Annotated in this window: 111 protein-coding genes, 1 tRNA gene and 6 pseudogenes (1 of these 118 running past the window's edge); 56 read left to right on the top strand and 62 right to left on the bottom strand. The window is 58.8% G+C overall.

From position 1 onward, the window contains the following. Positions 1-10 (top strand): annotated as a pseudogene (locus tag AC1RT6_RS15940) (lytic transglycosylase domain-containing protein); its annotated part reaches 623 nt to the left of the window's first position; the annotation flags it as partial. 146 nt (positions 11-156) lie between these two features. On the opposite strand, the gene AC1RT6_RS15935 reads toward AC1RT6_RS15940, so the two are convergent. Beyond that, positions 157-438: a hypothetical protein gene (locus AC1RT6_RS15935; RefSeq protein WP_309775295.1), complete on the bottom strand. Its 282-nt coding sequence runs from the start codon at positions 436-438 to the stop codon at positions 157-159. Positions 439-1,446: 1,008 nt separating this feature from the next. On the opposite strand from AC1RT6_RS15935, the gene AC1RT6_RS15930 reads away from it, so the two are divergent. Next, positions 1,447-1,902 (top strand): hypothetical protein, encoded by a 456-nt coding sequence (locus AC1RT6_RS15930; RefSeq protein WP_472790918.1) that lies wholly within the window; start codon positions 1,447-1,449, stop codon positions 1,900-1,902. A 217-nt stretch (positions 1,903-2,119) separates the two neighbouring features. Here AC1RT6_RS15930 and AC1RT6_RS15925 read toward each other — a convergent pair whose 3' ends face one another. Then, positions 2,120-2,575, bottom strand: a complete 456-nt coding sequence (locus tag AC1RT6_RS15925; RefSeq protein WP_472791552.1) for a DUF3616 domain-containing protein — start codon at positions 2,573-2,575, stop codon at positions 2,120-2,122. On the opposite strand from AC1RT6_RS15925, the gene AC1RT6_RS15920 reads away from it, so the two are divergent. After that, positions 2,474-2,818 carry a hypothetical protein gene (locus AC1RT6_RS15920; protein WP_472791567.1) on the top strand — a complete coding sequence of 115 codons (345 nt, stop codon included), beginning with the start codon at positions 2,474-2,476 and terminating at the stop codon, positions 2,816-2,818. The two genes, AC1RT6_RS15925 and AC1RT6_RS15920, sit on opposite strands and share 102 nt — an antisense overlap. 337 nt (positions 2,819-3,155) lie before the next feature. On the opposite strand, the gene AC1RT6_RS15915 is transcribed toward AC1RT6_RS15920, so the two are convergent. Beyond that, the gene (locus AC1RT6_RS15915; protein WP_472790919.1) at positions 3,156-3,656 is read right to left on the bottom strand and encodes a 3-keto-alpha-glucoside-1,2-lyase-like domain-containing protein; all 501 of its coding nucleotides are present in this window, start codon (positions 3,654-3,656) and stop codon (positions 3,156-3,158) included. Between the two features lie 202 nt (positions 3,657-3,858). Between AC1RT6_RS15915 and AC1RT6_RS15910 the strand changes: the two genes are divergently transcribed. Further along, the gene (locus tag AC1RT6_RS15910) at positions 3,859-4,098 is read left to right on the top strand and encodes a hypothetical protein (protein ID WP_472790920.1); all 240 of its coding nucleotides are present in this window, start codon (positions 3,859-3,861) and stop codon (positions 4,096-4,098) included. 8 nt (positions 4,099-4,106) lie between these two features. Continuing rightward, positions 4,107-4,415, top strand: coding sequence for a GIY-YIG nuclease family protein (locus tag AC1RT6_RS15905; protein ID WP_493029535.1), 309 nt, complete (start codon positions 4,107-4,109; stop codon positions 4,413-4,415). A gap of 661 nt (positions 4,416-5,076) precedes the next feature. Here AC1RT6_RS15905 and AC1RT6_RS15900 read toward each other — a convergent pair. The 7 genes from AC1RT6_RS15900 to AC1RT6_RS15870 are packed head-to-tail and all read right to left on the bottom strand — an operon-like array spanning position 5,077 to position 14,013. Then, positions 5,077-6,072, bottom strand: a complete 996-nt coding sequence (locus AC1RT6_RS15900) for an FAD:protein FMN transferase (RefSeq protein WP_472790921.1) — start codon at positions 6,070-6,072, stop codon at positions 5,077-5,079. Between the two features lie 9 nt (positions 6,073-6,081). Further along, positions 6,082-6,636: a nitrous oxide reductase accessory protein NosL gene (locus AC1RT6_RS15895; RefSeq protein WP_472790922.1), complete on the bottom strand. Its 555-nt coding sequence runs from the start codon at positions 6,634-6,636 to the stop codon at positions 6,082-6,084. After that, positions 6,633-7,460 (bottom strand): ABC transporter permease, encoded by an 828-nt coding sequence (locus AC1RT6_RS15890; protein WP_472790923.1) that lies wholly within the window; start codon positions 7,458-7,460, stop codon positions 6,633-6,635. Before AC1RT6_RS15890 ends, AC1RT6_RS15895 begins: the two co-directional genes overlap by 4 nt. Next, positions 7,457-8,377 carry an ABC transporter ATP-binding protein gene (locus AC1RT6_RS15885; RefSeq protein ID WP_493029531.1) on the bottom strand — a complete coding sequence of 307 codons (921 nt, stop codon included), beginning with the start codon at positions 8,375-8,377 and terminating at the stop codon, positions 7,457-7,459. Before AC1RT6_RS15885 ends, AC1RT6_RS15890 begins: the two co-directional genes overlap by 4 nt. Further along, the gene (locus tag AC1RT6_RS15880) at positions 8,374-9,732 is read right to left on the bottom strand and encodes a nitrous oxide reductase family maturation protein NosD (protein WP_493029530.1); all 1,359 of its coding nucleotides are present in this window, start codon (positions 9,730-9,732) and stop codon (positions 8,374-8,376) included. The genes AC1RT6_RS15885 and AC1RT6_RS15880 overlap by 4 nt, the downstream gene beginning before the upstream one ends. A 14-nt stretch (positions 9,733-9,746) precedes the next feature. After that, positions 9,747-11,696 (bottom strand): TAT-dependent nitrous-oxide reductase, encoded by a 1,950-nt coding sequence (gene nosZ, locus AC1RT6_RS15875; protein WP_493029529.1) that lies wholly within the window; start codon positions 11,694-11,696, stop codon positions 9,747-9,749. A 22-nt stretch (positions 11,697-11,718) separates the two neighbouring features. After that, a complete protein-coding gene (locus AC1RT6_RS15870; protein WP_493029528.1) occupies positions 11,719-14,013 on the bottom strand; it encodes a 4Fe-4S binding protein in 2,295 nt (764 codons plus the stop codon). Positions 14,014-14,480: 467 nt separating this feature from the next. Here AC1RT6_RS15870 and AC1RT6_RS15865 point away from each other — a divergent pair, with 467 nt between their 5' ends. Then, the gene (locus AC1RT6_RS15865; RefSeq protein ID WP_472790928.1) at positions 14,481-15,383 is read left to right on the top strand and encodes a ferritin-like domain-containing protein; all 903 of its coding nucleotides are present in this window, start codon (positions 14,481-14,483) and stop codon (positions 15,381-15,383) included. A gap of 259 nt (positions 15,384-15,642) precedes the next feature. Here AC1RT6_RS15865 and AC1RT6_RS15860 read toward each other — a convergent pair. Then, a pseudogene (locus AC1RT6_RS15860) lies at positions 15,643-15,958 on the bottom strand (integrase core domain-containing protein); the annotation flags it as partial. 1,186 nt (positions 15,959-17,144) lie between these two features. On the opposite strand from AC1RT6_RS15860, the gene AC1RT6_RS15855 reads away from it, so the two are divergent. The 4 genes from AC1RT6_RS15855 to terL all read left to right on the top strand — a co-directional run bounded on the left by AC1RT6_RS15855 (position 17,145) and on the right by terL (position 21,154). Continuing rightward, a complete protein-coding gene (locus AC1RT6_RS15855; RefSeq protein ID WP_472790929.1) occupies positions 17,145-17,813 on the top strand; it encodes a hypothetical protein in 669 nt (222 codons plus the stop codon). A gap of 163 nt (positions 17,814-17,976) precedes the next feature. Then, the gene (locus tag AC1RT6_RS15850; RefSeq protein WP_493029527.1) at positions 17,977-19,227 is read left to right on the top strand and encodes a DNA modification methylase; all 1,251 of its coding nucleotides are present in this window, start codon (positions 17,977-17,979) and stop codon (positions 19,225-19,227) included. After that, positions 19,227-19,703: a DUF5681 domain-containing protein gene (locus AC1RT6_RS15845; protein WP_493029526.1), complete on the top strand. Its 477-nt coding sequence runs from the start codon at positions 19,227-19,229 to the stop codon at positions 19,701-19,703. Before AC1RT6_RS15850 ends, AC1RT6_RS15845 begins: the two co-directional genes overlap by 1 nt. Further along, positions 19,700-21,154 (top strand): phage terminase large subunit, encoded by a 1,455-nt coding sequence (gene terL, locus AC1RT6_RS15840; protein ID WP_493029525.1) that lies wholly within the window; start codon positions 19,700-19,702, stop codon positions 21,152-21,154. The genes AC1RT6_RS15845 and terL overlap by 4 nt, the downstream gene beginning before the upstream one ends. 505 nt (positions 21,155-21,659) lie before the next feature. Here terL and AC1RT6_RS15835 read toward each other — a convergent pair. Further along, positions 21,660-21,878 (bottom strand): hypothetical protein, encoded by a 219-nt coding sequence (locus AC1RT6_RS15835; RefSeq protein ID WP_472790933.1) that lies wholly within the window; start codon positions 21,876-21,878, stop codon positions 21,660-21,662. 22 nt (positions 21,879-21,900) lie between these two features. Between AC1RT6_RS15835 and AC1RT6_RS15830 the strand changes: the two are divergent. After that, positions 21,901-22,701 (top strand): annotated as a pseudogene (locus tag AC1RT6_RS15830) (HoxN/HupN/NixA family nickel/cobalt transporter); the annotation flags it as partial. A 110-nt stretch (positions 22,702-22,811) separates the two neighbouring features. Continuing rightward, positions 22,812-23,040, top strand: a pseudogene (locus AC1RT6_RS15825) (hypothetical protein). A gap of 35 nt (positions 23,041-23,075) precedes the next feature. On the opposite strand, the gene AC1RT6_RS15820 reads toward AC1RT6_RS15825, so the two are convergent. The 8 genes from AC1RT6_RS15820 to AC1RT6_RS15785 all read right to left on the bottom strand — a co-directional run bounded on the left by AC1RT6_RS15820 (position 23,076) and on the right by AC1RT6_RS15785 (position 26,721). Further along, on the bottom strand, positions 23,076-23,366 hold the full coding sequence (locus AC1RT6_RS15820) for a hypothetical protein (protein WP_472790934.1): 291 nt from the start codon (positions 23,364-23,366) through the stop codon (positions 23,076-23,078). Between the two features lie 91 nt (positions 23,367-23,457). Next, positions 23,458-24,081, bottom strand: a complete 624-nt coding sequence (locus AC1RT6_RS15815) for a hypothetical protein (RefSeq protein ID WP_472790935.1) — start codon at positions 24,079-24,081, stop codon at positions 23,458-23,460. A 16-nt stretch (positions 24,082-24,097) separates the two neighbouring features. Beyond that, positions 24,098-24,319: a hypothetical protein gene (locus AC1RT6_RS15810; protein WP_493029534.1), complete on the bottom strand. Its 222-nt coding sequence runs from the start codon at positions 24,317-24,319 to the stop codon at positions 24,098-24,100. 4 nt (positions 24,320-24,323) lie between these two features. After that, positions 24,324-24,809, bottom strand: a complete 486-nt coding sequence (locus AC1RT6_RS15805; protein WP_472791568.1) for a hypothetical protein — start codon at positions 24,807-24,809, stop codon at positions 24,324-24,326. An 814-nt stretch (positions 24,810-25,623) separates the two neighbouring features. Further along, positions 25,624-25,797, bottom strand: a complete 174-nt coding sequence (locus tag AC1RT6_RS15800) for a DUF2934 domain-containing protein (RefSeq protein ID WP_472790936.1) — start codon at positions 25,795-25,797, stop codon at positions 25,624-25,626. Positions 25,798-25,998: 201 nt separating this feature from the next. Beyond that, positions 25,999-26,238, bottom strand: coding sequence for a DUF6894 family protein (locus AC1RT6_RS15795; RefSeq protein ID WP_472790937.1), 240 nt, complete (start codon positions 26,236-26,238; stop codon positions 25,999-26,001). Between the two features lie 25 nt (positions 26,239-26,263). After that, positions 26,264-26,497, bottom strand: a complete 234-nt coding sequence (locus tag AC1RT6_RS15790; RefSeq protein ID WP_472790938.1) for a DUF6894 family protein — start codon at positions 26,495-26,497, stop codon at positions 26,264-26,266. Between the two features lie 35 nt (positions 26,498-26,532). Next, positions 26,533-26,721, bottom strand: coding sequence for a hypothetical protein (locus AC1RT6_RS15785; RefSeq protein WP_472790939.1), 189 nt, complete (start codon positions 26,719-26,721; stop codon positions 26,533-26,535). Between the two features lie 471 nt (positions 26,722-27,192). Between AC1RT6_RS15785 and AC1RT6_RS15780 the strand changes: the two genes are divergently transcribed. Together AC1RT6_RS15780 and AC1RT6_RS15775 are read left to right on the top strand one after the other, a co-directional pair. Next, complete coding sequence (locus AC1RT6_RS15780; protein WP_472790940.1) at positions 27,193-27,855, top strand: Crp/Fnr family transcriptional regulator; 663 nt, start codon at positions 27,193-27,195, stop codon at positions 27,853-27,855. A gap of 508 nt (positions 27,856-28,363) precedes the next feature. Next, complete coding sequence (locus tag AC1RT6_RS15775; RefSeq protein ID WP_472790941.1) at positions 28,364-30,727, top strand: hybrid sensor histidine kinase/response regulator; 2,364 nt, start codon at positions 28,364-28,366, stop codon at positions 30,725-30,727. Positions 30,728-31,010: 283 nt separating this feature from the next. On the opposite strand, the gene AC1RT6_RS15770 is transcribed toward AC1RT6_RS15775, so the two are convergent. Continuing rightward, complete coding sequence (locus AC1RT6_RS15770) at positions 31,011-31,967, bottom strand: manganese catalase family protein (RefSeq protein WP_472790942.1); 957 nt, start codon at positions 31,965-31,967, stop codon at positions 31,011-31,013. Between the two features lie 665 nt (positions 31,968-32,632). Here AC1RT6_RS15770 and AC1RT6_RS15765 point away from each other — a divergent pair. Further along, positions 32,633-33,148 (top strand): YciE/YciF ferroxidase family protein, encoded by a 516-nt coding sequence (locus tag AC1RT6_RS15765; protein WP_472790943.1) that lies wholly within the window; start codon positions 32,633-32,635, stop codon positions 33,146-33,148. Positions 33,149-33,273: 125 nt separating this feature from the next. On the opposite strand, the gene AC1RT6_RS15760 is transcribed toward AC1RT6_RS15765, so the two are convergent. Beyond that, the gene (locus AC1RT6_RS15760; RefSeq protein ID WP_472790944.1) at positions 33,274-33,453 is read right to left on the bottom strand and encodes a hypothetical protein; all 180 of its coding nucleotides are present in this window, start codon (positions 33,451-33,453) and stop codon (positions 33,274-33,276) included. 116 nt (positions 33,454-33,569) lie between these two features. Between AC1RT6_RS15760 and AC1RT6_RS15755 the strand changes: the two genes are divergently transcribed. From AC1RT6_RS15755 to AC1RT6_RS15735, 5 genes and pseudogenes are all read left to right on the top strand, one after another. Then, entirely contained in the window at positions 33,570-34,100 is a 531-nt protein-coding gene (locus AC1RT6_RS15755; protein WP_472790945.1) for a hypothetical protein, read from the top strand. Between the two features lie 668 nt (positions 34,101-34,768). Further along, positions 34,769-35,287, top strand: a complete 519-nt coding sequence (locus tag AC1RT6_RS15750) for an inorganic diphosphatase (RefSeq protein WP_472790946.1) — start codon at positions 34,769-34,771, stop codon at positions 35,285-35,287. A gap of 45 nt (positions 35,288-35,332) precedes the next feature. After that, positions 35,333-35,729, top strand: a pseudogene (locus AC1RT6_RS15745) (VOC family protein). 66 nt (positions 35,730-35,795) lie between these two features. Then, positions 35,796-36,571, top strand: a pseudogene (locus tag AC1RT6_RS15740) (potassium channel family protein). A gap of 97 nt (positions 36,572-36,668) precedes the next feature. After that, positions 36,669-37,007 carry a hypothetical protein gene (locus tag AC1RT6_RS15735; RefSeq protein WP_472790947.1) on the top strand — a complete coding sequence of 113 codons (339 nt, stop codon included), beginning with the start codon at positions 36,669-36,671 and terminating at the stop codon, positions 37,005-37,007. Positions 37,008-37,188: 181 nt separating this feature from the next. On the opposite strand, the gene AC1RT6_RS15730 is transcribed toward AC1RT6_RS15735, so the two are convergent. The 3 genes from AC1RT6_RS15730 to AC1RT6_RS15720 form a co-directional block, all read right to left on the bottom strand. Then, positions 37,189-37,431, bottom strand: coding sequence for a PilZ domain-containing protein (locus tag AC1RT6_RS15730; protein ID WP_472790948.1), 243 nt, complete (start codon positions 37,429-37,431; stop codon positions 37,189-37,191). A gap of 408 nt (positions 37,432-37,839) precedes the next feature. Next, positions 37,840-38,025, bottom strand: coding sequence for a hypothetical protein (locus AC1RT6_RS15725; RefSeq protein WP_472790949.1), 186 nt, complete (start codon positions 38,023-38,025; stop codon positions 37,840-37,842). A gap of 37 nt (positions 38,026-38,062) precedes the next feature. Next, positions 38,063-38,257 (bottom strand): hypothetical protein, encoded by a 195-nt coding sequence (locus AC1RT6_RS15720; RefSeq protein ID WP_472790950.1) that lies wholly within the window; start codon positions 38,255-38,257, stop codon positions 38,063-38,065. A gap of 186 nt (positions 38,258-38,443) precedes the next feature. Here AC1RT6_RS15720 and AC1RT6_RS15715 point away from each other — a divergent pair, with 186 nt between their 5' ends. After that, positions 38,444-38,644, top strand: a complete 201-nt coding sequence (locus AC1RT6_RS15715; protein ID WP_472790951.1) for a cold-shock protein — start codon at positions 38,444-38,446, stop codon at positions 38,642-38,644. A 149-nt stretch (positions 38,645-38,793) separates the two neighbouring features. Here the strand turns inward: AC1RT6_RS15715 and AC1RT6_RS15710 are convergent, their stop codons facing one another. Both AC1RT6_RS15710 and AC1RT6_RS15705 read right to left on the bottom strand, forming a co-directional pair. After that, a complete protein-coding gene (locus AC1RT6_RS15710; protein ID WP_472790952.1) occupies positions 38,794-39,012 on the bottom strand; it encodes a hypothetical protein in 219 nt (72 codons plus the stop codon). A gap of 169 nt (positions 39,013-39,181) precedes the next feature. After that, positions 39,182-39,478: a hypothetical protein gene (locus tag AC1RT6_RS15705; RefSeq protein WP_472790953.1), complete on the bottom strand. Its 297-nt coding sequence runs from the start codon at positions 39,476-39,478 to the stop codon at positions 39,182-39,184. Between the two features lie 251 nt (positions 39,479-39,729). Between AC1RT6_RS15705 and AC1RT6_RS15700 the strand changes: the two genes are divergently transcribed. Together AC1RT6_RS15700 and AC1RT6_RS15695 are read left to right on the top strand one after the other, a co-directional pair. Next, positions 39,730-39,876 carry a hypothetical protein gene (locus AC1RT6_RS15700; RefSeq protein ID WP_472790954.1) on the top strand — a complete coding sequence of 49 codons (147 nt, stop codon included), beginning with the start codon at positions 39,730-39,732 and terminating at the stop codon, positions 39,874-39,876. A gap of 524 nt (positions 39,877-40,400) precedes the next feature. After that, a complete protein-coding gene (locus AC1RT6_RS15695; RefSeq protein ID WP_472791569.1) occupies positions 40,401-40,862 on the top strand; it encodes a hypothetical protein in 462 nt (153 codons plus the stop codon). Here AC1RT6_RS15695 and AC1RT6_RS15690 read toward each other — a convergent pair. Beyond that, positions 40,800-41,033, bottom strand: a complete 234-nt coding sequence (locus tag AC1RT6_RS15690; RefSeq protein ID WP_493029524.1) for a DUF3551 domain-containing protein — start codon at positions 41,031-41,033, stop codon at positions 40,800-40,802. The genes AC1RT6_RS15695 and AC1RT6_RS15690 overlap by 63 nt on opposite strands. An 865-nt stretch (positions 41,034-41,898) precedes the next feature. Between AC1RT6_RS15690 and AC1RT6_RS15685 the strand changes: the two genes are divergently transcribed. Both AC1RT6_RS15685 and AC1RT6_RS15680 read left to right on the top strand, forming a co-directional pair. Further along, complete coding sequence (locus AC1RT6_RS15685; RefSeq protein WP_472790956.1) at positions 41,899-42,075, top strand: hypothetical protein; 177 nt, start codon at positions 41,899-41,901, stop codon at positions 42,073-42,075. 239 nt (positions 42,076-42,314) lie between these two features. After that, positions 42,315-42,653, top strand: a complete 339-nt coding sequence (locus tag AC1RT6_RS15680; protein ID WP_472790957.1) for a DUF2934 domain-containing protein — start codon at positions 42,315-42,317, stop codon at positions 42,651-42,653. A gap of 1,089 nt (positions 42,654-43,742) precedes the next feature. Here the strand turns inward: AC1RT6_RS15680 and AC1RT6_RS15675 are convergent. Beyond that, a complete protein-coding gene (locus AC1RT6_RS15675; RefSeq protein ID WP_472790958.1) occupies positions 43,743-43,985 on the bottom strand; it encodes a hypothetical protein in 243 nt (80 codons plus the stop codon). Positions 43,986-44,255: 270 nt separating this feature from the next. Between AC1RT6_RS15675 and AC1RT6_RS15670 the strand changes: the two genes are divergently transcribed. Continuing rightward, positions 44,256-44,471, top strand: a complete 216-nt coding sequence (locus tag AC1RT6_RS15670) for a hypothetical protein (protein WP_472790959.1) — start codon at positions 44,256-44,258, stop codon at positions 44,469-44,471. Between the two features lie 101 nt (positions 44,472-44,572). Next, positions 44,573-44,773, top strand: a complete 201-nt coding sequence (locus tag AC1RT6_RS15665) for a hypothetical protein (RefSeq protein ID WP_472790960.1) — start codon at positions 44,573-44,575, stop codon at positions 44,771-44,773. A 665-nt stretch (positions 44,774-45,438) separates the two neighbouring features. Here the strand turns inward: AC1RT6_RS15665 and AC1RT6_RS15660 are convergent. From AC1RT6_RS15660 to AC1RT6_RS15640, 5 genes are read right to left on the bottom strand one after another with little or no spacing between them, the layout of a single operon-like run. Beyond that, positions 45,439-46,446, bottom strand: coding sequence for a DUF72 domain-containing protein (locus tag AC1RT6_RS15660; protein ID WP_472790961.1), 1,008 nt, complete (start codon positions 46,444-46,446; stop codon positions 45,439-45,441). Beyond that, a complete protein-coding gene (locus tag AC1RT6_RS15655; RefSeq protein WP_472790962.1) occupies positions 46,428-47,057 on the bottom strand; it encodes a cell envelope biogenesis protein TolA in 630 nt (209 codons plus the stop codon). The genes AC1RT6_RS15660 and AC1RT6_RS15655 overlap by 19 nt, the downstream gene beginning before the upstream one ends. Beyond that, the gene (locus tag AC1RT6_RS15650; protein ID WP_472790963.1) at positions 47,041-47,367 is read right to left on the bottom strand and encodes a hypothetical protein; all 327 of its coding nucleotides are present in this window, start codon (positions 47,365-47,367) and stop codon (positions 47,041-47,043) included. The genes AC1RT6_RS15655 and AC1RT6_RS15650 overlap by 17 nt, the downstream gene beginning before the upstream one ends. 29 nt (positions 47,368-47,396) lie before the next feature. Further along, positions 47,397-47,711, bottom strand: coding sequence for a hypothetical protein (locus AC1RT6_RS15645; RefSeq protein ID WP_472790964.1), 315 nt, complete (start codon positions 47,709-47,711; stop codon positions 47,397-47,399). Then, on the bottom strand, positions 47,708-48,346 hold the full coding sequence (locus AC1RT6_RS15640) for a cysteine hydrolase family protein (protein ID WP_472790965.1): 639 nt from the start codon (positions 48,344-48,346) through the stop codon (positions 47,708-47,710). The genes AC1RT6_RS15645 and AC1RT6_RS15640 overlap by 4 nt, the downstream gene beginning before the upstream one ends. A 675-nt stretch (positions 48,347-49,021) precedes the next feature. Here AC1RT6_RS15640 and ligD point away from each other — a divergent pair. Next, the gene (ligD, locus tag AC1RT6_RS15635; protein WP_472790966.1) at positions 49,022-49,969 is read left to right on the top strand and encodes a non-homologous end-joining DNA ligase; all 948 of its coding nucleotides are present in this window, start codon (positions 49,022-49,024) and stop codon (positions 49,967-49,969) included. A 2-nt stretch (positions 49,970-49,971) separates the two neighbouring features. On the opposite strand, the gene AC1RT6_RS15630 is transcribed toward ligD, so the two are convergent. The 5 genes from AC1RT6_RS15630 to AC1RT6_RS15610 form a co-directional block, all read right to left on the bottom strand. Beyond that, positions 49,972-50,463: a DUF421 domain-containing protein gene (locus AC1RT6_RS15630; protein WP_472790967.1), complete on the bottom strand. Its 492-nt coding sequence runs from the start codon at positions 50,461-50,463 to the stop codon at positions 49,972-49,974. A 130-nt stretch (positions 50,464-50,593) separates the two neighbouring features. Then, positions 50,594-51,076, bottom strand: coding sequence for an NUDIX hydrolase (locus AC1RT6_RS15625; protein ID WP_472790968.1), 483 nt, complete (start codon positions 51,074-51,076; stop codon positions 50,594-50,596). A 49-nt stretch (positions 51,077-51,125) separates the two neighbouring features. Then, the gene (locus tag AC1RT6_RS15620) at positions 51,126-51,896 is read right to left on the bottom strand and encodes an exodeoxyribonuclease III (RefSeq protein ID WP_472791555.1); all 771 of its coding nucleotides are present in this window, start codon (positions 51,894-51,896) and stop codon (positions 51,126-51,128) included. A gap of 731 nt (positions 51,897-52,627) precedes the next feature. Beyond that, complete coding sequence (locus AC1RT6_RS15615; RefSeq protein ID WP_472790969.1) at positions 52,628-53,005, bottom strand: PRC-barrel domain-containing protein; 378 nt, start codon at positions 53,003-53,005, stop codon at positions 52,628-52,630. A gap of 238 nt (positions 53,006-53,243) precedes the next feature. Then, entirely contained in the window at positions 53,244-53,405 is a 162-nt protein-coding gene (locus AC1RT6_RS15610) for a hypothetical protein (protein WP_472790970.1), read from the bottom strand. 810 nt (positions 53,406-54,215) lie between these two features. Here AC1RT6_RS15610 and AC1RT6_RS15605 point away from each other — a divergent pair. From AC1RT6_RS15605 to AC1RT6_RS15590, 4 genes are all read left to right on the top strand, one after another. After that, complete coding sequence (locus tag AC1RT6_RS15605; protein WP_472790971.1) at positions 54,216-54,395, top strand: hypothetical protein; 180 nt, start codon at positions 54,216-54,218, stop codon at positions 54,393-54,395. A 245-nt stretch (positions 54,396-54,640) separates the two neighbouring features. Beyond that, complete coding sequence (locus AC1RT6_RS15600; RefSeq protein WP_493029523.1) at positions 54,641-55,354, top strand: ImuA family protein; 714 nt, start codon at positions 54,641-54,643, stop codon at positions 55,352-55,354. Further along, a complete protein-coding gene (locus AC1RT6_RS15595; RefSeq protein WP_472790973.1) occupies positions 55,272-56,780 on the top strand; it encodes a DUF6504 family protein in 1,509 nt (502 codons plus the stop codon). The genes AC1RT6_RS15600 and AC1RT6_RS15595 overlap by 83 nt, the downstream gene beginning before the upstream one ends. Beyond that, entirely contained in the window at positions 56,777-60,034 is a 3,258-nt protein-coding gene (locus tag AC1RT6_RS15590) for an error-prone DNA polymerase (protein ID WP_472790974.1), read from the top strand. Before AC1RT6_RS15595 ends, AC1RT6_RS15590 begins: the two co-directional genes overlap by 4 nt. A 322-nt stretch (positions 60,035-60,356) precedes the next feature. On the opposite strand, the gene AC1RT6_RS15585 is transcribed toward AC1RT6_RS15590, so the two are convergent. The 3 genes from AC1RT6_RS15585 to AC1RT6_RS15575 all read right to left on the bottom strand — a co-directional run bounded on the left by AC1RT6_RS15585 (position 60,357) and on the right by AC1RT6_RS15575 (position 62,638). Further along, complete coding sequence (locus tag AC1RT6_RS15585; protein ID WP_472790975.1) at positions 60,357-60,884, bottom strand: DUF488 domain-containing protein; 528 nt, start codon at positions 60,882-60,884, stop codon at positions 60,357-60,359. Positions 60,885-61,202: 318 nt separating this feature from the next. After that, entirely contained in the window at positions 61,203-61,904 is a 702-nt protein-coding gene (ubiG, locus tag AC1RT6_RS15580; protein WP_472790976.1) for a bifunctional 2-polyprenyl-6-hydroxyphenol methylase/3-demethylubiquinol 3-O-methyltransferase UbiG, read from the bottom strand. Beyond that, positions 61,901-62,638, bottom strand: coding sequence for a methyltransferase family protein (locus AC1RT6_RS15575; RefSeq protein ID WP_493029522.1), 738 nt, complete (start codon positions 62,636-62,638; stop codon positions 61,901-61,903). The genes ubiG and AC1RT6_RS15575 overlap by 4 nt, the downstream gene beginning before the upstream one ends. A gap of 405 nt (positions 62,639-63,043) precedes the next feature. Between AC1RT6_RS15575 and AC1RT6_RS15570 the strand changes: the two genes are divergently transcribed. Beyond that, complete coding sequence (locus AC1RT6_RS15570; protein ID WP_472790978.1) at positions 63,044-63,409, top strand: SemiSWEET family sugar transporter; 366 nt, start codon at positions 63,044-63,046, stop codon at positions 63,407-63,409. Between the two features lie 412 nt (positions 63,410-63,821). Here AC1RT6_RS15570 and AC1RT6_RS15565 read toward each other — a convergent pair whose 3' ends face one another. Beyond that, positions 63,822-64,025, bottom strand: a complete 204-nt coding sequence (locus AC1RT6_RS15565; RefSeq protein WP_472790979.1) for a DUF2171 domain-containing protein — start codon at positions 64,023-64,025, stop codon at positions 63,822-63,824. Positions 64,026-64,164: 139 nt separating this feature from the next. On the opposite strand from AC1RT6_RS15565, the gene AC1RT6_RS15560 reads away from it, so the two are divergent. The 10 genes from AC1RT6_RS15560 (at position 64,165) to AC1RT6_RS15515 (ending at position 72,805) form a co-directional block, all read left to right on the top strand. After that, on the top strand, positions 64,165-64,311 hold the full coding sequence (locus AC1RT6_RS15560) for a hypothetical protein (RefSeq protein ID WP_472790980.1): 147 nt from the start codon (positions 64,165-64,167) through the stop codon (positions 64,309-64,311). A 1,136-nt stretch (positions 64,312-65,447) separates the two neighbouring features. Next, positions 65,448-65,648 carry a helix-turn-helix domain-containing protein gene (locus tag AC1RT6_RS15555; protein WP_472790981.1) on the top strand — a complete coding sequence of 67 codons (201 nt, stop codon included), beginning with the start codon at positions 65,448-65,450 and terminating at the stop codon, positions 65,646-65,648. Beyond that, complete coding sequence (locus AC1RT6_RS15550; RefSeq protein ID WP_472790982.1) at positions 65,645-66,112, top strand: hypothetical protein; 468 nt, start codon at positions 65,645-65,647, stop codon at positions 66,110-66,112. Before AC1RT6_RS15555 ends, AC1RT6_RS15550 begins: the two co-directional genes overlap by 4 nt. Then, positions 66,109-66,396, top strand: coding sequence for a winged helix domain-containing protein (locus AC1RT6_RS15545; protein WP_472790983.1), 288 nt, complete (start codon positions 66,109-66,111; stop codon positions 66,394-66,396). Before AC1RT6_RS15550 ends, AC1RT6_RS15545 begins: the two co-directional genes overlap by 4 nt. Before the next feature lie 647 nt (positions 66,397-67,043). Continuing rightward, positions 67,044-67,709, top strand: a complete 666-nt coding sequence (locus tag AC1RT6_RS15540; RefSeq protein WP_472790984.1) for a phytochelatin synthase family protein — start codon at positions 67,044-67,046, stop codon at positions 67,707-67,709. 68 nt (positions 67,710-67,777) lie between these two features. Further along, the gene (locus AC1RT6_RS15535) at positions 67,778-68,374 is read left to right on the top strand and encodes a hypothetical protein (protein WP_472790985.1); all 597 of its coding nucleotides are present in this window, start codon (positions 67,778-67,780) and stop codon (positions 68,372-68,374) included. Between the two features lie 661 nt (positions 68,375-69,035). After that, positions 69,036-69,623, top strand: coding sequence for a hypothetical protein (locus AC1RT6_RS15530; protein WP_472790986.1), 588 nt, complete (start codon positions 69,036-69,038; stop codon positions 69,621-69,623). A gap of 608 nt (positions 69,624-70,231) precedes the next feature. Further along, entirely contained in the window at positions 70,232-70,633 is a 402-nt protein-coding gene (locus AC1RT6_RS15525; RefSeq protein ID WP_472790987.1) for a DUF3489 domain-containing protein, read from the top strand. 61 nt (positions 70,634-70,694) lie between these two features. Then, the gene (locus tag AC1RT6_RS15520; protein WP_472790988.1) at positions 70,695-71,150 is read left to right on the top strand and encodes a DUF2924 domain-containing protein; all 456 of its coding nucleotides are present in this window, start codon (positions 70,695-70,697) and stop codon (positions 71,148-71,150) included. Further along, complete coding sequence (locus tag AC1RT6_RS15515) at positions 71,147-72,805, top strand: recombinase family protein (RefSeq protein ID WP_472790989.1); 1,659 nt, start codon at positions 71,147-71,149, stop codon at positions 72,803-72,805. The genes AC1RT6_RS15520 and AC1RT6_RS15515 overlap by 4 nt, the downstream gene beginning before the upstream one ends. A gap of 224 nt (positions 72,806-73,029) precedes the next feature. Here the strand turns inward: AC1RT6_RS15515 and AC1RT6_RS15510 are convergent. Further along, positions 73,030-73,104, bottom strand: a tRNA-Val gene (locus AC1RT6_RS15510). Positions 73,105-73,179: 75 nt separating this feature from the next. Continuing rightward, positions 73,180-73,542, bottom strand: a complete 363-nt coding sequence (gene cpdR / locus AC1RT6_RS15505; protein ID WP_274533938.1) for a cell cycle two-component system response regulator CpdR — start codon at positions 73,540-73,542, stop codon at positions 73,180-73,182. 171 nt (positions 73,543-73,713) lie between these two features. Here cpdR and AC1RT6_RS15500 point away from each other — a divergent pair, with 171 nt between their 5' ends. Then, positions 73,714-74,598, top strand: a complete 885-nt coding sequence (locus tag AC1RT6_RS15500) for an N-formylglutamate amidohydrolase (RefSeq protein ID WP_079445924.1) — start codon at positions 73,714-73,716, stop codon at positions 74,596-74,598. Between the two features lie 619 nt (positions 74,599-75,217). Then, a complete protein-coding gene (gene hisN / locus AC1RT6_RS15495; RefSeq protein ID WP_079445909.1) occupies positions 75,218-76,003 on the top strand; it encodes a histidinol-phosphatase in 786 nt (261 codons plus the stop codon). Between the two features lie 28 nt (positions 76,004-76,031). Here hisN and AC1RT6_RS15490 read toward each other — a convergent pair whose 3' ends face one another. Then, positions 76,032-76,976 carry an alpha/beta hydrolase gene (locus AC1RT6_RS15490; RefSeq protein WP_079445908.1) on the bottom strand — a complete coding sequence of 315 codons (945 nt, stop codon included), beginning with the start codon at positions 76,974-76,976 and terminating at the stop codon, positions 76,032-76,034. A 213-nt stretch (positions 76,977-77,189) separates the two neighbouring features. On the opposite strand from AC1RT6_RS15490, the gene AC1RT6_RS15485 reads away from it, so the two are divergent. The 4 genes from AC1RT6_RS15485 (at position 77,190) to AC1RT6_RS15470 (ending at position 85,222) form a co-directional block, all read left to right on the top strand. Beyond that, positions 77,190-77,651 (top strand): Hsp20 family protein, encoded by a 462-nt coding sequence (locus tag AC1RT6_RS15485; RefSeq protein ID WP_079445907.1) that lies wholly within the window; start codon positions 77,190-77,192, stop codon positions 77,649-77,651. Between the two features lie 619 nt (positions 77,652-78,270). After that, positions 78,271-83,019, top strand: coding sequence for a glutamate synthase large subunit (gene gltB, locus AC1RT6_RS15480; protein WP_493029521.1), 4,749 nt, complete (start codon positions 78,271-78,273; stop codon positions 83,017-83,019). 190 nt (positions 83,020-83,209) lie between these two features. Next, positions 83,210-84,664, top strand: coding sequence for a glutamate synthase subunit beta (locus tag AC1RT6_RS15475; protein WP_079445905.1), 1,455 nt, complete (start codon positions 83,210-83,212; stop codon positions 84,662-84,664). Positions 84,665-84,868: 204 nt separating this feature from the next. Continuing rightward, on the top strand, positions 84,869-85,222 hold the full coding sequence (locus AC1RT6_RS15470; protein ID WP_087881109.1) for a hypothetical protein: 354 nt from the start codon (positions 84,869-84,871) through the stop codon (positions 85,220-85,222). Positions 85,223-85,360: 138 nt separating this feature from the next. On the opposite strand, the gene AC1RT6_RS15465 is transcribed toward AC1RT6_RS15470, so the two are convergent. After that, the gene (locus AC1RT6_RS15465) at positions 85,361-87,004 is read right to left on the bottom strand and encodes an SGNH/GDSL hydrolase family protein (RefSeq protein WP_472790994.1); all 1,644 of its coding nucleotides are present in this window, start codon (positions 87,002-87,004) and stop codon (positions 85,361-85,363) included. A gap of 152 nt (positions 87,005-87,156) precedes the next feature. Beyond that, positions 87,157-88,554: a lytic murein transglycosylase gene (locus AC1RT6_RS15460; protein ID WP_087881105.1), complete on the bottom strand. Its 1,398-nt coding sequence runs from the start codon at positions 88,552-88,554 to the stop codon at positions 87,157-87,159. A gap of 378 nt (positions 88,555-88,932) precedes the next feature. Here AC1RT6_RS15460 and AC1RT6_RS15455 point away from each other — a divergent pair, with 378 nt between their 5' ends. From AC1RT6_RS15455 to AC1RT6_RS15435, 5 genes are all read left to right on the top strand, one after another. Further along, complete coding sequence (locus tag AC1RT6_RS15455; protein WP_079445903.1) at positions 88,933-89,808, top strand: UTP--glucose-1-phosphate uridylyltransferase; 876 nt, start codon at positions 88,933-88,935, stop codon at positions 89,806-89,808. A gap of 4 nt (positions 89,809-89,812) precedes the next feature. Then, on the top strand, positions 89,813-90,082 hold the full coding sequence (locus tag AC1RT6_RS15450; RefSeq protein WP_079445902.1) for a DUF7662 domain-containing protein: 270 nt from the start codon (positions 89,813-89,815) through the stop codon (positions 90,080-90,082). 245 nt (positions 90,083-90,327) lie between these two features. Further along, a complete protein-coding gene (gene msrA / locus AC1RT6_RS15445; protein ID WP_472790995.1) occupies positions 90,328-91,047 on the top strand; it encodes a peptide-methionine (S)-S-oxide reductase MsrA in 720 nt (239 codons plus the stop codon). A gap of 17 nt (positions 91,048-91,064) precedes the next feature. Then, positions 91,065-91,478 carry a peptide-methionine (R)-S-oxide reductase MsrB gene (gene msrB / locus AC1RT6_RS15440; RefSeq protein ID WP_079445901.1) on the top strand — a complete coding sequence of 138 codons (414 nt, stop codon included), beginning with the start codon at positions 91,065-91,067 and terminating at the stop codon, positions 91,476-91,478. Between the two features lie 309 nt (positions 91,479-91,787). Continuing rightward, positions 91,788-92,075, top strand: coding sequence for a hypothetical protein (locus AC1RT6_RS15435; RefSeq protein WP_079445900.1), 288 nt, complete (start codon positions 91,788-91,790; stop codon positions 92,073-92,075). A gap of 149 nt (positions 92,076-92,224) precedes the next feature. Here AC1RT6_RS15435 and AC1RT6_RS15430 read toward each other — a convergent pair whose 3' ends face one another. Beyond that, entirely contained in the window at positions 92,225-92,767 is a 543-nt protein-coding gene (locus tag AC1RT6_RS15430; RefSeq protein ID WP_079445899.1) for a DUF4112 domain-containing protein, read from the bottom strand. A 298-nt stretch (positions 92,768-93,065) separates the two neighbouring features. On the opposite strand from AC1RT6_RS15430, the gene AC1RT6_RS15425 reads away from it, so the two are divergent. After that, a complete protein-coding gene (locus AC1RT6_RS15425; RefSeq protein ID WP_079445898.1) occupies positions 93,066-93,254 on the top strand; it encodes a hypothetical protein in 189 nt (62 codons plus the stop codon). Between the two features lie 166 nt (positions 93,255-93,420). On the opposite strand, the gene AC1RT6_RS15420 is transcribed toward AC1RT6_RS15425, so the two are convergent. Continuing rightward, positions 93,421-94,977: a hypothetical protein gene (locus tag AC1RT6_RS15420; protein WP_079445897.1), complete on the bottom strand. Its 1,557-nt coding sequence runs from the start codon at positions 94,975-94,977 to the stop codon at positions 93,421-93,423. Positions 94,978-95,028: 51 nt separating this feature from the next. Next, entirely contained in the window at positions 95,029-96,321 is a 1,293-nt protein-coding gene (locus AC1RT6_RS15415) for an adenylosuccinate synthase (RefSeq protein WP_079445896.1), read from the bottom strand. Positions 96,322-96,734: 413 nt separating this feature from the next. On the opposite strand from AC1RT6_RS15415, the gene AC1RT6_RS15410 reads away from it, so the two are divergent. Further along, positions 96,735-98,288: a S10 family peptidase gene (locus tag AC1RT6_RS15410; RefSeq protein ID WP_079445894.1), complete on the top strand. Its 1,554-nt coding sequence runs from the start codon at positions 96,735-96,737 to the stop codon at positions 98,286-98,288. A 151-nt stretch (positions 98,289-98,439) separates the two neighbouring features. Here the strand turns inward: AC1RT6_RS15410 and serA are convergent, their stop codons facing one another. The 11 genes from serA to AC1RT6_RS15355 form a co-directional block, all read right to left on the bottom strand. After that, on the bottom strand, positions 98,440-100,029 hold the full coding sequence (serA, locus tag AC1RT6_RS15405; RefSeq protein WP_079445893.1) for a phosphoglycerate dehydrogenase: 1,590 nt from the start codon (positions 100,027-100,029) through the stop codon (positions 98,440-98,442). A gap of 256 nt (positions 100,030-100,285) precedes the next feature. Beyond that, positions 100,286-101,458: a phosphoserine transaminase gene (locus AC1RT6_RS15400; protein ID WP_079445892.1), complete on the bottom strand. Its 1,173-nt coding sequence runs from the start codon at positions 101,456-101,458 to the stop codon at positions 100,286-100,288. Between the two features lie 141 nt (positions 101,459-101,599). Next, the gene (locus tag AC1RT6_RS15395) at positions 101,600-102,430 is read right to left on the bottom strand and encodes an outer membrane protein (protein ID WP_079445919.1); all 831 of its coding nucleotides are present in this window, start codon (positions 102,428-102,430) and stop codon (positions 101,600-101,602) included. Positions 102,431-102,639: 209 nt separating this feature from the next. Further along, the gene (locus AC1RT6_RS15390) at positions 102,640-103,491 is read right to left on the bottom strand and encodes an outer membrane protein (protein WP_079445891.1); all 852 of its coding nucleotides are present in this window, start codon (positions 103,489-103,491) and stop codon (positions 102,640-102,642) included. 201 nt (positions 103,492-103,692) lie between these two features. Beyond that, the gene (locus tag AC1RT6_RS15385; protein WP_079445890.1) at positions 103,693-104,940 is read right to left on the bottom strand and encodes an MFS transporter; all 1,248 of its coding nucleotides are present in this window, start codon (positions 104,938-104,940) and stop codon (positions 103,693-103,695) included. 132 nt (positions 104,941-105,072) lie between these two features. Then, entirely contained in the window at positions 105,073-106,419 is a 1,347-nt protein-coding gene (gene glmM, locus AC1RT6_RS15380) for a phosphoglucosamine mutase (RefSeq protein WP_079445889.1), read from the bottom strand. A gap of 230 nt (positions 106,420-106,649) precedes the next feature. Continuing rightward, positions 106,650-106,835, bottom strand: coding sequence for a hypothetical protein (locus AC1RT6_RS15375; RefSeq protein WP_079445888.1), 186 nt, complete (start codon positions 106,833-106,835; stop codon positions 106,650-106,652). 123 nt (positions 106,836-106,958) lie between these two features. Then, positions 106,959-108,839 carry a ferrous iron transporter B gene (gene feoB, locus AC1RT6_RS15370; protein ID WP_079445887.1) on the bottom strand — a complete coding sequence of 627 codons (1,881 nt, stop codon included), beginning with the start codon at positions 108,837-108,839 and terminating at the stop codon, positions 106,959-106,961. Beyond that, on the bottom strand, positions 108,836-109,144 hold the full coding sequence (locus tag AC1RT6_RS15365; RefSeq protein WP_079445886.1) for a FeoA family protein: 309 nt from the start codon (positions 109,142-109,144) through the stop codon (positions 108,836-108,838). Before AC1RT6_RS15365 ends, feoB begins: the two co-directional genes overlap by 4 nt. Positions 109,145-109,241: 97 nt before the next feature. Further along, entirely contained in the window at positions 109,242-110,099 is an 858-nt protein-coding gene (locus tag AC1RT6_RS15360) for a shikimate dehydrogenase (RefSeq protein WP_079445885.1), read from the bottom strand. A gap of 232 nt (positions 110,100-110,331) precedes the next feature. After that, positions 110,332-112,407, bottom strand: a complete 2,076-nt coding sequence (locus tag AC1RT6_RS15355) for an elongation factor G (RefSeq protein ID WP_079445884.1) — start codon at positions 112,405-112,407, stop codon at positions 110,332-110,334. Positions 112,408-112,492 lie beyond the last annotated feature (85 nt).

The raw sequence follows: 112,492 nt of genomic DNA, 5'->3' as shown, positions 1-112,492 counted from the left end.
GCGCAAAGAAGCGTTGCCGGCTGAGACCCAAACCTATGTCCGGAAAATCACCGGCAGCTCCGCAGCGAATTGGGCATTGGAATCGAAAACCTTAAAGATGGCACAACAGCTTCCTGCTCGGGCATCGTGCGAAGGCACCGAGGGATTGTCTCGGAATCAGTCGGACGTTGCCGTTTCCGTGTCGCTTGCGCCGGCGATCAGCGGTATCGTCAAAAAGGCCAAGCGGGAAGCGGATGCAGCACGCGCCTCAGCAAAAGCAGCTGCTGCCGCGAACAAGAAATCGCGCTCGACGTCGATAAAACTAAAAATGCGCAATATTGCCCCCATAAAATCTTCTGGCTCGGCCGCGAGAATGGCAAATGCAAAAAGGCGCCGCGCTACCAAGATGGCATCGGCTTCGTCGCGATAAGTAGCATAATGAGTGGTGATGCTTACCAACCTCTACCGCCGACGCCCGCCAACCGCGAGTGCAAGTTCCTACCGCCAAGAAACTATGGTTAAGTGATCGGACTGTGGGCGCTACGGGCGAGGACGCACGTCTGTCGCCTACTGGTGCTTAGCAGCAGGCCCGCCTTGTTCTGGATGACCCGAGACCAATCCCTAAGAACCGCTGCCTAGGCAAAGATCAAAGCCGATAGGCTCGGTATCTTTCGGCTCGAGAGCCGCGTCCCACATGAGGATACGCGGCGGCTCGGCAATGCAATCTCGGTGCCGACGCCGAGGTCGCAAAGCAGTATCTGCTTTAGGCGCTCGAATTGATCGAAAGAGCCTAAGAGGCACCACTAGCGCCGAACAGCACGCCAGATCGTGCAGCCTCTCCTCTAATCCGGCGGACCGTTGTTAATGCTTGGAACGCCCGCGAGTGAATAATCCCAGCCTTCGACCCAATAGGAGGAGTTTGATGCGAAAAATCATCCTGATGTCAGCCTGTATCGCACTGTCGCTTTTTACAGGCGAAGCGTCAGCGACAAAAATAACTGCAAGACAGGTCATTGCGATCTGTGGTGTCCAGCTTCAAAGCGGAGGCGTCGGAGATACCCACGCATCCGGATGCGAACAAAAGTGCGGCGGAAAGGTTTGCACCTTCCATTGCTGCAGCGGACCAAAGTGCGGCGAGGAGGGCTGCCACGGATATATTGTTGAAAAGCGGCCGCTCCCCTCGTCGCTTGTTAACCAGTTAAAGGGCACGTCGCACGCTCGGAAACATCATTAGTTCTCCTGCCGTGGCGTGGCACACCCATCGCAGAGGCTGCCAGTCGCCTCCAGACGGCATCGTCACCCGAAAGCTGCAAAAGCCTGTGCGCCAAGGGCGCGACGATTGCTGAGCTCGCGGCCGCGTTCGATGTTGCGATCAGCACCATTTGGCTTTGGAAGATCAGCCATCCTGAATTTATCGAGTCGTGTCGGCTAGGTCTTGAAGCCGCGACCGATCGTGTCGAGCGCAGCATGTTCGAGCGTGCCGTTGGTTACACGCACGAAAGCACCAAGATCTTCCTGCCGGCTGGCGCGAGCGAGCCGGTCTATGCGCGGTACCTCATGCACGTTCCGCCTGATCCGCGAGCCGGCGAGTTTTGGCTAACCAACCGCGCGCCGGATCGTTGGAAGCACAAGCAGAAAATCGAACACAAGGAGGCTGCCGACAGTCCGCTCCGATTGCTCGCCGAGCAAATTTCCGGACATGCCATTCGTCCGCGCCTTCCAGAGCCGAAGGTTATCGATCACACCGACGTCGAGCCTAGCGCGCTCCGTCCGCGGAAGCCGCAGAGCGTAACCAATGCCCAGCCGGTTACGCGCGCCGCGGTAGTTACGTACCCCGCCCAGGACGACGACGATCGCCCACGCGCACCGCGCATCCACACGATTTCACGTGAGTCTTTAGAGGACTATGATGTTGAAGAGTGAATCTTAACGTGACTAGGCCAACTGCAAAAACCAGTTGCGTTGCTTGAGCAGCCGCGCCGACGAAAACGCCTGAACTGCGCTTCCCTACGCCTGTAGTCACGTGTCTTCTCTTCGGGCCGTAAATATCGCGGCGTCTATCTCGAAGCTTTCGGTCCTATAGACACCGAGTATTCAACCGGCGATCCGTTAGGGCTGCTGTCCGACAGGACCAGAAATTTCAGGTTCGACTTATCGTGACTGACATAGAGTATCGCCTCGGGCTTTCCCAAAGAGCCGTCAATCGCAGCGACCGGATTCGGAATTTCTTCCGGCTTTTCCGGATCGAATAGAAAAACTTGCGACCCGATCGCCTGGTCAAGTGTCGCCCGCTCAGAATGAGAAGCCGTCCATCAGGAAGAGCCGCGAGATCCCTTATCCCTGCGTGTGATCCGAGTGACACCAGCATCGGTTCCGTAAAGGGTCCTGGGAGCCGCTCCTTTCCGTCCTTGAAAAGGCTGTCCACGTTCGCGACGACGATCACAGCTTTGCCAGCGATGAGCGGAGCCCGCAAACCGACATAAATTTGTGAACCGTGCACTGCGATGCCTTCGATGTTCAGGCCCGAAGCATCGCTGTCGCCGTTCTGCTCCTTCAGAGCGTGAGCGAAGAAGGGAGCGAGATTACCGCGATTCAACGCATCGGAAAGCCGGTACGTGGTATCGACCATTGCCACATCTCCCGAGTTCACCATGGCAACTCTCGCGAGAAGGAAGCTGGAGATGCGGAATTTCCCTTTTTTGCGCGAACAACCGTGCGATGCGGCGACGTAGAACACCTTTTTAGCGCTGTCTGCTGCCACGGCTTCACCGTCGAGATCGTCGAAGGAATCCCCGCCCGCCGGGCATTTGTTCTCGGCGATCCGAGAGCAGAAGCTTGAGTGCTTTTCGTTAGCAGCTTGAACCTGGCGGTCGGCGAGATGCAGTCACTCCCAAAGCGCGCGAGTTGCCCCTCCCTGTCTTCGTCGTTAATCAAAAGGCAAATCGGCGACGGCCCGAGACCGTTCAGGCACGCGATGCCGCTGATATCCTCCGCCGGGTTGCCATCGTCGTCGAGGATCTGCGATAGCACAGGTATCTTTCTGGTTTGAACCTCGGCCATTGAAGCCGAGGCAACACCCAATGACAGCGTGAGCGCGAGGCAAATTCTCGAAATAGTTATCATTGCCGCACCTATCCGTTGTAACTCGTTCGCCCGTACTGATTGCTGATGCGCAGCTAGCTCTTACACGAGCAGCTATGCGTCTCAGCTTTTGATCCGAATGTGCCGCCAGGCCACGGTGCTTCCAGCATAGACCTGCAAGCCGATAAACCCAGGCGATTCGCCGCGGGATCAGTGTTGTAGAAGGATGTCGTTTGCTTGCGCTCGCCGGTCTGGGTATTGGTCAGAAATACCGTGTAGTCACTGTTTTTTACAATCACTTCATACTCGAACCAGATAGCAGGGAAGAGCGTCGGGCCCGGCGCGAAGGTCTGCCATTGCGGTTCACCGGGATCGCCAGCCAGAATATTACAGATCGCCCCGGTGCGGTGCTTTCGCAGACCGGAAGGTCGCGCGTTATCATCAATCTGCACCTCGAAGCCGGTGATTACCGGTTTCCATGCAAAGTTACCGCGGTCAAAGAATGGTTCACGCGCGATCCGACCCTCCGCATCGTCAATGGTCAAGTCGAAGGTTGGACGCGGAAAACGCACGAAGATGCCGCTGTTGTGGTTCATGGAAACTAGAACAATTCAAGAACTCCGTTAAGCGACTTTTCACCATCGTCCGGCGCGGTCCTGATTCGCGCCCCGGCGACCCTGATCGGGTTGTGGCTATCCGACCGGGCGAATGGTTCATCGTCGGCGGGCAGATTGCTTACATCGCAGGTGCAGGCGAGGAATTACGGAGTACGACCGCAAGGATCGCCGTCTGCGCGTCGTGTATGACAACGCCACCGAAAGCAACGTCCTCGCCCGCTCGCTTCAGAAGGCCCAATATCGTGACGGCGCAGGCCGCCGCATCACGAACCCGTCTGCTGGCCCGCTTTTCGGCAATGAGGCTGAAGGTGACGATCTGGAGAGCGGAACGATTTACGTGCTCCGTAGCAAATCGGACCTGCCGGAAATCGCCAAGCATCGGCAACTCATTCACAAGATCGGCGTGATTGAAGATCGGTAGAGGCACGTATTACCCAAGCGGCGCAGGACCCGACATACCTGCTTGCCGAGGTCGAGATCGTCGCGAGCTATGAGCTGTTCAACATCAACCGCACACGGCTCGAAAACATATTCCATCGATTGTTCGGGGCCGTCCGGCTCGACTTGTCGATCACCGATCGCTTCGGACAGCCTATGAAGCCGAGGGAGTGGCTCCTTGTGCCGCTTCACGTCATCGATCAGGCAGTGGAGAAGATCAAGGACGGGAGCATCACTGAATTCGTCTACGACCCGACGACGGCTTCGTTGCAAAAAGCCGGGAAACGCAAGTCGTCCTGAATCGTGGTCCGGTGCAGGTGAAGCGGAACGCTCCGGGCCTGCTCGTTGTGCCGAGGGGCGCGAAGCCCCACGGTCGATGGGTGCAGGGAGAGCGAAATCTCCCGGCGCGTGGTTCAGCGGCAAGACGCATGACCATGGGGGTCTCGATAAGGCTACCGTCAGCTTTAGCAGTTCGGCCGGCGGCTGCGGATGTCGGCTCTGGCGGCGTTTGATGCGTTCAAACGGACTGCTGGGCGATGCAGGCGGAGGTGAGGGCAGCTTCATCGACCCGCTCCGATATGCCCTCGTTATTAGCTGACCCGGTTTTGGGGTCGGCCCTGTCGGAGGAGGTTGCAAACTCCGTTCAGTTGGTGGGGCCCCAATGAGAATCATATGTGGCGACTGGCGTCGATCTCCCCCGTCCGCGAGGATTGCGCGAACCTCGGCTGGCGAACAGGTGCTGAAGCATTCGTCGCGAAGTCCCCATTGAGGCTTCTACTTGGATCGCTTTTACCAACGCCGCAAAAGCGTCACACCTGTCGCGGGCTCAACCGTAGAACCGTCCGCTAGCGTCCGAAGTCTGCGGACAGCATACGCCACCACAGTCCGAATGCACTAGATGCTGTCTGACTAGCGCGGATTCTCAGCGTCAATAACGCAACGAAAGGCTACGGAGTGGACTTCAGGCGAGGATGTCGACAGCAACTCCTGCAGCGTCGATCAGATGAGTTCGCTCAATTCTGGCCCGGGACATCAGCGTCCGGATCCGCGATCGATCCATCAGGCTGAAGGCCGTGGACAACGCATCAGCAGCCGTGGCGGTTTCGGCAACGGTGGTGACGCTCTGATAGAGATGGCCGCAAGTCCCCAACACTGGATTGAAAAGATGATTGAAGCGGCCGGCTGCATCAAACCGAAAGCCGTACGCACCGGAGGTCGAGACGGCGCGGTCGACGATCGGAAGCTCGCTCTGGGTTCGCGCGGAGGAGTCGGGATCGGCGATCCCGACTTCCCAGGGGCGACCGTCCGGGTGCGCGCCAATCGCGCGTATCTCGCCCATGTCGACGAGGCTATGAGCGATGCCTTGCGAACGCAACAAGTTGACCACTCTGTCCGTGATGTATCCTTGTGCGATTCCGTTGAGCGTGAGCGCGACCCCTTTGGGCGCGACGATGCGATCCCTGCTGACTAATAGGCGGTGATATCCTACGCGAGCGAGCACCGCTTCGACGGATAACTGGTCAGGCCCTGCCGGATCCGGATCCACTTTCGCAAAATGGTTCGCATAAAGCTCCCACAATGGCTGTACCGTCGGATCGAACATGCCGCCTGTCAACTCTGCATACCCAAGCGACGCTTGAAGAAGCTCAACGAACTCCGGGGCCGGGTTCACGAGGATTCCGCTGCGGTTCAACCGCACCAGGTCGGAGTCTTCTATATAGAGGCTGAACAGACGCTCAAGCCTTCGTGCTTCTGCACAGGCCATCAAGATCAATCGTTCGGCCTGGTCGCGATGACGATGGTGGATCGTCATTGTGGCAACGGCGCCCAACAAAGTGCCGTGCCAGACCGTCAGATCCGCCTCTGAAGTTGAGGCGCAGGCAGGCGCTCCAAGTGCCAAGCCTGCCGCAGCACCGCTAATCCGGATGAACCGTCGTCGCGAGATCCCGCGCGCCATGGTGCCCTCTCAATCGAGTGAAACGCGCCCTGGCGCGCTTTCCGGAGCTGCCCCGAACTTCGTTCCATCCGAACCGAGAACGTATTCGCGCGGCACTTCCGCGAAAGAAACAATGCGGCCGCCATTTTCGGCGACGAACTTCTCGGCCGATGCACGCTCCGAAAATGGAACGACTTCGTCGCCTCCCATTCCCCCCTTTGCGCGGCTATTGATGACAAACAATGTTTTTCGGGCCTCGACCCAATTGTCCGGTCCGGGCTTGTCCCAGCTCGGGGCTTTGCCCATGTCGGACACGTAGATCGCTTGGATATCCTTCGGCTCATCCGGCAGCAGGGTGAAAGCGATGGTGTCGCGCGCCGAGGAGAACCAGACCGGATCGATCCGGCTGGCGACGAAAATCTGCCCCTTCGGTCCCGGATGCTCGAGTACGTTCATGCCGCAGTAGTGACCGATCAATTCCGCCGTCAGACTGTGTGGCGACGGCAGCCGAGCTGCGGGTTTGTCGTCACAGCCGGAAAGCGCGAGCGGAACTAGTAAAGCAATTGCGAGGATCGAGCGTTTCATAGCTCCCTCCGAGAGAAAGCGATCGAGGCCAAGGCAAGCGGGATGGACGTCCAGCAAATGAGCGCGAATAGGAGTATCCGGGATGTTAAGGACGTGCTCTGGGCCAAGCCTGCCATGCCCGCGAACGTACTCACGTTGGCGAAGCCTGTCAGGTTGAACAACCGATACACGTCCGTGGGATTCAGCAAGAGCAAGGCGTCGAGGCTGGCCGCCGAAAGGGTACGTCCCTGATCCACCGCCAGCAGACCCAGAAGCGACATGTCGTAAATCAGGACCAGGAGCAGCCACAGACCAATGCAGATGCCAGCGGCGGTCCCGCGATCTCGCACCAGTGTGCTGACGAGATAACCGATGGACACGAATGCCGCGCCCAACAGCACCGACGAGCCGATCATCGCGGCAAAGGCAGCGAGACTGTCGGAATCGATCGGGCTTCCGGCAACCAACAACGCAGCGGCCGCGATTCCGTAGCCCAGGCAGGTCGCGAACGCGAGAACCCCTAAATGACCGAGAAATTTCCCGAGGAGAACCTGCCAGCGAGCTACCGGGTAGCTCAGTAGCAGGAACATGGTCCCGCGCTCCATGTCGCCGACGATGGCATCATGGGAGATCAAAAGCCCGATCAAGGGAATAAGGAAAATGGTCAAGCTGGAAAGGCTAACGATGACGGCGTCCAGCGCACGAACACCGACCGTGCCTGTCGGAGCACTGCCGAGAAACGTCAGCGACAACGCCAAGGTGGCAAGCAGCAAGGTGGAGGCGAGCACCCATCGGTTTCGGACCGCCTGGTGGATCTCCTTACGTGCGATGATGAGGACCGTCATGGCGTCAGCTCCGCTTTCCGCAAGAAGTGCGCATAAAGTTCGTCGAGCGACGGCGGGATCACGTCGAGATCTTCCACTGCCGATTTCGACGCGGTGGCCTTATGCAGCAGTTCGATTTTTCGTTCGGGATCCGCGTCGATCTCGACAACGCGGCCGTTCACGCGCCGAGAGGGTGCATCGGCCGGCAGCCAGGACGGCAATTCGCCGGGCGGGAGGCCGGCGACCTGCAACCGAATCTTGGTCGGTAGCCGGGCAATGTTGCGCAACCGCTCGATCGATCCATCGGCGACCTTGACGCCGCGATTCATGATGATGACGCGCCCCGCCCGCTCCTCGAGTTCGGTCAAGACGTGCGAGGACAACAGCACGGTGGTGCCTGTGGTTGCGAGTTGTTGAATCGCCTCGTAGAAGGTTTGGCGCAGTTCGGGGTCCAGTCCTGTAGTCGGCTCGTCCAGCAGCAGCACTTGAGGATGGCCGATGAGCGCCTGCGCAAGCCCTAAGCGTTGGCGCATACCCTTGGAGTAGGTGCCCACACGTCGATGGGAGGCGTCGCCTAAGCCGACGGCGTCGAGTAGCTCGAAAGCCCGGGCGACGGGCTCCCGCTTGAGGCGCGCGTAGAACGCCTGGGTTTCGCGCCCAGTGAGGGCGGTATCGAAAGAGACGCTTTCTGGAAGATAACCGAGCCGCCGTCGACCGGCGAACTGTCCCGCCGCAGGATTATCGCCGAGTACCTCGATCCTTCCGCCGGTCGGACGGATCAATCCGAGCATGAGCTTCATCAGCGTGGTCTTGCCCGCGCCGTTGTGGCCGATGAGCGCCACCACTTCGCCTTGGTCCAAATCGAACGAAGCGCCGCGGACGGCTTTGATCCGGCCGTAGTTTTTAGTGACTTCGGATATGCTCACAGTCGTCGTCATCGCACCTCCTCGGCCGCAGGGCGCGCGGGCGGAGATATGAGAGGGTGACTGTCGATCACCCCTCCCGGAAGTAGAGCCGGAAATTGCGCCTGCGCCCAGCGGATCACCTGGACGGCGGGGCTGTTGATCAGGAGCTTCGCAGAGGGCGCCGTCCATAGCACGCGATCGATGAGGTCGTTCGGCCGGTACGCCGTATCGGCGATTCCGTCTCCGTTGAGGTCGAACGCTGGATTGTCGCTCCAATAGTTGCCGCGCCCGCCGCTCGACCAGTCCAAGTGTCGGGTGCCAACGTATTTCACTTGGTTGGCGTTGTTGACGAAGGCGTTGCCGGAAATTTCGTTGCCTTCGGAGCCGGCGGTGAAATGCACGCCAATGGCGCAGTTTTCGAACCAGTTGTCGCGGAACCTATTGTGATTGGTGTTGTAGATGAATACGCATTTTTCCGGACCGCTGCGAAGAGCTCGTTCCCGCTTCGGCTCCGGAAGCATGTCGCGCTCGTCGCTCGGACTAGACTCCAATTGGTCCATCACCGCATTCAGTGGGCCGCCCGTTACCCGGTTGCCGTCGATCTCGGCGTAGTTCGCGTAGTTAAACAGAAACCCGTGGTCGCGGTCGTGATCGGAGAGGTTGCCGCGGATCACCAGGCGATTCGAATACATGATCGCGTAACCGACATGGCTTCCGATTGAAACGTTGCCGCTGACTTCGCTATCGTCGGTGTACATATAGTGGACCGCGAAGCGTACCTGCTCAAAGCGATTGTTGACGAAGCGGTCCTTCCGGCTGGAGATCGTGAAGATTCCGTCGCGCCCGTAGCGAAACGTATTATCCGCAATGGTGACGTCGGGTGCATTCCAAAGGGAGACGCCGTTGCCGGCCTCGCTGAGCGGGCCGCCTCGAAGCCCCTCGATGACGTTGCCGGCGACCCGCGACCCAGCCGCTCCGTGCACGTAAATGCCGAACAGGTTCCCGGTCAGGCGGTTGTTCTCAATCGTCGCACGAACGGCGGTCTTCTGGAGAAAGATTCCGGAATTCATTGCCTGCAGATCGCGTCCCGATCCGCGAACGGTCACGCCGCGGACGGTGACGTCGGACGCTGTCACCGTGACCGCGTTTCCGACGCCGCCGCCATCGATCACGGTACCGGACCGTCCGATCACTACGAGAGATCGATCGATCCGGATCGCGCCATTGTACTCGCCAGGAGCGAGTTCGACGACGTCGCCGTCACTGGCGCGATCGAGAACCGTCTGCAGCGGCCGATCGGGCGCGGCGGTCAGCGTCTCCGCGCGGGCGAAGCCGGCGAATTCGGCCGCGACCAGCGCTGCCGAAAGCATACGCAGCGGAAGACGCACGACGCAGCTCCCGCTCAGACCGATTTCGGCTCGACGAACATGCGACCTTTCATCTCCATGTGCATGGCATGGCAGAACCAGGAGCAGTAGTACCAGTAGACACCAGGCTTATCGGCCGTGAACGAGACCGACGCGGTCGCTTGCGGGCCGACCTCCATGTTGATGCCGTAGTTCACGATGCAGAAGCCGTGTGTCAGATCCTCGACCGCATCGAGATTGGTGACGAACACGGTGACCTCGTCGCCTTGCTTGACCTGGAACTCTTGGAGCCCGAACGTTGGCGCCATCGACGTCATGTAGACTCGTACCTTTTTGCCATCTCGAATGAGCTTGGAATCTGCCTCGAGGTCGATGCCGTCGGCCTTGGCCTGTTTGACCGCATCCGCAAACATCGGATCCGCACGGTTCCAGATCGATATCGGGTTGATCTTGGAGTGGTGGACGATGGTGGCATCGTGCGGCTCGGCAAAGCTCGGGCTATCGTGAACCAGGATCATCTTCTCTCCGGAGATGTCGATGAGTTGGTCATTCTCGGGCTTCAGTGGACCGACATTAAGAAAGCGATCCTTGGAAAACTTATTTAGCGAGATCAGCCATTTCCCGTCGGCCTCCTTAGTCTGCCCCATCGACGAATGGTTGTGGCCCGGCTGGTAGTGCACATCGAGTTTCTGGATGATCGGATTGACTTTCTCGCCCTTGAACGCTCGTTTGGCCAGCTCGATGTTCCATTTACAGACTTGGCTATCGAGGAACAGCGTCGTGTAGGCATTGCCCTTGCCGTCATAAGCAGTATGTAGCGGGCCGAGGCCAAGCTCCGGCTCGGCTACGACGACGTCACGGGGCTTGATCTTGTCGTCGAACAACTGGTCGAACAGGCGCACGTCCATCACGGTCACGGTGGGCGAGAGCTTTCCGGCCGCCACGATGTGGATTCCGTCGGGGGCCGTATTCATACCGTGAGGATTGTTCGAGACCGGAACGTAGCGGGTATAGGGCGAGCTCTTCCGGCCGTCGATCACCGGCACTCCGTTCAGTTCCTTGAAGTCGCCTTTCTTGACCGCCTCCTCGATCCGCTTGAGGTTGAAGATGACCACCCAGTCCTGCTCGTTTGCGGTCATGTCAGCCGCGGTTACCCCTTCCTCGGAGTTGTAGCAGGTCGAGAAACAGTACTTGCCTTGGTAGTCGGAATCGACATTGTCGAGATTTCCGCTCACCATGACCTGCCAGGCTACCTTCATCGTGTCGCCGTCGAGCGCGGTGAAAATGGAGCGGTATTCCTTCGGCTTGTCCAGAACCGTGCCGTCATTCGGCAGCGGAACGCCGTCTTCGCCGTTGCAGAATACGTATCCGGTGCGGGGATATTTTTGCAACCGCAGGCCATGAACCGTGTGCTGGTTCGGCAATTCGATGATCTTGTCGCACTTCATAACATCGAGCCGCACCCGCGCCACGCGGCTGTTCGCCTTGTCATTCATGAACGCGTAGCGGCCGTCGTAGGTGCCATCCGTGAATGAAATGTGAGGATGGTGCAGGTCGCCATTCATGTAGGTGCCGCCGCGGCTCTTGAGGAGCTCTCGCGTTGCCGGCTGCATTCCCTCAGTCAGCACCTTCAGGCTCTCGTTGGTTTGGCCCCAGCCGGTGGCGCTGCAGCGGTTGAAGACGGGGACCCGCATGAGTTCGCGCATTGAAGGAAGTCCGACGATCCGCATCTCACCGGACTGGCCGCTCGAAAAGAACACGTAGTATTCATCGAGCTCGCCGGGCGCGACCTCCGTCTTGTGCACAGCCGGCCGGGCCGCCCGGTATGTCGGCGCAGCCGCCTTTGTCTGCGCGGCCGCAGGCGAGACGAAGTCGCCACGGTCTTTCATCACCGCTCCGCCAGCCAAGCCAACCCCCGCTGCAGCCACCGTTGTTCCCAGCACGGTTCGTCGGCTGACCACCTTTGCCTTGTCGTTCTCGCACATGATTGCCTCCTCGGCTTTCGGTTCAGGTTGCGGGTGGAATGACGGCGGAGGATGCGCCGACGCGCTTGCCGTCGGCGGAAATGTCGGTAGCAGGAACGTTGCCGCTCGCGCCAATCGAAGGCGACGACAGCGCTTGACGCTTCTCTCGCTTCAACCGCACCTGGATCATGTGCGGGCAGCGGTGATCATCGAAGTAGAGTTCCTGACAGTGCATACAGTAGATGCATTCGTTGACGTTGATGTGTCCATCCAGATGAATCGCCTGAACCGGACACTCGTTAGCGCAACGCTGACAGGGCGAGCCGCATTCTCGCCAGCGTCGCAACCATTCGAACATGCGGATGCGACCAGGAATCGCCAGCGCCGCTCCGAGCGGGCACATGTAGCGGCAGAAGAAGCGCTCGACGAAGAGTCCCGCTGCGAGAAGGGTTAGGGCGTAAACAACGAACGGCCACTCGCGCGCGAACTTCAGAACAATCGATGTCTTGAACGGTTCGACCTCGGCGAGTTGTTCCGCGAACGCTGTGGAGTAAAGCGACATGCCGAACAGGCCGAGGAACAGGATATATTTGATCGGCCAAAGCCGTTCATGAAGTCCCCAAGGAACGCGATACTGCGGGACTTTGAGGGCCTGTGCGACGTTGTTCAGCAACTCCTGAAGAGCACCAAACGGGCAAAGCCAGCCACAAAATGGACCGCGCCCCCAGAACAGCAGTCCCGCCGCTATCGAGGCCCATAGAATGAAGATCAGCGGTGCAGACAGGAAGTATTCCCAATTGAAGTCGGTTAGCAACGAGTTCACGAAGGTCAGCACATTGACCACCGACAGCTGAGCATTCGCGTACCAACCCAGCCAAACGAGGATGAAGAGCAAGTACCCCCGGCGAACCCACGTGAATACTGTCGGGCGACGCACCAGGAAGTTTTGAAAGAAGAAGATCAGGGTGAGCGCGACCAACGCCGCGGCGACGACTGCGATCTTCACGACATTCGCGCGCCAGATCCGCATCCATAGTGGTTCCTCGTCGGAAACGTCGGGCGGTGTACCGACTTCGCGCTGCTCGACGCTCATGGACGCCGGCGCTTTCGCTGGTGCGGCTTGCGCCGGCTGCGCCTGGCGCTTGAGATAAACGTCGGGCAATGTGTAGCCCAGATCGAATTTGACCAAAGCCTTGTCCCGGGCGCCGACCACGCGCTGAACCAACAGTTGCAGTATCCACGGTTGGGTCGGATCGAGTGGCATCTCCGGCGGTACCGTGAACAGCGCGATTTCGGGGGACTTGGGCGCTCCTTCGGCGGCAAGACTGCCCAGCCGGGTGTGATCACGGTCCCGAAAACGAACGCTATTAGTTTCCTGGATTAGTTCGATCCGATCGAAGATCCCCCCGCGGACGTAGGCCGCCCCTTTGAACGAGTATCGACCGGCCCCAACGACGACGAGCGCTTGTTGCCCCGGCTTTAGCCGTCCGGCCAGACGGTTGTAGCCATCGTCGCCGAGCAAACTGCGGCCGATAGTAGGGACAGCTACATCGGCGACATACAGATCGATGAACGTGTCGTCCGGCTCGCCTTGCTCCGGGTGTGCGACCGCTGCGGCATTGCCTGAATTCTCGAAAGCTCTGTTGATGTCCGCTACCGTAAGGAACAGTTGCCGAACCGAACCATCCGCCACGAGACTTTGCCAGTCGCGAATCTCGCTCTTGATTGGATCGATGGCTTTCAACGCTTGCGGCGCCGCGACGGCGGTTGCATTGCCTTGCGAGCCAAGTCGCCCGCTCCTGATCAACTTCATCGCGGAACGCACGATGCTATCGCCGATCACCAACAGCGTAACGGTTGCACCACTGACGATATCGACCTGGGGCGCCGGCGCGACTCCGCGCGTCACATCTCCCATATCGACGCCGATCAACTTGTTGACGGCCTCCAGGATCCGTTTCTCCGGGATGCCGACCAGCACGATCGGTTCTTTATGCTCGACGAGTTTGAAACCGATGAGAACGCCCTCGGGATCGATTCCGACCAGAAGCCGGATCGGTTTTCCTGAATAACCAGTGGCGTTAACGAAATCAGAATTTAGATAGACGAATCCTTGCAACTGGTCGCCGCGGTAGGCGGGGACAATGGGGGGATCACCCTGCGGCGGGCCGAAGCGATCGGCCGACGGAAAGAAGTCGGCCGGTGAAACCTTCAATATGTACGATGCGAGGTCTGGTGCCGCGTGGGCACCGCGCGCGAACAGAGGCACCGATGTCAAGACGATCGCTGCGACGATCGCTCGAAAGACACTCCAACTCACGTAAAATAGTCCCCGCACGGAAAGCCTTCGCGTTGAAGCCGCCGCGGAAGGTACTCCACTTCGCCCTCGGAACAGGACACCGTTGGAGTGGGCCAGATGTTAGCGAGTTCGCCGCTCACAATTATACCTCTCCTCATTTATCAGGCGCAATCTATAAACAGAGACGGTGGTTCAGTTGACCTGGATCAAAGGGACGCCAACCGTGCCGTCTAAAAGATCCATCGATTGACCATTTATGACGTTCGGAGGGACTTCAGGAGGATTGGCTGAATCTGAAAAGACCGATTGGTCTGCTTTCGAAGGAACCAAGCGAATCTAGCAACTGGAGAGCGACTGAGCGCAAACCGTGGTCAGACTCATGTAAATATTCGGGAGGGAAAACGGCCTCCGTCTATCCTCGGGAGCTGACGCGATGACCTCCTGTCGAAGTGAGTTCGAGCGGGTAGATTGTTCGTGCCGAGGACCTATTCCAGAGTTAGAACATCATGTTGCTGTCGCAATCGCTGCTGCTGAAAGACGACCCTAAGGGGATTCTGTACTCGCTTGAGGAAATGTTCGCGCTTGCCCACGCGATGGAGCAGGAGGCGGCTCGCAAATACGATGAGCTTGCAACAGCCATGCAAGAGCAGGGCTTGGGCGATCTTTCCGCTGTCTTCGCCAATCTCGCTGTGGCGGAGCGCGAGCATGTGGACCGCCTGACCCGGTGGTCGCAATCGCGGCTCGGCAAGCCGCCGGATCCAACTCTCGTCCGGTGGCGAGCGCCGGAAACGTTCGATGCGGAGGCGACCGCGGAAATTAAGGCGTCGCGTCTCATCACGCCCTATAAGGCCCTGGCTATGGCGGTTCAGAACGAAGAACGCGCCTTCGCATTCTGGTCGTACATGGCGGCGTCTGCGAAAGGCTCTGACATCAAGAGCGCTTCCGAAGCAATGGCGCGCGAAGAACTCGGGCATGTCGCCACCCTCAGACGAGAGCGTCGCCGGGCCTATCATCGAGAGCGCTCACACGCGAGTTGCCAGACGGGGATGCACCGCGCCAGCGGTGCGGAAAGCAGGGTGAGCGCCCGGATACTCGAGCTTCGGCTCGCTGCATACCTGGACGGCCTGATGAATCGCTCCTCAGGCGGCGTCGGAAGTCGCCTGCGCGAGCTTCGCGAAGAGACGCTCCTCATGGCCGAGGAATCAGAAGCAATCGTCAATCTCCGAGCGGGGTTCGCAGAACTCGATGCCCAAGCCATCGCCGAGGCACTTGCGGATGCCTACTTGATGGAGGCGGAAAATGCCGGGGATGAGGAGCGCGTCGATCTGTTACAGCGCCTCGCGACGAAGGCGATAGGCAGGTTGGCCTGGCTGCGGTCCATGGCCGACCAGAATTTTGGCATGGAATAAGGTTTTCGTATTCGGGCTGAGATACCCAGCCGTCGTCATCCGGGCAGCCATCATTCGATGGATGCGATAACTTTAACCGCGCTACAAAAGCTAGATCGAACGGCGATCATCGTCGCTCTACGACGTTGGCGCGCAATAAATGTTTATGACAACTCCACGACTACTATTCGGGCCGAAACTCGGAGCCGACCCGAGTGGGCCGAAAGCACGCGGGCGCCGCGAGCCAGAAATTCTACGACGTGAGATGTTCCAGAAAACATCATCGAGCACTTAGCGCTCCATGTATGTTGACGAAGACGCTCATTGCTTGTGCTGCTGGAGGAAGTGATCCGGCTGGCTTTGAAGGTCAGGGCGATGGTTTGGCTGCGGCGGTTTGTATCGGAGCAGATGTGTGCGGACGCACGATGTTGTGGTAGCACCGCCATATCTCGATGATGACCCGGCGTCGTTGACGCTGTAGAAGATCTCGCCGTCGAGCAGTTCGCCGCGAAGCTTCGAGTTGAAGCTCTCGCGGTAGTCCTTTTCCGTCCGGGCTCGATGAACGCGGTCTTCGTGCCGACAACTGCAATCCACTCGCACTGCCTTGGCGATGACTTTGAGGCTTCGCAACGCGCTCCAAGGGAATGGCCAGATGTGGGAAAAAAAGCGCGGGATGCAATTGGATAAGAAGCATTCGAGCTCGAATGCAGAAAAACAATAAGCCTTTGATTTTGCTGGCGCTCCCTAGGGGAATTGAACCCTGTTTCAGCCTTGAGAGGGCGACCTAGATTTTCCGATACCTTTGACGCTCCGTGCTCGCAACCTAGCACCTGACTGGCGTACAGCGTGTAACTTCAAATTGGATGACTCTAGCGCCCGTAGCCTCTGCAAAGAGAGCTATCTGCCAAAACCCTATCGCATCATCGCACCCAAATAGTCGGAATGGGCCCATGAGCGGCTGCCCCCTGCTCACTCGAGATCCACTTGCTTCCGATATGATTCCGGTAGCTACAGCCGGCCTACGAATATTTTTAAGCGGCGAATTTCATCATTCTTATTCAATGGGATAGATGGTGGCGGACGCAGTCGGATGCGAACCAGTCTGCGTGGCGATTTCCCTAATAACAGGGAAAAATACAGGGAATTTCGAGTTCTATGGGTGATCTGCAGCGGTTAAGGTCGCTCAAACCGCTCTCGCGCAGGCATTTCTGTCAATTTTGCGTAGCTTTTTTGCAGGGAATTCTATTGCGAAGAACAGGGAAATCAGGATCGGACATCAGAGGAAAACGGTCAACCGCTCAATGGGGTAAGCGTCCTTGATGAGCGATCTACCCATTAAAAGTGGACGCATATTGATCGCACAAGATTCGCCGGCACGTTGCGGTCGGTTCATGAACCGCTCGACCAGACGCGGCACAATCTCGTCGGTCTGACGCGGGTCCGCCTTCGGTGTCAATCGTTCAGCGATGGCAACACGGTCGTGATACGCGCGGGTCTGTAATTTTTAGGCGAGGTATATGGGGTCTCCATGCTCTCGCTTGGCGGACTTCGCAAGCGCGGAGTTTGAAGCGTTCCAGATTCAGTTTGTGTCTGGTGGATGCGATATCCCTCGGTTATCCGACCACCGCGTGCTTGCGCAGACATACGCGATCTCGGCACCAGCTTTTGGTTCCTTCAGTATCTCGATATTGTCCCTCAGCGACCCATAACGCCTGTTGAATAGCCGGCCTTTCTACGCTTTTCCTTTCAACAGGATGCAAACTGCCATACTTTGCAACCGTTATGGATACGCAGATTTCAGCTTCTAATCCAGCAAACGTATTGAACGGCCGAACGATCTGCCGGACGGTTCTCGACGCCCTGGACTATCTGGGCGTTCTGAATGAAAGAGGAATCGTTGCGACGATCTATGCGGGAGAAGTATTCTGCCCGAACGGAGATACGCCGGGTATGGTATTGATCGGAACAGTTTCGACCGGCGATTCTGACCAACGATATCTTCGTATGCCGGACAGTAATACTTTCCGTGGTCGATTTGCAGATGGCACGCCGATTCACGGCGCTATCAATGAATTGGACCGAGCAGCTGTTAAATCAGACGGAATTGTATTGCTTACAGATGGCCGGCAAATTCAGGGCGTGGAATTTCAGCCAGGCGTTCGATTCCCAAATTACGAACTCACAGCTCGACAGGAATTTTTGGTCCACCTTGCCGTCGGCCTGCTCGGAGCAGCCGACAGTTGCTACCGCGTGGTCGATGAGAAACTGTTGCCTGGCGTGAGATGCCTCGATTACCACGCCATCCAGGGGATTTGCGTTTTGCGCGTGAAAAAGCTGGTCAACTTGATAAAACAAGCCTCATATCTACGGGTCTCAAGAATGGAAATTGAAACCGCGCTTCGCCTTGCGGGACTAATGTCCAAAAGCGGCACGAACCCGCGCGTCAGGTAATGACTGCCACAAAATGGCCATAATGGAACTCTGCTGATAGTTGTGGTCCAGGCGATTACTCTGGATTCTATGGAGGCTTCTCTCAAATGAGGAGCATTCCATGTCTATCAGACGGAAGAACGAGTACCGCAATCCTTCGGAGCTGAAGCGCCATCCCCACCATGTGCGCATTCATCCTGCCAACAAGGTCGCATTGCTTGCAAAATGCATTCGCGACATTGGCATTACAGTACCGATCATCATCGACGAACTCGGCTTCGTTCTCGCAGGCTGGGCCATCGTCCTTGCTGCACTTCAAAACAAGGTCGCGAAAATACCCGTCGTTATCGTGACCGGGCTCTCTGAGGCGAGGAAACGGGCTTATCTGCTGTTCGACAACAAGATTGCTGAGCGCTCTACTTACGATTGGCCAACTCTTGCCGACGAACTAAAGGATCTTGCAGAACTTCTTGCCATTGAGGGGTTGGATTTCGACCTCACCGGTTTCAATGCGGCGGAGTTCGATGGGCTCGCAGAGAATTTTTTTAAGCCATCGGACGAACCGGACGAAACGCCCCCTTTCCCCGGTCAGAACGCCGTAACGCGGCAAAGTGACATCTGGATCCTTAACAACAGGCATCGCCTTCTTTGCGATGATTGTCGAACCGCTGACTATCAGCGGCTCATGCGTGGTGGTGTCGCTGCCATGTGCTTTAACGACGTTCCCTTCAATATCAACGTCTCAAACATCGTGGGACGCGGCCGCACCAAGCATCGCAATTTCGCAATGGCTGGGGGCGAAATGCTACCTGAAGAATTCACATCGTTTCTGGCAGAGAGCCTGGCCCGCGCGACCGAACATTTATCAGACGGCGCTCTCAGTTATATTTTTATGGATTGGCGGCATCAGCGTGAAATACTCAACGCCGGTGAACGTGTCTTTGAGAGCGACCCGGTTGCTCTTGTGGTTTGGGTGAAAACAAACCCAGGACAGGGCTCATTCTATCGCTCGCAGCATGAGCTGGTTTATATCTTCAAAAAGGGATCCGGCCCTCATCTGAACAATGTTGAACTTGGACGATACGGTCGCAATCGTTCCAACGTCTGGACTTATCCGGGCGCAAATTCCTTCGGCAAAGGTCGCCTGGCTGATTTAGCTGCGCATCCAACGACGAAACCGATCGCCCTCGTCGCCGACGCAATCAAGGACTGTACCCGGCGCAATGACATTATCCTCGACTCTTTCATGGGGTCTGGGACCACAATTCTCGCTGCGGAGCGCGTGGGGCGACGAGCGTATGGCATAGAAATAGACCCGCTATACGTCGACACGGCCATACGACGATGGATCGCGACCTACAAGAGCGATGTTATTCTGGAGGGTACGAACTATACGTTCGATGAAGTCGCCTCCAATCGTCTGGGGGGTGCATGATGGCACCTTCCCGAAAACCTTCGCCCTCAAAATCACCGGCACGGGCGCACCTTAGGGGTCAAACCGCGAAGACGAACATCGAAGCGACTGTCGATTCCGCCAGCGTCCAAGATCATGTCGGTTATGGAAAACCGCCTAAACGTAACCAATGGCAGAAAGGGATTTCCGGTAATCACGCCGGTCGCAAAAAGGGCAGCAAGAACAAGCGCACCATTATTATCGAACTGATGGAGCAAAGATTGGGCCGGAAAATCGACGATATCTCAAAGCTATCGCGATACGAGGGCATGCTGCTTAAAGGCATTCAGAAAGCCTTGGGTGGCGACACGAAGGCGATGGCCTTTATTCTGCGTCGCTATGACGATGCGGAAAGCTTGCGGTCGCGTGTCGAACCCATTCCAAGCGAACAGGATGAGATCGTCTACGCGGCTCTCGTCGAAAAGATCAAACGCGAACTCTCGGAGGCAAGCCAATGAGCGCGTTCAAACTCGATGACCTCGATGCGGCCCTCCGCTTGCGTTTCGATATGTTCCTGATGATGGTTCACTACACAGTCAATCCCGGCAAACCCTATCTCGACAACTGGCACATCAATGCCATGGTTTTTAGAGCCAACGAGATCATGCGCGGAAATGTCAAACGATTGATCGTCAATGTCCCACCGCGCAATCTTAAAACACTCACCTTCAACGTTGCACTCTCGGCATTTATGTTGGGACACGATCCGCGCCTTCGGATCTTCTGCATCAGCTATGGCGAAAGGCTGGCGGAAGACCACGCGGCGCTCTTTCGAAAGGTCATCGAATCCGATTGGTATCAACGGATTTTTCCTGGCATGCGGATTCGTCGAATGGCGAATCACGAGTTCTTCACCACGCAAGGAGGTTTCCGCCGATGGACTTCGATTTCCGGAGCCATAACGGGTATGGGCGGTGATGTTTTTATCATCGATGACCCACTCAAGCCCGAAGATTCATTGTCCGATGTCAAACGCACCGCTGTTAATCACTGGTTTGGCGGAACCCTTCTGTCGCGCCTCGACAATAAGGACAAAGGCATCATCATTGTCGCCATGCAACGATTGCACCTCGACGATTTGACGGGCTATTTGCTCCGCGAAACGACTAGTTGGGATCACCTTGAACTACCGGCGATCGCAATCACGCCTCAAGAAATTCCGATTGGGAAAGACCGCTCTTACGCGCGCAAGGTAGGAGATGTGCTGCACCCCGACTTCGAATCCGAAGCTGCACTAAAAATGCAGCGAGACTCGATGGGACCGGTCCAGTTTTCAGCCCAGTATCAGCAACGCCCAGTCCCGGTTGAAGGCTCGCTGTTAGATCCGGAGTGGTTTTGCTACTACGACGAACTTCCAGAGCCGAACGAGAAATCCTTTGTCATTCAAAGTTGGGACACGGCCTCCAAAGACGGGCTTACAAATTCGTACAGCGTTTGCACCACTTGGCTGATCCAGAAGGGGAATTTCTATCTCAAGCATGTATGCCGGATGAAACTGAACTTCCCTGCTCTGCGAGACATGGCGCTCTCGCTCGCAGCGGAATACAAACCTCGATATATTCTCATTGAGGATGCTTCGACAGGCCCAGCGCTTGCGGCCGAACTCAAGACGGGTCGACCGGCGATGATAAAGCTGATTAAACCAGATCAGGACAAACGTGTTCGCTTGTTCACCCAACAAGGCATGTTCACCTCTGGTCGCGTTTGGTTTCCACGACAAGCGCCCTGGCTGAAGGTCTTTCTCGAAGAGCTTCTCAGCTTTCCCGAAAGCTCCTACTCGGATCAGGTCGACAGCCTAAGCCAAGCTTTGGCTTTCAAGGGCGGCTATGACCCTGGGGCAATAGCTGACTTCCTTTCAAGGCTCACCGATTCCTATATGGTCCGATATACGATGGCACACAGATGGTAAATACGTGCGCCGGCGGCGTGTGCGCCGCGTTGACAAAATGCGCCACGAAGTCTTCGGCATAACGTGAGAGAAGTTAAACCGTCCAGGGGCTAGCCGCAGGCGTACGAGATCACCGGACACCAACATGAGATGGGCTCGGCATCGTTGGTAACGGTAGTTCGCGGCCTGCTGCGTGCCCTATCGTGGTTTTCAGACCAGGAACGAGGTTCACGCCACGCGTGCTAGAGCAGACCGCCGGCGACATGCAGTCGTCGGCGCAGGATGTGGCGATCCGTAGGCTCGATCGCGTCAGAGATGAGGCCGTATGCCCTTCATGCTGAACCGAGGCGGCGTAACCGACGCGACGAGTACGCCATCGACCACGCAGGCGCTCCGCTTCTCATTTTAACTGGCCGGCGGCTCGCGGCGTACGACCTGACGGGGAAATAGGGGCGTGCTACACCGCTAGAGCGGGCGCAGGCTCGTGCCTCGACCCGTCAGCCGGCTGCTTCGCGTCATAGGATCCTCAACGCCTTCTTTCGTCGTTACGGTATCGACGTTTGTCGAAACAGGAGTCGAGCTCCGCGCGCTTCGCGGTCCAATCGAAGAGCTCGGAGCCGGAGCTGCCGAACACGCTCTTCGGATAGCCCTTCAGCCGGTTGCCGCTGATGTCGCTGCGGTAGCCGTTGAGCTTGGAGTCGTGCCTGAGCAGCCTCCAGGGGACCGGATAATGGTCGGCACCCATGCCGCGGATCCCGCCAATGCTCAGCACGGCATACCTGCAACTGGTGTCGGCCATCATCATCATCAGCATTGCAGGCTGGATGATATGGCGCACTTGGCGGGAACAGAACGAGGAACACCACCATCACCATCACGACGAGCCGCAATTACTGTCGCTGGCTGGACAGTCGCTGTCGCTGGGGATCTACGAAGACGGCGTCCCCCCGCGCTGGCGGATCCAGAGCAAGACCGGTGCGCTCCCGCCCCCCAGTGACCTCCGACTAACGACTGTCCGCAGTGACGGCACCGAGCAGGCGTTCGCTTTTGTCGCCCGGCACAGATACTTGGAGAGCGTTGAGGAAATTCCGGAGCCGCACGCGTTCAAGGCGTGCGTTATGCTCGCGGGCGATACCGCCGAGGTTTTGTTCGAGGAACACGATCACGACCACATGGACCTCGGCGACGAGGACGACGCTCACGCTCGGGCTCATGCCGCCGATATCCGTAAGCGCTTTTCAGGACGTTCGGTCTCGACACGTCAGATCGTTCTCTTCGGTTTGACTGGCGGGCTCATTCCCTGTCCAGCGGCGATCACCGTGCTTCTGCTATGCATCCAACTCAAGCAGTTCACTCTTGGCTTCGCGTTGGTGGTCTGCTTTGGCATCGGGCTTGCCGTCACCATGACGTCCGCCGGTGTTCTGGCAGCGCTCAGCCTGCGGCACGTCGAGCGACACTGGAGCGGCTTCAGCCGCTTCGCCCATCGCGCGCCCTACGTGTCGGCGGCCTTGATCGTCCTCGTCGGACTCTACACCGGATGGTTGGGTCTGAACGAAATCGTTTCATGACCAGCCGGTTTTGCATCTGCGGCGCGCCTTCAAAACGTCCTTGCCAAACGTCCGCTGGTGGGCCTTTTCGGACCTCAAGCGTTGTTCGCATTGAGTCCGCAAAACGCCGGATAGCGGACACTACCGTCGGTGCAGACGACGAAGGCCTCGAACCGCGCGAGGCCAACGAATGCACCAGCGCAAGCGCCGCGATAAGAAGCGCTGAGCGAATGGCGCTCTGAGGGACATATCGGCGCTGTTGCGTTCAGCCGTACCGGCGATCCGGGCAGCGGTGAATTTGCAGATGCAGTTTTGCTGAGAGCATTTGGGGACGTGCCGAGCGATCTATCCACGCTTTGAGCGGCACGTGGCCGCCGCTTCCATCGTGTCTCGGTCTAACTGCCTCGTTCGAATTCTTTTACAGTATCGAGGTCTAAGTGTTCTCCCGCGACCCAGGCATCGCCTTCACGCTGAAGGTTGTCGAGAGGTTCAGCGTCTTTGGGCAGCGTGCCGACACGGCGGCCCTGCTGCATTACGGGGAGTCTTTCGAGCCCCAGCCATTGAACGAGATTTTCTGCTCCGTAGAGAGCAACAGCGTTTGCGTCGAGGCTCACGTAACGGCCGTCGTCCAATTGATATGTGAGGGTGTTCCGACTCCGGTCGTGTTCAGTTTCCACCCTTTTCATCTCGATACGCCCTTGAACAAGATCGCCAGAACAATTTTCAGTGAGATGGATAGTTCCAGATCTACGCCAGCGCGTATCCAATAGCACTTATTTAAGCCGCTGCGTTCTTTCGCCGTAACGGGCGAACTCCGGCCATTGGCTCACGAATTGAGCGAAACTGTCCATCCTCATCCTCCCTCAGCTCGCATCGCGCAAGTAGCATTCGCTTCGTGGCTGCCATTCCCTCCCTTGGCTCGGCCAGCGCTTTCCTGAGCCATTGCTGCATTTCCGATTGCTGCGGATGAAGCGCCGCACGTGCGCGTTCGCGCACCACGTTCCATTCAGCATCGCTGAGACTAGACAGGTATGGCGGCGCATCCAACACGGAGCTGAGCACGCGTTGGTCAGACATTGATTTAATAACAAAGTCGATCGAAGACTTTTGGTTGCTGACGTAACCCCGGATTTCTTTCTCGAGCATAAAATCAACCGGATTATTCGTTGGCTTAGGTAGCTCGACTATGCGCTCCTCAAGCTGAGCGATATTCTGAGTGACGGCTTTTTCCGCAAGTTGAAATGGTTTGAAATCTTGCAGTTCGGATAGTGCTTGCTGGCCGATCTTCGTACGACGGCGGATGATCCCCTCCGCGGAAAGGTCTTGGTCCTGCTCGGCTTCAAAGCAGTGACCGTTGACCGTGTAAACCAGCCCGCGCATGGCATCGACGCATTCGCGCACCTGTGCCTACCGCAAATTAAATCCGAACATATTGATGGTGCAGTCCGCCCAGGATCGGTCGACAGAGAATGCGTCCGGCTGTCTCGACGGCACGTGATATCGGCGCGTCCTTGTTCAATGACAGATGGGTGCGCGTGCCGTTGTAGTAGTCCATGTACAAGAGCAGCACGTGGCGCAGATGGCGTTCGCCGAAAACCACGATATGATCAACGCATTCCCTGCGGATCGATCCGATCAGCCGTTCAGCATACGCATTTTGCCACGGTGAGCGAGGAGACGTCGGACGATCTCGAATGCCGATGGATCGAACGCGGCGGATAAATATCTCGCCATAAGCTCCATCGCGGTCCCAGGTAACGAGGGGTCTGCTCCCAGCCACACGCCTCCGTCAGTTGATTGGCAATCCATTCGGCCGGCGGATGCGCGGTCACCCCAAACCCCAGAATCTGCCGCCGGCCGTGGCCCATGATCAGCAACCCATAGAGCAGCCGGGACGAGATTGTCGGAACCACGAAAAGGTCCATCGCCGCGATACCGTCAGCATGGTTACGAAGGAACGTCTTCCATCCTTGTGACGGAGAGGCCGTCCTCCGCGCCATATACTTGGCGACGCTGGTCTGGCCGATCTCGATACCAAGCTTGAGAAGCTCACCATGGATTCTCGGCGCTCCCCACAACGGGTTGGCGAGGCTCATCTCGCGGATCAGCCGGCGAATTGTCAACGGCACCGTTGGTCGGCCGCAGCGGCCTCGCGATTTCCAGCGCCAATACGATCGGAAGCCTGCGCGGTGCCATCTTACAACAGTGTCCGGCTTAACGATCGCAAGCGCACGACAAGTCTGAGGGAACAACCGGTTAAGGCCAATGAAAATCAATCGGTCAATGAGGTTGAAAGCAGGCTTGCGAGGCGCCCCTCGCCAAAGCACATTGATTTGTTGCCGCAAGACCAAAATCTCGGCCTCAAGCGTAGCTCGCGACCGGAAAAGATCTGTGAACATCCGCCAGATCAGTCTGCACAGGTCCAACATCACGCGACAGCATCACCCAATTCTCGATCAACTACCAGCCGGATATGGTTTGCGGTAGGGACAGTCGTCGACAAGCGACCATCACGAACACCCTGACGCCCCCTTCTCAGCCGTCTACTATCGTCGGGCTCGGCGTGTTTAAGACCCTGAAGGAAGCAGACGCCGCCATGAAGTTGCGACGACGAAGATACACGCGACGACAAGCACGAGCATTGATTTTGTCACATGCTTGGCCAGGTCCGGCTCGGTAGCCCGTGTCAGCCCAGCCAGCAGAACCTCAATTCAGGATAATACCCTTCGACTCTCAGTGGCCTAATTACAACGGGAACGCCTTTTCATCCACCCTCAATTCAGACAGCGATTCCGCCAGGCTATCCGTACCTCACACACGTCTGCCGCCTTTTTGCTACCTCTTCGGCTTTGGCCTTCCCGATAGCACACCACATTTCGCGCATCGGCGATGGTCGCTACGTGCCGTGAAGCGATCCCGCGGCGGGCCCCAGGCACGGTGTTTTTAACTCTGATTGTCTGGACTTCCCTTCATATCCTCGCCCCGATCCTGCAGGCCTAACAATTCGCGTTCTGCCATGTGCCAGAACTCATCAACGCGATTCTCAGGCTTTCCGTGCTGTTCCCACAGCTGATGGGCGCGTTGGCGGATTTCTTCTTCTGATGGCTTTGGTCGCATCGCTGACTGGCTCCAGGTGTTCGAACCCCACTTCGTCCCTAAAAAGAAGGACCGCGCGGGCGTTACACCGCACGGCCTTCCTGGTGACTGTCCCGCTGGCGCAGAATTCCGTCCCCACCGAACAACTATTAGACTGTGAGAGAGTTCCTAACCGCCACACCAAAGCGTCAAGCACCAACCTGCTTTTTCTCCCACCACGGGCTAAGAATTCAAGCGAACCGTAAACCGCGCCTGCAACACAGGCCCATTATCATCACGAACTTCAACCGCTAGGAGACCGCCCTCTCCGTCGATGCGGCGACTATGGATGGCCTCCTTTGCGAGGTCCGCCAACGACAACGCCGCTTCCTCCTGCGCGGAATGCACCGATGCGAGCTCGAGCCCTTCTTCATCGGGCGTGAGATCATCTCCATCTCGCAAATCAAAATAGTAACGAGGCATCGGCTCCGCCCTCAATTCCCACCGTTCAGCCCCGCCTAATGAGGTCGTCCAGAGCGACGGTCATGACTACTTTGCCGTCGGAGTCGGTCACTTGAATATCATTGGGAGCAACGTCGCCGGTTCTTACGGCCTCAATCAGAGCCTCCCGGGCGGATGATTCAGCAACGCTACGGGCGGCCTCGCGATCGGGGAGATGCTCACCTTCAACATCCTGAATAAGCTTGTTTCCAGTTCGCGAGTTAAAGTGGAACAACGGCATGTTCAACCTCCTCTCTTGCGCTCTCTCAAGCCCGCTTAGCGCCGAGACAACTGACATTGAGCGTCCAAAATCATCCGGATCTTGTTCCCGTCCAGCAACTCCGGCGCTCGTTTATGTCCTGATTTCACGAGCTGGGACTGAATTTTCTTCCAGCCTTTGTACTTGCCAGATTCGGCGAGCTTCACCGCCTCCTTGAAGACCTCAAGCTTCTCTTCTTTGTTCATTGTGAACCCTCGCTACCGGCGGAAAGCACCATTCCAATCCAGAAGATTGGCTAGTGTTCCTGAGCTTGGCGAGGAACCGATAGGAGCTGCCGTCGCAGCGCTTGTTCCCGCTTCAAGTCCGTCTGCCTCTGCTCGCCCGCTTGATTCGGTACAAACCCTTCAAGGTTCATCGACGATCTCGGACAGCTCAACCGCGACTTGGTTGTGAGATCAATATCGCCCTCTCCCAACGCTAACAGCTGCAATCTTCGGCGAACGCATCGCGTTGACGAAGGGCGCCATCTGCGAGCAACCGGCGGCGTTAAGCTTGAAAAGCATTGGATGAGCTTTCCCTGAGAGGTGTAGAAACCCTTTAGCCCAGCTGCAGTTAGCCCGGACACATTTGGAACGAGGAACGGAATGGATCACGTTCATCAAGCGCTCGTAAGCAAATTAAAGGAGCATTCGAGACTGACGAGCGACGATGTCGCTATGATCAGTTCGTTCTCGTATTCAATTCGTAACCTTGTTCACGATGAGGATATCATTAGACAAGGTGATGATCCGAACCTGGCGGTCCTCGTGGTTGTGGGCACCGTCGCGCGATATCACCTTTTGGCTGGCGGCAAGCGCCAATTTCTATCCTTTCATCTGAAAGGAGATTTGCCTGACGCGCAGGGTCTTTTTCTTGAAAAGATGGACCACGCAGTCTGTTCGGTCGGCAATGCTACGATTGCATCAATCCCCCACAAGCAACTGATCAAGGCTTTCGAACAGCGCCCCAATGTCGGTTTTGCAATCTGGCGAGAAACGTTGATCGATGGCGCGATCTTTCGCGAGGCCATCACAAATAACAGTGCGCGACCACCGACTGCCCGCATGGCCCATTTCTTTTGCGAGTTGATCTATCGGGCCAAAGCCACCGGGATATCCGACGGCCAAACATTGGACTTTCCAGCTTTACTGCCTCAGCTCGCCGACACTCTAGGAATGGCGCTTGCCACCGTAAATCGCGCCCTTGCAGATTTGCGAGAGGCGGAAGCTCTGGACTTTCGCTTGGCGAAACTCTGCATACTTGATTGGGAGCACTTGACTGAGATTGGGCAGTTCAATCCGTCGTATCTCCATCTCAGGAAACCTCCGACAATAAAGTAAGAGGTCGCGGGGCCAATCGTTATTTTGGTGGTTGGAGCCCTCGCGAGTGGGCCCAGGCTTCCATATTGGCAGCGGCGTCCGCCTGGCGGATTTTCATGAACAGTTCGTCTTTCTCTTCACTCGGTGGAAGCTTGTCCGCTTCGGCTCGCAAACTCTTAACCCACGAGGATAGGCGATCTTGAAGAGATGATGTTTGTTTAAAACGTCGCCGACTGGTCATGGCACGAACCTCCGCGGGAGCCCAGCGGGGCGCTGCGCTCTCGCGCCGAGGTTAGTCTCAAACGGGACAACCAACGTATCATTTGAGACGGAGCCGGCAAAAAGGGACGTTTAACCTAGCGGCGGCGGGGCGAACTTTTTGATAGAAGGCCTTCGTAGGCGTTGTGGCGACTGCTCGTGGGCTGATACGGCGGGGCTATACCGTTTCCGCTGCCATTGGATGGAACTAAATCGATCAGGCGGAGTTTGGTAGGTTGCGTCCCACCCAACTGGGGCTGGGATACCTTGCATGCAAAAGTCAAACCGCTTCGAAGCCGCACAGACAAGTGACGGCCGGTATCGGCTCCTTGTGAAGGCGATCACTGATTATGCGATCTACATGTTGGATCCCGGGGGTCGGGTGACTAGTTGGAACCCCGGTGCCAGGCGATTCAAGGGCTATGAGGCGGACGAAATCATCGGTCGCCATTTCTCGACCTTTTACACGGATGCTGAGCGGGCGCAGAACATCCCGGCTCAAGCGCTGGCCGAGGCAGAGCGGACCGGCCGCTTTGAGCTCGAAGGCTGGCGCGTTCGTAAGGACGGCACGCAATTCTGGGCCCATGTGATCATCGACGCGATCCGCTCACCTGAGGGGGAGCTTGTTGGCTTTGCCAAAATCACCCGTGACTTGACCGAGCGAAAGGCCGCCGAGACGAAACTGCGCGAAAGCGAGGCACAGTTCCGATTGCTGGTGCAAAGTGTCACGGACTACGCCATCTATATGCTGGATGCTAGCGGTCACGTGGCGAGCTGGAACGCAGGTGCCCAGCACATCAAAGGCTATGCCCCCGACGAAATCATTGGCCGGCACTTTTCCGAATTTTATACGGAAGCCGACCGTGCCGCCGGTCTTCCGAGGATTGGCCTGGAGACGGCAACCCGAAACGGGCGCTGGGAGCATGAAGGTCAACGGGTTCGAAAGGACGGCAGTGTGTTTTGGGCACACGTCGTGATCCACGCCATTCGGGACGACGCCCGCAAGCTCCTCGGCTTCGCCAAGGTGACACGGGATATTACAGAACGGCGCGAGGCGGAAGCTGCGCTACAAGCGGCGCAGGAAACAATGATCCGTTCGCAGAAGCTGGAGGCGATCGGGCAACTCACCGGCGGCGTCGCTCACGACTTCAACAACCTGCTGCAGGTCATCAGTGGAAACCTGCAACTGCTAAGCAAAGATATCGCTGGCAATGCTCGGGCTGAGATGCGTGTCCAAACCGCCCTCGGAGGTGTTGCGCGCGGTTCGAAACTTGCCGCTCAATTGCTTGCCTTCGCGAGGCGACAGCCGCTGGAACCAAGAGTGGTGAACCTCGGTCGTCTGATCAAGAACATGGATGAGATGCTTCGTCGCGCCCTCGGTGGGGAGATCGAAGTCGAGACGGTAGTCGGGGGGGGGCTGTGGAATAGCCTCGTCGACCCGGATCAATTGGAAAATGCGGTCTTGAACCTCGCGATCAACGCCCGCGATGCGATGGATGGCCAAGGCCGGCTGACTATTGAAGCCAGCAATGCCTTTCTCGATGACGAATACGTTCGGCAGCATGACGAATTGACTGCAGGACAATACGTGATGATCGCGGTGACCGATACGGGGGCGGGCATCCCTCCGGACATTCTGGAACGGGTCTATGAGCCATTCTTCACAACCAAGGCGGAGGACAAGGGCACGGGCCTCGGCCTTGCCATGGTTTATGGATTTCTCAAGCAGTCCGGCGGACACGTCAAGATCTACAGCGAGGTAGGCGCTGGAACCACGGTGAAGTTGTACTTCCCGCGAGAGGCGGCAAGTGAAGACACTTTGGTGAGTACTCGCGCGGGAGAGATTCAAGGCGGAGAGGAAACCATCCTTGTGGTTGAGGACGACGAGGAGGTTCGCGAGGTCGCGGTCTCGATGCTCACCGAGCTCGGTTATCGCGTGGTCAAGGCCCGAGATGCGGCAAGCGCGCTTGTCGTCGTCGATAGTGGTATTCCAATAGACTTGATCTTCACCGACGTCATGATGCCTGGCACGTTGCGGAGTCCGGATTTGGCGCGAAAAGCTAAGGAGCGGTTGCCAAATGTCGCGGTACTGTTCACCTCCGGCTACACTCAGAATGCCATCGTACACGGCGGACGCCTCGATCCCGGGGTAGAGCTTCTGGCCAAGCCTTACACGCGCGAGGCGCTCTCCCGAAAAATCAGACACGTGTTGGCCAATCAAGCTCAGAGACGTGTTGCAAAGGGATCCCAGCACGCGGCTAGCGAAAATACTCTGAAGGACGCGACGGTGTTGCTTGTGGAAGACGACGCCCTCATCCGTCTTACGACGACCGAGATGCTGAGCGACATCGGATGCAAGGTGAAAGAGGCTGGCACGGCGGAAGAGGCTCTGAAGATCCTTGATGAGCAAGCCGTGGACGTCTTACTTACAGATGTCGGTCTTCCTGGCGTTTCCGGTCTGCAACTCGCAAAGGACGTTCACGCGCGCGGGCTCGATCTACGCCTGGTTCTGGCGACGGGTGACAGCGCAGTGAAATCTGAAGCCGCGAAATTGGGCGCTATATTCATCGTGAAGCCTTATACGCCGAATTCTCTTCGCGAGGGTCTGGAAGACGCGATGAAGAAGCGTGGCTGAATAGTTGGCGATTGCTTGGCGAAAGGTGCAAACCTTCTCAGGCCATTCATTTTCCGGCTGTTTCTCAATCTGATAGGCTGCAATAACCAAAGCTTGATTGATGCGTTTCAGTTCTGTTCGGCGACGACCTCCTTGAGATCGCGCGCCTCGCTTGCGCAGCACTTCACCTCGTCGCTGGTGGCCGCCCGCGCCCGTCAACCGGCTCGACACACAACGCGCTCGGTTGTTTCGGAAGCTTGACCTCCGCGACAAGGAGCTTTGCCTATACTGCGGAGGTCAAGTCTCAGGCTGCGGTACGTTTTCTCGCCATGGCCTTAGCTTCGTCCATGTCCTCCGCGCCGCCCTTGTCGCCTTCAGTGACCTTTCCCGCGCCAGGGCCTGCGCCCAAATCCGCTCCCGTCGTTGGGTCGACACTCTGCTGGGACATGGTACGGGCCGAAAGGGCCTTGAGGACTGTCGTATCCATTGAGTTGAGCTGAACGGTGGCATCCCCCTCACCCCCGTCTGCTGGGAGCGCTGCCTCCAAATCATCCACCCGGTCCCACTGCTTGCCACTGTTCCAAGGGCCATTCGGCTCAGCGCCACCTTGAGAAGTGTTCACGTAAGTGTCGGAGAAGGTTTTCAGGCCCGGCAGCTTACCGGGTGGAAAATTGTCAGAGATGGCATAGAGCGCCTTCTCAAATGACTTCTGATGAGCGATTTCCCGAGTCATTAGAAAGCCCAGCGCATCCTTAATGCCAGGATCGTCTGTTAAATTGATCAGTCGCTCGTAGACAATCTTCGCTCGGCTTTCAGCGGCAATGTTTGAGCGCAAGTCGCATGTAGGATCACCGCGGGTGTCAATGTAGGCTGCAGTCCACGGTACTCCAGAGGAGTTAGTCAAAGCAGGTCCACCGCCATAGAGGATCGATTGCGTATGGCTGTTCCCACCTTTCGTAAGTGACATGTAAAGCTCGGCCTCTTTCATGCTGCCTTCAGAAATCTGCGCCTTGGCGCCTTTGTTGAGCATGGCAACGATGGAGCCAATCACCTCAAGATGGCTGAGCTCTTCAGTTGCAATATCGAGAAGCATGTCCTTGCGGCCCGGATCATCGTCCGCCAATCCTTGCGTGAAATAGCGCATCGCCGCTGCGAGCTCACCGTCCGGACCGCCGAATTGCTCGAGCATAAACGAGCCGAGGACCGGGTTCGGTTCCGAAACGCGAACCGTATATTGCAGGCGTTTATTGTGCATAAACATCTATCGTCTCCGTTGCTTTGGCGTACAACGAACAAACGCACCTTCGAACCGTTCCTATATGCCAAGGACAATCGATAAAACGCCTTGCAAGAGGGGACACTTGTTTATCGGTCTTTGACCGAAAGAATGCAGAATCGCTTTGCGTTGGTCGATCCTGTCGTCACCATCGCAAACGTCGCGGCACTTACTTCTTTGAGAGCCACAAGTCGCGCAATGGCCCTCTCGCTCCGTGGACTGGATCCCTTTTTGGTTTGCCAACCTTTACAATTCTTCTTCGGGCTCGGGCCGTTCGCGCGTGTCCGTAATTTCATCGTAGGTCCCGTCTTCGGGATTAGCGCCCACCACCAAAAAATTTCGGCTGACTTTTATCAGACGGTGCCCGGTACCGGCGGGCAAAACAATGACATCTCCCGCCTTCACACTTATCACCCGGCCTCTGACCCCATCGCATTCGATATTAGCCGTCCCCCGAACTCATCGCAGCTATCGATACCGTCGACCTTCAACCGATCGGCTTTCTCACGTAGATTTGTTGTCTGACATAGTGTCCTTGGCTCGATTGATGAAAATAACAATCGAAGGGAACTTTAATTCACACTTCAGAAAGGAACTTACAAAGGCTAGTAGAGTTTTGTGCCGGATACGAGCCACCCGGGAATTCGACAATGGGCATCTTCTCAGCAGATATCAAAACGATGGACGACCTGTTTCTGCATGGTCTTCAGGACATCTATTACGCCGAAAGCCAGATCACCAAGGCGTTGCCGAAAATGATCGAGCTTGCCACCAATCGCGACCTGTCAACCGGTCTGCGGACCCATCTTCAGGAGACGGAAGGACAGATCAAGCGCCTTGAACAGGTCTTCGAGAAACTCGGTCAAGAGCCCAAGGGCACTGCGTGTCCGGCGATCGACGGTATAATCAAAGAGGCGAACGAGACCTCTGGCGAAGTCGAGAACAAGGCTGTGCTCGACGCGGCCATTGTTGCCAACTGTCAAGCGGTTGAGCACTACGAGATCGCCCGCTATGGCACCTTGATTGCGTGGGCCGAAGAGCTTGGCCACGACGAGGTCGTCCGGTTTTTGACCACAAACCTAAACGAAGAAAAGGCCGCGAACACGAAACTCAACACGGTGGCGCTTCGCAAGGGTGTCAACACAAAAGCCTCGAACGCGGCTTAATGCCATCGGAAGGCTCCCTCCCCATCAGGGAGCCTCCTGCATTCAATATGGGACTCACGCCGCTGTAGCAACGCAAGGACCGCCAGCCCCTTGCAGAGCCGGCGGCCGTTTCGCGCGCGCACCGATTAGCTGTAGCTCTCGCCCTGACCAGTGCCCGAGGAGTCTTTGCCCTTGTTCTTCTCGTTCTTCTCGTCATTGTTCGGGATCTTTACGCCGGGCTGCTGGTTGGGCTGCACGCCGGCCTTCATGTCGGACTTCAGCGGCGCCTTCGAGCTGTGGTCCACCTTGTCGTTCGGATTTGACATCAATCTCTCCTCGCTTCGTGGACCCAAGTAATGCGCGGGCCAGCGCAAAGTTCACTCGAAAGGACTGCGGTCAGTCTTCTGCCGACGCCATCACTGGCTCGCAGGATGCGGAACCAATGGTCCTTTCTCGCCCGCTCCAGCGCGCCGATCGCCGTGTTCGCGAGCCAGACTGGATGCCGCCTACCGCTCTTTCACTCGTGGCAGTTACCTCGGCGCAGAAGCGCGTGGTCTGGGAGAGCGGTATGCCTGCTCCGTCTGCACAAGATAGTGCATCGCTATGGCGAGCGGACTTCTGCATCACGGAAATGGGGACGGGCATCGCGTGCGGCATAGCTTCCTCCGGTTTTCCAACCGAAACGCTTGCGTTTTCGATGGTTCCCGGCCGCCAGCTCCAGCATGCGGCAAGATCGCATCTCTTTTTTCTGGAGCGCGGCGGTCGCGCGTTCGTTGATTTGCAGACGCAACAGGGGTTGGCGGCCTTTCGGGCGGGACGCTCGACGGCGACGCGAAGAATGAGGACCGGCAAGACCCTGCAGGAGCTGACCGACGAGAAACGGAAAGAGCTCGACAAGAAGGTGGAGAATGGCGGCGACGAGAACATTAAGATCAAGACCCAAACAGATCCTGCCGTAGGCCGCTTAGGCTAGTGCCGAAGGAAGCCGCCAGTGCCACTCACGGGGCTGACGGCTTTCGTTTGCCTCGACTTAATTACGGTGGCGACCGCGTGCTGGGTGCGGCGGATTATCTGCTCGCTGGGGCGCACGACGACGATTTCATCTCACAGCGTCAGGAAGCTGGTGGGGTCTTACCCCGCCGAGTCCTCCTTCACATCTGCAGAAGTGTTTTTAAGTTCATGAACGCTTACGCCCGTACTCGACGAAAGCTGGGCACCCGTCAGTTCTTGTGAGAGAAACTTACAGCCTGGCTCGTGCGTGGCCAAGATACATAATGCTGTTGAACGGATGAGGCCCGAACCTAAAGTCGAGGTGCCAGTCAATTCTGCGCGGGCCGAAGCCAAACATGGATCCCACTTGAAAACCTGCCGAGATGGCGACGTTCTCACGCTTGACGAAGTAGGTCTCGAACTTTCTTCATCTCATGCGGCGCAAGAAAAGGTCGCTCGCTCGCAGAATTGACGCGGGAGGCTCTCCGGACGCACCATGCCGATGGTCTTGGCGGACTGATCGCAGTGGAAGTTCGTGATGACGAGGGCCCGCTCCTGCAGGCCGTTTTTCAGTGAACGCGGATCGAAAATCTTACCGTCCGCATTATCAGCGACGGAGCTCTCGGACGAGCATGCAGTTAGGAAAGCGGCATGACGAGTTTGCTCAAACTCCCAACCTGGGCCGATGACGAGCATATCCATGCCGTTGTCGAGACGCCGCGAGGAAGCACCTTTAAGTTGGACTTCCATCCGGACTTGCAGGCGTTCAGGCTGGCCAAGCCCTTGATGGTAGGCCTGGCGTATCCGTATGATTGGGGTTTCATACCTTCGACCTTGGCCGAGGACGGTGACCCACTGGACGTCCTAATTATCCATGAAGCAAAAACCTTCCCAGGGGTAGTGATTCGCTGCAAGGCGATTGGCATCCTTGAGATCGAACAGAAAAGGAAGGGCAACACAGAGAGGAACGATCGCGTGTTTGCGGTCCCCGATCGTTCTCCGACTGAGACCGATCTGAATGACGTTCGAAACCTTGGTTCGCGAACACATGACGAACTGGAGAAGTTCTTTCTAGCTACCTACGCGCTGGAGGAGACGGAAATTGATTTCTTGGGTTGGCGCGGTCCCGAGCAGACGATCGCGACAATCAAGCGGCTTTCCGAGAAATAGTCAGACATTGTGGACCGCGCGAGCAGGGGCACTCATGCCAAAGATTTGAAGTTGGAAACGACGCTTTACGTGGTCGATCTCGACAAGGCCGCCGCCTCTTACACCAAGGTCATAGGGCTTCCCTGCATCCATGCCGATCACCGCATGCGGGCCTACGACGTAAACGGTAATGGCGTCCTGTTTTTCTCCCGCGGGGCCGGTCCTTGCAGCCTATCGAGACCCCCGGAGGCGCCATTCCCCCTCACAACGGATCGGGCCGGATGCACGTCGCGTTCTCCATCGCCGCCGACGAGCTGGAGGCGTGGTAGGATCATCTTAGGGTATGGGTGTTGTTGTGCAGGGCCGGACGGAGTGGCCGAGGGGCGGCGTAAGTATATACTTCCGCGATCCCGACGATCATCTCCTGGAGATGGCCACGCCGGGACTTTGGAAGGGATACTGAGCTTTAGTGTCGGACGGCCCCTTATCCTCGCGACCATGCCGTTTAAATCAATGTGAACCCGTCCTCATGACCTTCACTGCTCTGCAGAAGCGGATAAAGTCCCTCTACGAAGGTGCATCTCCACGGAGTATCTATTTCCGTTATGCGCTGCTCGCATTTGATATGTGACAGTGCTTTTCATTGTGGCAACGTCGTTCCTGCCCTCCGGCCAGATCATTGAAGCATTGGATATTCTGTTCGGTGCCGTCATCCTTACGGATTTTTCGGCCCGCTTGCTTGCTAGTCGGCATCGGCTGCGCGACTTCGCGCGAGTTTCAACTTGGACCGATTTAATCGCGATCGTTTCATTTTTGGCGCCTCTATCAGGGGAATCCGGCGCCTTTCTCCGTATCCTCCGAACTTTGCGACTTTTGCGAAATTACCATCTGTTGGTGAGGCTGAGGCGAGATAGTCTCTTTTTTCGCCGCAACGAAGAGGTGATCTTCGCAGTCACAAACCTAGCCGTTTTTATTTTCGTGATGACTGCGATCGTCTACGAAACCCAGAAGCATCGCAACGATCAAATCGCCAATTATGCCGACGCGCTGTACTTCACCGTTACCGCCCTTACGACGACGGGCTTCGGTGACATTACTCTGCATGGCACGTTTGGACGCCTAATCTCAGTTATCATAATGATTTTCGGCGTCACCCTGTTCTTCAATCTCGCCCGGGCACTTTTAAGTCCGAGCAAGGTTCGCTTCACTTGCCCAACCTGCGGCTTGCAGCGCCATGATAGCGATGCTGTGCATTGTAAGGCCTGCGGCAAGATGCTGAACATTCCCGACGAAGGCACGATCTAGAATCTGGACCCAACGATTCGGTAAATTTGCTTTGCATTGCAATTCATCGATCGCGCTCTTACACCTGATTGCAGCGCAATGGCGAAAGGCTGGCAGCATGAGCACGGTTGAGAGCATCTGCGCCGATCTCGGGATAACGATTGCCTTATGTCACGAGCCCACCGGTCCGTTGAGAACCAAAGCCGGTCAGACGCTACGCCGAATGCTCCTCGAGCACGGCGAGGGACATCTGATCATCACGCTGCGCACGATCGTAGAGTCATCTGGCAATGAGCAGGCGCTGACGGCGGCTGGAATCCTGGGTGTCAGCGATCTCGTCCTTGCGCATCCCTCGTGGCTGATCACGGACTGGCCTGGATCGAAGCGTTCGAAATATCGACCTGGTAGAGCTCGCCAAGATGGCGAAGGCAAATCGCAAGGCGGTCCCGAAGCGTGAGGCGATGGCGGCGATGCTGTATGAGCGTCTGGCGCCGATCTTTGATCCGCCGCCGAAGGCTCGCAAGCATCGTTCATTCAAGCACACAAGAACGACGCCGCGGTATGCGCATCTCGAGCCAGCTCCGAGTCGATCGTGAGCATCTGGCCTCACGGTGGCCAAAATTGGCTTGAGATGCGAGCTAACCAAACCTGATCCCTATCCGCCCGGCTTTTCGCCAGGCGACGCGACAGGGCCGGCGAAGTCCGTCCCCCGTGATCAGCAGCACGAACTCGCTCGGAATTCCGACTGGGCTTTGCACATCGAGCGCCGCGCCAAACTGCGATAGATTTCGCACGGTGCAGTCGATAGCGCCGCCACCGCCAATTTTAATGCTGCCAGCCTTCAGGACCCGCTGGCGCTTTGTGCTGCGACGTTCGTCCATAGCTCGTTCAAATAATCAGAAGGGATCACAATCCTTCTGTTGACGAGGCGGGTCTGGATCGCGCGGCGCATTATCCGGCCGTACAGGGTCGGCAGGCCTCGCCGGTTCAGGCTGGCGGCTCGGTTCAGGTTCGCGGGGTGGCACATTATCGACTTGAGATTCCAGCTTCCCCCGACACTCCCGCGCGTAGTTCAAGAGCGCGTCACACGTTTGCTGGTCGTTGATGGATCTTGATAATCGCTCGGCTCGTTCAGCCTGCTCACGAAAACTCTGGATCATGTGCCACCTCGTTTTAGGCACAAGTTGAGGCAAATGCCTTCGTTCCTCGAAACTTCGGTTCAGGCTTAATCGCTCGTAAAACGGACGACAGCGGGAGCGGTCGTCAGTCAACTGGGAGCCATGTGTGGCTCAATCGCCAGCGGTGCTCGGCACGCTTATGCTCACTTCGTGGCCTTGCTTGATCGCTAGCGATGCGGCCGCCACGGCAGCTTCGAATGCCGCTTCCTTTGTCGCATATTCTCCGTCTGCTTGGCCGTCGTGACTCACGGCCCATGACTTGCCCTTTTCAACGACTTCGTAGCGAGCCAATTGCATGTTGCGCTCCGTGGGGCGGTCTCTCAAATCGGCGGGTTCACTTGGTCGAATGCACATGGGGCGAATTGGCCCAAGCATCCATGTTCTTCGCGGCCTGGGCCCTATGCGCTTTCTTCAATAACTCCTCTTTCTCAGGGCCAGCGGGGAGAGCTTCAGCTGCCTGCAACGCCTCTTGGGCGAAGGCGCTGACTCGTTCTGCAAAGGAAGGGAGTTCTATAAATGGTCGGCGCATGCGCGCTCCTTTTCATTCAGCTGAGGGCGTGAGTGCAAATCAAGGCCACGCCCGGGAACCTCATCAGAATGACCGAGATGGATTTTGGTTCCGCAGTAGGATCGGTACCGATCGAGAGGCGGCTGAGCTTGCGACAATCAGCGTGAGCGCTCATATTCAATGATCGTTCAATAGGAGTTTGTGCAAGTGGCGATTGGTACTGTGAAGTGGTTCAACGGGCAGAAGGGCTATGGCTTCATCCAGCCCGACAACGGCGGCAACGACGTGTTCGTCCATATCTCGGGCCTGAGCTCGCTGAACGAAGGCGACAAGGTGAGCTATGAGACAAGGGGAGCTATCAGGTCGTCGCAAACCGCGGCAAGGAAAGCGCTGAGAACCTTCGGATAGGTTGATAGTAAGCGAGCTGAGCCGGATGTACGCTCGCTCGCGATGTGGATGGTCCGACGCACGCTTCGGGCCATTTTTGGGTCCCGTCGTTTCCGCACTGCGGCACGAGTGCGGACGCTGGTGGCAATACTGGCTTTTGCCGCGTCACTTCAGTCCGATGGATCACGTGGATCGATAGGCGGCTGCAATCCTGGCGACCGGGACCATGCGTCATGCCGGGCCGCCTTTTCCGCCTGCTCGATTTTCTTCAGCAGGGCATCACGCGCAGAGCCGGGCTCAAGCTTGTCGGCCTGCTCGCGCGTTTTATCAGCCCAGGCTTTAAGACGATCCTGAAGGGTGAGTTGCTTGCCGCCATGACGCTCCGCCATCGCTGCACCTCCACCATTTTAACTTGCAAATTCTAGCGCCGAACAATTTTCTCACGCGAGCCATTTCTCGCCGGTTCAATCAATCTAGGGTGCGGTGGATTGTCTCGCTCATCGCTTCCTCGCAGCCTGGCTGCGAGGCCAGCCGATGGAGCCAAGGCCCGACGTATGTCTAAGCTGTACCCTTCAAAGTATCGATCATAGCGCGATGTTCTTTCGCTTCATCGGGGGGCATGTTGTGAAGTTCATCTTCAGAGAAGGCTGGAGCGGCTCGGATGATAAATTCGTCGCCATCAAAACTCCCAGCTATTAGCCGCGATCCGTCATCAAACCAGTAGGACGTGAGACCATCGATCGTCTCTGTAGCGATCCGTCCCCAATCACCACGAGCCAATTCTTGCTGAACCGATTCGATCTCAACGGATCCTGCTGCTTCCTTTTCATTGAGAAAATCCTCCGCCTTCCCCATGTCATTTCTCCGTCATCGAGGCCGTTGCCTCTATGCTAGTCCGAACCAGAGGCGGTGTCGGGTGACCGCCTATTGGGCTTTGAACCAGCCCCTTCAAGAGGTTTCCGGCGCGATTAGGAACGCGCCGTTTGTCCTGGCGTTGCAGCCGGAAAGGAGCTTCTCCATGCCTTATTCTTCCCTCTGCAAGCTACTTCTTGTTGCCGCTCTGATTTCCCCTGTATCTGCTCTTGCTCAGGGTGGCGGAGGGGGAGGTGGTGGAGGTGGAGGCTCCGCCGGAGGAGCGGCGGGCGGCGCTTCAGGATCTGCGGGCTCAGTGGGCGGCGGCACGGGCAATGCTTCAACCGGGACGGCAGGAACGACAGGCAACCGCGCTGGTGGCGCTATGGGAGGCCGCATAGACGGTACCGTCACCCCAGGACCTGCGAAGCCGGGCGACGATGTAATCCGCAAGGAAAACACACCGGGTCATTCCAAGGCAGACAAGAAGATCAATAGTATTTGCAAGGGATGCTGAGGGCCCGCTTGCCGGCGGCTTAACCGCGCCGCGGGGGTTCTTGACCCATTAAGAAAGTTCACTAGCTTCGGTAGCATCATCAACAACGAAAGGAGGTGGTCCGGTGTCTGATCGTAAGCGCTGTCACCTCGCTGAGGCCGCCCTGTAAGCCTTTGAGCTTGGGACGAGGCGGTCTCCCGCCTGGTTCAGCGAGTTTAAGAAGAGGGCGCGGGGCAGACGTTCCGCGCCCTCAACGTTTGAAATTCCGTCGCAGCGTGGAGTATCGCGATGGTCCATACCCCAAAAGACCTCGCCGATCGGATGGCCGCCCGGCGCCGGCAGTCAAACGCTGAGACGATGGATACGCTCGCGAGACCTTTATCAGCCTCGAGATCAAGCCCGTCAGATCGATAGCCGGCGGCCGCGTATATGACCGCGGTCGAGTTGTGGCGCGAGCTTCCAGGCGGCGAGATCGAATATACGATGAAGCGTCTGCGAAGCGCAGATCAAGATCAAGACGCAATTTGGAAACCGGCATTACTAGGTAGTCGGGCGCCTACCGGTTCGAGGGTTGAGTGGTCCTCGGCGCTTCCTGACCAAGCCCTCGGGCAATACCGGTTCGGCTCCGGGGATGAAATCTTCCCTCACATCCGCGCCCTGCTGTTCGCGTTGATGCTCGTTCGTCTTGTCCTGAACTTGGTGTGGCTGAGGCAAGCCTTCCTTGGTCAACGGATCATAGGCTCCGTGTCGCTTATCCCGGTTGTCTGTGCTGTACTTGCTCATGTCAGGACCTTCCAAACTTTGCAGGTTTCTTGCGACCCGCTCACCCTAGCGTCGATGATCGTAGCGATCTTGGGGATGTTTCCTCATCGGATTCCTGCCACATGTTGAAGAGGTGCCAGACGCCGCTTCCATGCACTGGCGATAGGTCGAGAACTGGCAGTTCCCCGGATAACCCCACTTACCGGATTGAAGACAGTAAGCGTCATTTTGAGCGAGTGCCGGGCCGGCGATCGCAACCAGTGTTCCTGCTGTCAGAACCGCCGCCAAATTAACTTGCATGTCATTTCTCCGTTGCGCCAACGGAGTGACCGGGCGTGTGTTCCTATTGGCTCGGCGTTTGAATGCGGATTGGACGGTGACAGCTGCGCCGCATCGAGGACGGCCGCACCACCTCTCCGAGCTCCAGGCGGCGCTCGCCGGCGGCAAGCAGGGCCGCATCGAGTACTAGCTTTCGACGTGCTCTACCTCGACCGGTACGACCTGCGCGCCGTCGCGCAGGTCGAGCGCAAGCGGCTGCTGAGGGAGCTGTTCGCCCGCCACGAATTGGGGGGCCCCTGCACTACAGCGAGCACATCGCAGGCAACGGTGGGGAGATGTTCGAGCACGCGGCAAAGTTCGACTGGGAGGGCGTCGTTTCGAAGAACCCGGCCTCGCCCTACCGCTCCGACCGCAACAGCGCGGCACGTTTCCCGTCATCGGCTTCGTAAAGGACCCGACCGGCGTCGCCGTGCTCTATCTCGGCAGATACGAAGGCGGAGACTAGTCTACATGGGCAAGGTCGGGACCGGCTGGTCCCGACCTCCAGCAGGATACGCAATCAGCTCGATACGGCCGTCACCGCGACGTCGCCTCTTACCATGCCTCCCAGTAAGCCGAAGGCAACGTAGGTCAAGCCATCATTCATGGCAGAGGTGCAATACCGCGATATCACGTCCGAGGGACTGCTCCGGCAGAGCTCGTTCAAGGGGCTCACGAAGTCCGCGCAGCGCGCCGCCGCTCACGATTAGGAACGCCGGGGCGCAAGCGGGATTACACCGCCAGGCCGCGGCACTTCTCCTGACGTCGGCCCGCACGGTCCCGCATCTCTGGTGCACCTGGGAGATTCCGGGACCGTGCCCCCTCCTCCGGCCGGTACCTGACATGAATGACAACTGCCCCGTTTGCTGCGGAGTCGGCTGGGTTTGCGAGCGCCATCCCGACATTGCCCTACGACGCGGAGATAGGCTGCGCGTGCGGCTACGGCGCGCCGTGCGAGTGCAACGACAGCGACCCTCCCGACACGAGGCACGTGACCGTCGTCGTCGAAGCGGCGCTGCACTAGCCTTCAGATCACATCTGAGGGATTGCTGCGGCAGAGCTCGTTCAAGGCCTAACAAAATATGGCCCAGGTATACATATCAGCGCGACGGGGCCCACTTCCCCCAGCGGACCCCCGCACTCCCTGCGCCTTTCACCCTTGAGAGCGCTGCGGGGCCGTGCACCCTTCAGGAACCAAGCCCTCCGCTTCGCATTTATCAGGCCCGCCCGGCATCGCCGGGCATTAAGCCTCGGGACACCACCATGCGAAAAGAGCTCCAGAAGGTAGTAAAGGATACAGCAGCTGTCGGATTATCGGCCGCGGCGGTCGGGTTGGAAATAGGATCGGAGTTCGCGCGCAAGACCCTGGACGAGGTGTCGCGCGAAGACCCTGCCCTGGCAGCGCCTCCAGGCGCTTCCGCAACACCTGTACCCCCGGCTGCCGAACGGGCTGACCAGAACATCAAGATCCGCGCCTACCAGTTGTGGGAGAAGGCCGGCTGCCCCGAAGGCCGCGACCAAGAGTTTTATTTCCAGGCCGAGCAGGAGCAGCGCGATCGCGGAATGCCCGACCCCACCCGCGCCTCGGACTTGATAGCTTAGCGTCACACTCCTCCGCTGGGCCACGTATGGCGTAAAATCCCGAGGCCGTCGGCTACGTCAAGAAGCGCGCGTAGAATCTCCGAAAGAAGCTCGGCTGGGAAGAGGCGCTCAAGGACCACATCCACACCCCTAATAGTAATTATACGCACCACCCTCGTTCAGCCCTGCGACGAAGCAAACAGAAGCGCGGGCTTAGAACCGAATCCGAGATGCCGGAGTTGTCTCGGCCGTGGCTTTTTCTACGAATGGACTGGTTGCGCACGTGCCCCTGTAAGATTCAGAGCCGCGGTCGGGTTTCAAAGGCACGCTGACAACTGGCGGGATTCTCACGACCCGGCCACGTTCTCTTGGTCATCTGGTGGAGGACTTATGATGGCGAAGGCAGCGAAGAAGAAGACGGCGCGCGGTCGCAAGCAGACTAGCGAAAGTCGAGAAGCCTCTCAAGGGTAGCTAGGCCGGGGCCGCGAGGAGCTCCCGCTTCAGCCGGTCACGGTGCGAGATGTTCTCCTCCTGCATCTCCTCGAAAGTAGCGAGCAGATCCCTCGCCTGATCCGCATCGGGCACTGCCCGGAGCGCTCGAGCTCCGAAATGATGGCGTACTGACAGGCGATGTGCCTCACGCCGAGCGCCACGTGCAGCTGCGCTTGCCTGAGATGGCCGAAGAGGATCTGCTGCCTGTCCATCGCTGCACCTCATTTGATCTTGCTGTTCGGGTTCGGGTTTCCGGCTCCCGGGGCTCGGCTTCACGTGCATGTTGCTGTCCGGCATCTTATCCCTGCCTGGGTCGCCGCTGGCGTCCCCGCCGCCGTAAGTGGAGGTGCCGCTTCCGCTCCTGGTATCCGGCGTCATCCCGGACGTGTCCTTGTTCGAGGAAGAAGGCGGGGCCGGATCGGGATGTCCCTTGGGACCTCGGCGTTAGCGAGGGCGCTCGACAGGACGAACGTTGCTGCCAGCGTCATTGTGATGAGTCTCATGCTCGTACTCCAGTGATGAAGGATCCCAATCGGTCTTGGCTCCGGCATCAAAAAAGTGGAAGCGTCAACGTTCCTATCGGATTCAGGCTTAAAGGTGCTGCAAGCGCTTGCGGCTTCAGCGCCTCTCGAAGGGCCGCTTGCGGGCCTTCGCCAAGGCGGAATCTTGCCGGCGCTGCTCTTCCGCTTGCCGAACCCGCTCCTCCCGAAGCTCCACCACCCGCGACTCCATCCGCGCCATTAGCTCCTCGGCGGCGGCGGTCGAAACGCCCGCCAGCTGGAGCTTTCGGATTTCATTGCGCTGCCTCAGGATCTGGCGGCCCATCTGGCACAGCTCTTCTCGGATACGGCTCAGGTCCATCGGACACCTCCTCGCGCAACGGGGAGATATGGAGCGCGGAGGCATTCCCTAGGGGCGCCGCGGGAGAACCGGGCCGACCAAGTCGCAGAGAGTCACCGGCGCTCGGGGCTCGCATCGAATGAGCGATTTAACTATCCGCGGCGATGGGTTCGCGGTTCCAATGGATTAATCTAAAATCTGTGCAAAAATCGCGCTTTAATCGCCTTGCAGCCACAGAGATTGTGGGGATCGAAATTAACATCCCGCCCGCACTTCGAAGGAGTGCTTTTCATGGGACTTATAGCGCGCCGACCCAGCATCAAGAAGACCTGCGACTTCTGCAACAGCTCAGCCTTCGGCCTCATGCGCCGGCACAGCGGGGGCAAGACGTTCTGCTCCCCGCACTGCGAGGCGTCGTTCACCAACTGCCGGATGATAGAAAAGCAACCGGACCGTGCTCCTTCCGATCTTGATGCCGACTTCATCGCCGCGCTCAGCTACCCGTAACGGCACGCGCAATAGCCACGACTAGTTGAATGCGACATAGCAGCCGGCGCCCTTGATGTTTCCGCGCCGCCGCACACCTCCTCAAGCCGAAGGAGGCTACGATGCCAAAAGAAAAGAAGGTCTGCGCGTATTGCGGCGAGAGCCGGTTCGGCCTGGTCCGCCACTTTGTCGGCTTTCACCACCTGTGCACGAGGTTCTGCAAGGAGCGTTTCCTTGAGCGCCGAGCCCGCGAGCTAGCCGACTACAGGAAATTGCTTAATCGCGTCTCGCATAACCGCACAGTCTTGAGATACCGGCACTGACCGCGGCGATGATTCTCCCGCCGCGTCGTAACGTTCCTAAACGCTAACGCCCAACGCATCGCAGCCTGGCCAGCGATGCCGGGTGTTTCCTTGATGCGTCATCAAGGAGCACCCATGCCTAACGTCAAGGCGCTTTCTGTCAGTTTCTTTGGCTCTCTTGGTCGGAGTGTGGGCCCGGACAATTCACGGGCGGACCAGTGACATACCGATAAGCAACTAGGTTGCCCTGGGATTTGGCGGCCTTTACGCTTGGGGGTCGGAAGCGGATTGATAGGCCTGATGTTCTCTGTCGCGGCTAGGATGATGAGGCGTTCCGAAAATGGTGTCCCGATCCCCGGGTGCACTTCGGCGCCTTGCATTGCGATTCCTCCACTCCGCTCTTAGACCTAACTACAGCACAGCTGGTAAGAGGTAGCAGCATGAGCAAAACAAAAAACCTCTGCGCCAATCTCGGCATAACGATTGCTCAGTGAGGCAATGGCGGCGATGCTTTACGAGCGCCTGGCACTGATTTTGGCCTTGAAGCCCCGCAAGAATACGAGACAACGTTCCGACAGACTTATGCGGGGCCCTCGTAGCGCCGCCACGATGCAAAAAGCCTTACGACGCGCGGAGGTTGGGATATCGGCGCAATGCTCTTCGCCGCGCTTCCGGCGTTAAGAGTGTTAATTCTTAAGCGCTAAAGGTAGTACACCGCACGCGAAAATACATGTCACATGAGCACGCCGACTAGCCTTCCGGTTTTCTCCGAGAGGAGGCCCGCCCGGACAGCAGGCGGTCGAAACTGCGCGCGTTCTGTGTGGCGTTCGCTTCGTTGTCGTATTGAAGTAGACCCAGGCTCTTCTTGCACCGCTTGCTTTGATCCTGACTGCCCATTTTCTCAGTTCTTCATCCGAATAGTCATGCCTGTACCACCGCAGCGGACCATGTAAGCGGGCATAGATATCCTCCGCAGTCCGGATGAGTTCATCCGGAAGCCGAGGCCCGCTGCATGAGCAAAAGATAACCCCCGCTTTGCGGAAGGCGCGATAAACGTCTTCGTTCCACCAGCTCTTGTGCCGAAATTCTACGACGTTACGGCGCGCTGGATCGAGCTGGTTCACGATCGACTTGAGCCGTGCCCTCGTGTAGTGGTAGCTGGGAGGCAGCTGAAAGAGAAAGCAGCCCATTCGCTCTCCAAGAAGATCAGCGATGATTCCAAAATCCCGAATGAGGGTCTTGGTCCCTTTAAAGCGCTTCACATGAGCGATGAGTTCGCAGACCTTGACTGTGTACACGAACTTTTTGTGTCGCGGCTGACGACGCCAGGCCTGAACATTCGCAACGGTAGGCCATGAATAGAATGAAGCGTTGATCTCAACCGTGTCGAAGGCTTGCGAGTAGTGCTCAAACCAGTTTGGCTGCGCTATGCCTGCATAAAAGGAATCCCGCCATTTCCAGTAACGCCAGCCTGAGCATCCAACAAAGACCGATTCTCTGAGGTCATGCGCGGAATGTTCAGAGTTCGCCTCCATCTTTTGTCGCGCGACGTGCATTTTCGCCGCACGCTGGATGTTGTCCTGTCGTTGCTTCTCGCGCCGGAGCTGACGCCGCTCTCGCTGCGCCTCCGGCGTTAATTCCTTTTTTTCAGGGATGGTGCTTCGACGGGGCATAGCTAGCTGCCTGCTCTCCACACAGCATCTTCCAGCCGGTCCTTCAACTTCTCCCAGCGCTCTTCCTCAGCATCAGCACGACGCTGTACAGCCGCTAGATCCTTCTCGATCTGTGCTGCGTTCTGGTCATGCTCACGTGTCGCCTTTTGGAGCGCTGCCTCTGCGGCTTTCCGAGCGGCCATTCTCTTTGCACACGCCTTTGCGGCCTCAGCTTCTTCTTTCTGTCGCTGCTTTTCTCGCCGGCCGCGTTCTTTCTCGAACGCGGCGGCTGCGCGGCGCTCCGCCTTTTCACCGGCCCTCGTTGGTTTTACAGCCTTCGCGGCCTTTCCTGCTGCCGCTTTCGACGGGCTCCCTTTCGCCTCGCGCGGGTTTAAGTCGAGTGATACAGCTGTCGGCAAGCCGGAATGTTCCTGGAATGCGGCGTCAGATCCGACGGGCCGCTGCAGGACGACGCCGGGCTTTTCCATCGCTGCTGCGATGGCCTTATCGTCATCCGACTCCTTTGCGAAACCCTGATGGAACAGGTTGCTGCCGGCGCCCCAGGCTTCGAGCGCCGCCTTCATGGATGGCGCCGCAACCGCAAGATCGTAAAACCCCTGCGATGTCTGGTAGACTTTAAGTTTGCGCGCCATAGGCTTCCAATGTTCCATGGAAGCCTATGGTTCCGCACAATGGCCGCGCCAGAGCTATCTCGCAATTTCTTCGTGAGCCTTGGGAAGCGACCGCCAGACACCAAGGAGATTGATCAGAAGAAGAATGGTTCTGGATGATCAGCGAGGCCTTGTTCTCAAGCCAACCGTCGATCATCCATGCAATAGATGCGACGATGAAGATCGCAAAGCCCGCGACCATGACACGAGCATTCCAATTGGCAGCCACAAGCGCGGCGGCAATGACCGTGCTGACTGCACAAAACGTCCTGACCAGCATCATCGAACCCATATGCACTCCCTGCGACCAGCGCGCCGAATTCAAAGTTGGATGATTTCCTGGGCGCGGATAACGATCTTCTCCTGACGGAGCTCAGCTTCCAGCGTCTCCCGCAAAGATCGCCAGTATTCGGGTACGAGGCGCTCCGTCATCACCTCGATGACGGCGATATTGTCGCGCTCGGTATCGCCGCCGCTGCGCCACAGGCCCTGGCCGGGAGCGCGCACGAAACTTGTCGCACCGCCGAATTTCTCGGTCAGTTCCTTCAACAGCCCTTCAAACCATTCCTGCGAGACCGGCTCACCGTCACCGGTTTCCTTAGGCAAAAGGATCTGCACGAGATGGGAGGTACTCATAACGATAGCCCCACTGGCGCACGTCCGGACCAGCTATCGAGGATTGTCTTGGTCGTGACGCATTCCACCTGCTCTCCAAAGCGGTTCATGTAGACATCCATCATTGCGTCGTGGGTTTTGTCGGCGGAGCTGCAAAGTGCATCTGTGACGAGGATGGTACGGAAGCCCCAGTCGATCGCGCCCAGCATGGTCGCGAGCACGCACACATCGGTTTCCCCGCCGGTAATGATAATGGTCTCCACTCCCGCCCCGCGCAGCTGCTGGTGCAGGTCCGTTCCCGTCCATGGCGAATAAACATGCTTGTCGAAGATCCGCGCTGGCGGAACGAACTCCGCGAGTTCAGGGACAAGGCCGACCATGTCCGGCCCGAGCTCGGCGATGGTCATCGAGCCCCAGCGCTCGTAATAATGCCGCCACATCCCCACCCCATGGCCCGGCTTTTCGGCGGGATTGAAACGGGTGAAGATGGTCCTTTCAGGATGTGCCGATGCGATGGCGACGATATTCGGCAGCACGCGGGGCAGCCACGGCATTTTCCATTCCGTACTTTCCGCGAACATCCTCTGCATGTCGACGCAGATGTGAATGGTGTTTTCTCCGGGCGCCCCGTAGCGGAGCTCTTCGCTCTTGGACATGGCTCAATCCTTCAAAGCCAGCTCCAACGGAGTCCTACCCGGGAAGTTCCTGTTCTGAGAAGGGTTGCGGCTGCAACCCGCTAGCCCGGCGGCAATGAGCGGGGGAAGGCAGTCAAAGGGGTGCGGTTACGCACCTCGCGCAAGCGAGCTTGCCCTTGATGGCCGAAGGGGCGCAGCCCCGTCTGTGCGCGAGGGATCGTCACCTTGGGCCGAGACTAAGACTCGGGCGCGGACCGTCCGGACGCGGTAGAGCCCGGCCGGCTGCAACGCTGGCGGCGCGCCAAGGAACCACAGGGCTTTCCAGCGTGTTGGACAGGCTCAACGACTTAAAGGGAGCCGACATTGAAAACACCAACCAAATCGCGGGCAACGGTTACCAAGCGAGAACTGATCGCGCCGCGCGGTGATAAGCGTTATATCCGGCGCGGTGCCAAAGGCCGAATCGAAGAGAGCGACGATGTAAGCCGGTCGCTGTCTCAGGACCGCCGGAAGAAAGCTAAGACGCCTGCCAAGGCAGGACAGGGAGACCGCGGGGACCGTCAGCCCGCGAAAGCCGCCGCTGCCAAATCCAAGGCCGTAAAAAAGACAAGCGCGGTAGGGACAGCAAAAAAGCCGCGTGCCCGTAGGTAGCCGGATCAACCATTTCATAACAATCCCGACTAGGAGCGCCGCGTATTGGCCCGTGTCACTACCTTGCCAAAACAGCTGCAGCCAATGCTCGCGACCCTGACGGACGCGCCGTTCGACGATAAGGAATGGATATTCGAGGATAAATACGACGGCTTCCGGATGATTGCCAAAATCAGCTCCGGCAATGTCGCGCTCTATAGCCGGAACGGCAAGCTGATCAGCAAAAGCTACATCGAGGTCGCAAAGGCGCTCGAAGGCGTGACAGGCGACGCCGTTATCGACGGCGAGCTTGTGGCTCTCGACGATCAGGGCGTCTCGCATTTTCAATTGCTGCAAAATGCCCTGCGCCATAAGGCCAAGCTGCGCTATTGCGCATTCGATCTCATGTTTCAGGATGGGGAAGACGTTCGCAGCTTGCCGCTGACGGAGCGGAAGAAGCGGCTAAAGTCCATCCTTCCAAAGCACAGATTGATCGCCTTCAGCCGCGAACGGAAGACATTTGGGACAAGATTCTTCAAAGAAGCCGAACGCAAAGGCCTCGAAGGGATCATGGCAAAGCGTGCCGACAGTATTTACCTGTCCGGCGCGCGCACCGACAACTGGCTGAAAATCAAGACCTCAAAGCGCCAGGAGGTCGTGATCGTCGGCTTCACCGCTCCCAGGAGAACGCGGCCCTACTTCGGCGCGCTGACGCTCGCGCTGCGTGAAGGCAAGGAGTGGCATTACATTGGGCATGTCGGCACCGGGTTTAGCCACGAGACACTTAAAGAGCTGCACGACGAGCTGATCAAATTGAAAACTGAAAAGTCGCCCTTCGCTACAAAAGTAAAAGATGAACCCGTCACGACTTGGGTGAAACCGCAACTGGTGGCAGAGGTAAAATTTACGGAGTGGACCAGCTCAGGCGAAATGCGTCATCCCGTCTATCTCGGACTTCGCGCCGATAAGCACGCAAAGGACGTTGTGCGCGAACGCGAGCGGCCGCACGGCTAAACTCATTTTCGCTTCAAGACGCTGAGCCGTCCGTCGCCCTCAAGTGTCGCGAGCCTGACGTCTGCGTAATCTTCGACCTGATGTTCTCGCAGCTGCGCTTTCAACTCATCCTCCGTGATCATTTCCTTGCGTAAATTTTGGGAGATAAGGCGTCCGTCACGCACAAGCGTAAGGCTAGGAGGCGAGAGGTATCGCCTCGTCCAGGGATAGCGCCAGGATATCCAGTCAAGCAGATATTCCCAGGCGACAATCGTGAGAACCAGTGTGAGGCCTTCAGTGACGGAGCCATAGTCTTTTCCGAGGCCGTTCTGCGCGGCATCGGCGATCAGGACGATGACCAACAGGTCCGCGGGGCCAAAATGCCCGGCCTGACGCCGCGCCATGACGCGCAGGATGACAAACAGCCCAAGATACATAAGGCTCCCGCGCACAATGATTTCCGCAAGGCCTATCGCCGGTACGAAGACGGAATTCCAGTCGATCGACAAATGCATAGGAAGCCCTCCGGGAATATCGTTAGCGGCTTGAAATCTGGGCGGCTAACTCAGTGCGGAAGTTTGGCCCGCTCGGTCAGAACTTCCAAAGGTCGCAACGCTCGCTCACATTTCAGAGTTCCCGCAGCCCTCATTCTCCGCACGCGTCCCGCAGGCGATCGAGGAAAACAGTCTGGCCTTTCAGGATACGCTCGCGAGCTTCGCTGAAACCGAACCAGGCGGCGCGGTCGAGCTCGGGAAAGCTCTGAAGTTTCCCCGAACGCGGCGGCCATTCCATTTTGAAAACATTGCTTGTGAGCGCATCCGGATTCCAGTCACCTTCGGCCGCCCATACATGCACCGTTTTGCCACCCGGCTGTCTAGCGGCGCCAAGCGAAATGAACTCGCCGACCGGCCGGTAGCCAGTCTCTTCCTTAAATTCCCGCCGCGCGGCGTCGAGGAGCTCTTCATGCAAACCAACCAAACCTTTTGGAATGGTCCAGGCACCAAGATCTTTCTTCATCCAGAAAGGACCGCCCGGATGCCCGAGCAGTACATGAATAGATCCGCGCTTCCGTCTGAAAAGAAGAATGCCGGCGCTAGTCCTATTTGACGAGGTCCGCGCCGGAGTCATTGCCGTCCTTCCCCCGCTGACCCCGCCCGTGCTTCTGCGCCCTGCAAATTCACTTCAGTTCAATCCAGGCCGGCGCGTGGTCGCTTGCACCTTCCTTGCCGCGCGCCTTACGGTCTACGCCACCATCAATCAGACGTTTCTTGAGATCAGGGCTTAGCAGGAAATGGTCGAGTCTCAGGCCTTTGTCATTTTCCCAGCGGTGCCGCATGTAATCCCAGAAGGTATACATCGGGTCCTCGGGATGGAGATATCGCAGGGCGTCCGTCCAGCCTTGCTTCAAAAGTCGCTGAAATGCGGCGCGGCTTTCCGGCTGCAAAAGCGCATCGTCGTCCCAGGATTTTGTCGGATAGATATCAAATTCGGTGGGCACCACATTGTAGTCACCGACAAGCGCGACCGGCGCGCCGGACTTCTTCAGCGTCTTCGCATGGCGTATCAGCCTTTCGAACCATGCGAGCTTGTAATCAAACTTTGGGCCCGGTTGTGGATTGCCGTTAGGCAGGTAGATACAGGATACGATGATCCCTTTGACCGCGGCTTCCAGATAGCGGCTCTGATTGTCGGCGGGATCGCCCGGAAGACGCTCGCGCGTGACCTCGGGCGCGGAGCCTCGCGAAAGAATGGCGACGCCGTTCCAGGACTTCTGACCAATCCAGGCTGCACTGTACCCGGCCTTCTCAATGGCGCCGGCTGGAAAAGCCGCTTGCTCGGCTTTCAATTCCTGAAGGCAAACAATGTCCGGATTGGAGCTCTTCAGCCAGGCCAGGAGGTTCGGCAAACGCCGGTTGACATTGTTGATGTTAAACGTCGCGATCTTCACCATTCCTCCACCGAAGCGAACACTTACGGAGGCCGTGCAGTTCCGCTGCTAGTGGGCAAGGTTAAAACCCGAACGTCATTATCCGATGCCGTGGCAGATCGGGCAATCGTCGCTCATCGTTCTGACGCATTTAGTGGCGCATCTGGCGCTTCCAATGACTTTAAGGGGTGCACGGTCCCGCGGGGGGCTTTGGGGCAAAAGCTTGCGGGACCGTGCTGGGCCTCTTGGGGGGAGAGGGCCCGTCGCGCCAATATGGGTTGCTGATCCGTCTTTGTAAGCTCCTCAACCGCGTCGATCTCTGAGACGTGATGCGGCGGCACTCGTCTGTGCTCTTCCGGTTCAATGAACAGAGTGTTCGCCAACGACGATGACCTGGCTCGTATCGGGCGGCGTGCTGTCGTTGCACCTGCACGGCATCCCTTCGCTGCACGCGCAACCGAAGTCATGGTCGAACGGCCTGTAGGGATGGCGCTCGCATACCCAGCCGATGCCGCAGCAAACGGGGCAGTTGTCATTCAAGCCGTGTGCGCTTGCTTCGCCGAGCTAACTCTTCGCGATTCGGCGTCCTGTTATTTCGCAGGCGCACGGCGCAGATGCGCCGATGTCTTGGTTTTCTCGTGGTAATTGTATGGGGATTGGAAAAATGCGCGGCCCCGCGCGATGGAAGAACGCAGGACCGCGCCAGCCCCAAGCCGCCTCGCCGTCCGGCTCGGGCTGATAGCCTCGCGTCGCTACCCGAGAGCGGAATGGGTGACGCGGGTACCGTAATAGTCATCGACCGACTTGGATCGCGCGGGATCCGACCAATTCCAGCCGCTTTCGTCCGCGTACTTCGGCGCGCCGCTAAGCTGGTCCGCGGTGATGCCGATGCGGTACCCCTCCACGTTGGTGTCGTACTTCAACGCGTTCCACGACACAGGATAGTGGTCGTTGCCGATGCCGAGGAATCCGCCGAAGCCGAGAACCGCGTACGACACGCGGCCGCTCGTTTTCTCGATCATCACGCGCTCGATCGTTCCGATAGCCTGGTCGTCGGGGCCGTATACGGAAGTGCCCGCGACCTTGTCGCTTCCGATCAGCGTGCCGGTCTCTCTCTCTTCGGTAACCATGCGAATTCTCCCTGTTGGATCGTATGAAAATCGATTGTCGGGGAAGATAGTTCCTAGCGATGACGCGATGGCGTTGAGGGCATCCCACTGAATTGCCCGACTCGAGAAGCCCGCCGCGCAGGAGTGCGTGGCGGGCGATTGTTAGTGCCGGTTCGAAGTCAGCGGCCGAAGAACAGCCAGAGGAGGAGGATCACGGGGATCGGCACGCCGACCAGCCAGAGCAGGAGTCCGCGTCCCATCAGCGCGCGCCCCCGAAATACACGATGTAGACGACCACGAAGGCCGCGATCACCAGCGCCGTGCCCGCGACCACCATGTTGCGAACCGTGGGGCCGCGCTCTCCTTGGCGCGCTTCAGTCGCGGTCTCTACGATGCGTCCTTTTTCATCAATCTTTGCCATTGCTGCTTTCCTTTCAGGTCTAGTTTTCAGGCGATGCCGCCTCAGCGCGCTCTCGGATGATTGCGCTCTAGGAAGGCCGCGAGCGGCGGGCTTTGTACCGGTTCTGACCGACACGAATGGGCCGGCAGGACTATCTGCGAGCCGTCGGGCCGGGTGATTACGATGCGCAGGTTTCCGCCCGCATCCTTTTCGATCGAGAACATCGGTATGGTCTTCATCGGGACCTGCAGCGCTCGTGAATGGTCGACAGCTGGCAACTCCGGGACCAGGGACAGGGTTCCTGCGGTCTGCCGCGCCCGCTCTCTTGAGCCGCCGTGGTCCGGGCAGGCTCGCCCATCGGTCGATACTAGCGGCGGTCTCAGCCTTGCGGATCTTCTTGACCAGATCGTACCGGTCCGCGCAGCCCGCCGCCGCGTCCGCCTTCAAGCGCTTGTCCGCGACAAACTCAGAGAGGCGGTCCTAGAACGATACCGTCTGCTTGGAACGCCGCCGCCGCCGCTTGCGCGCAGGAAGCGTCTTTCCCTGGGAGGAAAGCGGGGGCGCATTTTGCGTTTTCGTCATTTGATAAAGGCCATAGCCCTTGGCGTATTCGAGCAAATACGGCGCTCACACCGGCGTTCCTAATTCCTGTAAACTTCTTCATGCGTTAGGAACTTACGCGCTTTCAGCTTCGAATCGCGTGATCGCAAAATAAGGACTCGCGTTCCGGCAGAAGGGCGCACGCTGCATCATCACCGCCGGGCCGCGGCTTTCATCGGTGATGAGAACGCCAGCGCGCGCTCCCGCCCTCCTCAAGCGGCGAGCGGTGTCATGGCAGACCGGCAGCTCACGAAGGCTATCCGCAACCTCCAGGACCATGTCCGCGAGGCAAAGCTTAACCTGGGTATCATCCTGAATGGCAGCGGCGCGGACCTCGTGCACCGGTCGCGACGGCTGATCGAAAAGTCACGGTTGTCATGGAAGTCTGACAAGGTCTTAGCGCGAAAGTAGGGGTACGGACTGCCCGGCGGCGCTGAAATTTTTCGGCTCAGTCGGGGTGGTGGAAAATCGCTCGACGGCGCATTTGGAAGCCCAACGGTAGAGAAGACCTATCCCCCAACCCGCACGAAACCGTTTCGAATCAACGCCTAACTAATTTTCATTGACTCATCGGCCACCAAAGATGTTCTCTATTTGTTCTAACAGAGTTGGTAGGCAAGGTTATGGCAAGCACGGCCAATTTAACTTCAATTCCCTTGGCCGAGCTCCGCCGGATGATGGAGGCTGCTGCGCGGCCCGGACCGTGCCGCGACGTTTTGCCTTTTGGGGTATCCGGGATAGACGAGGCGCTTCCGGGTGGCGGCCTTGCACTTGGCGCCGTGCATGAGTTCTGCGAAGACGGCGCGCGGGGTGGCTATGCCGCCTGCGCCCTCCTTTTCACTGCCGGCATTCTCGCGCGCTTAAAAGGCCCCGTGCTCTGGTGTCTGCACAGCCGTGATCTTTTTGCGCCTGCGCTGGCCCGCGTCGGGCTTCATCCCGACCGGCTTATCTTTTGCGAAACCTGGAAGGACGCCGAGATTTTGCCCGTCATGGAAGAGGGGCTGCGAATGCGCGGCCTTGCGGGCGTCGTCGGCGAACTCAACCGCATCTCTCTGACTCCTTCGCGGCGTCTGCAGCTCGCCGCCGAAGCCTCCGGCGTTCCCTCTTTCATCATCCGGCGGTCGCCTGAACATTTGAGCGAAAGCAATGCAGCGCTGACCCGATGGCGGATTTCACCCGCGCCCTCCTTCGACACGAGCCCATACCGGATGGGCCGTCCGCTCTGGCGGGTTGAATTACTGCGGTGCCGCGGCGCGTCACCGAATTCTTGGATTGTGGAGGCATGCAATGCGGAGGGTCGTTGCGCTCTTCCTGCCGACGTTCCCGACCGATCAAATCCGGCGCAGGAACGGCGGCACTCCAGCGCGTAGTCTGCCGATGGTTACGGCAATCCAGGAAGGCAACCGGCGCGTTCTCGCTTCGGTTGACGATGCCGCGCGCAAATTAAAGCTCGCCTGCGGCATGACGGTCGCGCATGCGCAGACGCTTGTTCCGGATCTTATTGTGGAGGAAGCAAGGCCTGACGAAGATGAAGCCGCACTTGCGCGCCTTGCGCTCTGGTGCACACGATATTCGCCGCTTGTGACACCGCTGCCGTGGGATACGATATTCATCGACGTTGCGGGCTCCGCCCATCTCTTCAAAGGCGAAGCCGCGCTTTTGAAGGACCTGCAGACGCGGCTTGCCGCCGCGCAGCTTTCGGCGCGGGCTGCTATCGCAGATACGCCCAGCGCGGCATGGGCGGTCTCGCATTACGGTCGAAACGAAATTGTGCCGCCCGCCCGGGCTGCCGACATTCTTGGCGGCCTTCCGATAGCGGCCCTCCGGCTCTCTCAAAAAGAAATCATCAGCCTTCGCGAAGTCGGCGTCGAACGCATCGCGCAGCTTGCTGCCCTGCCGCGCGCTTCGCTGCGCCAGCGCTTTTCCGGAGACGTCCTCTTGCGCCTCGATCAGGCGCTGGGCGCGGCTGTTGAGGTGCTCGTTCCTCTGATTCCGAAGGAGGTGCCCCGTGTGACGCTGAGGTTCGCGGAGCCGATCAGTACGCCCGACGGTCTGCAGCGGGTCATGGCGCTCTTATGCAAAAAACTCATAATTGATCTTGCCGCGCGCGGCGTGGGCGCGAGACGGCTCGATATGGTTTTTCAGCGCGTCGATAATATCTCGCAGGCGATCCGTATCGGTACATCGAAACCTAACCGCGATACGAAGCATCTTACAAAGCTTCTCGCGGAGCGGCTTGTGCTGGTCGAGCCGGGCTTCGGCATCGAGGAAGCGACGCTGACGGCCTCCTGGGTCGAAGCGTTGACCGAGCGGCAAACGGTTGGAGCGCATGTCGCCGAACCGGGATCGGAAGTCGACGTCAGCCAGCTTATCGACACACTTCGCGTGCGGCTCGGTAACGAACGGGTTTTCAGGCTTGCCCCGGTTGAGAGCGATATCCCTGAACGTGCGATGCGGCGCGTCGCGCCTCTTTGCAAGACGGATAGCGCAACGTGGCCGCTCGACCTGCCAAGACCCGCGCGGCTGCTGTCGCCTCCTGAGGAAGTGCATGCCATCGCTGAAATTCCCGATAGCCCTCCCCGTTTCTTCGTCTGGCGCAAGATCCGCCACCGTATCGCGCGGGCCGATGGCCCCGAGCGTATTCTTGGCGAGTGGTGGCTTTCCGACAAGGAGACAGGCCTCCAGCGCGACTACTACCGCGTCGAGAACGAGACAGGCGAGCGCTTCTGGCTGTTTCGCGATGCACCGACTGACTCGGGCGGACGCTGGTGGCTGCACGGTCTGGGTGAAGCATGAGCTACGCGGAGCTGCAGGTCACAAGCCATTTTTCATTTCTGCGCGGTGTGTCAAGCGCGGAAGAGTTATTTGCTACCGCAGCAGTGCTCGGCATCGATGCTCTCGCTGTGGTTGACCGTAACTCCCTTGCAGGAATCGTTAGAGCCTATGAAGCTTCGCGCGTTACCGGCGTTCGTCTCATTGTCGGTTGCAGACTCGATCTTGAGGATTTTCCTTCGCTTCTTCTCTATCCCACTGACCGCGCCGCATATGGACGGCTCTGCCGGCTTCTAACCATCGGCAAGGCGCGGGCGGGCAAAGGAAAGTGCTCGCTCTTTATCAATGATGTTGCGGAATGGAGTGAGGGGCTCATTGCGATCGTCGTCACAGACAAACCTCATGGCGATCTACCCGGCTGCTTGCATCGGGTCAAATCAATCTTCGAGGACAGAACTTACTGCGGGTTGACACGTCGCTTTCGTCCCGACGATGCCGCTTATCTTCATGAGATCGCGACCATGGCATCGCAGGCGCACGTGCGAACCGTCGCCACAGGTGATGTTCTCTACCATGTTCCCGCGATGCGAATGCTGCAGGACGTCGTCACCTGCATCCGGCTCAAGACGACCATCGATAAAGCAGGTTTCCTCAAGGAAAAACATGCTGACAGGTTTTTGAAGGAGCCTGCCGAGATGGAACGCTTATTCCGGCGTTATCCAGAAGCAATCGCGCGAACCGGTGAGATTGCAAAGCGCTGCAGATTTTCACTGGAAGAGCTGACCTACAGCTATCCGACCGAAATTTTGCAGGATGGAATTTCCGCCCAGGACCGGCTTGAAAAACTAACCTGGGAGGGAGCGGCGCAGCGCTATCCAGATGGCATCCCTGATAACGTCGCGATGCAGCTGCGGCATGAGCTCGGCCTTATCGAACGGCTGCAATATGCGCCCTACTTCCTGACCGTGGATTCCATCGTCCGATTTGCACGTTCAAAGGGCATTCTTTGTCAGGGCCGCGGCTCTGCCGCCAATTCCGCGGTGTGCTTTGTACTGGGCATCACTTCCATCGATCCGGTACGGCAGGGTCTCCTTTTTGAGCGGTTCGTATCGGAGGAAAGGCGCGAGCCTCCCGATATCGACGTCGATTTCGAGCATGAGCGGCGTGTAGAAGTCATCCAGTGGATTTACGAAACCTATGGCAGGACACGCTCTGCCCTGACATCGACCGTGACGCGTTACCGCGCGCGCGGCGCAATACGTGAGGTCGGCAAGGCGCTCGGCATACCCGAGGACGTGACCGGCGCACTTGCCCGCATCACCTGGGGCTGGAGTGAGGAAGGGGTTTCAGAGACGGAGCTGAAAGAGCTCAACCTCAATCTGTCCGACCGGCGCCTGCGAATGACGATTGATCTCGCACGTCAACTCATGGGAACGCCGCGGCATCTGTCGCAGCACCCTGGAGGTTTTGTGCTGACGCTGGATCGCCTCGATGAGCTCGTGCCAATCGAACCGGCCGCAATGGACAACAGGCAGGTTATTGAATGGGATAAAGACGACATCGAGGCTTTGAAATTTATGAAGGTCGACGTCCTCGGCCTCGGCATGCTCGGCTGCATGCGGCGCGCCTTCGATCTTCTTCAATCGTCAAAGGACATTCCGCTAAGTCTTGCGACGATTCCGGCGGAAGACCGGCAGACTTACGAGATGATCCAAAAGGCAGATACGCTTGGCGTCTTCCAGATCGAAAGCCGCGCCCAGATGTCGATGCTGCCGCGCATGCAGCCGACGCGCTTCTATGATCTCGTCATCCAGGTTGCCATCGTGCGGCCCGGTCCCATCCAGGGGGCCATGGTGCATCCTTATCTCCGTCGAAGGGAAGGCAAGGAACCGGTCGAGTTTCCAAAGCCTGAGCTGGAGAAGGTTCTTGGCAAGACGCTGGGGGTGCCGCTCTTTCAGGAGCAGGCGATGCAGATTGCGATGGTAGCGGCCGGGTTCTCGGCAAATGAAGCCGATCAGCTGCGCCGCGCCATGGCGACATTCAAGTTCACGGGCGGCGTCAACAAATTTAAGGACAAGCTTATCCAGGGCATGATCGATAACGGTTACGGTATTGAGTTTGCGAACCGCACCTTCCGTCAGCTTGAAGGTTTCGGTTCATACGGCTTTCCGGAAAGCCACGCCGCAAGCTTTGCGCTCATCGCTTATGCTTCTAGCTGGATGAAATGCCATCACCCCGATGTTTTCTGCGCGGCGATCCTCAATGCGCAGCCGATGGGGTTTTATGAACCCTCGCAGCTTGTGCGCGATGCGATAAACCACGGGGTCAATATCCGCCCTATTGATGTCAATAGCTCCGCTTGGGACTGCACGCTGGAGCCCGACGGAAAATATCATGCAGTCCGGCTCGGCCTTCGGATGACACGCGGCTTTTCGGAGAAGAATGGCGATGCGCTCGTCGGCGCCCGCAAGGCCCGTCCTTATCAGACAATCCCCGAGCTCGCGCGGCGGACGGGGCTCGGAACCGGCGGTCTCGTCCGCCTCGCAAACGCCGACGCTTTTTCTTCGCTCGGACTTTCACGCCGCAAGGCTTTGTGGGTCATCAAGGGCCTTCGCAATGACGCTCTTCCTCTTTTCGAGGCAGCAGGGCAATGCGCGAACGAGGTCGTGCCCGAGCAGGTCGAGGAAGATGTTTCGCTTCCCGCCATGACCCGCGGTCGCGAGGTCGTGGAGGATTACAGGTCACATGGCCTGTCCTTGCGCCCGCACCCGCTGGCCTTCCTGCGCGCCGAACTCTCAAGTCAGGATACCAGCCCCTGTGCCGCGTTGCGGACGGCTAAGAGCGGATCGCGGATAACTGTCTCGGGCCTCGTCATGGTGCGTCAGCGGCCTGGCTCCGCCAAGGGCGTTATGTTCATAACGCTCGAAGATGAGACCGATATTGCAAATCTCATTATCTGGCCTTCGCTGTTCGACAAGCAGAGGCGCGTGATCCTGGGCGCACAGATGCTTACCTGCCGCGGCATAGTGCAGGCGGCGAACGGCGTCATCCACCTCATCGCCGAACATCTCGTCGATCAGTCGCCATTGCTGCGCAAGATTGGCGGAAGCGATGAGCCATTCCTAGTCCCCGCGGGAAGAGGTGATGAAGCCGTCCATGGCGGCGGTGGCAGAGTTGATAGCCGTGAGACCAAGGCATTCAACCATGCCGCCCGGGATATCTACATCCCGGACCTTCACATCGATACCCTCAACGTGAAGGCGCGAAATTTTCGCTAGGCGGGCATCTTATCCGTGCAAATTCCGGCGAAAATCAACGGCTTCGCCGATTCCTTTTTTGGTTGCGGAGTACCAGGGCGAGGCCGAAGACGGTTGGTCGCGTTACCGGTGCGAACCTGAACATGAAAACGCGTTTAATAATCCGCAGACGCAAGCAGATACGCTGGCGGCTGATCACTTTCGGCTTTCTGACGGCGCATACCGCCTACCAACCAATTTTTTATGTCTTCCGCTCGCTTTGCCCAGACCGGATTCGTTCTTGCGAACGAATGGGAGTGAAACCGAGAACTCTCGGCACAACCATTAACTTCCTGTTCGAGTCCTATGGAGGATAACCTATGGCCCCTCCTTGTCGTACCGCAGATGGCGTCATTTGAGCTTCAACGATTTTCCCGTGTCCTAGTATATGCCGAACCGAAATCTGTCGTGAAAGGAGGTAGTCCGCGATAATTCGGCGATGACATCGCCACCATACGGCTTCCGCACACATGATCGCGGTTAATTCGCGCTGACTCGTTTCAATGAGACCTTCAAGGGCGGCCAAGAAGTCGTCGCTCATCGCGTAATCTGCGTAGTTGTGAAAGCTCTGATTTTGCCAGGAAGCGTTAAACTCCGCAGGGATTATTTTGCTCTTTCTTCGGTGCCCGCCCAGCGCGGCGCAATAGACATACTCGATCTGGAGGCTCTCCAGCGCATCTGAGAGACGTTCGCGGTTGAAATGCGGAAACCGACGCGACGTGGGCGAACTTCGGACATCAACCAAAGTGCGGATTTCCGCAGCAATCAAGATTTCGCCAAACTCGTCAATGGTTCGGGTGGAATGTCCAAGGGTGTAAACGGGGTTTGTCACTCGTTGCGAACCACGATCCGCTTAGGAAGTTCCGAAATGTGATCCGCGATATGCGCAGATTGAGCGCATCACGCTGAGAACCAGAAAATAGGCGGTGCTTTTGACGATATCTTCAATGGCCACTTTATGCTGCTTTCGGCATCGACCTTAGGCCCAATCGGCCGGTCTTGTCTTGATCTGAAATGGACCTTTACGGGTTCGGAGGTCGAACCAGGCAAGCGGACCTGTCACGAAGGACAGCCGCCGACTTATCAAGCTGCCGTTCTCGTCTGTCCTGGCCACAGGGGCCCACCCAGCTGTCATAGTTTATGCGATAATTTACGACGTGGCTCGCGCGTGACCAAGATACATAATGCTCTTGAACGGATGGGGCCCGAACGTAAAGTCAAGGTGCCGGTCAATTCCACTTGGGCCGAAGCCACACATGAGTCCGACTTGAAAACCTGCCTGAAGCAAGACTTCACTCAGTTCGGCTGGCTTGATGAAGAGGTCGCTGTCGTGCGTACCCCGCGGAAGCAAACGAAGAACCCGCTCGCCTAGAGTGATGATCACGAATTTGGCGAGCCAGGTGCGATTGATGGTATCGAATACGAACAGCCCCCCATGTCGCAACACGCGCCGGACCTCGGCAATTACCCCGGGGAGATCCGCGACATGCTCCAGAACGTCCACACAGACGACTACGTCACAGGACGAATCTAGCAATGGAATACTCTCGCCGACGCCCACGACGTAGTCGATCTCGAGCCCGACCAAACGGGCATGCTGCACGCCAGCGGCAATCGCACCATGCGATGGGTCGACGCCGACAACTTTGGCGCCTCGACGTGACAATTCTTCGGCAAGGAAGCCGCCGCCACAGCCCAGGTCCAACACGCGCTTGTTGACCCAATCGCCGACCAGCGGGTCGATCATCATCATGCGCGCAGGCGCCATTTTGTGCAGCGTGCGCAGCCATCGCGTCTCACCGCTCCACCATGTGTCAGCGTACTTCTCGTAGATGGAGAGGTCGTTCTTCATACGTCGTCGGGCTCGGCAGTCGGCATTCTCGTTCGGTACAAGGGAAGCCAATAGGGCACCCGCCTCTGATAGGCCCTAAACTGTTCGCCAAAGCGACGGGAGAAGCGCCGCTCCTTCAGGAGTGGCCCGGTCACGCAATAAAGTGTCAGGACGATCGCGACTTCAAGCTGGTCTGGGGTCCAGGTTGGGACCGTCCATAGTGTCATCGCAAAGGCGACGTAGATCGGTTGCCGGCAGAAGCGGAAAAGACCACGCTGGGGCATGGGCGCATAGCATGGCGGGACGTTCCGGTGGACGGCCCACCAGCCCAGAAGACCTATTTGCTGTGCGAAGCCCGCGTCACGAATTGCTTTGAGTAGCAAGAGCCAACTCACGAGATAAAGAGTGCAGAGAGTTGTCAGTGCAAACCCTTGGGCTTGCCACCAGATGATCCCGCTCGGAGACCAGCCCAGAAAGAGCAAAGCTACCTGCATGGAGGCAATGGTGGCGTAAGTTGTCGTTGCAAGGTCTTGGCCAATCCGCCTGGGTGCTGCGCGCGCCAGCAGCCTTGCACCCCGTCGCCCCAGCAGAGCAGAATGCGCAAGTGGAAACTGAAGAAGCAGGGCAAGGTTTGCGGCGATACTCCATGGCGCGTCAAGACGGCCCAGAGATCGGCTCATGCCGAAGAACATCATGACGATCATAGCGCCGACGCCGACGATAAACGATGCATGGCATACGACGCCATAGGCCATCGCAACACTAAACCGGCGCTGGACCGGACTAGAGTCTGTCGCATCAGGACGGATCACTCGCATCTGTACCATCGACGTTTGAGAGAAACACAGCGGCAACTTTGCTCTAGGCTGGCACCCGAGTATGTTACTGCCGTGGAGGCCCATCGGCCAAGGGACCGCTTATCCACGGCGCAAGTCGATAAGCAGCGCGTTGCAAGCAGGTCGCTGACCAGCTTTTGGCCTGCGATAGTCTGGGGTGCCCCGCTGAGGCGGGGACGGGCGACAGCCTAAATTTTCCCTAAGCAGCTCGTGCGGCCGAAGGAAGCGAAGGTAACCAGACTTGAAAAGCAGAGAGCCTGAGGCGAGTCGCTGGCCTCCGCTAATATGCGGCACCGTTTTCCTGCGAAACCTATAGGAACCAGCGTGGGCGCCGGCACGTTCACGGCTATGGACACCGCCACCCTCGTCGGCCTTTTCGCCGCCTTCTGCACCTCCGTCTCGTACGTTCCGCAGCTGAAAAAGTGCTGGGAGACCGGCAAGGCCGAAGACCTGTCGCTCATGATGTTCAGCGTGCTTGCGACCGGCGTTGCCGCGTGGATCGTGTACGGCATCTTCAAGCAGGACATCGTCATCATCATCGCCAACGCGTTGAGCCTGTCCTGTCTCGCGGGCATACTGTGGTTCAAGCTCAGGGAAGATAGGCCCCGTCGCTCGAGCTCAAAATATCAGGGCGCAGAATTTCTCAAAGTTAAAACTGGCTCAACCAAACCGCAAATTGCGCGAGACTAGTCCTCATTCACGGCGGTTGGGGATAGCGTTGCTGGCGAATCCCAAGCCCTATTGAGTGGATGCAAAAGAAGTCGGAGGCACTGGCGGATTATCAGCGAGCGAGCAAGATCAGCAGTCGCTGGAAGGGAGGGGGAAACAGGGCCCAAGAATTTAGGAGCGAAGACCAATTAACTATGAAGCTTGAAGTTAAGCGCCTTTCCTCCCGGTCAAAAACGCAGCGCGTACGGAAGCTAAGGCCACAGGAGAGACCAGGTTAGGAGGTCGTTTGCGGACCCAAACCTTTCTTGTACCCTACGTCGCGGATGGGCGCATATTTGCATTCGCCGTAGTATTCGCTGACGGGGCCTTCGTCACGAACCGCAGCGGAGCAAACGTGAAGCGCATTGCCGCGTAGAGCGCGGCGAAGCGTAGCTCAGCGCCTCTTTACCTCTTTGGCTTGCACCGAGAGCCTCACGGTATTGCCTTCGACATCTGCGACCAGCTCGTTGTCGACGTAGTGATGCTGGTTGTCAGAGCCCTTCTCCAGCTTCAGGCGGCTCACCTCGACCTCGTCGACGATGCCGACTTCCGCGCCGTCCTTGTCGACGACCTTCATGTGCTCTCTGATCTCGTGCATTTGCGTCGTTCTCCGCTGGCCGGGCACCAACTCCCATGCCAGTGAATGGTTGCACAGATCCGCGCTGACGTCGCACTCCATGCTGTATATAGCGCCGGAAAACTTTGGCGCGCGGCACGATCGGGCGTGGAAGTGTTCCATGTCCTACACCTTGCATGAGAAGGTTGAGGGCTTGGTCAGCGGCTTACTCGTCATTCAGCCGGCCTACAGCGACAAGGAGTTCGAGGAGCTCATCAAGAACCGGCTCGCAGGAGGAAGTCCCCCCCTACACGAAGCTCTTGTCTGATGCGGAAGGTCGTCGCTGCGTCATCCTCATCGGCCGGGTCAACGGATAGCTGTGTTTCGACCGCCAACGAGTGTTCTCTTCCCGGCCAATGCGCATGCTTGGAACGAGGTATCGAGATGACGGTGCCCTATGCGGCTTGTATTGCGCATTCGTCGCGTACGATCGAATGGATAACTTCGCCTCGCCCGACCTCAGAACCTTACGGGCTACTGGCAGCAAAATATCGATTCCGTGCTTATAGGTAACCATGAGCCGTCCGGCCATCATCGGAGCTGCTAGTATCTCTTGATCAGAGGATCGGGAACGGGACGTCCGGAAAAGCATATTGTGCGAGTTCGGCAGAGGCATTCACACAGATGCAGACCGCTGTTCTTAACGCTCAAGTAAGTAAAACTTTGGCGTCGCGCGCCAAAACTCGCTCGCTGGCGAAGTCAGGCGTTCGAATTGCTTTTCTAAGGTAAGCGACCCTATTTCCAATTTGCAGCTCAGGGGCCGGCATTTCTATCCTAGAACGAGGGCACCAGCGCGTAGGAGCTTACGCGTGGGCTGCAATCCTAATAACACTTCTTCTCATGATTCGCTGAGACCGCGAAGAGCCGCCAGCTTTAGGCTCGCCCTGAGAGCGTGTCCGGATCGGACGGCTCTTCCTATTAAATAGCTTCGAATGGGGTAAGCTCCGTCTAAGCCCTCTGAAAGCTGTAGGATTAGCTTTCGACTAGATTGCGCAAGGTCGTGCCTTGCTCCTTGGTTGAGCGAGAGGGATTCGAACCGCCGCGCAGCCAAGCCTTTGATTTTCTGAGAAATGCCGTACTAGACCGATTTTGCGGGTTCAAAGATTCGGAGAAAATTCGGTTCTCCGGAGGCATTCAGACCCTTCTCGGAGGACCTCCGGGAGTTCTCCGTGCGCGGGAATGCAGGAAAAAGACCGCGACGCTGCGATAATAGCCGACTTCGAGCGTAACGGCGAAACACCACCTAATCCGAAGACAATCTTCCGCGCTTTGAACGCTAGCTGAGCCAAGGACATTTGAGGACATCTGGAGACTGTCCACGGTTGTCCGTAGCGAATGCAACGTCGGTTAAGTCATCTTTCCGTGCGCGCCCGCAGTTCTGCGAGCGGCTTCTGGAGGATGATAATGAACCAAGAACCTATTCAGATTCAGCGCGAAGGGCTTTCGGTAGCAGAAGCCTGCAGCGTCGCCGGTATCGGCCGCACCAAAATCTACGAAGCCATAAAGGACGGCAGCCTCACGGCTCGCAAGCACGGCAAGCGCACCATCATCCTGCGGGATGAATTACGTGCATTCCTGGTGGCGCTTCCGGCGGTGGCGCAATGAATTACGTAAATCGGCCCGGCGCTCTGAACAGCGACCGGGCCGGGAAAATCGTTCTTGATGGAACGTTTTCCCATATCACCGAAGAAACATCGGCACAACATCGCGAAAGCGCGGACAAATATCACCGGGTTGTAGCCAACCTGAGTGAGAGCTGGCGCGTTATTGAGTGCCGTGATGGTATTCAATGGATTTTGCAGCGCCGCAACGCGCCAAAAACGACACGTGGAGACGATTGGCGCGCCCGGAGCTATTGCCGTACCCGTGAAGCATTGATCCGCTGTACGTGTGCCTCTACTGGCGAAATTGATCCAGCAGCGGCAACGGTGTTGGCATCACTTCCCGAACGGATAGACCCGGATGATAACCGCACGGCGCGATGGATTGCCGGGCATTGTCGCGTGTCGCTGACAGTTGCACGCATCATTGCCGAACAGGCCGGTATCGGCGGGAGGTGTGATCGATGACGCGCCTTACCGTTAAACTCCGCATCAGCTTCGGTGGACCCGTTGTCACCTTGCGAGGAAGAGACGCATGGGCCTTACAGCAATTGCACGCTGCGAACGACAACGGCTGTACGCCTATCGATCATCCGGGGCCACGCTGGAGCGGATACGTCCACAAGCTCCGTAAGGCCGGGATAATGGTCGAGACGATCCGTGAATCTCATGGTGGTCCATTTGCTGGCGAACATGCCCGCTATGTCCTGCGCACCGAAATCACCATCCTCGAAATCGAGGGCGGCGCATGATGGGGCTCGCGGACACTCAAATTGATGCTGGCGGGGCTTCGGCCCCGCTGGCCCTTTGCTCCTGGCATGTGTGGGGGTGACGCCATGAGGCGCGTTCGCCACACACAGATTGGAGCGCAGTTTTCGCCGCGCCGTATCGACATGCTGTCATCGCCAGCATGGCGGGCTTTAAGCCTGTCTGCCCACCGTGTCATCGACAGAATATCGATCGAACTTATGCACCACGGCGGAACAGACAACGGTCGCCTTCCGGTCACTTTTGACGACTTCGAGAAGTACGGCATTCACCGCCATTCTATCGCACCGGCTATTCGCGAGGCCGTCGCCTTGGGATTTGTCGAGATAACGGAGGCAGGGCGCGCCGGTAATGCCGAGTGGCGAAGGCCGAATCTGTTCCGGCTATCCTTTGCTCGCAGCGAGACCCAGTGGCGGAAAATGCCAATTCTTAGTGGCGGAAACCGCACTGAAAACCCCGAATCCATAGTACGGAAACTGCCACTACAGGGCATAGTGCAGAAACCGCCACTACTTTCTATATCTAGGGAAGGGAACGAGAATGAAGCGCCTAGACATACTCGGCCACCGGCCCAAGCTTGAGCAGTACTCCTTCCTATGAGAATGGTTGGTTCGTTTCCTGTGAGGCTGTAATGGGCCGTACCGCGAAAGTCGCGATGTTTGCTGGCATGTTAGCGCTGATCGGGGCTGTCGGTGGTGCCAGCTTTATCATTAGTCAGACCAAAGTAAGCCCTGAGGCCATTCGTTCCTCCGTCTCGCAATCTGAAAACGACATCGACAACGCATGGAAATTGCCCGCCGAAGCGACGTTCAACAGGCAAGTGACATGGCAATCAAATCCTTCGATGTGCGGACCCGCGAGTGTCGCAAATGCGCTGCGGTCATTGAACGAATTAGCTACTTCCGAAAGCGCAGTCCTATCGGGGACCGGTCGCTGCTGGAGCGGCATCTGTTTTATGGGATTAACACTCGACGAACTTGCGGAAGTCACGCGCACCAAGACAAAGCGAAGCGTTACTGTATTGCGCGACTTAACTCCCGAAGAATTCCAACATCACCTGCGGCTCGCCAACGAAACTGGGCGCCGCTATATCGTCAATTTCAGCCGCAAAGAGATTTTCGGTGCCGGTGCGGGACATCACTCCCCTATCGGTGGGTATCTAGAGGCCGGGGACATGGTTTTCATACTGGACGTAAATCCGGATTTTGGACCTTGGCTTGTAAAGCGCGAGCGATTGTTCGCCGCGATGGACACTTGGGATGGCAAGAGGAAACGCGGATTGCTGTTAATCGAATAGTGTTTTTGCTGAGGCGTTTCGACGCCCCAACAGATGGGGCAGAAATTATCTGTCGGGAGTTACGAGAGATGGCACGGTCGCGCCAGCGCGTTTGCCTGCAAGACGGTTTGAAGCTGAACATGAATCGGCTGATCCGTAACGGTTTCATCCGGCACAACGCATTTGCTCGCAGCTTCATTCGGTGGTCGCATTCCTACTGGGGGGAGATTGCCACCGGAAGCATTGCCGCCGATCTCACCGGCAGGTGGCACGGATGGCTTGAGGTTGAAATCGGTGGCAGGGCGCAACGCTTATCGCTCATTGCATGTCCGCGGCCGTTCGGTGGCCGGCAATGGTATTTCATTTGCCCGCAGCTAGGGCGGCGTGCATCCGTGCTCTGGCGGCCACCGGGTGCGAACCATTTCCGTAGTCGACAGGGATGGGGGCGGCATGTCGTGGCGTACCAAACGCAATTCAACGATGCCACCGGCCGCGCGCACCTTGGCAAATCCCGGATCAAGTCGCGGCTGATTGGTCAGAATGATCCGGACGAATGGAATTTTCCACCAAAGCCAAAATGGATGCGGTGGGCGACGTATAATCGCTATTCGGACCGACACGACCGTTATGAACACGTTCTAGATTGCGGTCTCGTCGCACTAGCGGCAAAATTCTATGGAAAATAATATCGTTATCAATGGGGGACGTCGAGTTAGCCAAGAGATTTCGATTTGCTTAGAATTGAATCAACGTTAGGCAGTTCGACCAGTTTGCGCTCCAACGGTTGACTCGCCCGATGTGAGCGGTCGCGTTTGCCATGGCATGCAATATCATCGCATTAAATTAAGCTGCCAAAACCGCCACCGATTCAACGCTCGCTCTTAAGCCGGCTATAAGAGAACGCGAGTGGCAAGTTTTCTAACGACGCTATGAGTTAGGTCGTGTCAGGGGGGCGCCACGGTTCCGATCGGAAAATGTGCCGGCAGAATGGTGCGCCGACCGATTGGCAGTATTCCGCTAAAGAGACGATCGCATCGTTATCGTTGTAGAGCGATTACTTGCCGCGAGGAGAACATCAAGGTGCTTTACCGCCGTGAGGGTATCGCTGGGCTCTATGCATTACGGCCCCAATGGTTGGCTCGGGCAACAATTCGAGCTCCAAGTTGCCACAGACACTGAAAAAGGCCAGTCTCCTATTCCGGCGTTCAGCGGGACTGCTATGTTCGAGAAGTACAAAATGTTTGCTTTGAAAACTCTTGTTCCCAATCGCGCGACCGCTACGACCCCATTAAAGGCGCGGGATTAACCAAACCTCAGGTGATCCATATGGGCGACGATCTATCTAGGATGGAAACCAATCATTCTGAAGCGAGCCCTTATCAGGTGCCGCCAGTAGATCCGCGAATTGAGGCGGTGGAACCACCAAGGACAAGCATTTGGGTCAAAGAGCTACCCTACAGTGTGATTCTCGTGCTAACCATATTTGGCGTTGCGTATACCAGCTTCTCTAATCAGCCCCTTGTTCTCTATTGGGAATTTCTGGCGCTCGTGATTGGAGTTATGTGTATCGTCACGGGAGTCCAGAACGCGAATGGCAAAGAAGCGCGATTGCGTCTAATTTCGGCGCAAGTGCTGCATTGGTCCGCCTTTTTACTCGTGATGAACATGATCCTTTTGCCTAGCGCACAGAGGATCCTCGATGACAGCGCAACCGGGATTTCCATCTTCACCTTGCTAGCGCTCGGTACCGTTACCGCTGGCATCCATGTCGCTTCATGGCAGATCTGCCTTCTCGGACTCGTGATGGCTCTAAGCGTTCCGGTCATCGCGTGGATTCAGCTTTCCGCATTGCTTGTAGTTCTGGTTATATCCCTGGCGGTTGGAGTTGGCGTTGTGCTTTGGTGGCCATGGCATAAAAAATCAGTCCATTCCTGACTGACGTTGCCGTTCCAACACAAGTACATCTGGCTAGAGTCGCTATTGCTCTTGGTCTTGGATGCAATTGCTGGACTCGTAAAGCCTGATTCGAACGGCTCAACTTGATGATCGTTAAGAAGCTGCAGAAAGCGCCGATTTCGGCATCCAAACGCACAATAAAGCCACGGCACTCATCAGTGTGCGAGCCAAGGTGCTCATTGACTATCCGGTTTCTGAAACTAGGATTCGCATGTTTGCCGTATGATGCCGCGCCTCGTCGAGCGCTTTCTAGAGGCGCGCTCCACCCCGATCGAGACGAGCGCTAGGTTGGGGACTTATTTGGGGGCTCGAACTCAGGCGTATGAAAATAATTTAGTTATACAATTAATTATCAAATATTGCTGGCGGAGAGGGATTCGAACTCTCGCTACGGTCGACCAGGCGGACGTATTCAATAGAGCAATAGTATTGCTCAAAAATCACTGGCATTGCTGGACGATTGGAGCGTTACTGTCGGCGCGTTGAGTGCCTGCTTCGACCACTTAATGGCCCGCCCCGCCGGTGTGTTTGCCGTGACGGGGCTTTGGTGATGGCAGCGATGATGCTGCAGTCACTGGAGACGTCACATGACCAAAACAAAACCCCGCAAAACTGCATCTCGATCAGCGATGGCGCCCAAGGGCGCAAAGTTGGCGCGCCGTGCATCGACCAAAGCTGCCAAGGCCGTACCCGTCAAGAAGATCAGCTCAACAGCGGCTCGGTCGGGGGATCCGCCGGTGAGGCATCGCGCCGGCAGCAAGCAAGCCCGGGTCATCGAGATGCTGATGAAGCCTGAGGGCGCAACGATCGACGACATCATGCAGGCCACGGATTGGCAGCAGCATTCAGTGCGAGGCTTCTTCGCGGGTGTCATACGAAAGAAGCTCAAGCTGACACTAACGTCGGAAGCTGCGCAAACCGGTCGGATCTACAAAGTAACTGCCTGCGCCGCGTCGACCGGATCGAAGTCTGGCAAGGCCGCGGCCTGATGCCATGGTAGGAGGCGTAGGATCACGAAGGCTCGTCAGTCGAAGACGGATGAGCTTGTCGATGAACGAGGAGATTGCGTATCTGCGCAGTCTCGATCTGATCGGCCTGCAGCGCCGCTGGCAGAGTGTGATGGGGCGGTTGGCCCCGGAGCACCTGCCCAAGCATTTGCTGTACGGCATTCTCGCCTATCGTATCCAGGCCGATGCGCTTGGGGATCTCGATGCTGCGACGGTTCAACTTCTGAAGCGTACAGCTACCGTGCAGTCTTTGAGTGAGGTTTTGCCGCTCGTAGCGGCCCAGGATCAGCGCAAGCAAGCCATGGTGCCCGGCACTGTGTTAACGCGGGAATGGAATGGGCAACATTATCGGGTGATGGTCGTCGAAGGCGGCTTCGCTTTCGAGGGCAAGACCTTCGACAGCCTGTCCAGGATTGCATTCGCCATCACCGGCACAAACTGGAATGGACCTCGCTTCTTTGGTCTCCGCTCCTCAAGCCGCAAAGGTGTGCGAACTTGAAGCCTACCGACAACCGGGTCGTCCGGTGCGCGATCTATACGAGGGTGTCCACCGATTCCGGACTTGACCAGGAGTTCAACTCGCTGGATGCCCAGTATGATGCGTCCCAAGCCTATATCCGAAGCCAGGCGCATGCAGGTTGGACGTTGGTCAAGGCTCGATATGATGATGGCGGCTTTTCCGGAGGATCCACAGACCGCCCTGCCCTACAGCGGTTGCTTGCGGATGTCGCGGCCTGCCGGATGCACATCATCGTCGTCTATAAGGTGGACCGGCTGACCCGATCTCTGGCTGATTTCGCGAAGCTGGTCGAACTGTTCGATGTCCATGGCGTCTCGTTTGTCTCAGTGACCCAGCAATTCAACACCACCACATCAATGGGACGATTGACGCTCAACGTCCTTTTGTCTTTCGCGCAATTTGAGCGGGAGGTCACCTCCGAGCGCATCCGCGACAAGATTGCAGCCTCTAAACGCAAGGGATTATGGGTCGGCGGCATGGTTCCTCTAGGCTACATCCTCAAGGACGGTCAGCTTCACTTTCACGAGCACGAGGCCAATATCGTTCGGCTGATCTTTCAGCGCTATCTTGAACTCGGCAGCGTCAACCGCCTGGTTAGGGACCTGAAAGAGCGAGGCTTTAAGTCCAAGGTCCGGAAGCTCGCGTCAGGCGGAACGCGAGGGGGTGTGCCGTTCACGCAGGGACCGTTGTTCTACATGCTGCGGAACCGCTTCTATCTGGGCGAGGTCAAATTTAAGGGTGAGATCCTGCCTGGACCTCAGCCGGCCTTGCTCGACCGCACACTGTTTGAGGCCGTTCAGCAAAGGCTGACCGAACAGTGGTCCCATCGCACGACGACACGCATCCGAACCCGCGCGCTCCTTGCAGGGCTGTTGTTTGATGACGCGGGTCATCGGATGATCTTGACCTACTCCAGTCGGGACCGCGTTCGACATCGCTATTACGTCTCTGCGCCCTGCATCCGGGGTCAAACGGATGAGCCGGTTGGCTCTGTCACCCGCGTGCCCGCGTCAGAGATCGAAGTCACGATCTCCAGGGCGATCGTTGCCAACACGGACTTAGATGAACCGCTCTCGAAAGAATTGTTGTCTCGAGACACCCTTGAACGGTTCGTCACCCGGATTGAGGTTCGCAAGAACCAGTTGGCAATCTCTCTGAGGTCTGACGGAAACGACAACCAAGGAATCCGTAGCCCTCACGATCTCGATCCGGCTGAACATCACGAGGTCACCTCCCGTAACGTCATCGTGCCCTGGAAGAAACCATCAAGGCCCGCCCGGGAGATTTTGCTATTAGCGAATACACCGGAGCATCGCGCCCGGCCCATGAAGGCCGAACGCCGGTCGGCTCTCATCCGTGCGATCGGCCGCGGCCGTCTCTGGCTTCAGGAGATCGTCGATGACCGCGAGACGATCGAAAGTCTTGCCACTCGGCACCATTGCAGCATTCGACACATTAATATGACAATCTCCCTCGCTTTCCTTGCACCGGCCCTTGTGACAGCGGCCGTTGAAGGACGCTTCCCGCGCGGGATCGGTGTTGCTGCCCTCCGCGATGCGCCGGCTGAATGGTCACAGCAGATGACGCGCCTCGGCTTGGCACCGGCCGATGCTCCCGGTTCGACCACGCGATAACCGCGTCTCATTTCGTCCCTCCTGGGTTTACGCAGGGATCGGCGCCAATTTTCTGCGGACGTTAAAATTTCCAGGAACGGGAATTTATGCCGCAGAGACAGAGCCCCAAAATCAGCCCAGACGGGTCACGGAGACCGTGGCTCCGCAGATCAAAGTGTGGAAAAGCCCGCCAAGAGCGGGCCTTTTTCGTTAGTCTCTGGAAATGTGAGAAATACCAGACTGGGTGGTGGGCGCGACAGGGATCGAACCTGTGACCCCTACCATGTCAAGGTAGTGCTCTCCCGCTGAGCTACGCGCCCGGAAACTTCCGAAAGGGGTCGCCGGTCCTATATCGGCTCCCGCGCGGACAGGCAAGGATCAGCGGACATAATGAATCAAGCCGCCAGCATCTTGTTCACTTCGCTGACCAATTCACGCAGATGCACAGGTTTGGACAACACCTTGGCGTTCTTCGGCGCCTCGGAATCGGAATTCAGCGCGACGGCCGCAAAGCCAGTAATGAACATGATCTTGATGTCGGGATCGAGTTCCGAAGCGCGGCGCGCCAGCTCGATGCCGTCCATTTCCGGCATTACGATATCGGTGAGAAGCATTTCAAATGGCTCTTCACGCAGCCTCTGATATGCTGAAAGGCCGTTGTCATAGGACGATACCTTGAAACCGGCATTCTCCAGCGCCTTGACCAGAAACCGGCGCATGTCGTTGTCGTCTTCGGCAAGGAGGATTTTGTGCATGATGGAGGTCATTGGAGCCCGGCTGGAGGAGCAGTCACTATAAGCCAAATCTGGTAAATTTGGAGTGAAAACGAACTTTGGCTTGGCAGAAGGGTCGTGATTATCGACAATGCAAATTCAGGAACGCCTGTCCAGACAAGTTCGACAGGCGGCTGCGCGAGGACGACGCTGGCGATGAACGAGTTTGACGGTGACCAACCGCCTTTCGAAATCGCTGAGCCGGCGATATGGCGATCCCCCATCATCTTTAACTCTCCTCATTCCGGTTCGGTCTATCCGGAGCAATTCCTGTCCGCTTCGCGGATCGATCTCGCCGGCCTGCGCCGGTCAGAAGATTCATTCATGGATGAATTGATCGGCGGCTTGACCGATGCCGGCTTTCCGGTGGTTCGGGTCAATTTCCCCCGCTCCTACGTGGACGTAAATCGCGAACCTTACGAGCTCGATCCTCGAATGTTCACCGGGCGGCTGCCGAGCTTCGCCAACACGCGATCGATGCGGGTCGCCGGTGGTCTCGGCACTATCCCACGCGTGGTCGGCGACGGCGAGGAAATCTATCGCGAGCGTCTTGGCGTGGATGATGCGCTCGGCCGGATCGAACTGCTCTACAAACCCTATCATCGCGCGCTGCGGCGGCTGATCCACAAGGCCCATCAGACATTCGGAACGGTCATCCTTGTGGATTGCCACTCGATGCCATCGACCGGAATCTCGCTTGATGAACCGAAGCGACCGGACATCGTGATCGGTGATCGCTATGAGACCAGTTGTGCGCCGCAGCTTCCCAACGTCATCGATGACGTAATGAGAGGCCTCGGCTACTCGCTCGCCCGCAACAAGCCCTATGCGGGCGGATTTATCACCGAACATTACGGAAATCCGGCCAGCGGACTGCACGCGGTTCAGCTCGAACTCAACCGAGCGGTCTATATGGACGAACGGCGGCGTGAGCGCGGACCCCGCTTCCGTCAGGTTGCAACGGATTTCCTGACGCTCGCCGATGCCCTGGCCGCCATCCCGCTCGACGATCTCGGCTCCTTCCGGTCCGCCGCAGAGTAGATTCCCGGCGTTCAATCAATGTTCGGAAGTGCCGCAAGGAAAGATTGCCTTGGCACCCGGGACCAACAGCAGTCCATAGCTGCAAATGTTTCTGAAGTTCAGATCGACGAGAACGGCGAGAGTCTGGATGGTCTTTTGCAGAGCCGCCGCAAAGAAGCAAAGAAAAAGGGCCGCTCGTCGAACAAGCGACCCAAGTCTAGGGAGGAAACGCCCAAGGAGGGCAAGCGATAGCGCGATGACTACCGCACCGCAACAATATGTAACCGCGCTGCACAAAATGCAAGAGATTTCGGGCGATTTCCTTTCAAATAGCTCTAGTTTCATCATCCATGTGGTCTTCTCCGGCTCATTGAGTCTCGACTCAAACTGTTAATTTATTAAGTAATTTCAATATTTTAATTTGATTTCGGGCACGATCCTCACCGATCAACCCAGAGCGTTCAAGGCGGCAACATCCGATCCACGATCAATGCAGTCCCGGCCCCCGCAGCGATAATGCGAGAGCGGGAAAACTGTGCCGCAACGGAATGGCAGACGATGCGATATCCGATCCGGACATGTATAGGAGGCGACTTAGCTAGGGGTCGTAGCATCCGAACATTGCCCGGTGAGGTATAGCGTGACGGTGATTGACTTTACCGCCTTTATTGACCGTCTCGCGACGGCCTCGGGCGAAACCATCCTGCCATTTTTCAGAACGACTCTTCTCGGCGTCGAAAACAAGAGCGCCAGTCGCGACTTCGATCCGGTAACGGAGGCCGATCGAGCGGCCGAAGCCGTCATGCGCCGGATGATCCAGGCGAACTTTCCGGAGCACGGCGTCGTCGGCGAGGAATTCGGCAATCAAAACGAAGACGCCGAATATGTCTGGATGCTGGATCCCATCGACGGCACAAAATCCTTTATCGCAGGTTTTCCGATCTGGGGCACGCTGATCGCACTGCTTCATCGTGGAATGCCGGTGTTCGGCATGATGCATCAACCCTACATTGGCGAGCGGTTCAGCGGCGACAACCGCTCCTCTCGCTATCGAGGACCGTCGGACGGGCGCAAACTTGCGGTGCGGCGATGCCCATCACTTCAAGAGGCAACTTCGTTCACGACAAGTCCCCTCCTGATGAATCCCGACGATCGCGCAGCATTCAGCAAAGTCGAAGCCGAGGTGCGGCTGACCCGCTATGGCGGCGACTGCTATTCCTACTGCATGCTGGCCGCGGGCCATCTCGATCTCGTCATTGAGACGGAACTGAAACCTTATGACATCGCGGCGTTGATACCGATCATTACCGGGGCTGGCGGGGTCATCACAACATGGGAAGGAAAGCCGGCACAGGGCGGCGGTCGTGTCGTCGCCGCTGGCGACCGCCGCGTCCACGAGGCCGCGCTGAAGTTGCTGAATTGCTAGAGTTTGATTCACGCAGTTGAATCGGACACTAGAACAGCGGCGTGCCAGGCACGAAGGCGTCGAAGGCGGCCCAGAACTGGGCACGGTAGCGACCCTGTTCCTGCAGGATTTCATGCTTCGATCCGGCGATGACGAGGTGCAACCCGCTGCGTAGATGGTAGGCAAACTCCTCGATAGCCGGAGTGGAGACGATGGCGTCATTGCCGGCCGCGATCAACAGCAACGGCTGACGGATCTGTGACGGGTAACTTGCGACGCGAAAATCGTGCATCGTCTGGAAGGCTGTATCGGCCCACGCCACCGTCGGAGAAGCAATTCCCAGCGTGGGGTCCTCCTCAAGGATTGCGACATTGCGGGCGAACCGCACGGGATCGCTGGTCAAGGGATTGCCGACGAAACTGGCAACGCCGGTGAGTTGGTCGCTTCCGCCGGGAACGTAGCGACCGCCCTGCCCTAATAGTCGCATCGCACGCAACAGCGCGCGCGCTGGGAGCGAATTGCGATGTCCCGGCAGGTCAATCATCGGCGCCGACAGCACGATGCGGTCGAACCAGCGCTTGCCGGCGCGCGCCACCCGCAGCAGCACTGCGCCCCCCATCGAATGCCCCAGTGCAAAGTATGGCGGCGGACAATCCGGCAGCACCACCTGTTTTACGAAGGCACGAACGTCGATTTCGTAGTCGGAGAAACGGCGCACGTATCCCTTGCGCGGATCGAGCAACTGCCGCGACGAATGCCCCTGCCCGCGCCAGTCGATCATCGCCACCGCGAATCCCCGGTCGCGCAGGTCGCGTACGGTCTCGAAATATTTTTCGATCTGCTCGCCGCGTCCGGCAAATACGCAGACGGTCCCCTTACGCCCTTGCGTCGGCGGCCAGCGCGCGAAGCGCAACTCGACCCCGTCAGAGGTTCTCACGGTGCCGCTAACGCAATTCTCCGGAACCGGATTTGCGGGGATTGAAACAAGCCTCATGACCGAACCGGCTGGAGAAGAAGCCCGAAAGAGCGGGACGCCTGGAAGCAGGCGTATTCCCCGCCTCTTGAACGTGCCTGAATTCCCTCCCATATCACTTTCGTGCAGGCCGCTACCAGTGGTCCGAAACAGATCATCAGGCTGCACACAGACGAAAGCCCGGCCCGATTGGCGGGCGGGTTCTTATGATGTCGCTCAATGGAGGACTGAACCATGCGTACTTTCGATCTCGCCCCGTTTTACCGTTCCACTGTCGGATTTGACCGGCTCTTCAATCTGCTCGATCAGGTCAATGGCGACGCGCCAGGCTATCCGCCTTACAACATCGAGCGTACCGGCGAGAATGCGTACCGTATCAGCGTCGCTGTCTCCGGCTTTGCCCCGAACGAGCTCTCCATCGTCGCGAAGGAAAACACGCTGACGATCAAAGGCGAGAAGGTCGCCAATGAGAATGGCAAGGAAAAATCCGAGGTGCTGTATCGCGGCATCGCGGCCCGCGCCTTCGAACGCGCATTCCAGCTGGCCGATTACGTTCAGGTGAAGAACGCCTCGCTGGAGAACGGGTTGCTGCATGTCGATCTCGTTCGCGAGATTCCGGAGGCCAAGAAGCCCCGCAGCATTCCGATCTCGACCAGCACGCCCGCCGCACCGGCGGTCGAAAAGGCGGCAGCCTGATCGTTTCGACCCTCGGGTCATTAGAAACCGCAGCGCCCCGGCAAGACCGGGGCGTTTTTTTTTGCGCGGCCCCGGCATTTTGCCGATGGTGGACAACCCGTTTTGGTCATCCGCGCCTGGTCGGGCAGTCGAATTCGGACGTTGCCGGCACCTGGGCCTGAACGTCAATGGCCGCTCCGGCGCAACTTCACCGCGGAGCGATCTCGGCACCGAATCGGGCAGTCCTTGAGACCAGGGCGTGTTTGCTGCAAATTCGGGGCGCCGTGCCGCACATCCGCCACGCAATCAGGGACTTTCAGACGCTTGTGTGTTAGAGAAAAATTTGGCAATGTCACAGTTAGGACAGCAACACTGTCTTAATTCTCGACTGTCGGCGTTTCGACGATCGGCTTGGCAGAGCTCTTGCCGCGAAATGCGGTCCTCCGAAGCGGTCGGGCATGACGAGCCATAGTCTGCCGGGGATTTGAGCGCCCTGGTTTGAACTCTAAAACTTCGGCTCTCGGCGTATGGGTGGTGCTCCAAAGTTGTCGATCGGTGCCACGACCGTCGACGGGGCGCCAAGACGCGGATGACGTTTCGGAATGGAAAATCCCGGCCGGGAAAGGGTACTGGAGTTAAGATGAGCGCGCCATCGTTCGAGCGGGAGAACACCGGACTGGAACCATTGACAGCGGCTTCGGTTACGAAACCGCTTGAACCTGCGCATCAGCAGGCGGTCTATGAACATACCTGGCGGCCGCCGGCAGAAGGCTTCTACGACCTCGCCCTGGAAAAGGATTCCTGCGGCGTCGGTTTCATCGCCAACATCAAAGGCAGGAAGTCGCACCAGATCGTTTCCGACGCGATCAGTATTCTTTGCAACCTCGAACATCGCGGCGCAGTCGGCGCCGATCCGCGCGCCGGAGACGGAGCGGGCATACTCGTACAGATTCCGCACGTCTTTTTTGCACGAAAGGCAACGGAACTTGGTTTCACGCTGCCAAGGGCCGGAGAATACGCCGTTGGCGCGCTGTTCATGCCGCGCGAGACCGCCTGGCGCGAGATCATCAGGAGCATCATCGCCGATCAGATCAAGGCCGAAGGCCTGACCCTGCTCGGCTGGCGCGAGGTGCCCACCAACAACTCCTCGCTCGGTGACACCGTGAAGCCGACCGAACCTGCCAACATGCAGGTGTTCATTGGCCGCAACGGCACCGCCGCGACCGAGGACGAGTTCGAACGACGGCTCTACATCCTGCGCAAGTCAATCTCGCAGGCGATCTTCGAACGCCGCGAGCGCGGTCTCGCCGGCTATTATCCGGTGTCGATGTCGTGCCGCACCGTGATCTACAAGGGAATGTTTCTCGCCGACCAGCTCGGCAGCTACTATCCCGACCTGCACGAGCCGGATTTCGAATCAGCATTGGCGCTTGTACATCAGCGCTTCTCCACCAACACCTTTCCCACCTGGTCGTTGGCCCATCCCTATCGCATGGTCGCGCACAACGGCGAGATCAACACGTTGCGCGGTAACGTCAACTGGATGGCGGCGCGGCAGGCGTCGGTACATTCCGATTTGTACGGCAAGGACATCAGCCGGCTGTGGCCGATCTCCTACGAAGGCCAGTCCGACACGGCTTGTTTCGACAATAGCCTCGAATTCCTGGTGCAGGGCGGCTATTCGCTCGTGCACGCGGTCATGATGATGATCCCCGAGGCGTGGGCGGGCAATCCCCTGATGGATGAAGAGCGACGCGCCTTCTATGAATATCATGCGGCACTGATGGAGCCGTGGGACGGTCCGGCGGCGATCGCCTTCACCGACGGCCGCCAGATCGGCGCGACGCTCGACCGCAATGGCCTGCGTCCGGCGCGCTATCTGGTCACCAGCGATGACCGCATCGTGATGGCGTCCGAGATGGGCGTGCTCAAGATTCCGGAAGATCAAATCATCACCAAGTGGCGGCTACAGCCAGGCAAAATGCTGCTGGTAGACCTCGAGCAGGGACGCCTTATTCCTGACGATGAGATCAAGGCCACATTGGCGAACAGCCATCCATACAGGGCGTGGCTTGGCCGCACCCAAATACAGGTCGAGAACCTGCCGGACGCGCCAGCAAAAACCGCCCGTTCGAACCTGCCGTTGCTGGATCGTCAGCAGGCATTCGGCTATTCGCAGGAAGATATCAACATCCTTTTGACGCCGATGGCGTCCATCGGCGAGGAAGCATCGGGCTCGATGGGCAACGACACGCCGATCTCGGCGCTGTCCGACCGTCCCAAGCAGCTTTTTACCTACTTCAAGCAGAACTTTGCACAGGTCACCAACCCTCCGATCGACCCCATTCGCGAGGAACTGGTGATGAGTCTCGTCTCAATCATCGGACCGCGGCCGAACCTGTTCGATATCGAAGGTCTCGCCTCGACCAAACGGCTCGAGGTGCGGCAGCCGATCCTCACTGACGCCGACCTTGAGAAGATCCGCTCGATCTCCGATGTCGCGGAGTCGCACTTCGTCTCGCGCACCCTCGATATCACCTTCCACGCCAGCGTTGGCGCCGACGGCCTGGAGCAGGTGCTGGACGCACTTTGCGCGTGCGCAGAAGCCGCAGTCCGCGAAGGCGTCAACATCATCATCCTGTCCGACCGTCTGATTGGCATCGACCGGATTCCGATTCCCTCGCTGCTCGCCTGCGCCGCCGTGCATCATCATCTGATCCGCGTCGGCTTGCGCACCTCGGTCGGCCTCGTCATCGAATCCGGCGAACCGCGCGAAGTTCACCACTTCGCCTGTCTCGCCGGTTACGGCGCGGAGGCGATCAACCCCTATTTGGCGTTCGAGACCATCATAGCGATGAGGGAACGCCTGCCAGGCAGCCTTGACGACAAGGAAATCGTCAAGCGTTACATCAAGTCCATCGGCAAGGGCATGCTCAAGGTGATGTCAAAGATGGGCATCTCGACCTATCAATCCTATTGCGGCGCGCAGATCTTCGACGCCGTGGGATTGAAGGCCGAATTCATCGCAAAGTATTTCGCCGGCACGCACAGCCGCATCGAAGGCGTAGGCCTCAGCGAAATCGCGGAAGAAACCGTGCGCCGTCATGCCGATGCGTTCGGTGACGTGCAAATCTATAAGACCGCACTCGATGTCGGTGGCGAATACGCCTACCGCACCCGGGGCGAGGATCACGCATGGACTGCCGAGTCGGTATCCAACCTGCAGCACGCGGTGCGCGGCAATTCGCAGGAGCGCTATCGCGCGTTCGCAAAGACACTCAATGAACAGTCCGAGCGCCTGCTGACGCTGCGCGGCCTGTTCCGGTTCAAAACCGCGGAAGACGACCAGCGCAAACCCGTCGCCCTCGACGAGGTCGAGCCGGCAAAGGAAATCGTCAAGCGCTTTGCGACCGGCGCCATGAGCTTCGGCTCGATCTCGCGTGAAGCTCATACCACGCTCGCGATCGCGATGAACCGGATCGGCGGCAGGTCGAACACCGGCGAAGGAGGCGAGGAAGCCGACCGCTTCAAGCCGATGCCAAACGGCGACTCGATGCGCTCGGCGATCAAACAGGTCGCCTCGGGGCGCTTCGGCGTCACTACGGAGTATCTGGTCAACTCGGATATGATGCAGATCAAGATGGCGCAGGGCGCAAAGCCCGGCGAAGGCGGACAGTTGCCCGGCCACAAGGTCAACGCGACCATCGCGCGCGTGCGTCACTCAACGCCGGGCGTCGGCCTGATCTCGCCGCCGCCGCATCACGACATCTATTCGATCGAGGACCTCGCACAGCTCATCTACGACCTGAAGAACGTCAATCCGGACAGTCTGGTTTCGGTGAAGCTCGTCTCCGAGATCGGCGTCGGCACGGTCGCCGCAGGCGTCGCCAAGGCCCGCGCCGATCATGTCACCATCGCCGGCTTCGAGGGCGGCACCGGCGCCTCGCCGCTAACCTCGATCAAGCACGCCGGTTCGCCGTGGGAGATCGGGCTTGCCGAAACCCACCAGACACTGGTGCGGGAGAAGCTGCGCTCGCGCGTCGCCGTACAGGTCGACGGCGGCTTCCGCACCGGCCGCGACGTCGTGATCGGCGCGCTGCTCGGGGCCGACGAATTCGGTTTCGCCACCGCGCCGCTGATCGCCGCCGGCTGCATCATGATGCGCAAGTGTCATCTCAACACCTGTCCGGTCGGCGTCGCGACTCAGGATCCGGTGCTGCGCAAGCGCTTCACCGGCCAGCCTGAGCACGTTATCAACTTCTTCTTCTTTGTCGCCGAGGAGGTGCGCGAGATCATGGCCGAGCTCGGCTACCGCACCTTCGACGAAATGATCGGCCAGGTGCAAATGCTCGATCAGAGCGCGCTGGTGACGCACTGGAAAGCCAAGGGGCTCGACTTCTCGAAGCTGTTCTACCGGCAGAAGGAAGCGCCGGGTCAGAAGGTCTATCACGCCGAGGAGCAGAACCATCACCTCGACAAGGTGCTGGACCGCAAGCTGATCGCGCAGGCGAAGCCGGCGCTTGACCGTGGCGCACCAGTGACGATCGAGACCACGATCAACAACACCGACCGTTCAGCCGGCGCGATGCTGTCAGGCACTGTCGCGAAGATTTACGGCCATGCCGGCCTGCCACTCGACACCATCCAGGTCCACCTCAAGGGCACCGCGGGACAGGCGTTCGGAGCGTGGCTCGGGCGCGGAATCACCTTCGACCTCGAGGGCGAAGGCAACGACTATGTCGGCAAGGGCCTTTCCGGCGGACGAATCATCGTGCGGCCGCCTGCAAACTCCGGCATCGTCCCGGAAGAGTCGATCATCGTCGGCAACACCGTGATGTACGGCGCGATCGAGGGCGAGTGCTACTTCCGAGGCGTCGCCGGCGAGCGCTTCGCCGTGCGCAACTCCGGCGCGGTCGCGGTCGTCGAGGGCGCCGGCGATCATTGCTGCGAATACATGACCGGCGGCATCGTCGTCGTGCTGGGCAAGACCGGACGCAACTTCGCGGCCGGCATGTCCGGCGGCGTCGCCTACGTGCTCGACGAGACGGGCGATTTCCCGAAGCTCTGCAATCTCGCGATGGTCGATCTCGAGCCGGTGCTGTCGGAAGAGATGATCAATGCCGGCACCTATCATCACAGCGGCGACCTCGAGGCGCACGGACGCGTCGATGTATTCCAGAATCTGCTGAGCTCCGATGTCGAGCGGCTGCACGTTCTGATCATGCGCCACGCCAAGCTCACCGGCTCGAAACGCGCCGAAGATATTCTCGCGAACTGGAAGGCCTACTTGCCGAAATTCCGCAAGGTCATGCCGGTGGAATACCGCCGCGCGCTAAAGGAAATGAAGACCGACGCCGACGCCGAACCGAAGATCGCGATCGGGGCGTAGGTTGAATGGCGTGGCAAAAGCGACTCGCGACCGTACATCGGCTGCTGTCGTTAACAGTTGCGCTGGCAGTGCCTCTCGCAGCTTATCTCGTCAACGGTCGCTGGAGCCATGGATGTTGGTTCTGGGTGCAGTGATCGGGTTTAGTTACTGGTACTTCTTTCCCTTTTTTCTACCGTGAGTGTGAACAGCCGTGGGTAAAATTACAGGTTTTCTCGAGATTGACCGCAACGACCGCAAATATGCGCCGGTCAGCGAGCGTGTGACGAACTTCAAGGAGTTCGTGATCCCGCTATCCGAGAAAGAGACGCGCGACCAGGCTGCGCGCTGCATGAACTGCGGCATCCCCTATTGTCACGGCACCGGCTCGGTCGCGCCGGGCACATCCGGCTGCCCGGTCAACAACCAGATCCCCGACTTCAACGACCTCGTCTATCAGGGCAATTGGGAGGAGGCCTCGCGAACGCTTCACTCCACCAATAACTTTCCGGAGTTCACGGGCCGCATTTGTCCGGCACCGTGCGAAGCCTCCTGCACGCTAAACATCGACGACAATCCCGTCACCATCAAGACGATCGAATGCGCCATCGTCGACCGCGCCTGGGACAATGGCTGGCTGAAGCCGGAGGTCACGGCGCAAAAGACCGGCAAGAAAGTCGCCGTGGTCGGCTCCGGCCCGGCCGGCCTTGCTTGCGCGCAGCAGCTCGCGCGCGCCGGCCACGAAGTGCATGTCTACGAGAAGAACGCGAAGGCCGGCGGGCTGCTGCGCTACGGCATTCCCGACTTCAAGATGGAAAAACACATCATTGATCGCCGCCTGGCGCAGATGCAGGCCGAGGGCGTGATCTTCCACTACGGCAAGCCGATCGGCGGCAGCGCGGCCGACGCGATCGATCCGGCGCAGCTCGTCGGAGATTATGACGCGGTGGCTTTGACTGGCGGCGCGGAAGCGCCACGCGATCTGCCGATCCCCGGCCGCGATCTCGACGGCATTCACTTCGCGATGGATTTCCTGCCGCAGCAGAATCGTCGCAATGGCAACGAAAAGTTCGAAGCGCCGGACATCTTCGCGACCGGAAAGAACGTGGTGGTGATTGGCGGCGGCGACACCGGCTCGGACTGCATTGGCACCTCGTTCCGGCAGGGCGCTAAATCGGTGACTCAGCTCGAAATCATGCCGGCGCCGCCGGAGCATGAGAACAAGGCGCTGACCTGGCCCAACTGGCCCTTGAAGATGCGCACATCGTCGAGTCAGGCCGAGGGCGCCAAGCGCGACTACGCGGTCCTGACTCAGAAATTTTCCGGCATCGACGGCAAGGTGACCAAGCTGCACTGCGCACATGTCGACAGCAAGTTTCAGCCGATCGCAGGCAGTGACTTCGCGCTGGAAGCCGATCTCGTGCTACTGGCGATGGGCTTTGTGCATCCGGTGCACGAGGGTCTGCTCAAGACGCTCGGCCTCGACCTCGACCAGCGTGGCAACGTCTGCGCCAATACGCAGGACTTTCAAACCTCGCTACCAAAAGTGTTCTCGGCCGGCGACATGCGCCGCGGCCAATCGCTGGTCGTATGGGCGATCCGCGAGGGGCGCCTGTGTGCTCGCGCCATCGACCAGATGCTTATGGGATCTACCACGCTGCCACGATGAGCCGCGCGGCTTGTTATTCGGCGGCATCATTTCTGGTCGTTATCAAGGCCGCCCCGGCAACCGATCTCATCTTGGAATTGGCCAATTTGTAGGCATGCATCGCCAATCATCCACACGCCGAACGTAAACCGTGCACAGTGACAATCTGTGAATTGATCGCCGTCCTCCGCACGTTACTGTCATGACAAAGTGGGGGGCGGCGAAGTGGCGACATCGCGTTGGGTGGTTTTCTTGATCGTCATCCTTCCGATCGCACCTGCACAGGCAATGTCCCGCTATGTCGCCGTTAGCGCCGGCTCATTCTTCGCCGCTGCCGCGCGTTGCGAGGAACAGAACCTGATTACGCCCGGTCAAGCTGAGTATCTTCTGAGAGCGCTCGATCCCTATCTTTCGAAATCCGACAAGGAAAACATGGCAACCGGCGACGCGCACGGCAAAAAGAATTCGCAGGTGTTCGTTGAGGCGGAGAAAAAGTGGGTGAGCTTCACGCCTGACGCAACGAGTTGCTACCGCGTGCAAGGCGTACTCGACGACTACAGGGCACAGCTGGGAGAATAAGACCGCAGCGAACCTTATCGTGCTCGCATGAAGCGAATGTGCGCGAAACAACGCATCAAACAAAAAATATAGTTGCCTTCTGATTGCTTTCCTTTTGTCAGCGCAGTCATGAATCGAAACGTCGGGCCGATTCGGCAACTATCGCGAGAACAGATCCGAAAAGAATCCTGGCAGTCCGAAAGCAGCAGGCGGACGTGACGGCGCTTGCGATCTTCCCGCCTGCGCAGGCTGGAAGGCGCGGGCTCCCGACGATCCGTTCGACTGCGCTTGCTGAGCAGAAGAAACGGGTCGCGGCTTGTTCGGCTTCGTGGCCGAAGCGGCGTTGTTACCCTCCGATGCCCCGGCAACCGGCACATCGCCCTTGGCTGGTTCAAGGCCGACCTCGCGCCGCGGCCAGACGAAATCGTCGGCACGCCCGGCGGGCGCGGATAGCGGTTCGCCCCTCACCAGCGTTCGCGCAGCCAGCGCGTCGATCGCCGCGGGGCGGCTGCCGGGACCACCGAGCAACTGGTCGGTCCCGAATGAGGAGGCCACCAACGGCACGATCGGTCCAGCCAGCGGACGCGGCGCCGGCTGCCCCGGTTTGATGTCGGTGTCGGGCGTACCAGGCTCAGTAGGGATTGCGACCGGCCCCGACCGCGCCGCCAGCACGCGCGTGATCTCACGCTCGACATAATGGGCGAGCTTGCGCGCGCCCGCCCTGGTGAAGAATACGCCGTCGTATGAGCGCAGACGGCGGGTCTGACCTTCGAAATCCGGCCCCTGTTGGATATAACGGCCAGCCTCGTCGACGAACCCGTCCCAGATATCGACGTATGTGATACCCGCCTTACCCGCAGCATCCCGATAAAGCGAGTTGAGGAACAGCATCTCGGCAGTTGATTTTGTACCGCGCAAAGCAGGCAAGGCGACCCAGAACACCGGCACGCTCTTCGACTTGAGCACCGTGATCATTTCGTCGATCTTTTTGCTGTAGAGGTCGGCCCAGCGATCGCTGCGGAACTCGGCAACTCCGTTGGGCGAACGTGCGCTTTTCTCCTTGGCAATGGCGGACTGATCGCCGACGGCCTCGTCCGGAGATAGTTCGGAATCGGCCGGCTTTCCGTCGGACTCGGTGGCGGCTTCATCCGTCTTGTCGTTCTTGGCTCCCTCCTTCTTGTCAGCATCGGCCTTTTTCTTGTCGTCCGCTTTGTCGTCCGTCTTGCCGCTCTTGTCCTTTTCCGGCACTTCGCGAATCGACGTGCGATCGTGCAACCCGAGCATCACCACGATGGCATCCGGTCTTTCGGTCGCAAGAATGGCTTTCGCCGCGGCCGCCCAATCCGCTGGCTCGCCCTTCGGCTGATAGCGAATGAGGCCGGAAACCGTCTTATGCTTGCGGATCACGCCCATGTCGGGCGTCTCGCTAAGAGCATCCTCGAGGCCATAAGCAAGCCAGTCGGCCATGGCATCGCCGAGCACCAGCACATTGCGCTCGGGCACCGTGTCCCGCTTTTCAGGCGGTGGCGCGTGTGAATTATTTTCGGCTGGCCGCTGCTGCTGCTGTTGTTGTTGCCTTGGCGGCGGTTGTTGAAAGGGTGCGAAGAAAGGATTGTCCGAACCGAACCAGCCTCCGCCCCCACCTCCGCCGCGACGCGCCGGGGCTGACGCCGGGCGGTCAAAACCGAAGTTGAAAAACTGCGCCGACGCGGGCGCGGCGGCCAGCGTCACAACAACGACCGCCAGCGCGATCCATGGTCCACGTTGGGTTAGTCGGCGAAGCAGCGATTTGGGTCCGGACATACGCTCAATCGCAAAGGAAAGCCTGACAATGCCATAATAACGAAATCGGGCCGCAAGCGGGCGATTTTCACGCCAAAAGCGGGGTGTAAGCTTGCGGCCTCAAGTACGCAGTACGCCATTCCCTGGGTATTACCTTGATGCTCGGCCAGGCCCTACCGCCGCCGCAACCGTTCCAGCGCGTCGGACGATGCAAAACCATCGGCAGGCGCCCCGACTGAAGCCTGAAAGCCGCGCAGTGCCTCCCGCGTCTGGCTACCGATCTGGCCGTCGGGAGTTCCGCGATAAAAGCCCTGCCGGACCAATAGCTGCTGTAACTCGAGCCGCTCGGCACGGGATAGCACCCGCTCCTGCCGTGGCCACGGCTGCACGAAGGGTTCCCCGCCGCGCAACCGATCGGCAAAGTGGCCGATCGCCAGCGCATAGGCCTCCGCCGGGTTGTACTTCATGAAGACCCGGAAATTCTGCAACATCAGAAAACCCGGTCCCCCAGCGCCAGCGGGCGCAAGCAGATAGGCGCGGTCGGAGGAATACGGGAACGCCTTGTTGCCGGCACGCCGGATGCCGAGATGCTCCCACTGTGCAAGCGTCATCGCTTTGGCGCTGTCCGCCAGCATGTAGTCGAAGTTTTTAGGAACGACTACTTCGTAACCCCAAGCCCTGCCGGTCTGCCAACCGTCTTTCTTCAGGTTGTTGGCGGTGGATGCGATCAGGTCGGCGGGATCGTCGACCACGTCGCGTCGGCCATCGCCGTCGCCATCAACCGCGTAACGTTTGAATGCCGTCGGCATGAACTGCGTCGGGCCGAACGCGCCCGCCCATGAGCCGTGCATCTGCTCCGGCCGCAGATCGCCCCGATTGAGGATCTCAAGCGCGGCCAGAAACTCGTCCCGGAAATATGTCTGGCGGCGGCCGACGCATGCCAGCGTCGCAGTCGATTGCAGCACGCTGCGATCACCTATCCGCGTCGAATAATTCGACTCGATGCCCCAGATCGCCGCGATGGCGTAACGGTCAACACCATAGGCCTTCTCCGCCGCGTCGAACTGGCGCTTGTAGCTCGCGAGGACTTCGCGGCCACGCGCGAGCCGCGCATCGTTGACCAGGATATCGAGATAATCCCAGATCGCCTTGGTGAATTCCGGCTGCGAGTCCATCAGGTCCATGATGCGGAGATCGGGCGACAGTCCCGCAGTGAAGCGCTCGAAATTTTCACGCGTAACGTGACGTCGCGCCGCATCGGGCCACATGGCCGCAACGCAGTTCTGGAAATTCGCCGCGGCTTGACGAATCGCGCTCGCAGTCATCAGCGGATGACCGGACGCGCCGTCCTCGCCGCTCCAGGGCAACGCCTCCGAACCTGCGGCCTGCTTCGGGGTGGGCTGAAGCTGCTCCGATCCGCCGCGCGGCGGCAGGGACGCGCCCTGCCCGCCATTCTCGACCGACCCGGTGAAAAGGTTGTCAAGAAAACCCTGGATGCCGTTGCCATTCGATGCCTGGGCGCGCGCCTCGCCTGGCGGCACAAGCACTGCAAGCGCTAAAACGGCCGCCATACCTATTCCGCGCATCCATCCTTGCATCACAATCGCAACCATTCCGGACCTTTATCTGACCTATATTTGATGGAGTATCATGATCTCAGGAGGCCCCTGTCACGGTTTCCATCGGCTTAACAGCGTATCTTTTTCCTGCCTGCCGGGGACAGTCGGCCGCAGCTTGAACCTAATCGGTTCATGTGCCGACGGAACTCCGCTTGAAGGGCAGAGCACCTGACCGGGAACAGAGGAACACATTCACCGCATCTTATGATGCTTCCCCACAGGGCCACCGGCAGCAACCACATATCCATCTTTGTTCCCAGCTGCAAAACCGGCTAACAACGTATCAACTGATCGTATCATCCCGCCTGCAAAACAACCCACAGAATCGATATGAAAATCCGCAAAGCCGTTTTTCCGGTTGCCGGCCTCGGCACCCGCGTTCTTCCTGCCACCAAGGCCATGCCGAAAGAAATGCTCACGATTGTCGATCGGCCGTTGATCCAATACGTGTTCGACGAAGCCAGGGAAGCCGGCATCGAGCATTTCGTGTTCGTGACCGGCCGCAACAAGAGCGCAATCGAGGATCATTTCGACCGCCAGTTCGAACTGGACGAAACGCTGAAGGCGCGCGGCAAAAAGACCGAGATGGATCTGCTGGCTCAATTCCAGGCCGAAGCGGGCGCGGTGAGTTTTACCCGACAACAGGCGCCGCTCGGGCTTGGCCACGCGGTGTGGTGCGCCCGCGACATCGTCGGCGCGGAGCCTTTCGCGGTGGTGCTGCCGGACGAACTGGTGCTGAACACGCCGGGCTGCCTCAAGCAAATGATGCAGGCCGCGGAGAATCTCGGACCAAAATCCAACATTGTCGCGGTGGAAGCGGTGCCCGACGACATGACCCACAATTACGGGATCTGCGGCGTCGGCAAGCGCAGTGGCAATACCTTCGAGATCGAGGGTATGGTGGAGAAGCCGCCGAAGGGCACAGCCCCCTCTAACCTTTCCATCACCGGGCGCTACATTCTCCAGCCTGAGATCTTCGAAATTCTCGGAAGCCAGGAACGCGGCGCCGGCGGCGAAATCCAGCTCACCGACGCCATGATCGGCCTGTCGAAATCGCAAGCCTTCCATGGCCTCGAATTCGCTGGCGAGCGCCACGACTGCGGCTCGCGAGCGGGTTTCCTGCGCGCCAATATCGCTTACGGGATGGCGCGCCCCGACCTTCGCGAGGGCCTGCGCGCGGAAATGAAGAAATATCTCAGGACGTAATAAGGTGCCGAACTACGATGCGTTGCGCGATTACCTGAAACAACAGACGCAGACCGAATTCGTCCTGAGCTTCGCGCAGATCGAGCAAATTATCGAAGACGATCTCCCGCGAGCGGCGCAGCGCGCGTCGTGGTGGGATACGACACGTGCGGCGAAGGAACGGATGCCGCAACGTGAAGCCTGCATCGAAGCCGGCTATGTCGCAACGCGTCTTGGCGACAAGGAGGGGGTGCGTTTCCGCCGAGCCGACGCAAAACGGCCGCGCTTCAAGTAGCTGTAGCGAAGAAGCGAGTCGTGCCTGCTTCCCGCGTTGGAGCCTTTCACGCGAACCGGTATCCACTTCGCTCGAAAGCGCTATACCGCCGGCCATCACCCAAAGGACGCCGCTCACGGATTCGTGGCCTGCCAAGACATAACGACCAGTAACCAAACCGGCCATCTCCAAGTATCTTGAACGCGTATGCTGCGAAAGCGGCGCTGTTGTGCGGCATACCTTTCAACCGTGCCAAGGACTCACGCATGACCCGCAATCCGTTCGGCCGTAATGCCTTCGTCGCCGCTACTGTCGTTGGCGCAGTTGCGCTGTCGGGGCTCCTTTCCGGAGCATCCCGCGCCGAAGACGCCGTGATCATTCCGCCGCCGGCCCTGGATGTGAAGGCTGCCGACGGCATCCAGACCGCGGTCATCGCCGGCGGCTGCTTCTGGGGCGTGCAGGGGGTGTTCCAGCACACCGCCGGCGTGGTCAACGCGGTCTCGGGTTATGCCGGCGGCGCGAGGAAAACCGCCGAATACGAACTGGTGAGCACTGGCACCACGGGACACGCGGAATCGGTCGAGATCAAGTTCGATCCGAAGCGGATCAACTACGGAAAAATACTGCAAATATTCTTCTCGGTGGCGCACGATCCGACCCAGCTCAACCGCCAGGGGCCGGACACCGGCACACAATATCGCTCGGAGATTTTCGCGCTCAACGACGAGCAGAAGAAAGTCGCTGATACCTATATCGCCCAACTCAACGCCGCCAGGGTCTACAACAAGCCGATCGTGACCAGGGTTGGAACGCTGCAGGGATTTTTTCCGGCCGAGACCTATCATCAGGATTACCTGACGCTGCATCCCGACCAACCCTATATTGCATCTCATGACCTTCCGAAGATCCGAAATTTGCAGAAGGTTTTCGCACCCAACTATCTCCAGAAGCCAACGCTGGTCGGCAACGCCAGGAACACGAACTGAAAAACAGAGGAGGAGTCATGCCAGACAGCAGGACAATGCCAGCCAAAATCACGAAGAGCGACAGCGAATGGCGCAAGGAACTGACGCCGATGCAATATGCGGTTCTGCGCGAGAAGGCGACCGAGCAGCCGTTCTCCGGCGAATACGAACACGAGCGCCGCACAGGTACCTATGTCTGCGCCGGATGCGGGCAGACGCTGTTCGAATCCGACGCCAAGTTCGATTCGGGGTGCGGCTGGCCGAGCTTCACCGCGCCTGCGGTCAAAAGCCATATTGATGAGGAGCACGACACCAGCCACGGCATGATCCGAACCGAGGTGCTTTGCTCGAGATGCAGCGGTCATCTCGGCCATGTCTTCAATGACGGTCCTGGACCCACCGGTTTGCGTTACTGCATTAATTCGGCCGCCGTTAAACTCGAGCCGAAATAGCGGCGGCGACTACCTCGAATTCCACCCTTCTCGCGCCACGATGGGTCCCAGCTGTGGGTGGACACTCCAATCTGACCCCGACGGGGCGAATAAACAGCTCGCCCCGGGGCCATCTTAGTAGATTGCCGAGCTTTTTATCGAAATTCTGGTTTTGGACCCCGGATTCATTATCCCGGCCTTAAAAGGTCGCAATTTCTACCCCGCGCACCTATATAACTGTTCATCATGACATGCCGATGCTCAGCGGCCAGGGGTGGCCGGTGCCAGTGCATTGATCCGTTGCGTACACGAATTTGTAGAGGTTCCGCCATGGCCTTCAGCTTCAAGAAATCCGCCGAACTGTTTCCCGCCGCGGTTCGCAAGAAAAGGCGTGCCGGTTTTACCTACCGCCGTTTCGATACCGCGGCCGACGCCGTACGTTTCGCAATCGAGGAATTACCGGCCGACTCACTGAACGGCGCGTATCTTCAGGTGGACGAAGCTCGCTTCGATCAGAACGGTATCCGCTCGCTCTATGACAGCCGCGATTTTCCGCTGCCTCGCCGCGAATCCGAGACGGCATCCGCGGAAACAAGCGCTTCGAAGGACGCTGCGTGAAGATTGGTGAATCAGACCCCGGAGTCTGATTCACCTGACTCAAACGGAATTGAATCGGGCTCTCGTTTTGATGTTTTGACTAAGCACGGATCTTCTCAGGACCGGTTTCCTCTGTGCGTTCGCGCGGCGCTTCGAGTCGGGCTCGTGCTCTAACGTGGCTGCCGCTCGAGCCAGCGCCTGAACATCCGCACGTTGCGCACGTTGGCGCGAAACATCACGTCGAAGGCATCGCCGGCCACGGGCACCAATCCGACCACCCCGTCAACCGCGACGTTGCTCAACATCCGCGCGGTGATGTGCCAGGGCGCACCAAGCGCCCGCGCTTCTCGCACAAGCCATAGTGAGAACGCCGTGGTTATGACGTCGCCGATCACCGGCACCAGCCCGATCAAGCCATCGATGCCGTAGCGGATGTTCGTTCCTGGAACGACGAAAGCAACGTCAAGCAGCTTCGCGATCGCGTCCAGCCGTGCCAACCGCTGCTCGCGGGTGAGCGGCTGAAATGCCGCGATGAATTCAAAACCGCCGGATGCCGCGGCGCCTTGCTTAAATGCCCCGAATGCGCCGGCCTCGAAACCATCGGCGCCCGCAGGAATTTCACGACCGTCCTGATCGATGATCTTTGCACGTGCCGATCCCCGGGATCGGGAGGTGTCGCGGAAATAAAAATCGTCGTTCGGCGTGGATCTCATGGCTTTCACATGGGCTCTCCCGGCAATTTTCGCAAGCTACGTCACGCGGTCGCGCACGATCGTGATGAGGTCTCCTGTTCCATCGTGGCGCCTTCGCACATCATTCCATCATTCGTTGCTCACATGTAATCATCAGTGGCTTCGTATCGGAACAACGCTGCGGTCTGCCCTGACATCTCCCTGCCCAAGACGCAACTCCGCCCCATTACGCCGCCACTTTCTCTGCTCAAGCGTCTTGCATGATCGCATCGGAAACTGGCTTTACTTTGGAGATCATGTCGATGGGGAGGGGCATTGCATGAGTCAGATTCCGCCGCAGAAGTTTGGCGCCGAATATGTCGCGCACTTGCGCGAGTTGCTCGACAACGCGGCCGAGCAGATCGGGCCAGAGCATCGCACGTTGGCGAGCCAAGCGGAGACCGCCGAGGCCAAGTCGCATCATGTCGCGAGCACGGCCTCGCCCGCAGGCGAGGACCGCACCGCATAAAGGTACGTTTTCGATATCTGCTGGTCATGCGGAATATTCCCTGCGTTCGTCACCTCTGATTCAATCAAAAGCGACCTTCCGGAGAGAATATGTCCCGACGTGACAGAGAATCTTAATAACCACGCTTCACGTGTATAACAGCGCCAAAGTCACCGTCCAAGAAGCGCTACTCGCCCCACGCCGTGAAAGCCTCGTTGAACGCACGATCCCCCGGCGCGCCTTTCTCGATGGCGATGATCGCGCGACGTTGATTCGTATAGACCAGCGGCACGTCAAACCACGAGCGCTCTTTCAAGAGCTGAAGATTACGCGCCCGATCGGACTCGACGTTCGATAGCCCGACCAGGAAGAAGCCGTCGGTGACCTTGACGGCAAGCCCCGCCAGCGGGGTGCCGCGGGACTGTTCGTTGGACTTCATCAGGATGCCGGGGACGTTGGAGACTCCGCCGCCGTCGAAATCCTGCGGCAACACAAAGGTCAGCTCTGCCGTATGACTGGCGGGCAGCGAGGTATCGGTGTTGCGGCGGAACGACATCGTCATCTTGAACTTACGTTCGGGGACTTCGATCTCGGCGCGCACCGCAATCTCCGGCGTGTTACCAGCCGCGCCCTTCACTTCTTCGGTGCGCCACACCACCGAGCCGACATACTGCTTGCCCTTGGGATCCGACGGATCCTCGTCATACAGCACGACGCGCTGCGCCACCGGCGCAATCGTTTCGGATAACGAAGGCTGACCGACCCGATCAGCGATCTTCGGCTTCAGTCCCGGCGTGGCCGGCTTCGCAACCTCGGCAGTTTGGTTTGAGGAATCGAACAGCCCGCGCACGGCCGAAACCGCATTCGGACCCCAGACAATTCCAGCTCCGGCGAGGATCAACACCAGGCCGACCGCGATCGCAGTCTTGAGCGGAAAGCCGCCGCCGAACACGCGCTTCGGTCTGTCGCGACCAGGCTGCGGCCACGAACGCGGCAGGGGCGGCGGTTGGTCGTCCACGGCACCGCCGAAGGACGATTCATTGGAAGGGTACGCTCCCTCGAACGCACCGCGATTCTCAAGGCTCGGCTCAAGCCGGTCGAATTCGGGTGACTGTGATCGCACATTGGCATAGGTGCGGCGGGCCGAGCGATTGGCTTGCGCCGCGGCGCGGCCGAGATCGTCAGCATCCGCGGTAACGTCTCGAAAACCCGGAACCGGCGGCGGCGGGCGATCGGGCTCGAGATTGCGGCGCGGCTGCCCCTGGCTTTGCCGCTCGCGGGCAGGCGGCGGCTCATCCTGTATTGGGATCGGCGGCCCGGGAGGTCGCCAAGACGGCGGCGGATTGGCGGATGAGGGTGGATCAGATGGGGGTGAGTCAGCGCGCAGATTGCGCGGTTGGGGTGTCGCGTTGACGCGCGAGCGGGCTGACGGCGGGGCAGCCGGGTCCTGCGACTTCATCGCAGCGCGCGTCGCGGCACGGAAAGCATCGCCGGAGCGCGAACCACCACTACGCGAGGCCTCGCGAGCGCGTTGGGCAGCCTCGGACTCGACCTTGCGCACAGCCTCTTCCAGCGCCAACCGCTCGCGGGTGATCTCGGACTCGCTTAAAGGCGGCTCGACGCCGCGGAGCTGAGCGATCAGAGCCGTCCTTGCCCGCTCGTAGAGCGCGCGCCGCTGCTCGCCGGGCGCGTTGACGTCCAGTCCAGAGATAGCGCGTGCGATCAGCGGGTAATAATCAGCCATGTCTCCTCAATGCACGAACATTAACCTTGAACGCATTCCCGTAACACCCCGTTAAGCCTCGAAAGGGTTCTGAACTAAAATGGTGTCTTCGCGCTCGGGGCTAGTAGACAACAGAGCGACCGGACACCCCACCAGTTCCTCAATCCGGCGAACATATTTGATGGCTTGAGCCGGCAAGGCCGCCCATGAACGCGCGTTGGCCGTCGGCTCCTTCCAGCCCTCGATCGTTTCATAAACTGGCTCGATGCGAGCCTGCGCCCCCTCTCCGGCCGGCAGATGGTCGATGTCCTTGCCGTCGAGACGGTAGCCAGTGCAGACTTGGATCGTGTCAAAGCCGTCAAGAATATCGAGTTTGGTCAGTGCAAGGCCATGTATGCCGCTGGTACGCACGGTCTGCCGTACCAGCATGGCGTCGAACCAGCCGCAACGCCGTTTACGCCCGGTGTTGACGCCGAATTCCTTGCCGCGCTGACCGATCGTTTCGCCGATTTCGTCCGTGAGTTCGGTCGGGAACGGCCCTTGGCCGACACGCGTCGTGTAGGCCTTGCAGATACCGAGTACGTAGCCGAGCGCGCTCGGTCCCATGCCGGTGCCCGTGGCCGCCTGGGCTGCAACAGTGTTGGAGGAGGTGACGTAAGGGTAGGTGCCGTGATCGACGTCCAGCAACGCGCCTTGAGCGCCTTCAAACAGGATGCGCTTGCCTTCGCGGCGCTTGTGATCGAGCAGATTCCACACGCTGTCAGCATAGGGCAGCACACGCGGCGCAATTGCGGCGAGCTCCTTCAACAGCGCGCCGCTATCCACTTCCGCGATACCGTGGCCGCGGCGCAGCGCGTTGTGATGGGTGAGCAGCCGCTCGATCTTGTGCGGCAGCGTCTGCGGGTCGGCGAGGTCCATCAGGCGGATGGCGCGGCGGCCGACCTTGTCCTCATAGGCCGGACCGATGCCGCGCTGGGTGGTACCGATCGCTGTCGCCGCGCTTGCATTCTCGCGCAAGCTGTCCAGTTCGCGATGCAGCGGCAGGATCAGCGTGACGTTCTCGGCAACGCGCAGGTTGTCGGGGCCGATTTTGACGCCCTGCCCCTTCAGCTTCTCGACCTCGTTGACGAAGGCTTGCGGATCGAACACGACACCATTGCCGATGATCGACAGCTTCGACGAGCGGACGACCCCCGAGGGCAGCAATGCCAGCTTATAGGTATTTCCGTCGATAACGAGCGTATGACCAGCATTATGGCCACCCTGGAAGCGAACGACGATATCCGCCTGCTCCGACAGCCAGTCGACGATCTTGCCCTTTCCCTCGTCGCCCCATTGGGCGCCGACGACGACAACGTTGGTCATTTCCGCGGAAATTCCTTGCAAAAGTGGGGCGTGTCTCGACAGCGCCTTCGGTAACGAACCTCGAATTCGAAGGGCACCGGCAACTCGTGATTGTCGTAAATGGTGTGGGTTCGGAAACTCGCTTGAAAAAAGATCGCAGCGAAAATGAAGCGATCTTCCGGACCACCCCGCCAGCCGAAACACGACAGACGCAATACAAAGCCGCCAGCCACGCGAGGCGTCCCATCGGATAAAGGATGCGTGCGGTTGACGCAAGCCGGAACGGCCCCGAACTGCCGCTCCAAGCCGTTGATTCATCCTGACAAACGTGGCGTCCTGCGGCTTCCATGCGGTCCCGTGCCCGCCATAGTTTTTAAGGACGCTCGATAATCAATGTTCGGCTTACCGCTCAACCGCCGAGAACAGGAGGAGAGATGCGCCGTCTGATGACCCGCGAGTTATGCGCGGGAGCGATGTTGCTGGCGATACTGGCTCCTTCTGCCGCTTACACGCGCGAGGGGGCGTCCGACGCGCCATCGCACCATGCAGAAACCACGCCCGCCGACCCTCGGGACGGCGGCGACCGGCCTGCCGCAACCGCCGACAATCGCCGGTTGCCGCCGGATTCGACCACCAGGCATAAGCTCGTCCTACCGGGCCGGACGTTGGCCTTCGCCGCAACGGCGGGCACTATTCGTATTTTTAACGACAAAGGCGAACCGCAAGCGGACATCGCCACCACAGCCTATCAACTCGACGGCGCCGATTCCCGCAGCCGCCCGGTGACCTTTGTTTTCAACGGTGGTCCCGGCGCCTCTTCGGCGTGGCTGCAATTCGGCAGCAACGGCCCCTGGCGCATCCCGATGGACCGCGCGATCACCAGCCCTTCCATTCCAATGCCGCTGGAGCCGAACGCGGAAACCTGGCTCGACTTCACCGATCTCGTTTTCATCGATCCGTTGGGCACCGGCTACAGCCGCATGGTGGCGCACGGGGACGACGCACGAAAACGCTTCCTCACAGTCGATGGCGACGTGGACTCGATTGCTCTGGTGATCCGGCGCTGGCTGGAGAAAGCCGACCGGATGCAGTCGCCGAAATTCATCACCGGCGAAAGCTATGGCGGCATTCGCGGACCGAAGATCGCCCGTAACCTGCTGACCCGGCAGGGCGTCGCCGTCAAGGGGCTGATTCTGATCTCCCCGGCGCTTGACTTCGGCGACGTGTTGGGCGCGGGGTTGACCCGGTTCGTGGCAAGCCTGCCGAGCATGGCGGCGGTTGCACGGGAAAAGGAGAAGGACAGAACGCTGACCCGCGCGGACATGGCCGACGTTGAAGCCTATGCACGGGGTGACTTCCTGACCGATCTCGTCAAGGGACAGGCCGATGCGGAAGCCACGCGGCGGCTTGCCGACCGCTTCGCGTCACTGACGGGAATCGATCAGGCGGAGAGCCGCCGCCTCGCCGGGCGATTCGACGTCAGCGAATTCCGCCGCGCCTTCGACCGCAGCAGCGGCAAGGTAACCGGACGCTATGATGCCTCGGTGCTGGGGTTCGACCCCTACCCGGAATCAAGCGCCAGCGACTTCAACGACCCTTCGGAGGAGCCGCTGCTATCCGCGCTGACATCGGCGGCGTTCGAACTCTATGCACACAAGCTGAACTGGCGGCCGGCGGGCTCCTATGAACTGCTCAGCCGCAGCGTCAACCGGGAATGGGATTTCGGCAAGAGCCGGTCGTCCGTCGAGTCGACGTCTGACATCCGCGAACTGCTTGCTGCGGACGCAAAATTCAAGCTGCTTGTCGCACATGGATTGTTTGATCTGGCGACACCTTATCTCGCCTCCCAGATCCGCCTCGATCAATTACCGACCTTCGGCTCGCGCGACCGGGGCAAGTTTGTGGTCTATCCCGGCGGCCACATGTTCTATTCGCACGACGGCTCGCGTCAGGCGCTGCGCGACGAGGTTCGCGCGCTGATGAAGTGATGAAACGCCGGGCTGACTTATGGTGTTTCTAGCGAAGTGGATGCCGGGTTTGCGTGACGCGTCAGATCAAAATCATAGAGCACCGCTTCTGATTTCATCAGAAGCGGGAAAGGCTCTAGCCGTAGATCCATCATGATCAGGCCTCGGCCGGTCAGAAGGTCAGCACCTTGGCCTGCTTGACCTGCGGCAGCGCCTGCACCTTGGCGAGAACGTTCTCCGGCACGCTGCCGTCAACCTCAACCAGCGCGATGGCGTCGCCGCCTTGCTTGTTACGGCCGAGATTGAACGTCGCGATGTTGACGCCCGCGTCACCGAGCAGAGAGGCGAACTTGCCGATGAAGCCCGGCTTGTCCTCGTTGGTGACGTAGATCATCGACTTGCCAAACTCGGCATCGACGCGGATGCCCTTGACGTCGACGAGGCGCGGCTGACCATCGGCGTAAACCGTTCCCGACACCGAACGCTCCTGCCGTTCGGTTGCGACCGTTACCGTGATGAGGCTTTCATAATCGCTCTGCGCGGCGCGGACGACCTCGTCCACCACCATGCCGCGCTCTTTGGCGACGACCGGCGCGGACACGACGTTGACATCGCCCAGCATCGGCCGCAGCAGGCCCGACAGCGCCGCCGAGGTCAGCGCTTTGATCTTCATTTCGGCGACGTGCCCCTCATAGGTGATGGTCACCTTTGAGATTCCGGTCTCCGTGAGCTGACCGGCGAACGAGCCGAGCTTTTCCGCAAGCTCGACAAACGGCTTCAGCTTCGGCGCTTCCTCCGCCGTGATCGAGGGAAAATTGATGGCGTTGGTGATCGCACCGGTGAGCAGATAGTCTGACATCTGCTCAGCAACCTGCAATGCCACGTTCTCCTGCGCTTCGGTGGTGGAGGCGCCGAGATGCGGCGTGCAGATCACGTTGGGATGGCCGAACAGCACGTTCTTGGTGGCAGGCTCCTCGACAAACACGTCGAACGCCGCACCTGCGACTTGCTTGGCGTTGAGCGCATCGACCAACGCCTGCTCGTCCACCAGGCCGCCACGCGCACAGTTGATGATGCGCACGCCCTTCTTCATCTTGGCGATAGCGGCAGCGTCGATGATGTTGCGAGTCTTGTCGGTCAGCGGCGTATGCAGCGTGATGAAGTCAGCGCGCGTAAACAGATCGTCGAGTTCGACCTTCTCCACGCCGAGATCCTTGGCCCGCTCCGGAGACAGGAACGGATCGAACGCAATCACCTTCATCTTCAGGCCAAGCGCGCGGTCGGCGGCGATCGAGCCGATGTTGCCGCAGCCGATCACGCCCAGCGTCTTGCCGGTGATCTCGACGCCCATGAAGCGGTTCTTCTCCCACTTGCCGGCCTGGGTCGAGGCATCGGCGGCGGGAATTTCGCGCGCCAGCGCCAGCATCAGGGTGATCGCATGTTCGGCGGTCGTGATCGAGTTGCCGAACGGCGTGTTCATGACGATGACGCCCTTGGCCGTCGCCGCCGGAATCTCAACGTTGTCGACGCCGATGCCGGCGCGGCCGATCACCTTCAGCTTCTTGGCATTGGCGAGAATTTTCGCGGTCGCCTTGGTGGCGGAGCGGATGGCAAGGCCGTCATAGTTGCCGATGATCTCGGCGAGCTTGTCCTTGTCCTTGCCTAGCGCAGGCTGGAAATCGACCTCGATGCCGCGATCCTTGAAGATCTGCACGGCGGCAGGGCTAAGCGCATCGGAAATGAGAACCTTGGGTTTGGTCATGATGTTGTCCTCTATCCTCCCCTTGAGGGAGAGGGTCGGCGCGCTGCGCCGGGGTGAGTGGTGAGACCGTTTCTTCCCTCTCCCCTTGTGGGAGCCGAGACGAGCGAAGTTCGCTCATAGGGTCACGAAATCGAGTGAAACGAGATTGAGCGGGTGAGGATTGAAGCGGCGACGGGAAACACCCCTCATCCGCTCTCCCTTCGTTCGGGCACCTCTCCCACAGGGGGAGAGGGAAACAAGGCATCGAGCCTAGAGACTACGCCGCTTTTGCAAGCGAGGCCTTGGCCTCGGCGAAGGCCCAATCAATCCATTGCGTCAGCAGTGCGACGTCGCTCGCCTCCACCGTGGCACCGCACCAGATGCGCAGACCCGGTGGCGCATCGCGGTAGTACCCGAAATCGTAGCCCGCGCCTTCTTTCTCAATTGCACCAACGAGTTTCTTGGCGAAATCGGCTTGCGATTCTGGCGGCAACGACGTGATCGTGGAGTCGACGACCTTCAGGCAGACTGACGTATTTGATCGGATCGCCGGATCCTTGGCCAGAAAATCGATCCACGGCGTCTTCGCCACCCAATCACTCAACACCTTGGTGTTGGCGTCAGCGCGCGCAATCATGCCCTTGAGGCCGCCAACCGACTTGCCCCAGTTCAGCGCGTCGAGATAGTCCTCGACACACAGCATCGACGGCGTGTTGATGGTCTCGCCAGCGAATATGCCGTCGATCAGCTTGCCGCCCTTGGTCATGCGAAAAATCTTCGGCATCGGCCACGGCGGCGTGTAGCTCTCAAGCCGCGCCACGGCGCGTGGGCTGAGAATCAACATCCCGTGCGCCGCCTCGCCGCCTAGCGCCTTCTGCCAGGAGAAGGTGACGACATCGAGCTTGGCCCAATCGAGCGGCTGCGCGAAAGCGGCTGACGTCGCGTCACAGATCGTGAGACCTTCGCGCGTGGCGCTGATCCAGTCCGCATTTGGCACACGCACGCCGGACGTCGTCCCGTTCCAGGTGAAAACGATATCAGAGGCCGGATCGGCCTTGGCAAGATCGGGAAGCTCACCATAACCCGCGGTGAGCTTGGTGACATCCTTCAGCTTCAACTGCTTGAGGATATCGGTGATCCAGCCCTCGCCGAAAGACTCCCAGGCGATTGCTGTTACCGGACGCGCACCGAGTAGCGACCACAAAGCCATCTCGACCGCGCCGGTATCGGACGCCGGCACGATGCCGATCTTGTAGTCAGCCGGAATTTCCAGAACCTCACGCGTCAGATCGATGGCGAGCTTGAGCCTGGTCTTGCCGATCTTCGCGCGATGCGAACGGCCGAGGGCTGCGTCCTTGAGATTTTGGGGGGTCCAGCCGGGGCGCTTGGCGCATGGGCCGGAAGAGAAATGCGGCACGTTCGGCCGCGAAGCAGGCTTCGCAACGGTCATGATCTATCCTTCCAGATAGCAAGCCTCCCGTTGGGGGGAGGTGTCCCGCCGCTGTGGATATGGGAATCAGCCGATCCCGTCAAGGATATTCCCGGCAGTTAGGCTGGATGACAACCGCGATGAACCGAAATCAAACCACGATCAGAACCTGTAGCCCACACCAGCGCGCACTGTGTTGACAACGGTATCCACCGGAGCCGTAAACCGCAGGAATTCCCATTCGGCACGTAAGAATAGACCATCGAAGATCATCATATCGATACCGAGACCCGCGGCGTAGCCGTAGATGAAGTGTGCATTGGCGTTGTCGGACAAAGAGCCAGAGCCTGAAAGGTCGGGAAGCGGTGGAACCTGCGTACCAACATACTGATAGTACAGATTGTAATTTGCGTTGCGCTGGATATCGGCCCGCCCCATCGCCATCCCGACGAAGGCATACGGCAGGAAGCAGCCGAACGAATATCCACCGCGAAGCCGAAGCGAGCCAAAATCCGTGACTTGCATAGAAGCGCTCGATCGTACGAACGCCGACGTCAGATAATCGGTTGGGTAGCTGAACGATCGGCCTTGACTGCCACTCGAGGAACCAAAGAATTTACCGTGGATGTAGTTGGCCTCGACGCCGAAGACGACGTCCTCCATCTGCACGTTATAACCTAGGAATCCGCCAAATCCGCTATTACGGTTTGAGGACGTTCCGCCCAGCGGCCATGTCGAAAGATGATACTGTCCTTCGACATCGATGTTGTTCAGCAGTCGTTCCAGTAACTCTTTTCCGGAGTTCTTGAAATCCATGTCGGCTGAACCGTAGCTCGCCTGTCCGCCAACATAAAAACCCTGCCACACCGTCCGCACCGTGCTGAGGCTCGGCGGCTGTGATCCGCGCAAGAACGGAAGGTCGTCGGGCATATCGGCTGCGTATGCGCCCTGCGCCGCTCCGCAAATGACCGCCGCCAGCAGAAGTCTACGCATCGTGAACGCTCCATCGACCACAACTTGAGTAGTGTCGATTATCAGCTGTTAACCTTAACCAATCGTTGTTGCGCGGCGTGATTGCTTCATATTGTCGACAAACCATCGACGTGCCCGACCCTTCGCAGCAGTCGGGAATCAACCGCACGAAAGCAAAACGGCGCGGGAAAATTCCCGCGCCGTTAAGAACCGTTAAGAGGTGATAGAGCTCAGCCCTTGGTGACCAGCGGCGGCGGGGCATAGACCGGCGGGGTGTTGAAATACCAGCGCACGCCGAGTTTCACGTCATGCGACGTGATGTCGTTAAACTGCATCGGAACGCCCCGCGTGAATCCGGTGTAATCGGAAACCGCGCCCGTCATTCCGGAACCGAGATTCACATAGCTGTAAGCCAGTTCAACTGTGAGGCCCGGATTGACCATGTAGGCCAAACCGCCGTGAAGCGCCCACGCGAAATTCCACCTCGACGCAGCCGGCGCGTTTGCGAAGCTTGGGAAGGCGCCGAAGCCAAATCCGTTATTGTTGACCATGCCGGTATCGGTGTAATTGGCAATCGTCACGCGCGCCGCGCCGACGCCTGCACCGATGAATGGCGTGACGCCCCACCAGGTGCCGAGATCGGCATAACCGTTCGCCAACACAAGCCATTCCGATTTGGTGGCGTTGTAGTTGTTGATACCGTTTCCGACGATCCCGCCGCCTGCTGGATAGGTCAGAAGATCGGTGCCTTTGAAGTTCGAATTACCGCGATACTGGCCTGTGAAGTCGCCGCGGAACCAGTTGTTGAACTGATAGCCGACACCGACGCCGTAGATTCCGGCGGCATCGAAAGCGGTCGTCTGTTGCAACGACAGCAGTTGCGCGTTGCGGCCATCCGCCATCGCAATGTTGCTCACGCGCTGGTTGCTGAATCCGATATCGCCTCGCAAGTACCAGCCGCCGAAACCCACGACCGGTGGGGCGTAATAGGGCGGAGGCGCGATGGGCAGGTCAGCGGCGAATGCGGCAGATGATAATAGTGATGCCGCTCCGGCGGCTACGAGCAATTTTACACCACGCATCGGCTTCGTCCCTTTGTGCCGTGAGGCAAGTGCGGCCCCACTCCAATTCGGAGGGACGATGACACCAAATCCTTAAGAGCCGCTTAACCCTAATTTTTAAGGTTGATTTTCGGTAAGTTTATTCTGGCGTGAACGGCGCGGCGAACCGTCACGATGGATGCTGCCACACGAGTCCGTGGACGAGCGATCCTACGGCGGCGACTACGAGTGCTGGATTTTCGGCATCTTCGGCAGGAACATCGCCAGCAGACCTATCGCCGGCAGGAACGCACAGGCTTGATAGACAAACTCGATGCCCTTGGCATCCGCGACCTCGCCCAGCAGCGCGGCACCAAGTCCCGCCGCGCCGAATGCAAAGCCGAAAAACATGCCTGAGATCATGCCGAGACGGTGCGGCATCAGTTCCTGCGCAAACACAATGATCGCAGGCATCGCGGATGAGAGGATGACACCGATGACCACCGTCAGCACCACTGTGCCAGCAAGATTTGCAAACGGCAGCAATAGCGTGAATGGCAGCACCCCGAGGATCGACAGCCAGATCACATAGCGGCGTCCGAAGCGATCGCCAATCGGACCGCCGAAATACACGCCTATGGCGACCGCGCCGAGAAACACAAACAGCAAAAGTTGAGCTGTCTGCGTCGAGACGTGAAACTTCTCGATCAGATAAAAGGTGTAATAGCTCGTCAGGCTGGACATGTAGATGTATTTCGAGAACACCAGCACGATCAGAATCGTCAGTGCGAGCGCCGTCCGCGCGGGCGCCGGTGTCTCCGACGATCGGCGCGGCCGGGCACTCTCATGCGGCGAGATCCGCAGCTTGTACCACCGCCCGATTTGAAACAGGACGACGATCGCGATGAATGCGATCGACGAGAACCACGCGATGCTGGGCTGCCCGAACGGCACGATGATCAGAGCCGCCAGGAGCGGCCCCATCGCCGAGCCGAAATTCCCGCCAACCTGAAAAACCGACTGCGCGAAGCCATAACGACCACCGGACGCCATTCGCGCGATGCGCGCGGACTCCGGGTGGAACACCGCAGAGCCAAGGCCGATCAGTGCAGCGGAAACAAGGATCATTCCGTAGACATGAGCGACGCTCAGCAGCAGCAACCCCACGAAAGTAAAGCCCATGCCGACGGCAAGTGAGAACGGCTGGGCTTTCTTGTCGGTGACATAGCCGACCACGGGTTGCAGCAGCGAGGCGGTCACCTGAAACGCCAGCGTGATCATTCCAATCTGCGCAAAGTCGAGCGCGTAATTTTCCTTCAGGATCGGATAAACCGAGGGGATCAGCGACTGCATGGTGTCGTTGAGAAAATGCGAAAAGCTGATGCCGCCGAGCACCAGATAGGCGGGACCCGTAGCGGCGGCCTTATCCGTGATCCCGGGAACCACGACCGGCGCAACCAGCGTTTCCTCGGAGATGACAGGCTTGTCCACGGACGGCTTTCCGGTTGTTACAACCGGAGCCTGTTACGACGCGGGCGCCCGACCGTCCATCAATCGTTATAGCTGGGATGCATCAGGATATTCGCCAACGCGGCGCGACGGCACAAGGTTCTGGTTGCGGTTTCACGCCGCCGCCGGGTTTCCCAATGCAGAAACGATCGTGTCCACGACTTCCTCGACCAAGATACGGTCATCGCCCTCACCCATGACGCGAATGACAGGCTCGGTTCCCGAAGAACGGACTAACAGGCGACCATGACCGTTGAGACGCTTCTCGCCCGCTGTAATGGCCGACTTCACCTCCGCGCGATCCAACGGCTTGCCGTTGCGATAACGGAAGTTCTTCAATATCTGCGGAAGCGGCTCGAACTTGTGGCAGACTTCGGAGACCGGGCGTCCCAGCTTCTGGACGACAGCAAGCACCTGAAGCGCAGACACGAATCCGTCTCCAGTGGTCGCATAGTCCGACAAGATGATGTGCCCTGATTGTTCGCCGCCGAGATTATAGCCATGCTTTAGCATCTGCTCGAGCACGTAGCGGTCGCCGACAGGTGTCCGCACCATCGACAACTCGCGATCCTTCAGGAATCGCTCAAGGCCGAGATTGGACATCACGGTAGCGACAATCCCCGGCCTGGTCAGGCGGCCGTCTTCCTTCCAACTCTCGGCAATCACTGCGAGAAGCTGATCGCCGTCGACCACATGGCCGCGCTCGTCGGCTATGATGACGCGGTCGGCGTCTCCGTCGAGCGCGATGCCGATATCGGCGCGCATCTCGCGGACCTTGCGGCACAGCGCCTCCGGCGCGGTGGAGCCGCATTCCTTATTGATATTGAAGCCATCGGGCTCGACGCCGATCGGAATGACGTCCGCGCCCAGTTCCCACAGCGCCTCCGGCACCACCTTGTAGGCTGCGCCATGGGCGCAATCGACCACGACCCGCAGCCCCTCGAGGCTAAGTTCGCGGGGTAGCGTGCGCTTGGCGAATTCGATGTAACGATCATGCACGCCGTCGATACGACGGGCGCGGCCAAGGTTCCCGCTCTGCGCGAGTTTCTTGTCGAGGTTTTCATCGAGCAACTGCTCGATCTTCTTTTCGACCTCGTCGGACAGCTTGAAGCCGCGCGGGCCGAACATTTTGATGCCGTTGTCCTCGAAAAGGTTGTGCGACGCTGAAATCATGACACCGAGATCAGCACGCATGGATTTGGTCAGCATCGCTACTGCCGGCGTCGGCATCGGACCCAGCAAGAGCACATCCATGCCAACCGACGTAAAACCCGCGACCAGCGCATATTCGATCATATAGCCGGAGAGGCGCGTATCCTTGCCGATCACGACGCGATGACGGTATTCGCCGCGCTGGAACACCAGCCCAGCGGCCTGTCCAACTTTCATCGCCAGTTCCGGCGTGATCAAGCCGTTAGCTCGGCCGCGAATGCCGTCGGTTCCAAAATATTTGCGGCTCATTTTCCCCCCATGACCCGCCTTTGCTCACAGCCACGCTTGAGGTCGGCTCATCGAATCGTTGGACGCCGAGCATATCGCAAGGCCGCTTATAACGCCCCTAAAGATAAAACGACTTCAAAAAATATAATGAACCGTTACCGGAATTTGGGGGAAAGGGCCGGATCGTTATTCTGTGGCATGTCAGGACGAAGCAGCCGCCGTCTTCTCAATGCAAGTCAATGCAAGCGCCTCTAATGGCGACGATCCATTTGATCCTTGGCGGGTTTTTCCTCGGCGGGTTTTTCAGGAGCCGGCTGGGTGACGCTCAACGGGTCCGAACCGGGAAACGACTCTTTCAGGGCGCGATCGAGTTCCTTGTCCAGTTCTTCCTTGGTTTTTTGGTTCCGGTCGTTCGTCTCACCGTCATGTCGCGCCATAGCTTTCTCCCGGTGTGGGCAGCTAATGTAACGCCCTCATGTAAGCGTCGGTTCCGGCGAATGTGGAATTCAAGTCCAGCTTGCTATGGCGCCAGCCCTTCGCAGGCGCCGCCGGACCGGCGGTCAGCCCCAACCTAACGCCAGCGAGATGCGGTAGGTGACGAACGCCGCCAGATAAGCCATCGACAGCATGTAGAAGAATGTGATCATCACCCAGCGCCACCCGCCGGTCTCGCGCTTGATAACGGCGAGCGTTGAGGCGCATTGCGGCGCAAAGACATACCAGGCGAGGAACGCCAGCGCGGTCGCGAGACTCCATTTCCCGGCCAGCATGTGACCGATCTGTTCCGCCGCCTCGTTGCCTCCTTCAATCGCATAGACGGTGCCAAGCGAAGCCACCGCCACCTCGCGCGCAGCCATGCCGGGAATAAGCGCAACGCTGATCTGCCAGTTGAACCCGATCGGCGCGAGCACAGGTTCGATCCAGCGGCCGATCATGGCTGCAAGGCTGAAATCGATCGCAGGCTCGGTGGCGCCAGCCGGCGGACGGGGGAACGACGCCAGGAACCAGATCAGAACCATCATGGAAAAAATCGTGGTGCCGGCGCGCTTCAAAAATGCCATCGCGCGCTGGTAGAGATTCATCAGCACGCTGCGCAGTTGCGGCAACTTGTAATCCGGCAGTTCCAGCATGAAGGGCGGCGTCGCGCTGTCACGCCAGAAGAAGTGGTTGGCCACGAATGACACCGCGAGCGCGCTGAATATCCCCACCGCATAGAGCCCGAACATCACGAGCCCCTGCAATCCGAGAATGCCGAGCACCGGCCGGTTTGGCACGAACGCCGCGATGATCAGCGTATAAACCGGGATGCGCGCCGAGCAGGTCATCAGCGGCGCGACCATGATAGTGGTCAGCCTGTCGCGCTTGTTATCGATCACCCGCGTCGCCATGATCCCCGGGATCGCACAGGCGAAGCTCGACAACAGCGGGATAAAAGCGCGGCCGTGCAGTCCGGCGCCACCCATGATGCGGTCCATCAGGAACGCCGCACGCGCCATGTAGCCGAGGTCTTCAAGAAGCAGAATAAACAGAAACAGAATGAGGATTTGTGGCAGGAACACGATGACGCTGCCGACGCCGGAGATGATGCCGTTCTGGATGAAACTTTGCAGCAATCCTTCCGGCAGCACAGTCGCTGAAAAGGCGCCAAGCGCATCGAAGCCGCCGGAGATCAGTTCCATCGCCGGTTGCGCCCAGGCGAATACGGCCTGAAACACCACGAACAGAAGCAGGAGCAGCGCGATCATGCCCGACACCGGATGCAGCAGCACTGCGTCCACGCGCGTGGTCCATGTATCGGGCTTAGCCGGCTCGCTGACCGCGGCGCCGATCACGCGATCAGCCTCGCGCTGCGCCGCGCGAAGATCTGATACGCCCGGCGTGGTCCAGTCGCTCCCGACGATGGCACCTGCCGGCTTGCCGGCGATGTCGTCAATCCTGTGCAGGAGATCGTCAATGCCGCCTCGCCGCACGGCGGTCGATGTGACGACCGGCACCTCAAGCTCGGCGGAAAGCTTGTCGAGATCAATGCCAACGCCGCGACGCCGCGCGATGTCGATCATGTTCAGCACCAGAAGCATCGGCCGGTGAACACGCTTCAATTCGATCACCAGGCGCAACGCCACACGAAGATTGGTGGCGTCGGCGACGCAAAGCAAAAAGTCCGGCGGGCTTTCGCTCGCAAGCTTGCCGAGAATGACGTCGCGGGTAATGTCCTCGTCCGGGCTGCGGCCCCGCAATGAATAAGTTCCCGGCAGGTCGATCAGATCGACCCGGTGGCCGGATGCCGTGCGCAAAACCCCGGACTTCCGCTCCACCGTGACGCCGGCGTAGTTAGCCACCTTCTGGCGGCTGCCGGTGAGCGCATTGAACAAAGCGGTCTTGCCGCTGTTCGGCGTCCCAACCAGAGCGATACGCCAGTCATTCACATCGATTGCGGTCATGCGATGGTTTTCGCTAGCCCGCCGACCATGACCGCCATGGCTTCGCGCCGGCGCAGCGCGATCGTCGTACCGTTAACCCGAACCGCTATCGGATCCCGGCCAATCGGCCCTTCATGCAGTATCTGAACCGACGCGCCCTCGACGATACCAAATTCAAGAAGACGCCTCTCGATCTCCATTGCAGACACCCCCAGGTGGTCGCCGTCGACCATGATGGCGGTCACCCGCCCGCGAAAGCCGCGCCGAGCGAGGCCGAGCGGCGTGGTTTCCATAGCTTCAGGGTTGCTGGGATCGAGATTGGACATGACGTTCGCTTTGGATCAAGCGCTCCCGGGGGTCAAGACAAAGAGAGGCGATTGCGGCAAAATGGAACAATTGAAAATACCGGGCCAATCGTAAACCTCAAGTCGCGGGATGAGGGATCCGGAGATCGGCCTCGACCAGCGTGCGTAAATCCTGCGTCACCACGGGACGCTCTCCGAACCACAGCTCGAATCCGCGTACGGCCTGATGCAGCAGCATCCCGAGGCCGTCTGCGGTCCTGAGGCCCCGCGCCCTCGCCGCAGCCAGCAATGGCGTTTCCAGAGGAACATAGACCAGATCGGCGACCACCGCATCCCGCGACAGCAGCGGCAGCTCGATGTCCAGTGGCGGCTGCCCGTTCATGCCGAGCGAAGTTGTATTCACGAGCAGACCGGTGCGCGGCAGCACGTCGCCAAGCGTGTTCCAAGCCGCTGGCATAACCGTGGGTCCGAATTGATCCGCAAGCACTTGCGCCCTTTCCATCGTACGGTTCACGAGATGGATGCGCTTGATCCCGCGTTCGATCAGACCGAACACCACGGCCCGCGACGACCCGCCGGCGCCAAGCACCAGCGCATCCTCGATGCGATCCCAGCCCGGAGCGACGGCATCGAGATTGCCGATGAAACCCTCAACGTCCGTATTGGTGGACCGCAGGATGGCGCCATCATAATAGAGGGTGTTGGCTGCGCCGACAGCTCTCGCGCGCTCGTCTGGCTCCGTCAATTGCAACGCCCGCTCCTTGTGCGGGATTGTGACATTGGCGCCCACGAAGCCGTGCGTCGAAAGATGCATGACGAATTCCGCGAATCCTTCGGGCGGAATCGCTTCAATGCTGTAGCCGCCCGTTATGCCGTGCACGCGCAGCCAATAGTGATGGATCAGCGGCGAGCGCGAATGCGCTGCGGGCCATCCGATCAGGCAGGCGGCCCGGCCTGTTGTCCCGGCTGTCATCATGCATCCCGTCGTGTGACGCGCCGACCATCAGGCGGCACCCGATGAAATCATGCAAGCTGACGCGCCTGTCAATGCCGCCGGTGCGGTCCCCGTGCAGCCGCACCGCAGACCGTGATCTGGCTCATGGCGCGGGCGTGCGCATTGGCCGCAGCGGCGGGCTGACGCCCATGGTCAGGAGCACTCAGATGAACGCACGCCCGGCGAACCTCCAACCGTAGGATCAGCTCCGACCCTAAGCCGCCACCCGACGCGCGGCGATGATCTGGTCGGCGGTCCGGCCGGTGACTTCGGCCATGCGATCGAACTGCCGGGTAAAACTGCCCGCTCCCGCCGTCGCCGACCTCAGTTCGACGATGAGATCGCCGATCTCGGCTTCCGGCATCGTGGCGCGCACGCAGTCCCAGCCGGCCCAACTGTCGCGACTGTCGAAACCAAGAATCTGGCCGCGGCGTGCCGACAGGATCGCGTTGACCTTCGCGGTCGCATCGCTCGGGCAAACGATCTCGACCACATCAATCGGCTCCAGCAGCACCGGCTGGCATTTCGGTAAGGCTTCGGCTATCCCGATGCGGGCGGCGGTGCGGAACGCCTGATCCGAGGAGTCGACGCTGTGGTAGGATCCATCGGTCAGCGTCACCTGCACGTCAATCACCGGAAAGCCAAGGGGACCGCGGGCGAGTCCGTCCACCACGCCGTCCTCGACTGCGCCGATATAATTGCGCGGCACCGCGCCGCCGACAATCTTGTCAATAAAGACGAAGCCCGCGCCGCGTGACAGGGGTTGAACCTCCAGCACCACGTCGCCGAACTGGCCATGCCCTCCGGACTGCTTCTTATGGCGTCCCCGCTGGCTGACAGGCTTGCGGATCGTTTCCCGATAGCTGATCGCGGGCGGATGCGAATCCACATTGACCCCGAAGCGACCGTGCAGCCGTTCGAGCGCAACGCGTAGATGCATCTCGCCTTGTCCCCACAGCACGGTGTCGTGAGTCTGCGCGTTGTGAACGACGGCGAGCGAGGGGTCTTCCTCGTTGAGCTTGATGAGAGCCTGTCCGAGTTTGACGTCGTCCTTGCGGTCGCGGGCGGCAAGCGCCCTCGCAAGCACAGGCGCGGACGGCGCGATGCTGACCAGTGAGGGTGGCGCGATCCGGGCGGTCGTTAACGTATCGCCGGTCTTGACGGCCTCGAGCTTGCCCAACGCCACCACCTCACCCGCGCACGCCGATGCGCGCTTGGTCTCCTGCGCGCCGGTGGCTGCGAGAATGCCGGAGATTTTTCCTGCTTCGCCTGACGACGCATGCACCGTCGTGGCATCGTCGAAGCGACCTGTCAGCACCCGCGCCAGCGACAGCTTGCCGCCGTGCTGGAGGTGCATGGTCTTGAACACGTAGGCCAGCGCCTCCTCGCTATCAGCCACGCCCATGCGCTTCGCCGTCTCGCTAATGCCAGGCGCTTCGTGGCGCAGCGCTTTCATCAACCGCCACACGCCGTTCTCGCGCGCAGCCGAGCCGAGCAATACAGGGCAAATCTGGCCATCGCGCAGCTCACGAGCAAGATCGTCGAACACTGCATCCCGCGGCGGCGCAATATCCTCGAGCAGTTGCTCCATCAGCGCGTCGTCGTGATCGGCGAGTGTCTCCAGCATCGAGAACCGCGCTTCCTTCTCGCGGTCGAGATCGCCGACGTCCAGTTGGACAACTTCGGAAGCCATATGCTCGCGGTAGACGAAGGCGCGCTCCAGCGCGAGATCGACAAATCCGGCGATCAAATCGCCGTTCCAGATCGGGATCTGCCGTAGCAACAGCGGAGTCCGCGACGCCGGCTGCAACATTGCCAAGGTTTGGCGAACGCCCTTGTTCGCCTTGTCGATCTTGTTGAGGAACAGAAAACGGGGAATGCCCAAATCTTCCAGTTCGCGCAGGATAATCTGCAACTGCGGCAACTTGCGCTCGTCCGCCTCGCACACGACCACCGCTGCATCGACCGCGGGAATTGCAGCGCGCATGTCGTGTGCGAATTCGATCGAACCCGGACAATCGATAAAAGTATAGGTTTCGCCCATGAAGCAGGTGTTAGCTGGAGTGAGTCCGACTCCCATTTTGTGCTGGCGAGCTTCGTCGCTGGCGTCGCCGACGCTGGTTCCCTGATCGACGCTGCCTGCTTTGGGGATTGCGCCCGTTCGGGCAAGGATGGATTCGAGAAGTGTGGTTTTACCGCTCTGGAACGGGCCCACCAGCGCAATGCACCGGGGACCCGACGTTTGAGTGCCTTGAGGTCCCCCTTGGGGACTTCTGAGGTCTTGTCCCATTGCCGCCTCCTGGTCTGGAAGTCGGCCCATGATTGGGTCGGCGATAGCCGATGCTCCTCCCGCAGACGGAATTTGGCAAGCAGGA

The organism is Nitrobacter sp. MLSD-S21 (assembly GCF_058809865.1).
Note: the sequence above shows the minus strand (reverse complement) of the source record. Positions and strands in the feature narration are given on the sequence as shown.

What these genes read in the sequence shown, in the direction of transcription:
- AC1RT6_RS15930 (WP_472790918.1), top strand. Translation starts at nt 1,447, where the DNA reads ATGTTCGAGCGTGCCGTTGGTTACACGCACGAAAGCACCAAGATCTTC.
- AC1RT6_RS15915 (WP_472790919.1), bottom strand. Translation starts at nt 3,656, where the DNA reads ATGAACCACAACAGCGGCATCTTCGTGCGTTTTCCGCGTCCAACCTTC.
- AC1RT6_RS15900 (WP_472790921.1), bottom strand. Translation starts at nt 6,072, where the DNA reads ATGGCGCGCGGGATCTCGCGACGACGGTTCATCCGGATTAGCGGTGCT.
- AC1RT6_RS15895 (WP_472790922.1), bottom strand. Translation starts at nt 6,636, where the DNA reads ATGAAACGCTCGATCCTCGCAATTGCTTTACTAGTTCCGCTCGCGCTT.
- AC1RT6_RS15890 (WP_472790923.1), bottom strand. Translation starts at nt 7,460, where the DNA reads ATGACGGTCCTCATCATCGCACGTAAGGAGATCCACCAGGCGGTCCGA.
- AC1RT6_RS15885 (WP_493029531.1), bottom strand. Translation starts at nt 8,377, where the DNA reads ATGACGACGACTGTGAGCATATCCGAAGTCACTAAAAACTACGGCCGG.
- nosZ (WP_493029529.1), bottom strand. Translation starts at nt 11,696, where the DNA reads ATGTGCGAGAACGACAAGGCAAAGGTGGTCAGCCGACGAACCGTGCTG.
- AC1RT6_RS15865 (WP_472790928.1), top strand. Translation starts at nt 14,481, where the DNA reads ATGTTGCTGTCGCAATCGCTGCTGCTGAAAGACGACCCTAAGGGGATT.
- AC1RT6_RS15855 (WP_472790929.1), top strand. Translation starts at nt 17,145, where the DNA reads ATGGATACGCAGATTTCAGCTTCTAATCCAGCAAACGTATTGAACGGC.
- AC1RT6_RS15845 (WP_493029526.1), top strand. Translation starts at nt 19,227, where the DNA reads ATGGCACCTTCCCGAAAACCTTCGCCCTCAAAATCACCGGCACGGGCG.
- terL (WP_493029525.1), top strand. Translation starts at nt 19,700, where the DNA reads ATGAGCGCGTTCAAACTCGATGACCTCGATGCGGCCCTCCGCTTGCGT.
- AC1RT6_RS15835 (WP_472790933.1), bottom strand. Translation starts at nt 21,878, where the DNA reads ATGGGTGCCGACCATTATCCGGTCCCCTGGAGGCTGCTCAGGCACGAC.
- AC1RT6_RS15820 (WP_472790934.1), bottom strand. Translation starts at nt 23,366, where the DNA reads ATGAAAAGGGTGGAAACTGAACACGACCGGAGTCGGAACACCCTCACA.
- AC1RT6_RS15800 (WP_472790936.1), bottom strand. Translation starts at nt 25,797, where the DNA reads ATGCGACCAAAGCCATCAGAAGAAGAAATCCGCCAACGCGCCCATCAG.
- AC1RT6_RS15795 (WP_472790937.1), bottom strand. Translation starts at nt 26,238, where the DNA reads ATGCCTCGTTACTATTTTGATTTGCGAGATGGAGATGATCTCACGCCC.
- AC1RT6_RS15790 (WP_472790938.1), bottom strand. Translation starts at nt 26,497, where the DNA reads ATGCCGTTGTTCCACTTTAACTCGCGAACTGGAAACAAGCTTATTCAG.
- AC1RT6_RS15785 (WP_472790939.1), bottom strand. Translation starts at nt 26,721, where the DNA reads ATGAACAAAGAAGAGAAGCTTGAGGTCTTCAAGGAGGCGGTGAAGCTC.
- AC1RT6_RS15780 (WP_472790940.1), top strand. Translation starts at nt 27,193, where the DNA reads ATGATCAGTTCGTTCTCGTATTCAATTCGTAACCTTGTTCACGATGAG.
- AC1RT6_RS15775 (WP_472790941.1), top strand. Translation starts at nt 28,364, where the DNA reads ATGCAAAAGTCAAACCGCTTCGAAGCCGCACAGACAAGTGACGGCCGG.
- AC1RT6_RS15770 (WP_472790942.1), bottom strand. Translation starts at nt 31,967, where the DNA reads ATGTTTATGCACAATAAACGCCTGCAATATACGGTTCGCGTTTCGGAA.
- AC1RT6_RS15765 (WP_472790943.1), top strand. Translation starts at nt 32,633, where the DNA reads ATGGGCATCTTCTCAGCAGATATCAAAACGATGGACGACCTGTTTCTG.
- AC1RT6_RS15760 (WP_472790944.1), bottom strand. Translation starts at nt 33,453, where the DNA reads ATGTCAAATCCGAACGACAAGGTGGACCACAGCTCGAAGGCGCCGCTG.
- AC1RT6_RS15755 (WP_472790945.1), top strand. Translation starts at nt 33,570, where the DNA reads ATGGTCCTTTCTCGCCCGCTCCAGCGCGCCGATCGCCGTGTTCGCGAG.
- AC1RT6_RS15750 (WP_472790946.1), top strand. Translation starts at nt 34,769, where the DNA reads ATGACGAGTTTGCTCAAACTCCCAACCTGGGCCGATGACGAGCATATC.
- AC1RT6_RS15735 (WP_472790947.1), top strand. Translation starts at nt 36,669, where the DNA reads ATGAGCACGGTTGAGAGCATCTGCGCCGATCTCGGGATAACGATTGCC.
- AC1RT6_RS15730 (WP_472790948.1), bottom strand. Translation starts at nt 37,431, where the DNA reads ATGGACGAACGTCGCAGCACAAAGCGCCAGCGGGTCCTGAAGGCTGGC.
- AC1RT6_RS15725 (WP_472790949.1), bottom strand. Translation starts at nt 38,025, where the DNA reads ATGCAATTGGCTCGCTACGAAGTCGTTGAAAAGGGCAAGTCATGGGCC.
- AC1RT6_RS15720 (WP_472790950.1), bottom strand. Translation starts at nt 38,257, where the DNA reads ATGCGCCGACCATTTATAGAACTCCCTTCCTTTGCAGAACGAGTCAGC.
- AC1RT6_RS15710 (WP_472790952.1), bottom strand. Translation starts at nt 39,012, where the DNA reads ATGGCGGAGCGTCATGGCGGCAAGCAACTCACCCTTCAGGATCGTCTT.
- AC1RT6_RS15705 (WP_472790953.1), bottom strand. Translation starts at nt 39,478, where the DNA reads ATGGGGAAGGCGGAGGATTTTCTCAATGAAAAGGAAGCAGCAGGATCC.
- AC1RT6_RS15695 (WP_472791569.1), top strand. Translation starts at nt 40,401, where the DNA reads ATGACCGCGGTCGAGTTGTGGCGCGAGCTTCCAGGCGGCGAGATCGAA.
- AC1RT6_RS15690 (WP_493029524.1), bottom strand. Translation starts at nt 41,033, where the DNA reads ATGCAAGTTAATTTGGCGGCGGTTCTGACAGCAGGAACACTGGTTGCG.
- AC1RT6_RS15685 (WP_472790956.1), top strand. Translation starts at nt 41,899, where the DNA reads ATGACAACTGCCCCGTTTGCTGCGGAGTCGGCTGGGTTTGCGAGCGCC.
- AC1RT6_RS15680 (WP_472790957.1), top strand. Translation starts at nt 42,315, where the DNA reads ATGCGAAAAGAGCTCCAGAAGGTAGTAAAGGATACAGCAGCTGTCGGA.
- AC1RT6_RS15675 (WP_472790958.1), bottom strand. Translation starts at nt 43,985, where the DNA reads ATGGACCTGAGCCGTATCCGAGAAGAGCTGTGCCAGATGGGCCGCCAG.
- AC1RT6_RS15670 (WP_472790959.1), top strand. Translation starts at nt 44,256, where the DNA reads ATGGGACTTATAGCGCGCCGACCCAGCATCAAGAAGACCTGCGACTTC.
- AC1RT6_RS15665 (WP_472790960.1), top strand. Translation starts at nt 44,573, where the DNA reads ATGCCAAAAGAAAAGAAGGTCTGCGCGTATTGCGGCGAGAGCCGGTTC.
- AC1RT6_RS15655 (WP_472790962.1), bottom strand. Translation starts at nt 47,057, where the DNA reads ATGGCGCGCAAACTTAAAGTCTACCAGACATCGCAGGGGTTTTACGAT.
- AC1RT6_RS15650 (WP_472790963.1), bottom strand. Translation starts at nt 47,367, where the DNA reads ATGGGTTCGATGATGCTGGTCAGGACGTTTTGTGCAGTCAGCACGGTC.
- AC1RT6_RS15645 (WP_472790964.1), bottom strand. Translation starts at nt 47,711, where the DNA reads ATGAGTACCTCCCATCTCGTGCAGATCCTTTTGCCTAAGGAAACCGGT.
- AC1RT6_RS15640 (WP_472790965.1), bottom strand. Translation starts at nt 48,346, where the DNA reads ATGTCCAAGAGCGAAGAGCTCCGCTACGGGGCGCCCGGAGAAAACACC.
- AC1RT6_RS15630 (WP_472790967.1), bottom strand. Translation starts at nt 50,463, where the DNA reads ATGCATTTGTCGATCGACTGGAATTCCGTCTTCGTACCGGCGATAGGC.
- AC1RT6_RS15625 (WP_472790968.1), bottom strand. Translation starts at nt 51,076, where the DNA reads ATGACTCCGGCGCGGACCTCGTCAAATAGGACTAGCGCCGGCATTCTT.
- AC1RT6_RS15615 (WP_472790969.1), bottom strand. Translation starts at nt 53,005, where the DNA reads ATGGTTACCGAAGAGAGAGAGACCGGCACGCTGATCGGAAGCGACAAG.
- AC1RT6_RS15610 (WP_472790970.1), bottom strand. Translation starts at nt 53,405, where the DNA reads ATGGCAAAGATTGATGAAAAAGGACGCATCGTAGAGACCGCGACTGAA.
- AC1RT6_RS15605 (WP_472790971.1), top strand. Translation starts at nt 54,216, where the DNA reads ATGGCAGACCGGCAGCTCACGAAGGCTATCCGCAACCTCCAGGACCAT.
- AC1RT6_RS15595 (WP_472790973.1), top strand. Translation starts at nt 55,272, where the DNA reads ATGCGGAGGGTCGTTGCGCTCTTCCTGCCGACGTTCCCGACCGATCAA.
- AC1RT6_RS15590 (WP_472790974.1), top strand. Translation starts at nt 56,777, where the DNA reads ATGAGCTACGCGGAGCTGCAGGTCACAAGCCATTTTTCATTTCTGCGC.
- ubiG (WP_472790976.1), bottom strand. Translation starts at nt 61,904, where the DNA reads ATGAAGAACGACCTCTCCATCTACGAGAAGTACGCTGACACATGGTGG.
- AC1RT6_RS15575 (WP_493029522.1), bottom strand. Translation starts at nt 62,638, where the DNA reads ATGGCCTATGGCGTCGTATGCCATGCATCGTTTATCGTCGGCGTCGGC.
- AC1RT6_RS15565 (WP_472790979.1), bottom strand. Translation starts at nt 64,025, where the DNA reads ATGCACGAGATCAGAGAGCACATGAAGGTCGTCGACAAGGACGGCGCG.
- AC1RT6_RS15560 (WP_472790980.1), top strand. Translation starts at nt 64,165, where the DNA reads ATGTCCTACACCTTGCATGAGAAGGTTGAGGGCTTGGTCAGCGGCTTA.
- AC1RT6_RS15555 (WP_472790981.1), top strand. Translation starts at nt 65,448, where the DNA reads ATGAACCAAGAACCTATTCAGATTCAGCGCGAAGGGCTTTCGGTAGCA.
- AC1RT6_RS15550 (WP_472790982.1), top strand. Translation starts at nt 65,645, where the DNA reads ATGAATTACGTAAATCGGCCCGGCGCTCTGAACAGCGACCGGGCCGGG.
- AC1RT6_RS15545 (WP_472790983.1), top strand. Translation starts at nt 66,109, where the DNA reads ATGACGCGCCTTACCGTTAAACTCCGCATCAGCTTCGGTGGACCCGTT.
- AC1RT6_RS15540 (WP_472790984.1), top strand. Translation starts at nt 67,044, where the DNA reads ATGGGCCGTACCGCGAAAGTCGCGATGTTTGCTGGCATGTTAGCGCTG.
- AC1RT6_RS15535 (WP_472790985.1), top strand. Translation starts at nt 67,778, where the DNA reads ATGGCACGGTCGCGCCAGCGCGTTTGCCTGCAAGACGGTTTGAAGCTG.
- AC1RT6_RS15530 (WP_472790986.1), top strand. Translation starts at nt 69,036, where the DNA reads ATGGAAACCAATCATTCTGAAGCGAGCCCTTATCAGGTGCCGCCAGTA.
- AC1RT6_RS15525 (WP_472790987.1), top strand. Translation starts at nt 70,232, where the DNA reads ATGACCAAAACAAAACCCCGCAAAACTGCATCTCGATCAGCGATGGCG.
- AC1RT6_RS15520 (WP_472790988.1), top strand. Translation starts at nt 70,695, where the DNA reads ATGAACGAGGAGATTGCGTATCTGCGCAGTCTCGATCTGATCGGCCTG.
- AC1RT6_RS15500 (WP_079445924.1), top strand. Translation starts at nt 73,714, where the DNA reads ATGAACGAGTTTGACGGTGACCAACCGCCTTTCGAAATCGCTGAGCCG.
- AC1RT6_RS15490 (WP_079445908.1), bottom strand. Translation starts at nt 76,976, where the DNA reads ATGAGGCTTGTTTCAATCCCCGCAAATCCGGTTCCGGAGAATTGCGTT.
- AC1RT6_RS15485 (WP_079445907.1), top strand. Translation starts at nt 77,190, where the DNA reads ATGCGTACTTTCGATCTCGCCCCGTTTTACCGTTCCACTGTCGGATTT.
- gltB (WP_493029521.1), top strand. Translation starts at nt 78,271, where the DNA reads ATGAGCGCGCCATCGTTCGAGCGGGAGAACACCGGACTGGAACCATTG.
- AC1RT6_RS15465 (WP_472790994.1), bottom strand. Translation starts at nt 87,004, where the DNA reads ATGTCCGGACCCAAATCGCTGCTTCGCCGACTAACCCAACGTGGACCA.
- AC1RT6_RS15460 (WP_087881105.1), bottom strand. Translation starts at nt 88,554, where the DNA reads ATGGCGGCCGTTTTAGCGCTTGCAGTGCTTGTGCCGCCAGGCGAGGCG.
- AC1RT6_RS15455 (WP_079445903.1), top strand. Translation starts at nt 88,933, where the DNA reads ATGAAAATCCGCAAAGCCGTTTTTCCGGTTGCCGGCCTCGGCACCCGC.
- msrA (WP_472790995.1), top strand. Translation starts at nt 90,328, where the DNA reads ATGACCCGCAATCCGTTCGGCCGTAATGCCTTCGTCGCCGCTACTGTC.
- msrB (WP_079445901.1), top strand. Translation starts at nt 91,065, where the DNA reads ATGCCAGACAGCAGGACAATGCCAGCCAAAATCACGAAGAGCGACAGC.
- AC1RT6_RS15435 (WP_079445900.1), top strand. Translation starts at nt 91,788, where the DNA reads ATGGCCTTCAGCTTCAAGAAATCCGCCGAACTGTTTCCCGCCGCGGTT.
- AC1RT6_RS15430 (WP_079445899.1), bottom strand. Translation starts at nt 92,767, where the DNA reads ATGAGATCCACGCCGAACGACGATTTTTATTTCCGCGACACCTCCCGA.
- AC1RT6_RS15425 (WP_079445898.1), top strand. Translation starts at nt 93,066, where the DNA reads ATGAGTCAGATTCCGCCGCAGAAGTTTGGCGCCGAATATGTCGCGCAC.
- AC1RT6_RS15420 (WP_079445897.1), bottom strand. Translation starts at nt 94,977, where the DNA reads ATGGCTGATTATTACCCGCTGATCGCACGCGCTATCTCTGGACTGGAC.
- AC1RT6_RS15415 (WP_079445896.1), bottom strand. Translation starts at nt 96,321, where the DNA reads ATGACCAACGTTGTCGTCGTCGGCGCCCAATGGGGCGACGAGGGAAAG.
- AC1RT6_RS15410 (WP_079445894.1), top strand. Translation starts at nt 96,735, where the DNA reads ATGCGCCGTCTGATGACCCGCGAGTTATGCGCGGGAGCGATGTTGCTG.
- serA (WP_079445893.1), bottom strand. Translation starts at nt 100,029, where the DNA reads ATGACCAAACCCAAGGTTCTCATTTCCGATGCGCTTAGCCCTGCCGCC.
- AC1RT6_RS15400 (WP_079445892.1), bottom strand. Translation starts at nt 101,458, where the DNA reads ATGACCGTTGCGAAGCCTGCTTCGCGGCCGAACGTGCCGCATTTCTCT.
- AC1RT6_RS15395 (WP_079445919.1), bottom strand. Translation starts at nt 102,430, where the DNA reads ATGCGTAGACTTCTGCTGGCGGCGGTCATTTGCGGAGCGGCGCAGGGC.
- AC1RT6_RS15390 (WP_079445891.1), bottom strand. Translation starts at nt 103,491, where the DNA reads ATGCGTGGTGTAAAATTGCTCGTAGCCGCCGGAGCGGCATCACTATTA.
- glmM (WP_079445889.1), bottom strand. Translation starts at nt 106,419, where the DNA reads ATGAGCCGCAAATATTTTGGAACCGACGGCATTCGCGGCCGAGCTAAC.
- AC1RT6_RS15375 (WP_079445888.1), bottom strand. Translation starts at nt 106,835, where the DNA reads ATGGCGCGACATGACGGTGAGACGAACGACCGGAACCAAAAAACCAAG.
- feoB (WP_079445887.1), bottom strand. Translation starts at nt 108,839, where the DNA reads ATGACCGCAATCGATGTGAATGACTGGCGTATCGCTCTGGTTGGGACG.
- AC1RT6_RS15365 (WP_079445886.1), bottom strand. Translation starts at nt 109,144, where the DNA reads ATGTCCAATCTCGATCCCAGCAACCCTGAAGCTATGGAAACCACGCCG.
- AC1RT6_RS15360 (WP_079445885.1), bottom strand. Translation starts at nt 110,099, where the DNA reads ATGATGACAGCCGGGACAACAGGCCGGGCCGCCTGCCTGATCGGATGG.
- AC1RT6_RS15355 (WP_079445884.1), bottom strand. Translation starts at nt 112,407, where the DNA reads ATGGGACAAGACCTCAGAAGTCCCCAAGGGGGACCTCAAGGCACTCAA.